At 35.4% G+C, this 115343-nt stretch carries 84 protein-coding genes and 3 pseudogenes (1 of these 87 running past the window's edge); 38 read left to right on the top strand and 49 right to left on the bottom strand.

What is annotated here, in order from left to right; translation table 11 throughout:
- Positions 1-194, bottom strand: a 194-nt coding sequence (locus tag ACFOOI_RS21505; RefSeq protein WP_379840240.1) for a hypothetical protein, incomplete at its 3' end; no start/stop codon positions are given.
- Positions 195-616: 422 nt separating this feature from the next.
- Here ACFOOI_RS21505 and ACFOOI_RS21510 point away from each other — a divergent pair.
- The 14 genes and pseudogenes from ACFOOI_RS21510 (at position 617) to ACFOOI_RS21575 (ending at position 20018) form a co-directional block, all read left to right on the top strand.
- Positions 617-1123, top strand: coding sequence for a LytTR family transcriptional regulator DNA-binding domain-containing protein (locus tag ACFOOI_RS21510; protein WP_379840242.1), 507 nt, complete (start codon positions 617-619; stop codon positions 1121-1123).
- A 485-nt stretch (positions 1124-1608) separates the two neighbouring features.
- A complete protein-coding gene (locus ACFOOI_RS21515; RefSeq protein WP_379840243.1) occupies positions 1609-2376 on the top strand; it encodes a mechanosensitive ion channel domain-containing protein in 768 nt (255 codons plus the stop codon).
- Positions 2377-3097: 721 nt separating this feature from the next.
- On the top strand, positions 3098-4024 hold the full coding sequence (locus ACFOOI_RS21520; protein WP_379840244.1) for a sensor histidine kinase: 927 nt from the start codon (positions 3098-3100) through the stop codon (positions 4022-4024).
- A gap of 395 nt (positions 4025-4419) precedes the next feature.
- Positions 4420-5292: a serine kinase gene (locus ACFOOI_RS21525; protein WP_379840245.1), complete on the top strand. Its 873-nt coding sequence runs from the start codon at positions 4420-4422 to the stop codon at positions 5290-5292.
- A 181-nt stretch (positions 5293-5473) separates the two neighbouring features.
- The gene (locus ACFOOI_RS21530; protein WP_379840246.1) at positions 5474-5854 is read left to right on the top strand and encodes a hypothetical protein; all 381 of its coding nucleotides are present in this window, start codon (positions 5474-5476) and stop codon (positions 5852-5854) included.
- 277 nt (positions 5855-6131) lie between these two features.
- Positions 6132-6749: a hypothetical protein gene (locus tag ACFOOI_RS21535; RefSeq protein WP_379840247.1), complete on the top strand. Its 618-nt coding sequence runs from the start codon at positions 6132-6134 to the stop codon at positions 6747-6749.
- Positions 6750-6854: 105 nt separating this feature from the next.
- Positions 6855-7781 (top strand): hypothetical protein, encoded by a 927-nt coding sequence (locus ACFOOI_RS21540; RefSeq protein ID WP_379840248.1) that lies wholly within the window; start codon positions 6855-6857, stop codon positions 7779-7781.
- A gap of 29 nt (positions 7782-7810) precedes the next feature.
- Positions 7811-9841, top strand: a complete 2031-nt coding sequence (locus ACFOOI_RS21545) for a fibrobacter succinogenes major paralogous domain-containing protein (RefSeq protein ID WP_379840249.1) — start codon at positions 7811-7813, stop codon at positions 9839-9841.
- Positions 9842-9948: 107 nt separating this feature from the next.
- Positions 9949-11361, top strand: a complete 1413-nt coding sequence (locus ACFOOI_RS21550) for a TlpA family protein disulfide reductase (RefSeq protein ID WP_379840250.1) — start codon at positions 9949-9951, stop codon at positions 11359-11361.
- A gap of 622 nt (positions 11362-11983) precedes the next feature.
- The gene (locus ACFOOI_RS21555) at positions 11984-14665 is read left to right on the top strand and encodes a hypothetical protein (protein ID WP_379840251.1); all 2682 of its coding nucleotides are present in this window, start codon (positions 11984-11986) and stop codon (positions 14663-14665) included.
- Positions 14577-15344 (top strand): hypothetical protein, encoded by a 768-nt coding sequence (locus ACFOOI_RS21560; protein ID WP_379840252.1) that lies wholly within the window; start codon positions 14577-14579, stop codon positions 15342-15344. The genes ACFOOI_RS21555 and ACFOOI_RS21560 overlap by 89 nt, the downstream gene beginning before the upstream one ends.
- Complete coding sequence (locus tag ACFOOI_RS21565) at positions 15334-16854, top strand: T9SS type B sorting domain-containing protein (protein WP_379840253.1); 1521 nt, start codon at positions 15334-15336, stop codon at positions 16852-16854. The genes ACFOOI_RS21560 and ACFOOI_RS21565 overlap by 11 nt, the downstream gene beginning before the upstream one ends.
- Entirely contained in the window at positions 16851-18920 is a 2070-nt protein-coding gene (locus tag ACFOOI_RS21570; protein WP_379840254.1) for a T9SS type B sorting domain-containing protein, read from the top strand. The genes ACFOOI_RS21565 and ACFOOI_RS21570 overlap by 4 nt, the downstream gene beginning before the upstream one ends.
- 192 nt (positions 18921-19112) lie before the next feature.
- A pseudogene (locus ACFOOI_RS21575) lies at positions 19113-20018 on the top strand (IS1595 family transposase).
- A 65-nt stretch (positions 20019-20083) separates the two neighbouring features.
- Here the strand turns inward: ACFOOI_RS21575 and ACFOOI_RS21580 are convergent.
- From ACFOOI_RS21580 to ACFOOI_RS21635, 12 genes are all read right to left on the bottom strand, one after another.
- A complete protein-coding gene (locus tag ACFOOI_RS21580) occupies positions 20084-20365 on the bottom strand; it encodes a hypothetical protein (RefSeq protein WP_379840255.1) in 282 nt (93 codons plus the stop codon).
- 424 nt (positions 20366-20789) lie between these two features.
- Positions 20790-24002 carry a type I restriction endonuclease subunit R gene (locus ACFOOI_RS21585; protein WP_379840256.1) on the bottom strand — a complete coding sequence of 1071 codons (3213 nt, stop codon included), beginning with the start codon at positions 24000-24002 and terminating at the stop codon, positions 20790-20792.
- Entirely contained in the window at positions 23983-24990 is a 1008-nt protein-coding gene (locus ACFOOI_RS21590) for a nucleotidyl transferase AbiEii/AbiGii toxin family protein (RefSeq protein ID WP_379840257.1), read from the bottom strand. Before ACFOOI_RS21590 ends, ACFOOI_RS21585 begins: the two co-directional genes overlap by 20 nt.
- The gene (locus ACFOOI_RS21595) at positions 24987-25712 is read right to left on the bottom strand and encodes a DUF6088 family protein (protein ID WP_379840258.1); all 726 of its coding nucleotides are present in this window, start codon (positions 25710-25712) and stop codon (positions 24987-24989) included. The genes ACFOOI_RS21590 and ACFOOI_RS21595 overlap by 4 nt, the downstream gene beginning before the upstream one ends.
- Before the next feature lie 450 nt (positions 25713-26162).
- Positions 26163-26807 (bottom strand): DUF4276 family protein, encoded by a 645-nt coding sequence (locus tag ACFOOI_RS21600; protein WP_379840259.1) that lies wholly within the window; start codon positions 26805-26807, stop codon positions 26163-26165.
- The gene (locus ACFOOI_RS21605; protein WP_379840260.1) at positions 26807-27895 is read right to left on the bottom strand and encodes an AAA family ATPase; all 1089 of its coding nucleotides are present in this window, start codon (positions 27893-27895) and stop codon (positions 26807-26809) included. The genes ACFOOI_RS21600 and ACFOOI_RS21605 overlap by 1 nt, the downstream gene beginning before the upstream one ends.
- 97 nt (positions 27896-27992) lie before the next feature.
- On the bottom strand, positions 27993-28283 hold the full coding sequence (locus ACFOOI_RS21610) for a hypothetical protein (protein WP_379840261.1): 291 nt from the start codon (positions 28281-28283) through the stop codon (positions 27993-27995).
- Positions 28284-28504: 221 nt separating this feature from the next.
- Positions 28505-29479, bottom strand: coding sequence for a hypothetical protein (locus tag ACFOOI_RS21615; protein WP_379840262.1), 975 nt, complete (start codon positions 29477-29479; stop codon positions 28505-28507).
- A gap of 18 nt (positions 29480-29497) precedes the next feature.
- On the bottom strand, positions 29498-30733 hold the full coding sequence (locus ACFOOI_RS21620; protein ID WP_379840264.1) for a restriction endonuclease subunit S: 1236 nt from the start codon (positions 30731-30733) through the stop codon (positions 29498-29500).
- Positions 30734-30836: 103 nt separating this feature from the next.
- Positions 30837-31253, bottom strand: coding sequence for a GxxExxY protein (locus ACFOOI_RS21625; protein WP_379840265.1), 417 nt, complete (start codon positions 31251-31253; stop codon positions 30837-30839).
- 22 nt (positions 31254-31275) lie between these two features.
- Positions 31276-32835: a type I restriction-modification system subunit M gene (locus ACFOOI_RS21630; protein WP_379840266.1), complete on the bottom strand. Its 1560-nt coding sequence runs from the start codon at positions 32833-32835 to the stop codon at positions 31276-31278.
- A gap of 125 nt (positions 32836-32960) precedes the next feature.
- Entirely contained in the window at positions 32961-33470 is a 510-nt protein-coding gene (locus ACFOOI_RS21635; RefSeq protein WP_379840267.1) for a hypothetical protein, read from the bottom strand.
- A gap of 1785 nt (positions 33471-35255) precedes the next feature.
- Here ACFOOI_RS21635 and ACFOOI_RS21640 point away from each other — a divergent pair.
- From ACFOOI_RS21640 to ACFOOI_RS21660, 5 genes are all read left to right on the top strand, one after another.
- On the top strand, positions 35256-40106 hold the full coding sequence (locus ACFOOI_RS21640) for a T9SS type B sorting domain-containing protein (RefSeq protein WP_379840268.1): 4851 nt from the start codon (positions 35256-35258) through the stop codon (positions 40104-40106).
- Between the two features lie 5 nt (positions 40107-40111).
- Entirely contained in the window at positions 40112-42169 is a 2058-nt protein-coding gene (locus tag ACFOOI_RS21645; protein WP_379840269.1) for a T9SS type B sorting domain-containing protein, read from the top strand.
- Between the two features lie 143 nt (positions 42170-42312).
- Positions 42313-42435, top strand: a complete 123-nt coding sequence (locus ACFOOI_RS21650; protein ID WP_379840270.1) for a lasso RiPP family leader peptide-containing protein — start codon at positions 42313-42315, stop codon at positions 42433-42435.
- A gap of 33 nt (positions 42436-42468) precedes the next feature.
- A complete protein-coding gene (locus ACFOOI_RS21655) occupies positions 42469-43626 on the top strand; it encodes a hypothetical protein (RefSeq protein ID WP_379840271.1) in 1158 nt (385 codons plus the stop codon).
- Between the two features lie 2 nt (positions 43627-43628).
- The gene (locus tag ACFOOI_RS21660) at positions 43629-44642 is read left to right on the top strand and encodes a T9SS type A sorting domain-containing protein (RefSeq protein WP_379840272.1); all 1014 of its coding nucleotides are present in this window, start codon (positions 43629-43631) and stop codon (positions 44640-44642) included.
- 80 nt (positions 44643-44722) lie between these two features.
- Here the strand turns inward: ACFOOI_RS21660 and ACFOOI_RS21665 are convergent, their stop codons facing one another.
- The gene (locus tag ACFOOI_RS21665) at positions 44723-45064 is read right to left on the bottom strand and encodes a PqqD family protein (RefSeq protein ID WP_379840274.1); all 342 of its coding nucleotides are present in this window, start codon (positions 45062-45064) and stop codon (positions 44723-44725) included.
- Here ACFOOI_RS21665 and porU2 point away from each other — a divergent pair.
- Complete coding sequence (porU2, locus tag ACFOOI_RS21670) at positions 45063-48230, top strand: putative type IX secretion system sortase PorU2 (RefSeq protein ID WP_379840275.1); 3168 nt, start codon at positions 45063-45065, stop codon at positions 48228-48230. The two genes, ACFOOI_RS21665 and porU2, sit on opposite strands and share 2 nt — an antisense overlap.
- Positions 48231-48263: 33 nt before the next feature.
- Here the strand turns inward: porU2 and ACFOOI_RS21675 are convergent, their stop codons facing one another.
- The 3 genes from ACFOOI_RS21675 to ACFOOI_RS21685 all read right to left on the bottom strand — a co-directional run bounded on the left by ACFOOI_RS21675 (position 48264) and on the right by ACFOOI_RS21685 (position 51229).
- Entirely contained in the window at positions 48264-48593 is a 330-nt protein-coding gene (locus ACFOOI_RS21675; protein WP_379840276.1) for a LytTR family DNA-binding domain-containing protein, read from the bottom strand.
- A 237-nt stretch (positions 48594-48830) separates the two neighbouring features.
- On the bottom strand, positions 48831-49520 hold the full coding sequence (locus tag ACFOOI_RS21680) for a hypothetical protein (protein WP_379840277.1): 690 nt from the start codon (positions 49518-49520) through the stop codon (positions 48831-48833).
- Entirely contained in the window at positions 49517-51229 is a 1713-nt protein-coding gene (locus ACFOOI_RS21685) for an asparagine synthase-related protein (RefSeq protein ID WP_379840278.1), read from the bottom strand. Before ACFOOI_RS21685 ends, ACFOOI_RS21680 begins: the two co-directional genes overlap by 4 nt.
- A gap of 243 nt (positions 51230-51472) precedes the next feature.
- On the opposite strand from ACFOOI_RS21685, the gene ACFOOI_RS21690 reads away from it, so the two are divergent.
- Positions 51473-51934, top strand: coding sequence for a hypothetical protein (locus ACFOOI_RS21690; RefSeq protein WP_379840279.1), 462 nt, complete (start codon positions 51473-51475; stop codon positions 51932-51934).
- A gap of 2 nt (positions 51935-51936) precedes the next feature.
- Positions 51937-52419, top strand: a complete 483-nt coding sequence (locus ACFOOI_RS21695) for a hypothetical protein (protein ID WP_379840280.1) — start codon at positions 51937-51939, stop codon at positions 52417-52419.
- Positions 52420-52592: 173 nt separating this feature from the next.
- On the opposite strand, the gene ACFOOI_RS21700 is transcribed toward ACFOOI_RS21695, so the two are convergent.
- Positions 52593-54041 (bottom strand): hypothetical protein, encoded by a 1449-nt coding sequence (locus ACFOOI_RS21700; RefSeq protein ID WP_379840281.1) that lies wholly within the window; start codon positions 54039-54041, stop codon positions 52593-52595.
- A 1158-nt stretch (positions 54042-55199) separates the two neighbouring features.
- Here ACFOOI_RS21700 and ACFOOI_RS21705 point away from each other — a divergent pair.
- From ACFOOI_RS21705 to ACFOOI_RS21730, 6 genes are all read left to right on the top strand, one after another.
- The gene (locus ACFOOI_RS21705; RefSeq protein ID WP_379840282.1) at positions 55200-55541 is read left to right on the top strand and encodes a hypothetical protein; all 342 of its coding nucleotides are present in this window, start codon (positions 55200-55202) and stop codon (positions 55539-55541) included.
- A gap of 1026 nt (positions 55542-56567) precedes the next feature.
- Positions 56568-58166: a type I restriction-modification system subunit M gene (locus ACFOOI_RS21710; RefSeq protein ID WP_379840283.1), complete on the top strand. Its 1599-nt coding sequence runs from the start codon at positions 56568-56570 to the stop codon at positions 58164-58166.
- Positions 58167-58216: 50 nt separating this feature from the next.
- Positions 58217-58417, top strand: coding sequence for a hypothetical protein (locus tag ACFOOI_RS21715; protein ID WP_379840284.1), 201 nt, complete (start codon positions 58217-58219; stop codon positions 58415-58417).
- Positions 58414-59673 (top strand): restriction endonuclease subunit S, encoded by a 1260-nt coding sequence (locus ACFOOI_RS21720; RefSeq protein WP_379840285.1) that lies wholly within the window; start codon positions 58414-58416, stop codon positions 59671-59673. The genes ACFOOI_RS21715 and ACFOOI_RS21720 overlap by 4 nt, the downstream gene beginning before the upstream one ends.
- Positions 59670-60239 (top strand): hypothetical protein, encoded by a 570-nt coding sequence (locus tag ACFOOI_RS21725; protein ID WP_379840286.1) that lies wholly within the window; start codon positions 59670-59672, stop codon positions 60237-60239. The genes ACFOOI_RS21720 and ACFOOI_RS21725 overlap by 4 nt, the downstream gene beginning before the upstream one ends.
- On the top strand, positions 60220-63093 hold the full coding sequence (locus ACFOOI_RS21730) for a type I restriction endonuclease subunit R (RefSeq protein WP_379840287.1): 2874 nt from the start codon (positions 60220-60222) through the stop codon (positions 63091-63093). Before ACFOOI_RS21725 ends, ACFOOI_RS21730 begins: the two co-directional genes overlap by 20 nt.
- On the opposite strand, the gene ACFOOI_RS21735 is transcribed toward ACFOOI_RS21730, so the two are convergent.
- From ACFOOI_RS21735 to ACFOOI_RS21760, 6 genes are all read right to left on the bottom strand, one after another.
- Positions 63090-63497: a hypothetical protein gene (locus ACFOOI_RS21735; protein ID WP_379840288.1), complete on the bottom strand. Its 408-nt coding sequence runs from the start codon at positions 63495-63497 to the stop codon at positions 63090-63092. The two genes, ACFOOI_RS21730 and ACFOOI_RS21735, sit on opposite strands and share 4 nt — an antisense overlap.
- 731 nt (positions 63498-64228) lie before the next feature.
- Entirely contained in the window at positions 64229-64762 is a 534-nt protein-coding gene (locus ACFOOI_RS21740) for a hypothetical protein (protein ID WP_379840289.1), read from the bottom strand.
- A gap of 979 nt (positions 64763-65741) precedes the next feature.
- Positions 65742-66002 carry a transposase gene (locus ACFOOI_RS21745; protein WP_379840335.1) on the bottom strand — a complete coding sequence of 87 codons (261 nt, stop codon included), beginning with the start codon at positions 66000-66002 and terminating at the stop codon, positions 65742-65744.
- Position 66003: 1 nt separating this feature from the next.
- Positions 66004-66627, bottom strand: a complete 624-nt coding sequence (locus ACFOOI_RS21750) for a transposase (RefSeq protein ID WP_379840290.1) — start codon at positions 66625-66627, stop codon at positions 66004-66006.
- Positions 66584-66853: a DUF4372 domain-containing protein gene (locus ACFOOI_RS21755; protein ID WP_379840291.1), complete on the bottom strand. Its 270-nt coding sequence runs from the start codon at positions 66851-66853 to the stop codon at positions 66584-66586. Before ACFOOI_RS21755 ends, ACFOOI_RS21750 begins: the two co-directional genes overlap by 44 nt.
- A 149-nt stretch (positions 66854-67002) precedes the next feature.
- A complete protein-coding gene (locus ACFOOI_RS21760; RefSeq protein WP_379840293.1) occupies positions 67003-67272 on the bottom strand; it encodes a hypothetical protein in 270 nt (89 codons plus the stop codon).
- A 1913-nt stretch (positions 67273-69185) separates the two neighbouring features.
- Between ACFOOI_RS21760 and ACFOOI_RS21765 the strand changes: the two genes are divergently transcribed.
- Together ACFOOI_RS21765 and ACFOOI_RS21770 are read left to right on the top strand one after the other, a co-directional pair.
- Positions 69186-69464, top strand: coding sequence for a transposase (locus ACFOOI_RS21765; protein WP_379840294.1), 279 nt, complete (start codon positions 69186-69188; stop codon positions 69462-69464).
- 340 nt (positions 69465-69804) lie between these two features.
- Positions 69805-70323, top strand: a pseudogene (locus ACFOOI_RS21770) (IS3 family transposase); the annotation flags it as partial.
- Positions 70324-70346: 23 nt separating this feature from the next.
- Here the strand turns inward: ACFOOI_RS21770 and ACFOOI_RS21775 are convergent.
- Positions 70347-70640 (bottom strand): hypothetical protein, encoded by a 294-nt coding sequence (locus ACFOOI_RS21775; RefSeq protein ID WP_379840296.1) that lies wholly within the window; start codon positions 70638-70640, stop codon positions 70347-70349.
- Positions 70641-70959: 319 nt separating this feature from the next.
- On the opposite strand from ACFOOI_RS21775, the gene ACFOOI_RS21780 reads away from it, so the two are divergent.
- Both ACFOOI_RS21780 and ACFOOI_RS21785 read left to right on the top strand, forming a co-directional pair.
- On the top strand, positions 70960-71802 hold the full coding sequence (locus ACFOOI_RS21780; protein ID WP_379840297.1) for a MauE/DoxX family redox-associated membrane protein: 843 nt from the start codon (positions 70960-70962) through the stop codon (positions 71800-71802).
- 15 nt (positions 71803-71817) lie between these two features.
- The gene (locus ACFOOI_RS21785; protein ID WP_379840298.1) at positions 71818-73152 is read left to right on the top strand and encodes an LptF/LptG family permease; all 1335 of its coding nucleotides are present in this window, start codon (positions 71818-71820) and stop codon (positions 73150-73152) included.
- Here ACFOOI_RS21785 and ACFOOI_RS21790 read toward each other — a convergent pair.
- From ACFOOI_RS21790 to ACFOOI_RS21810, 5 genes are all read right to left on the bottom strand, one after another.
- Complete coding sequence (locus ACFOOI_RS21790) at positions 73142-75424, bottom strand: TonB-dependent receptor (protein ID WP_379840299.1); 2283 nt, start codon at positions 75422-75424, stop codon at positions 73142-73144. The two genes, ACFOOI_RS21785 and ACFOOI_RS21790, sit on opposite strands and share 11 nt — an antisense overlap.
- Before the next feature lie 158 nt (positions 75425-75582).
- Positions 75583-75849, bottom strand: a complete 267-nt coding sequence (locus ACFOOI_RS21795) for a hypothetical protein (protein ID WP_379840301.1) — start codon at positions 75847-75849, stop codon at positions 75583-75585.
- A 7-nt stretch (positions 75850-75856) separates the two neighbouring features.
- Positions 75857-76624: a prolipoprotein diacylglyceryl transferase gene (locus tag ACFOOI_RS21800; RefSeq protein WP_379840302.1), complete on the bottom strand. Its 768-nt coding sequence runs from the start codon at positions 76622-76624 to the stop codon at positions 75857-75859.
- Positions 76625-76910: 286 nt separating this feature from the next.
- On the bottom strand, positions 76911-77333 hold the full coding sequence (locus tag ACFOOI_RS21805) for a hypothetical protein (protein ID WP_379840303.1): 423 nt from the start codon (positions 77331-77333) through the stop codon (positions 76911-76913).
- Between the two features lie 593 nt (positions 77334-77926).
- Positions 77927-78307, bottom strand: a complete 381-nt coding sequence (locus ACFOOI_RS21810) for a hypothetical protein (RefSeq protein ID WP_379840304.1) — start codon at positions 78305-78307, stop codon at positions 77927-77929.
- 105 nt (positions 78308-78412) lie between these two features.
- On the opposite strand from ACFOOI_RS21810, the gene ACFOOI_RS21815 reads away from it, so the two are divergent.
- A complete protein-coding gene (locus ACFOOI_RS21815; protein ID WP_379840305.1) occupies positions 78413-78592 on the top strand; it encodes a transposase in 180 nt (59 codons plus the stop codon).
- Between the two features lie 435 nt (positions 78593-79027).
- Positions 79028-79573 (top strand): annotated as a pseudogene (locus ACFOOI_RS21820) (IS3 family transposase); the annotation flags it as partial.
- A gap of 211 nt (positions 79574-79784) precedes the next feature.
- On the opposite strand, the gene ACFOOI_RS21825 reads toward ACFOOI_RS21820, so the two are convergent.
- The 11 genes from ACFOOI_RS21825 to ACFOOI_RS21875 form a co-directional block, all read right to left on the bottom strand.
- On the bottom strand, positions 79785-80384 hold the full coding sequence (locus ACFOOI_RS21825) for an AAA family ATPase (RefSeq protein ID WP_379840306.1): 600 nt from the start codon (positions 80382-80384) through the stop codon (positions 79785-79787).
- Positions 80385-81362: 978 nt separating this feature from the next.
- A complete protein-coding gene (locus ACFOOI_RS21830; RefSeq protein ID WP_379840307.1) occupies positions 81363-81641 on the bottom strand; it encodes a hypothetical protein in 279 nt (92 codons plus the stop codon).
- On the bottom strand, positions 81641-82180 hold the full coding sequence (locus ACFOOI_RS21835) for a hypothetical protein (RefSeq protein WP_379840308.1): 540 nt from the start codon (positions 82178-82180) through the stop codon (positions 81641-81643). The genes ACFOOI_RS21830 and ACFOOI_RS21835 overlap by 1 nt, the downstream gene beginning before the upstream one ends.
- Positions 82177-82983 (bottom strand): RHS repeat domain-containing protein, encoded by an 807-nt coding sequence (locus ACFOOI_RS21840; protein ID WP_379840309.1) that lies wholly within the window; start codon positions 82981-82983, stop codon positions 82177-82179. Before ACFOOI_RS21840 ends, ACFOOI_RS21835 begins: the two co-directional genes overlap by 4 nt.
- A gap of 290 nt (positions 82984-83273) precedes the next feature.
- Complete coding sequence (locus tag ACFOOI_RS21845) at positions 83274-87956, bottom strand: Ig-like domain-containing protein (protein WP_379840310.1); 4683 nt, start codon at positions 87954-87956, stop codon at positions 83274-83276.
- A gap of 346 nt (positions 87957-88302) precedes the next feature.
- Positions 88303-88485, bottom strand: a complete 183-nt coding sequence (locus ACFOOI_RS21850; protein ID WP_379840311.1) for a hypothetical protein — start codon at positions 88483-88485, stop codon at positions 88303-88305.
- 1400 nt (positions 88486-89885) lie between these two features.
- Positions 89886-90353, bottom strand: a complete 468-nt coding sequence (locus ACFOOI_RS21855) for a hypothetical protein (protein ID WP_379840312.1) — start codon at positions 90351-90353, stop codon at positions 89886-89888.
- Between the two features lie 161 nt (positions 90354-90514).
- Positions 90515-90982, bottom strand: a complete 468-nt coding sequence (locus ACFOOI_RS21860) for an ankyrin repeat domain-containing protein (protein WP_379840313.1) — start codon at positions 90980-90982, stop codon at positions 90515-90517.
- A gap of 14 nt (positions 90983-90996) precedes the next feature.
- Complete coding sequence (locus tag ACFOOI_RS21865) at positions 90997-91626, bottom strand: GH-E family nuclease (protein ID WP_379840314.1); 630 nt, start codon at positions 91624-91626, stop codon at positions 90997-90999.
- A 258-nt stretch (positions 91627-91884) separates the two neighbouring features.
- A complete protein-coding gene (locus tag ACFOOI_RS21870; RefSeq protein ID WP_379840315.1) occupies positions 91885-92211 on the bottom strand; it encodes a hypothetical protein in 327 nt (108 codons plus the stop codon).
- 4 nt (positions 92212-92215) lie between these two features.
- The gene (locus tag ACFOOI_RS21875; RefSeq protein WP_379840316.1) at positions 92216-95398 is read right to left on the bottom strand and encodes an RHS repeat domain-containing protein; all 3183 of its coding nucleotides are present in this window, start codon (positions 95396-95398) and stop codon (positions 92216-92218) included.
- On the opposite strand from ACFOOI_RS21875, the gene ACFOOI_RS21880 reads away from it, so the two are divergent.
- Positions 95372-95572: a transcriptional regulator gene (locus ACFOOI_RS21880; protein WP_379840317.1), complete on the top strand. Its 201-nt coding sequence runs from the start codon at positions 95372-95374 to the stop codon at positions 95570-95572. The two genes, ACFOOI_RS21875 and ACFOOI_RS21880, sit on opposite strands and share 27 nt — an antisense overlap.
- 195 nt (positions 95573-95767) lie before the next feature.
- On the opposite strand, the gene ACFOOI_RS21885 is transcribed toward ACFOOI_RS21880, so the two are convergent.
- The 8 genes from ACFOOI_RS21885 to ACFOOI_RS21920 all read right to left on the bottom strand — a co-directional run bounded on the left by ACFOOI_RS21885 (position 95768) and on the right by ACFOOI_RS21920 (position 107899).
- Complete coding sequence (locus ACFOOI_RS21885; RefSeq protein ID WP_379840318.1) at positions 95768-96424, bottom strand: hypothetical protein; 657 nt, start codon at positions 96422-96424, stop codon at positions 95768-95770.
- Positions 96424-97779 (bottom strand): RHS repeat-associated core domain-containing protein, encoded by a 1356-nt coding sequence (locus ACFOOI_RS21890; protein WP_379840319.1) that lies wholly within the window; start codon positions 97777-97779, stop codon positions 96424-96426. Before ACFOOI_RS21890 ends, ACFOOI_RS21885 begins: the two co-directional genes overlap by 1 nt.
- A gap of 210 nt (positions 97780-97989) precedes the next feature.
- A complete protein-coding gene (locus tag ACFOOI_RS21895) occupies positions 97990-98355 on the bottom strand; it encodes a hypothetical protein (RefSeq protein WP_379840320.1) in 366 nt (121 codons plus the stop codon).
- On the bottom strand, positions 98352-99296 hold the full coding sequence (locus ACFOOI_RS21900) for a hypothetical protein (RefSeq protein WP_379840321.1): 945 nt from the start codon (positions 99294-99296) through the stop codon (positions 98352-98354). Before ACFOOI_RS21900 ends, ACFOOI_RS21895 begins: the two co-directional genes overlap by 4 nt.
- Positions 99297-99383: 87 nt before the next feature.
- Complete coding sequence (locus ACFOOI_RS21905) at positions 99384-99713, bottom strand: DUF1493 family protein (protein WP_379840322.1); 330 nt, start codon at positions 99711-99713, stop codon at positions 99384-99386.
- Positions 99714-99717: 4 nt separating this feature from the next.
- Positions 99718-100965, bottom strand: coding sequence for an RHS repeat domain-containing protein (locus tag ACFOOI_RS21910; protein WP_379840323.1), 1248 nt, complete (start codon positions 100963-100965; stop codon positions 99718-99720).
- A gap of 173 nt (positions 100966-101138) precedes the next feature.
- Positions 101139-101528, bottom strand: a complete 390-nt coding sequence (locus ACFOOI_RS21915; protein WP_379840324.1) for a hypothetical protein — start codon at positions 101526-101528, stop codon at positions 101139-101141.
- Positions 101528-107899, bottom strand: a complete 6372-nt coding sequence (locus ACFOOI_RS21920) for a DUF6443 domain-containing protein (RefSeq protein WP_379840325.1) — start codon at positions 107897-107899, stop codon at positions 101528-101530. The genes ACFOOI_RS21915 and ACFOOI_RS21920 overlap by 1 nt, the downstream gene beginning before the upstream one ends.
- A 983-nt stretch (positions 107900-108882) precedes the next feature.
- On the opposite strand from ACFOOI_RS21920, the gene ACFOOI_RS21925 reads away from it, so the two are divergent.
- The 3 genes from ACFOOI_RS21925 to ACFOOI_RS21935 all read left to right on the top strand — a co-directional run.
- Positions 108883-109137 (top strand): hypothetical protein, encoded by a 255-nt coding sequence (locus ACFOOI_RS21925; protein ID WP_379840326.1) that lies wholly within the window; start codon positions 108883-108885, stop codon positions 109135-109137.
- 1001 nt (positions 109138-110138) lie between these two features.
- Complete coding sequence (locus ACFOOI_RS21930; RefSeq protein WP_379840327.1) at positions 110139-113930, top strand: Ig-like domain-containing protein; 3792 nt, start codon at positions 110139-110141, stop codon at positions 113928-113930.
- Between the two features lie 208 nt (positions 113931-114138).
- Positions 114139-115343 carry the start of a TonB-dependent receptor gene (locus ACFOOI_RS21935; protein WP_379840328.1) on the top strand. The gene runs 1513 nt beyond the window's last position, so the window shows 1205 of its 2718 coding nt (coding positions 1-1205); the start codon lies at positions 114139-114141; its stop codon lies beyond the right edge, outside the window.

The raw sequence follows: 115343 nt of genomic DNA on the forward strand, positions 1-115343 counted from the left end.
AAAGGAATGCATAATGCTTTGTTTTGATTATCTATGAATTTATCCTTATTGTCAGATAAGTTTAATTTAGTGTCTGTTATTAAGGTAGAAACAAACAAAGAAGATTTAAAAAATAATTTTAATCCCTTAAGTCCATCTTCTAGGGTAACATTATTTAAATTCAAGTCAGACACCCGAAAAATTTCGAAATTCATGTATTTTTGTTAAATAAAAACCCTAAATATAGACTTTCTTTATGCTACTTCTATTTTTTTGTACACAAAAGCACTTAATTGGTGATGAAAAGAAAATAAACTAACGTGTTTGCAAAAAAAATACTAGTAATTAATACTTATGTACTTTAATGTGATTTTTTAGACAGGCGGCCTTATTCTTGATTTTGTTTTAAGTAAAATTTATTTTATTTAAAATGGATATTAAAAAAATTAAACTTTTAATAATTTATAATTCGGAAAATGAAGCAGAAAAAATTGATAGATATTTGCTAACCTTTGGGTTTAAATTTATATATGCCACCCCCCATTTACCATTAGGGCTACAATTTGCTCGGAAAAATAAAATAGATTTAATTATAGTTAATAGTACAATAAATAATCACAACATTATTAATCGTGTAATGGGAAAAAAATCTTTGGTGGATATGCCGATAGTTTTTTTTACCTATAACCTCGAGGAATATACGGCGTTTGATAAATCAGATAGTTTATTTTACAATAAGCAGGTTGCATTTTTGTTTAGGCCATGCAGCAATAGAAACTTATTTACGACTATTAAATTATTCTATAAAACCAAAAACGAGCTCCTTGATCATGTTTATATAAAAAATTACGTACAAAAAACAGAAAAAGTGTTTTATTCAGATATTCTATTTGTAGAGGCAGGAATTACCTCATGCAAGGTTTATACCCGCTTTGGAGTTTATCATGCTTCGGGCTCTTTACCTAGTTTTTCAAAAAAACTAAATAAACAATTTATTAAAGTCCACGATAAATATATGATAAATCAAGCTCAAATCACGAGTTTTAATGGGACTCACATTCTAATAGAAAACTTTAAAATTCCAATTCAAAGAGTAAATAGTCAAAACCTAAAAAAAATATTTGCAAATTCATCTAAAATGTAACATAATTCTAAAAGTAATTAATGCTTAAAGTGAACCCAAAACATGCTTTTTTACTATATTGTTTAAATTTAAAGTCTGGTGTTCAAGATTCTTGTTCCAATTAAAGAGATACTTATTTCCCGCCAAATATCACGCTACACTTTTTGAATTGGGAAATGCCTCGTTTCAATAATTTTTCTGACATATACGGTCAATTTTGTGTTTAAGACAAAGTCCAAATTCCCTAAGTTGAGACTTTACAGTATCACCTGGCCTATTCCAAAGTATTTGCGGCTCTTTAATTATAAAGAACACAGAATTAAATGAGTGAAAAATTATTATCAAAACTATAATAATGTTCCATTTGTAAATATTGCAGGTAGGCAAGTGGTGATTGCTCGCTTTTTGAAATTATACACCAAATTGCGTTAGCTATCCCCCAATAGAATAGTTCAATTATCAACTCTCAGTTATAATTAACATTTTTAAAAAAAAATTAAAACATTATGCTTCCTAGCCCATTTGCAGTTTTGGCTTTTTTATGGGTGTTTTTAGTTTCGGCCACACTTTCTTATTTTGTTTTCACCCTTATTCGTTTCATACTAAGAAAAACTTCGGGACATAAAGATCATTTTTTCTTCAAAACCTCACATTTTTTTAAATATCTATTGTCAGCCGGAGCTTTCATGTATGTACTTTATTTTATAGCTAACATTTTCGATTTTGAAAAAATTAATAAAATACACGAAGCGTATTTTTTGGTTTATTTTATAACGGGTAGTTTGTACTTTACCAGTTTAGGAGACCTACTGAGTGGGGCAGTAATCCTGATTTTTAGACCTTATAAACGCGGCGATTTTGTACTTATCGGAAATCAAGCGTACCCAGCTATTATTGAGCAGGTACAATTTAAATCTACACGTTTAGTCGAAGATCAAAATGTATCTGTTTCAGTTAGAAACTCAAAGGTTTTGTCAAATGTTATAATTAACATATCTAAAAGTCGATCCAATATCTTTGTTCATACTCAATTCGTTATAGAAAGTCAAGGAAATATGCAGGCTCTTATAGAACTAATTAGGTCAGAGGTAGAGATTATGCCGAAGATTCGTGAGAGGCCCAAAATTAAGATCGACGGTCATACATATCTCACAGACTTTAGTTTAATAGATACATGGGTTTGGTGTAACTCCGAAGATTTTCAGGAGGTACAGCAATTTATGGAATACAATTTGAAACAAATTTTTAAACTTAAAAACATTAAGGTTCTCTAATTTTTTTATTCGGCTCTCAGATGTTTGTATCAGGAATATGATGAATTGGTCAATAAGGGTGGAGAATTTTTCTCTGCTCTTTTTATTTTACTATGACCCACAGCCACTTTTAGTAATGCGTTTAAGTAACCTCTATGATTCATGCATTAAAATATTTTCAGCTGCTCTGATGTAGTCAGCAAGAGTACGAAAGATTAAATGAATTATGGCTATAAAATACTAAGATTGAAACTATTAAAAACTCGTTTGTTAATTTATATTTTGAGAAAGTAAACTATTCTGAATTTAGATTACAAACTGTAGAAGAGAATCTGCAGTACAACCAAATTTAAAAACAAACATAAAAATACCTTAGGTAACCTGTGTCTATTCAAATAGTAAAAAGTCATAAATAAAATTTAAATCTTACAATTTCAAACTTATTTCATCGCTTTGATATGTTGCGGTCTTGCAAGCAAATAAAATGTATGAAGCAAAAAAATGATTTTTTGTCACCAATTTTTACTCTTTCATCACCATTAAATAAGTACATACCTTACTAAAACACTTATATTTAAGTGTATAATTGCTAATAAGATCTTAGTTTGTTTATTAGATTATCAATATATGTATTTTAGTAAAATCCGTTTTTTCTAACAGAAAAAATTTAAAGATATGCATGAAATCATATTCCCTAAATCTAACGTTGTAAGATATTTTTTTAAAATTTAATATTTAAAAAATGCTGTTTAATATTTTTTTAATAATTAAAACCACCTTTCCCATTGACTTACAATCCTTCTCAAGCACCATTGCCTTTGCATTCCTAATTTTTATTTTACTTTATTTTATCGCTCTAAATAATATTAGGAGAATAAATGCTGAACAAATAAAATTCAAGAACAGAGTAAAAATTATTTTACACGATCTGCGGTCCCCCATTTCAAGCTACTTAGGACTAGCAGACATGATTTCATATCTTATAAAAAATAAACAGTATGATAAAATTGATTTAATTTCCAAAGAGATAGATGAGTATGCAGGTGAGCTGGAAAAATTGTATATCGACTTAAACAAGTATGTAAATATTGAACATGACAAAGAAACAATTTTAGAGTTTTTCCCACTGGCCCCACTATTAGATAAGGGTCTACTCATTTATTCGCGTATAGCAAAACTGGCCGAAATTTCCATAATCAATGAAGTGAATTTTCAAACTATGGTATATACAAACGATTACCTCTTTTTAACCATGTTTAGAAATGTGTTAGATAATGCCGTAAAGAATAGTAAGCGTGGATCTTCTATAATAGTTTCTGCGGTAGACAATGGCACCAATGTTTGTATTGCTGTCACCAATTTTTCAGCCAATCTCAAGCAAGCTAAAATTAAAGAAATAAATGATTTTTTTAAAACTACTACTACCACTAGTTTGCCAAATTCGAGAATAGGAATGCATATAATAAAAAACTATAGTAAATTACTTCAGATTGAACTTAATATGTCTAATGATTCTGAAAAAATAACGTTTAAATTATATGTTCCTAAAGAACCGCATAACATAACTAAAAAAACAGAAGATGATGATATTGTGGATAAGGCACTAAAAAAAATAGGGCACCTTGGTAACCTAGTAGGTCATAAGCCAAGTAACTTATCTCCATACTAGAACTTGGGAAGCGATTATTGGCCTAAAAATAGAAATATTTCTTAAATCAAAAACCTTCAAACCGAAGCTACCATTTTACTTTATACCTACTTAATAAGCCTCAAAGTTAAAATGTTTGTCAAAAATGAATTTTTATTGAACTCAAAAATCAGTAGAGAATTTAAACCGCCCACATGATTAGCAGTCAATAAGATATTAGGCCTTGGGGTGCTTATAAACAAAAATTAATGGTTAATAAACCCGTACATGTATGCAATATTTTTTTTTAACCGTGCATTTTTTTTTCATTTTAAGAAAAAATCGTGAAGATGATAAAAAATCAAATGTTTTTCTATAGACTTAACCTAAAAATAGCAAAGGGCTAGTTTTAATATTCTTGCCTTCAAAATGAAACTATGAGAGCATTTAATCTTAATATTTTCGCTGATGTTGATTTATCTTTGCCTGTCGCTTCAGGCCATTACGATATTCAAATACGCCAAAGAAAAATCACCCTGCCAAACCTAGAAGAGACAAAAATCTATCGGGCTGGGAGCCAGGCTCTGTTTGGATCAAACCAAACAAACTATTTTTTAGTATGGCCCCATATGGTAGCCTTCCAAATCACCGATAGCCGCATTTACTACCAGACACTAGGAAACATCCCTGCCGGACTTCTCCGCATATTTATTTTGAGTGAAGCACTGGGCATACTGCTCCACCTAAGAGGATTTTTTATGCTGCACGCAAGTGCCATTCAACACAAAGGCCAAGCTACGGTGTTTTTAGGTACGCCAGGGGCAGGCAAATCTACCACCATAGCGGCCTTTGCCAAAGGGGGCTTCCATGTGCTTTCTGACGACCTCGTAGCTATAGCTCCCACGCATCCACCCACCGTCTTGCCGTCTTTTGCCGAAATCAAAATTTGGAAAAACACAGCACTAGGCCTTGGCATCAGTCCTTCAGATTTAAGCCCGGCTTGGGAGGGAAAAGAAAAATATATAATGGCCGTACATGACGCTCTTTATGAAAAACCAGCCTACCCTTTAAAAAAAATTAAAATATTAACCTCACCCACTGATGGATACACCGCAACATCCCCATTGTTAGGGCCAGTGGAGCTACTGAAGCATTTCCCCTTGCCTCACCAATTACTTTCTCACAAAAGCCTCCAAAACCACTTTGAAACCTCTTCCCTGATATTGTCCGAAGCCGAGATAAGCACCCTCACAAGACCCGAGAGCTTTCAAAGCTTATTACATTATGTACAAGATTTTGGTACACTTTAGGTAGCTTTTCTAACTCAACCTCGGTATTGTCCAAAATATATATTGAGTGGCAAAATATAGAAGTTTGGCCTGTCTATAAATTGCTTTTAACACCTTTTATTTAAGAGTAGTCACCTCTTTGAGAAGAAAAACCTTCAATTTGCAAAATAGTTGATAGTATTAATGTATGAATGTAAACCCTGTGACCAAGACAAAAAAAACTCTTCTTGCAGTACAAGACGACATACTACGGATGACGGTTGAAATTTGGCTTTATCGTTCGGATTATTTAATCACCAATGCCTTGAAGAAAGAAGTTGAGGATCTGGATACAATTTTACGGCACAATCATTTTGACGTGGTTATTATTCAAATAGACGCTCACAGACACACCCTCAGTAAATTTTTGCTTATGCTACTCAAGCACCATGTTAAAATACTGTTTATTACCGAAAATAAAGGCCGAATGAAAAAAATTACCGCCAATAGCAATATTGTGCAAATGCTCAGACATCCTTTTGAATATCACGATTTGCTCACTACCCTTCATAAATTATGCAATCCTACACAAGTGGTATACTAAATAACTCTTTTGTGCTAGCCCAAAATAGCACCGCTCAAAGTCACTTTTGCTATTCAGGGACTCTTTGAGCAGTTCTGAAGCCGCCCCCTAATTGTTAGGTACAGTTTTAACTATTCATTGCTTTTAAACACCTGAATTTCAAGTGCCCGTTTTAAAAAAACAAACATAAACATATAGCCTTTATTAAGCTACTTATAACCTTTTAAGCCTGATGGTGAGTAAAATGTTTGTTCTGTGGGTTTAAATTTATCATTTAATGTATTTAATAATTTGCAATTTGAGTAAATATTTTTACCATTTTCTAAATTACGTATTATTCATACTGTCATCGTTTGGTGGTTATTCTGTTATGTCAGCAGACTCTGACATAGCTCAGGGCTTGTATGTTTCTAATGGGGCTTTGGGTATCCATACAAACGCCGAGTTGGTGGTTTTTTCAGATTTACATCTTGACCATGCCAATATAGCCGGCAAGGGTAAACTCACCATAAGTAGCAATACCCCCACAAAGATATTCTCAAAATACAGTACTGTACAAAATCTTAAAATAGCCAATAGTGGTGGTGTTAAGCTCATCGGTCATCTTACTGTTTTAAGTACATTGGAGCTTCAGCAGGGCAGCTTTGATGTCTCTGGTGCGTACTTTGTTTTGAGCGATACGGCCTCGTTAATCAAAACATCTGATGCCAAGTTCATATCCTCACCAGTGGCCATCACACCTTACAGGTCAGCTTTGGTGAGTTATACACCACATGGCACACTCTTTTTAAACATCAAGCACTTCTGCCTTGATTATTATTCGTGGCCATCCACCCGAGAAATAGCATTTAAAATCAACAGATATACCTCCGTCACCACCTCTCCAAAGCACCAACCGCCAATTTATATCCTCTAAATACCGATTAGATACGTTCGCTCAATGTTTATTAATGGTATGCAAGTATATCATATCTAATAGAGAGACGAAACACTACATAAAAAACAAAAAGTAAAACAATTAATGAAAAAAACCGTATTTTTAGTTAGTTTCCTTTTCGCTTGTGCAGGAGCATCTGCCCAAGTAAAAATAGGAAATAACCCCACCACCATCAATGCCAACTCCGTATTGGAGATTGAGAGTACCAACAAAGGCTTGCTACTACCTAGGCTAGCACTTAGTGGAACTGCTCAAGCAGCACCTTTGAGTGCTCACGTAGCAGGTATGGTTGCCTACAACACCGCCACCGTATCCGACGTTACGCCGGGGTACTATTACAACGACGGCACCAAATGGCTAAAGATAGGTGGCAACACTTCCTCTCTATTGAGTGGAGCCACTAATCCTGTAGCCGCTACGGGTTCAAACGGTGATTTCTACCTTAATACTGCCACCAATACGCTCTTTGGCCCCAAAGCCTCGGGTGCATGGCCAGCTACAGGTGCATCTTTAGTAGGCCCGGCGGGTCCTGCAGGTACCAATGCCACAGTAACAGGTACTGCCCCCATTGTAGTGGCCTCTGGTGTGGTAAGCCTTGCAGATGTTGGAGTTACCACAGCTAAGCTGGCCGATGGAGCAGTGACAGCCGCCAAACTTAATCAGATGGCAGCCACTACAGGTCAAGTATTAAAATGGAACGGTACAGCTTGGGCACCGGCCTCTAATGTTGGAGCCATAACTTTGGTAAGCTCGGCTACCTTTACAGCCACAGCTACACACGAGACCATTCTGTGCGATGTGCCTACGGGTGGTATGACCCTCACTTTGCCATCTGCGGCCACTAATACTGGCAAGATACTAACTATTAGAAAAGTAGATGAGGATAACGACGTGCTTACTTTCTCGGCTCCACTGAGCTGGTCTGCCACAAGCACCGTCACTACCCTCAACTACCTCAGAACCCTCACCATACAAAGTGATGGCACCAAATGGTGGATAATAACAGAATAATTATTATATAAAAACAAATTTTTACAATAATGAAAAAAATAATTCAATTCTTTATGCTTGCATTAATAACCTTGGGTTACAATGCCACAGCTCAAGTAAAATTAGGAGATAATCCTACTTCTATTGACAACAGTGCAGCCTTAGAAATAGAAAGTACAACCAAAGGCCTTTTAACCCCAAGAATGACCGAGGCACAACGTACTGCCATTGCTTCACCTGCTAATGGTTTAGTTGTATATCAAACAGATGCAACAGCAGGATTTTATTTCTATGATGGTACTACATGGTCAAGATTGATTACAAAATCAGATGGTATACCCCGTTTAACAACAACAGAAAGAGATGCAATAGCTCCAACAGCGGGTACGCTTATTTTCAATACAACTGCTAATCGACTTGAAATCTATGGTGGTGTAGATGCAGCAGCGTGGGCTGGAATAGGAGAGTTTACCAATTTAGTTAATACCAATACTACTCCTAGTGGAGCAGCAGGTATTATTTTTAACAGGTATAATGGACCTCATAGTGCACTATCGCCAAACACTATTCCTCTTACTGATGGATATAGAACAGGAGTACTTTCTTTTGACGGAAATGATGCTGCTGGAAATCAAGTAACAGGATCAAGGATAGAAACTGTAGTTGATGGAACAGTTGGTATTGGCTCTTTACCTGTTGCGATTCGATTTGATATTCGTAATCAAGGTACTTCATCTCGAACAACCATGTTGTCTATGAGATCATCAACAGCAAATGTTGGTATAAATACCAATTCTCCAATTGGTTCGGCGATTTTAGATGTAACTTCTACTACTAAAGGATTTTTGCCACCTCGTATGACTTCTGCTCAGATGGGTCAAATTCCTAATGCGGCAGAGGGGTTGGTGGTGTATTGTACCAATTGCACACCCAAAGGTTTGCGTGTTTTTAATGGAACCAGTTGGGAGGATATGAACGGTAATGCAACAGCACCGGCTGCCTTTACATTTACTGGAAATTATTACCACCAGCCTAATTTTTATGCTGGGAAAGTAATGGATACTGAAAACATTCTATTTTTAGAAGTGAATGTAACTACTGCCGGACAAATTACTATTTCGAGCGGTACTGCAAATGGATATTCTTTTTCAGGTATACCTATAACAACCAATACTGGCATTCAATATATTAAAGTTATAGCTTCAGGCTTACAAAGTGCATTTAATACATCAGGTGATAACTTTACCATTACGGGGGTGGGTACCACTACACAAACACAAGCAGTAACAATTAACCATGTTCAATTGGGTAGTGCTTTTACCAGTTTTTCAAATGGTTCGGAGAATTTTAGTGACAATGCTTCTTGTGCTCCACAAATTATCAGTACTACATCAGCGGGTAACTGTCCTGCCACGGTTACCGTGGGTAGCAATACTTACAACACAGTGTTTATAAACGGTCAATGTTGGTTTAGAGAAAACCTGAAGCAATCACCCACCACACCTTGTGCCGATGCTATCAACACAGGATGTAATGTGTGGACTAATACCAGTGCTGGTACTGACTATACTAGATGGGGGTATTACAACACTACTATTGTCAATGGTTCTGCAGGCTGGGGTACCACCGAACCTGCTGCTGGTGAAGGCTTATTGTACCAATGGAATGCTGCTATGAATGGAAGTACCCTTGAAAGATCTAAAGGTGTTTGCCCTGCAGGATGGCACATACCATCTGATTGTGAATTCAGGTATTTAGAGCATGGTTTAGGAATGAGTATAGCCCAGCAGAACACTGGTAATACGTGGAGAACTTCAGGAACAGTTGGCTCTAAATTATCTACCTTAACCAGCAGTGGTACAAACTCTTCTGGATTTACTGCACTGATACCTGGTTTCCGTAATGAAAGTGCAGGAGCATTTCAAGTTAGAAATACATCAACTTGGTTTTGGACTTCTAGTCAAGGTAGCACCAATACCACCGCTAGGGCACGATCACTTGCAAGTACCCAAACCGGTATATATTTTGGTCAGGCACCTCAAGGTAGAGGGTACTCAGTTCGTTGTTTGAAGGATTATTAATTATAATTGAATATCTTTTGAAATTCGAATTTAAAAAGGGGGGTAGAGTTAAGCTACCACCCTTTTTTTAAAAAAATAAAGCAATGCATCCATTAAAAAATCTTACAATGAATATTAATTCAAGACATAGCTTCAAAATTGCAAAATTAAGAGCGATAAGTTTTTTTATTTATTTACTAATTTCATCAGTAAGTGCTTACGCTCAAGACAGCATTCGCATCAGCGGTCAATTGCACAACAATACCCAATTTGCCAAAGTGGTGGTTCAGAAATTTGGCATTGGCGTTTTTGATATAGTTGCTGTTCCCATTGACAAAGAAACAGGTAAATTTTTCATTACAGCTCCTGCAGATGTAGAACCTGGTATTTATCGCTTTAAATATAGCCAAACGGGTTATGGTGATTTTATAGATGTAATAATTAACGGTAAAGACATGGATATAGCATTTAGTATAGATGTCAGTAAAGAACCTGATAAGAGATTTCCGCATTTCACAGCTTCAAAGGAGAATGCTGCTTGGCATCAATTTGATCAATCTCAAAAAGCTGCCTTGGGTGCCATCCGTGTTCAAGAAGATTTTTTGTTTAATTACCCCAATAAAACAGGTAAAACTTATCAAACCATTGTAGCGGAGTATGAAAAAGCCAAAAAAGTATACCAAAAACAACACGAGTTGTTTGTGAACAAAACCCCATATTATTGGGCAAAAGCTAAAGCACAATACAGCAAAGTATATTTCACCAATTTAACCGATCACCCAAGAATACAACAATTTGCATTACATGAAAATTTTTGGGAAGACAAACCTACTACTAATGTCCAGCTGTTGAATAGCCCTATATATATCGATGCTATTTTAGATTATTTACAATATTACATGAATCCAAACATGGAATTTGGAGAGGAAGAGCAGAATAGCGGTTTTAAAAAATGTGTAGATACCATCATGCTACTTTATGGAAAAGAAGAAACCACAAAAGAGTTTGCCCTTAAATACCTGCAAATAGGATTTAAAGAAATAGGAAAAGAAACGGTTTTACAGTATTTAGATGAAAAATATGCTGCTAATGCCCAATGTACAGAAGATGATGATGAACTCAAGAAACGTTTGGCAGGATATGAGGCACTGAAAATAGGAAACCAAGCACCTAATATTACTTTTACTGACAGGGAAGGAAAAGAAAAAACGCTTCTTGATTTCAAACAAGATAGAATAATAGTAGTTTTTTGGGCAAGTTGGTGCCCGCATTGTATGCTAGAAGTACCAAAACTTAACGAATGGGCAAAAAACAATCCCAACACAAAGGTTATAGCCATTAGTTTAGATGAAGATAAAACCGCCTATGAAACCGCCATTGCCAACTTTACCAATCTATCGCACTACTGCGATTTCAAAAAATGGAATAGTAAAGCAGTAGCAGATTATTACGTGTATGGTACACCTACATTTGTTGTCTTAAACAAAGACAAAAAAATAGTAGGTAAGTTTTCTGGATTTGCATCTATTGAAAAACTCTGAAAATAAGATTTTTTATTGCGGACTAACGTTTGCACTAGCATGTCAACATCCCAAAATTTGGTATTCAATTCTATTATTAAAAAAAATCTGCCTTAATACTAAGCTCTATTGTGTGTGACGGTATCCCTCTTTCCAAAAGACAACTAGTCTTAAAACTGCTCTATTTGTAACTAACGAAAGTATGTTTTATAATTACGGATTTCCAAAATATTAAATATATCAAAACCACTACAATGATTTTGTGCAATATGTAAAGGTAAAATGAATAACTTAAATTTCTTTATGAATTGACTTTGTACAAGGTTACTACTGAATTACAATTTTCGCTATGGGTCAATTAGACCTCAAAAGTTAATTTGAGCAAAACAGTTCCATACCTTTTTAAGCACCCTAGGTCTAGTAAGTAATCTTTCTGTACACCTACATATTGAAGCTCCGCCATCAACCCGAGCGAAAGCTTAGAGTATATTGAATTTTATCAACCTTTTTATGCAACTCGTAACCTATTTTCATGCTATTTAACAATACTTGGCCATTTTTTAGCTCTATTAATATAGTATTTTGATTGTAAAAAATTTGAAGTATGCCTATAATTAAATTGTCAGTCATAAATTTTTAGAAAATGCTTGTGTTTTTGAAACGCTACATTTCGTTTATTTTGATTTTTAACTTGATATGCAAGCAAGCAATTGCATTCAGTCCAGCAGTAAATGGGATAAAAATTGATTTGGCCTTGCAGAGTAGCTATAATAGATTTTCTGATGGGAGAACATCATTTACCATAAAATTAAAGAACCAGGGAGGTACTTTGGCCAACAACATAATAGTCAAGGACATACTGCCAATTAATTTTCAAATCGAAAATATTACAGTTTCAAAGGGGCTACATTCATTAACTGCGAATTCCATTTTATGGGAAATCGGTACCATGACAAGCAGTGAATCGGAGCATACCATTATTATAACTGGCAAACTATCTGCAGCTAAGGATTTCTCTCACAATCAAGCCGAAATTATTCAGGTGTCAGAAGAAGATCTCGATAGCACACCCAACAACCAAAGTCCCTGTGAAGACGATATGACATTTGTTACGGTGGGGGGAAATGTGAACAATTGTTATACCAATGATTCAGCACTTCAGTTATCGGCGGTTCAGGGTTTTAATACTTATACTTGGTATAAAAACGGCCAAGTAATTAATGGTTCGAGCACAAAACAACTATTGGTTCAAAGCGAAGGTAATTATGGTTTCAAGGCAACTTTCACACAAACAGGGCAAGCTTGTACGTATGCCTCATCCGACTCAATAAAAATAAGTACAATACAACCTACCGAATTTCAAACCCAAGTCACCCAGCCCAGCTGTTCTTTGTCCAATGGCTCCATTAAAATAACCATTACCACAGGGCTTGAACCCATAGAGTTTAGCAAAGATAGCCTGACCTTCGGCCATGAGAATCTTTTTCAGAACCTTTTATCTGGGACTTACAACATATTTATTAAAGATGCAAAATCTTGCATCACAAAAAAAACAATCAATTTGGAGACCATTTCAAATGACATCACCATCTCCAGTAATTTCGTTTGCGACTCTTCAAATACCGCCCAACTTTTCTTAAATGCTTCGGGCGGAAATCCACCTTACCAATACAACGACGGATCGGGATTCAAAATAGCCAACCAATTCCGCAAGCCCAACGGCACATTTAGTTTCGAGATAAAAGACACCAAAGGCTGTACCAAAGGGTATAGCACTACCATCAGCTGCAATAACCTCTGTGCAGATACTACTTTTAAAGTTTGTACAGGTGCCATCATCTCGCAATTAATATCAGTACCCAATGGCTTTAAAGACATCCAATGGTACAAAAACGATACCCTGCTAATTGGCCAACAAGCCCAAACATATACTATAAAAAGCCCTGGTACATACACCTTCAAGGCTCGCAAAATAAACCAGGACAGTACACAACAAAAAACCAAAGGCTGTAACTTCATAATGTTAGTTATTCCACCTGCCACTTTTCAAGTTCAAGTAACCAACGAAAGTTGCAAAAATTTAACCAAAGGAAAATTGGAAGTCACTAACCTTGTGGGAGAAGCACCCTTTACTTTTGGTATAAACAACAACCCATTTCAATCCAATGCAATATTCAAAGACCTAAACGCTGGATCTTATAATGTTAACGTAAAAGATAAAACAGGCTATCAAACTACGCTAAAAAACCAAAAAATAGAACTTGACTCCGTTCTTCTACCACCCGAAATTACTACAGACAAACAACTGATTTGTTCCTTTGAAAAAGCAAACCTATTAGCCTCTATTTGTCAGGACTCGGCCAGCATAGTTTGGTCAAATAATGTAATTAACCTGAACCTTATAAATGTTGGAGAGGGCACCTATACTGCAAGATGTAAAAACACTTGCGGTATAAGCCCACCCTCCAACCAAATCACAATCTCAAAGATTAGTGATACGCCCATTCCATTTATAGGTGTTTCAAAATCAGTGGATTGCAACGGAGAATCCGTAAAGCTCACAACTAACTTTTGCACGGGCAATCTAATTTGGAATACGGGCGAAAAAACGGCTATCATTACAGTTAATAAATCAGGAACCTACACTGCCCTGTGTGAGGCCCCTTGTGGCAACACGCAGGCTAGCATCACCATTACAATTAACGTCACACCAACACTCGTGGCACCCATTATTAAACCCGATTCATTCTTTGTAAAAGACGGTCAAAAAGTTACATTGATGGCCAGTGCATGTAACATAGGAAACGTGGTATGGTCAACCCAAGAGAAAACCCCCTCAATCAAGGTGGGTCCTGGCAAATACTTTGCTTTTTGTGAAACTGCTTGTGGAAAAAGCAGCTCCTCAGATACCCTTGAAATTAAGAACGAAAAACCGCCATTTTCACCCATAATATCATCCACAAAATTACAAATTTGTGAAGGTGAACTTGTCACATTACTTGCAAACGGCTGTATAGACGACACCGTAGTCTGGTCAAACGGTGCCTTAGGAAAGTCTATCATTACAAAACCGGCAAAAACAACTACCTATTTTGCAAAATGCAAAAAAGCTGACAAACTTGATGTCTCCAACACAGTGACAATAACGGTGAGTAATCCTACTAAACCTGTTCTTTCCGCTGCAAAAAACAACTATTTGTGCTGGAGAACCTGTCAAAATAACAGCCAAAAACTGCTTGCAGGAGGCAATATGGTCAAATACTCAAAAAGGGCCAGAAATTACGGTAGCCCCTACATCGGCGACAAAATATTTTGCTTTTTGTAAAGACAACAACTGCGTAAGTGCATCATCGGATACACTTCTAATTGGAGTGTTCAGTAAAAATGCACCAAAAATCAGTGCCCTTAAAAGCCAAGTTTGCCTGGGAGATACCATCCAGCTACGAGCAAATGGCTGCACAGGCAAAGTGGAATGGTCAAATGGCTCAACTGGTGAAACTTTAAAAGAGAAAACCAAAATAAGCGGTGTTCAGAACTACACAGCAAAGTGTGTTTCAGATACTTTACAATGTGAAAGTCAAGTGTCAGATAGCCTAAAAATCACAGTGCTTGAAAAAATTTCCAAACCTACAGTTCTCCAATCCTTAAGAAATACTTGTCCAGTACAATTCGTAAATCTTAATAACGCAACATCCATCGATTCCCAATCCACCAGTTCAGTCTTCCTTTTCAAAAATGATTCTTTACAGACTGCTGAAACGATATCAGACCCAACCAAAATAGCGGTAAGTGGCATTTATTATATTTTTAAAAAATCTACGGACGGCTGCTTGTCCGCCCCATCTGCCATAGCTGTAGGAATATCAGACTGCTCCTCAACAACCAAAACAGATACAGTAGATATACAGGTAAGGAAATCGGCAAATGTTTCGGTTGCAGATATCAACAGCAAAGTTTTTTATAGAATAGTAATAAAAAAACACCAGAAAGACCATGGCCACTAACGTCCAAGTTGTTGACTTCTTACCACAAAATATAGAACTCATAGCCTTGAGTAGCAACGCCAAGTTTAAAAATGGTCTAATTTTCATAAGCATTCCCTTCTTAAAAATAGAGGACTCCGTTGTAGTATTATACGAGGTGAAAACCACAGGTACTGGCCTAATTAGAAATACTGCTGCACTTATAACGCTTGACCAAACAGATGCCAACTCAGCAAACAATGAAAGCACAGTGGTTATTAATCCTTACGACAACAATAGTCCACTTGGGCTAAGTAAAGAATTAATTTACCTCTATAGGGTAGGAGAGAGGCTTTTCGATCTATCTTTTAACTTTAAAATAACCAATACTAGCCCCAAAGGCCTAAGAAACCTCCAACTATCCGACGATTTATCAAAAACTTTCGGGTCATCAGTAAGTATTAATGATATTTTGTTATCGTCTGAAAACGATTCTAAAATCGTATTAAATCCAAACTATTCGGGTTTCCCTCCAAATACAAACCTATTAATTGAATCTTTAAGTTACATAAACCCCAACGATACCCTAAACATTAAACTGGGATTCAAAATATTCTTAGAAGATTCCTTGAAAAATATTTTTTATAACTCAGCACGTATTGAAATCTCAAATGACCCCAATACATTCGATATTTCTACAGATGGCCAAAATCCAGACCCCGATAATAACGGAAAAACTTCTGACAACAATACCCCCACCTTAATTAACCTTAAACAACCTAAGCTCAACCCTATTGCTGTTACTCTTAGTGTGATTGATACTACACTACTCGCATATAATACTTTTAAGGTGCGATACATGGTTCTCCTAAAAAACCAAACAAATTCCACCCTCACAAATCTAATTATAAGCGATTCCTTGAGCAAATTCTTGCCCAATGGCATGCCGTTTTACATTTCAGAAAAACCATTGGTGTCTACCACAAGCTCAATCAAAACAAACCCTAATTTCAATGGTTCCTCAGACACTTACCTTACACTACCCACCTCAACAATCAAACCCAGTGCACAGGATACGCTTATTTTTGGCTTAACATTTAACTTCAATTCCTTCCTAGGGCCATATCATAACCAAGTTCGTGCATCAGTCAAAGATTCATCAGACAACACCTATTTTGATGTATCCAACAACGGCCCATTAACATTGTCTTGGCTTCAAGACACCACAACCTTTTATATAAACCCTTCAACATTCCCGGTAGAAACATTAATAAGTGTTCCAGGAGGATTTTCTCCAAACGATGATGGCATCAATGATGAGCTAAACATAGAACTATTAAAGAATGTGGCCATAGATAAATTCGTGGTTTACAACAGGTACGGAGCTAAAATTCATGAAGTCAACAATATTTCTCAAAATACCGAAACGATTTCTTGGAACGGTAAAAATAGGGATACGAACAGCTTAGTTCCAGAGGGTACCTATTATTATGCCATTTATATTAACAATTCAAATAAGCCAATCCTAGGCTTCATTACAATCAAAAAATGAAATTAAACCTTCCTGTAAATATGTATCGTTTAGCTATAGACCTGTTTTCTATTTTCTGCTTCACGAATTTTTCACTATCAGCACAAGGGCTTTGTGATAGAACTGACTTATTGAAAGGAAATTTCGACACTAATACCGATCAGATATGCCAATCGTCTTCCTTGGTAGTAACAGACAAATCCGGTGCCTCAGAACTGAAATATATTTTTGACTACCAAGGCCAAAGTCTCGAAGACGCTTTAGGTATTGCCCAAAATCAAACCAGTCATATTTTTCCGGCTTTAACCAATCCTAAAAGCTATACTGTTCTTCAACTTGGCAAACGAAACGGCAACACCACCGTGGCGTGTAAAAACATCATTGTCAGGCCAAACAACACGCCACTGCACAGTTACTCAGTATGCCAATCAACGGTGGATTTTAGTATACCCCTTAACCCCATAAACGACTTCGATTCTTACGTCCTCGAATTTGGCTCAGGGCAACCACCAATATTTTTTTCAAAAGCTCAACTGCCATTCTCAGTCCAAAAAACCTTCAATTTGCCACAGAGCTATAAAGTTACCGGAAGATATACCGATCCCAGCAAAAACTGCTCTCTCAATTATGGTTTTCAAACTATTCCGCTTCGAAATCCCAACATAGAATTACCTTTTACGCCGCAAATTTCAAAAGTAGAGCTAATAACGCTAAAAAACGTAAAAATTGATTACAACGGACCCTTTGTGCCTGACCCTCAATTTAACCTGTATAGGTACGAAAAAGAGCAATACCAATCAGCTACACCAATAAAAACAGGTATTTTACCGGGTATTTATACATTCGATATTCCTGACTCTACAAAATCTTATTGCTTTTTTGTCAGACGAAATACCACCTGCGGCGGCCAAATTGTAGAATCAGCAGAAGTATGCACCATACCCATAATTTCCACAAAATTTGACCCACAAAACGCAAAGAATGACATCTCATGGATAGCGTATCAAAAAACATTAAAGAGCAGAACAGTACCCCCCTTAGGTACAGCAGCTCAAGCCACCATGTCGCTCAAGCAAAAGCTTATTATCAACAAACTCGATACTCCTAATCAAATTGGAGAAGTTGAATTAACAACAAACACATTCATGCATGGCCCTCTTGATTGCTTCACAAAATACACCTATCAAGTTTGGCAAGAAATCAATGGTACCACCAATTTTACCAAATTTAGAGGATTAAGTATTTCCAATAAGGTAAGTTTTGATCCACAATTAATAGTACCACCAGCTCCTACCAACCTCTGGGTAAATACAGAGGTCTTTAATCAGATTTATTACAAAGAAAATCTGAGCGAATGGCCAATAGAGCAAAACAAATGGTATTTGCTGAAACTTCAAGAAAATACATATAAAGTACTAGACAGTTCCTTTGTTAAAAACTCCTTTTTTACAGACAACACTACACCGATAAAACAAGAAACCTATAAAATCGCCTACAAAGACAAATGTGATAGACTTTCACAATATTCAGAACCTGTCAACTCAATTTTTCTAAGCATCAACGATCTAGCCGAAATAAATTGGACTCAGGATACACCATTTGGAAATAGCAATACCTCAGGCTACCAACTGATATACCAAGCCGAAGGCACAGAAAATACAATCGATACATTTCCAAAAGAAAAATCAGCAAGCAATCTCGATTTAGACAAATTCTCGTCTGACGGTAAACTAAAAATTGTAGCTGAATCAAATAATTCCAGTTATCCTTCAGTTGCTTCAAATAGCGTAGATCTAAATCTCCCATTCAAGCTATTTATACCCACAATTTTTACCCCCAACAACGACGGCATAAACGACTTGATGGAAATAAAAACCTTAAAAAGTAAAATAAGATCTTTCGAGATGAAAATTTTCGATCGTCTAGGGAACGAAATCTCAAACACAGATGAAATAGAATCTAGGTGGGACGGGAAAGCCAACGGGAAAAATGTACCCACTGGAAATTACCAATACCAAATTACTCTCACTTTAACCAATAACACCACCAGTATACACAAAGGAAATATTTATGTAGTCAATAATTAAACCTAAGTTTTACGAAAATAAATACTCTTTATACACCAAAAACTGCATTTTATCCACCAACACATTAGATACACTTGAAAAACATTTTTAAACCTATGTTTTTTGCTTTGGGTCCGATATAAAATAAATTTGAATATCCGTAATTTGCCATAACGGATAATTTTAGTTAAATTTGTTTATAAAATCAAAGATATGAATTTATTCAATTTCACGGCAAATTTTGGTAGCAAAGAGGATTGTAGATTACATTTTAAAGGTGAATGAGATAAAATTGGAGTTGTATGTAAATGCGGTTGCAAAGAGCATTACCGGATAAAAAGCAGATGGAGCTATGAATGCAAACAATGTAGAAGCAGGACTTCTCTAAGAAGCGGAACAACCATGGAAAATTCTAACTTACCATTTTTAATTTGGTATAAAACGATGTTTTTGTTGACAGCCACCAAAAAAGGTTTTTCGAGCAAAGAGATACAAAAGCAATTAAACTTGAAGCGATACGAACCAGTTTGGGCAATGGTTCATAAAATTAGAAAGGCCATGGGGAATCGTGATGCGATTTACACCTTAGAGGGTATGATTGAAATGGATGAAGGTTATTTCACTATAGAATCAACTGAAATAGAGCAAGATAAGGGTGTGAGAGGGCGTGGTGCAGCTGGAAAACAGCATGTTGTAATAATGGCGGAATCGACACCATTAGAAGATATTGAGACTGGGGCAACTTCAAGCCAATGTCGATATTTCAAAGCCAAAGTATTAAGTTCTCACAAAGCTGAACAGATAAACCAAACCATTAAAGAATCAATTGACGAGAAAAGTATAGTATTTACGGATCAAAGTACTTCATATATAGATATTGCAGATTTTGTAGAAATGCACGTCACATATAAATCCAATAAGCAGACAACTGAAGAAAATTTGAAGTGGGTCCACATTATGATAAGTAACGCAAAAAGGAACTTGCTAGGAAATTATCACAAAATAAAAGGCAAATATTTACAGCTCTATTTGAACGAATTTGTTTACAAATTGAACAGAAGATATTTCGGAGACAAGCTGTTCGATAGACTAATTATTGCAAGTATTCAAGCAGTATGATTAATTACGGATATTCAGTAATCTATTTTTTAATGCGGTAGTATCAATAGTTTCGGTAGGCAAACCTAAGCCAACATATAAATATCCAAATACCTTAGGGGGGTTGGTCTACTTTTAAGATTTGTTAAGATTTGATATGAATTAGAATTATCGTAATGACCAGCTAATTCTACTGGAGGCCAAACTATAATATCATAATTGTAGAATTCATCTGATGCAGATAGAATTGTGGTAGATCCATTTATTTTTGAAGGAGTACCATAATAGATTAGTAGCTTTTGGGGCAAAATTTGACCAATTGTAACATAACTAAACAGTAAAAATGAAACAGTTTTTAGTAATTTCATGCTTAAGCTATAGTTTATATACCAAATTAATATTTTAATAAGCAAAAAAAGAACTTCCAATGGGATATTTATTAAGCGGGGAATTTCCTTTTTTTTAAATGGTACATCTATGTCAAAAAACATTTAACCCAAATTAACCCCAATTAATTTAAGTAAACCAAGGTTATTTTGAGTTTCCTGATAGTGTATCAACATGAATTAATTCACAAAAACTGAGTTTTAATATGAGTAAAATCCTAGGTTTTGACATGAACATGGAGCCATATTGTTAATGGGAAAAGCAAATATTGTTTCCTAGTAAACGTATCCTAAATACATACCTTCATGGCTTCTAATTTCGGAATTTGTCTATAGGCATTTCAAAAAAAAGACTGAAATTTTCTAAAAACAAAAAAAAACTTCTTTAAATAAGATACCTTCCCCCTCACTCATTCTTCTTAAAGTTCTCAGCCTGCTCAAAAATCTCAACGTAAACTTCATCACGCTCTACTGGAGGATAGCCAAACTCGTCTAGAAGGAGAATAAGGCCGACTTTTAAGGCTGATTTGATGTCTTCTCGCTTGTTCCAGTCTGGAAATTTGGCTTGTCCTTCTACCAAGTCTTTTACTGCTTTGGCTAGTTCTATAAGCTTATCTTTGGGATAACTAAAGTCATATTTTTTGCAAAGCTCATTCAAGATGTCATAAAAAGCTTTTTCTTCAAAGCTGATACCCATAATTTCCCCAGCTGAAAACTCTTTATGCACCTCCCATATTAAATTTGTAAGCTGTTCGGCCATCTCGTCATACACTTCGCTTTTAAATATGTCGTTTTCATCACGCTGATTGTATTTGTCAACTAGGATTTGCATCTTTTTCGAGAAGTCTACACCTTTTACCTTGTTCACCTTTTTAAACTCACCTATTACTTTTGCAAGCAATTCCTGTAGAAGCTTGATTTTGGTATTGGGTAGTTTAATCTTATCTATTTTAGCCAAATATTCCTCATCAAATATATCTTGTTCGGAAATATTCTCATCTCCCATTTTAAATATCTCCTGCACGCCATCGCTTTGTAAGGCATCCTGTATCATTTCTCTGACTTTTGCATTCATCTGAGCAGTATCGGGAGCATTGCCCTTGGTAAGCTTAAACACAATAGACCGCACAGCTAAGTAAAAATGCGTATAATCACGCTCTTTAGTGCTTAACTTCTCGCTTCCTGAGCAAATATCATAGGCCGCTTTTAAACGCTTCACCAAGCCCATAAATCGGGTTTCTAATTCTTTGGTGGTTTGGATAAACTCCGCAGCTAAATTTAAGGTATTTAACTGTTGAAAGGCCGTACCTTTAAAATATTTGGAGCTATCAAATTTATGAAAAAGCTTCGCCAATAAATCTAAGTGGTTTCGTACTATTACCAGCGACTCCGCTATGTCTTCGAAGTTCTCTTTGTCGCCTTTGTTGTACTTAGCCAAAGCCAGGTTCATTTGCTTCTTTATGCCAATATAGTCTACTACCAAGCCTTTTTCTTTCTCTGCAAACTTTCGGTTTACACGTGAAATCGTTTGAATCAAATTATGTTGCTGAATTGGCTTGTCTATGTAAATGCTATCTAAAAACGGAACGTCAAAGCCCGTTAGCCACATATCCACCACAATGGCAATTTTAAAATTAGATTTGTCTGATTTAAACTGCCTATCTAATTCTTTCCTGTAGTCTTTTGTGCCCAATAACTTATAAAGCGTTTCGTCATCATCTTTATCACGGGTCATTATCATTTTTAACCTTTCTATAGGTTTTATCTCACGTTTTTCCTTCTCCGTAAGCTCCACTCCGTCTTCCGAAACCTTTACCTCATTCCATTCAGGTCTTATTTTTATGATGTTTTTAAAAAGCTCATATGCTATTTCTCGGGTACTACACACAAAAATAGCCTTGCCTTTTATGGTTGCTCCTTCTGACACCCTTTTTTCGTAGTGCTTCACAAAGTCGGTGGCAAGAGCCTCTAAGCGTTCAGGATCACCGATGATAGCGTTCATTTGAGCCATCGTTTTTTTGCTAGCTTCTATTTGATGCTCATTAGTCCCTTCTTTTTCACACGAAGCATAGTACTCCTCAATCTCTTTAAGCTTAGAGTTGTTTAATAATACCTTAGCTGCTCGTCCTTCATATACTATCCGAACCGTAATTTCATCTTTTACGGATTCTGTCATGGTGTAAGCATCTACTATATTGCCAAAAACATCAAGTGTAGCGTCTATCGGTGTACCTGTAAAGCCAACAAAAGTGGCATTGGGCAAAGAATCATGTAGGTATTTGGCAAAACCATAGGTTTTAGTAACGCCTTTCTCTCCAACTTTAACTTTCTGGTCTAAATTTACCTGACTTCTATGTGCTTCATCTGATATACAGATTACATTGGTTCGCTCGGTCAATAGCGAAGTGTCTTCGGTAAACTTGTGAATGGTAGTTAAAAACACACCACCACTTTGACGCCCCTGCAACAGCTCTCTTAACTCGGCTCTGCTTTCTACACTAATCACTAAGCTATCGCCTAAAAACTTCTTCGCATTGGTAAACTGCCCCGACAGTTGGTCGTCTAAGTCAGTACGGTCAGTTATTAAAATTATGGTTGGGCTTTCAAAGTATTCACTTTTCATCAATAGCCGTGTCAGATACAGCATCGTGTAGCTTTTGCCACAGCCTGTGGCTCCAAAATACGTCCCTCCTTTTCCGTCTCCTTTGGGCTTCTGAGCCAGTTTTATACTGTCATAGAGGCTTCGGGCAGCATAGTATTGCGGATATCTACATACGATCTTTTCGTTTTTCTTTGAGCTATCTGGAATATAAATAAAATTTCGGATGATATCTCTTAGCCTATAATGGTTAAACATACCCTGAACCATAGTAAACATACTATCAATTCCATCAACTTCTTTTGCCAATCCTGCCACCCTTCGCCATGCATAGAAAAAATCGTATGAGGCAAAAAACGAACCGGCCTTGTTATTGACACCATCGCTGATTACACAAAAAGCATTGTATTTAAACAATTCAGGAATGTCTCTGCGGTAGCGAACAGTCAGCTGCTTAAAGCCATCGTTAACTGTGGCCTCCTCTCGTATTGCACTTTTAAACTCAAACACAACCAAAGGCAATCCGTTGATATAGACAATACCATCAGGAATTCGTTTTTCTGAACCTACTATTTCAAGCTGAGTTACAAAGCGATAAATATTACTTGACTTAACCTCATATGTATTTTCATCATCGGCAAGCACATGAATTAAACCCTCGGAGTCACCTACTTTTTGTTTTTCTAACCCTTTATAGTCTAACAGTTGGATGTAAATGTCTTTCTGACTTCTATCTTCCCTTTTTAGTATAAAGCCATCCGTAATCATGCTCAGTATGGCCTTATTGCTCTCATAAAGGTCGCTTGCTGGATAAGCCTTTAGCTTTAATACGATTTGCTTTATTTCAATATCCGTAATACCCTCCTCAGCATATTTCTTGCTTAGAAATGCCTTCAGGTCTTTTTCTATCAGTACTTCTCCTTGTGGCAAACCTAGGTCTATGCCTAAAGTATGCTCGTAGGACTCGTTGCCCAATAGTTCTATAAAAGTTTGTTCAAGTTTAGCCTCTGTGAATTTCATTTACAGTTGGTGTTAGCTCTATTTTCCAGTTCATGGCCGACAGTCGGTTCTTTATTACTACTAAAGTAGCAAATATTTCTGATTCTATTGGCAATATTCCATACACCAAATTTCTAAATTGCCCAGAATAAACAGGAGCTAAGGCTTTCCAGACCTCTTCTACATTTCTAAACACCAATGCCTCTACTGGATGATGCTGTAGCCATGCATTATTATTTTTAAAACTCGCCACATCATCTTGTGCCACTCTCATAAGCATTTCCTCAAAAGTGGGAGCGTTAAAAAACTCCGCAAATTCTGTTTGACTTAGCAGCTGGTGCAAATCATACATATGCCTTATTTTACTCTTGAGGTCATCCATAGGTTCGGCCGAATACGAAAAACGTACCAAGCTCATGATTTTCTCACAAAGTGTACGAGTAACCACTAGCACCCTTACCTCAAAAGGCATCAAACCGTTAGATTCGGCCATGGCCTTTTGTCCATTGTTTATCATCATTTCGCCCACATACGAGCTCAAAAGTTTAGTGGTATAGGGCTCAAAATAACCCAACCACGTAGCTTCTACTATTACTACATCTCGCACTTGTCCATAAGCTCCCGTAAACTCTTTTGCATAACTGTGGGCTGTTTTGCGGTTCATTCCCATTTTTTGAGTGACATTGGCGATGTTTGTCTCTGGCATAACCGTAGTAACCACACTGCTGATTTTCTTGATTTTATTGGTGAGTTGATTGTTGGTTTCTCCTTCATGCCTGAGTACTACCAAGTCTATATCTTCTGAAAACCGCTCTATCATATTAAAACACTTCGACAAGGCTGTTCCACCTTTAAATACCGTGTCTTTACCTATCTCATCGTTAAAAATGGTAAACAAAGCGAAAGTCACCCAATAGTCTTTCTCTACATAAATGGCCGGAATCTGCAATTGGTCAGCTGTAAACTGAATTGACTGTCGGAATAAGGTTTTGTTTTCGTGAAGTATCATACGATGTTCCATTTTTCGGCGGTAGCCAGTGCCTTTTCTGCTCCGCTTAGTTTATATTTTGTGATTGGATTCAAAGATTTCATCAATGACGTGAGTATCTGGGTTTCTTGTAGCTCCTCAAGCACAGCACCCAACAATGCCCTAGTGGCAGGAGGATATTTTAAGGCCAACCTCACCAATGTCTCTTTGTCTTTAGTGCTTAACTCTTGCAATATGGCAAGAAAACGCTTACACGAAGCCTCTACACTAGTATCGGGTATTTTTTTGATATACCGAATTGCATCCAGTATTTGGAGCAAGGGAATGTTCTCTTTAGTGATCGTATTTTTTTGTTTGATAAACGAAATACTGTACCTCTCCCTTTTAAAGGCTGGTCTTAGGTCGTTTTTGCCTATCTGAATGGTGTAACTCACTTGGGTAGTAAGGCCAAACTGATTATACATACTGTACCCTGTCAGATAACCCACTAACTTACCGTCGTCTTCTAGTAGGTCTTTGACCACCTGAGCCTGATTGGGCTGCAAGTTGCCAAATGGCGTATTTTCGGGCTTATAATACTTCCCTTTAGACAACTTCTCTATTTTGCCCGAAGCCACTAACCTATTAAGTGCCTTTATAACCGCCTCCTTTTTATTCACCTCAGTCACAAAGTCCGCATAGGTGAACACATACCCCTTCGGAAATCTATCTATCGTAACCGCTATATAATCAGATACTTTCATATTAATATTTGAGCCACAAATATAACAAAATGTCCAGTTTATTATAAAAAAAACTGGACATTTTTATTTATATCTATTTAGAAAAACACTGAAGATTAGCATTTTGTAACACGCAGAAATAGATATTCCGGATTGAAGTGGGCCACATGTTTCTTTTCCTCTAATAGCTTTTGTGTTTTACCAGAAAGCCAAGTACCTAAAAACACAATGTATATTTTACAAATGTAAGATATAACATTTAACACTTCACCTTCATAAAACCCTTACATAAAACACTTTACGCCTCCCGACTTATGTTCTACATTTTACATTCAGGTGCTTTAACTTTTAACAAAACAGACACATAAAAGCACTGCCCTCTAATTTAAAGTTTATAAAAACTTAGTAGAATTAGGAACACCTAATCACAGCCACTTTATAAGTTTCACTAAGTGAATTTCATTATTTAAATTATTCTGACAGTTTATTTATTATCCTTTCCATCCAAAAAGCAAATCGTGGACATTTTTCAATCATTTTCTTTATATCCATTATTTGAAATATTAAATCACCATGGAATGTTTTATCATATTTGAAGATACTTTCAAGTCTTTTTGAAGGAGCTGTTTGTGGTAAATTATTAATATCTTCAGGGTTTGGATAATCAGTCATAATTTGCTCTATCTCTGCTAAACTATCAGGTGAGTCAATAACTAATTCAAATCCAATCATTTCAGAAAACATTAAAGCTTCTAATTCATGTTTCTGGATATATGGTATAAAATCAGGATGGTTATCTAATTCCAGATGAATGGCAGCCTCAATTTCGGATATTTTACTAGAATCACTACTGTAAGAAGGAAAATCAGTGGGTAATTTAAAGAAATCAATAATCGAAGTTACTATTACATTGCCTTGTGCTAATGTTCTGCTAATTTCATTTTTGTATTTCCCATAACTTCCAACTCCTCCTTTCTTATGCTGCTTTCTGTTTGTAGTGATAGTTTGAGCATGTATAGATATATTGAACCCAAGGCCTACTAAATATGGTAAAATTAACTTCTCGACCAGAATTATTTCAGTATCTCCTTCTACTATAAACGCTAGCCTTTTCATCAGACAGAATAAGGTTGAGCTCCAAATTTATTTTGCCCCCAAAGGTCGCCAAGCGTATACTCTTGAAGCCATTCTGTAAAATCTTCATCATGAAGCCTTTCGAATGTTGAGCCTTCGGTAGTTCTGTTGGTTACAATTATATCTTCAGGTGAAAAATTATCAAGCAAATTGACAGATTGTGTAGAAAGTATCACCTGTGATTTTTCGGAGGCGGCACGAACCATGGCGGCCAGTTTATTGATAGCTACTGGATGCAGACCCAACTCTGGCTCATCAATGATAATGGTAGCAGGTGGCTCGGGCTGCATAAGTAATGTGGCCAAACAAATAAACCTTAAAGTGCCATCCGACAGATGATAGGCATTAAAATATCCCTCTGGCTGGCCTTTTTCTCTCCATTCCAACTGTATGTTGTTGGTATTGAGGCGGTCGGGTTCCAAAATAAAACGCTCAAAAAACGGGGCAATAGTTTGCACCATTTTTTCGATGCGTTGGAAATGTTTTGGATGCTTTATTTTTAACAAATACAGGTAAGCCGCCAAATTGGAGGCATCTGGCTTAAGTCGGAAATTGTCATTGATATTAGAAATACCTTTCATAGGCGACGTATCGCTGGTATCATGGAAATGATACACCTCGAACTCTCTCAGTCGCTGATTTACATAATGAGCTTGACTAAAGGCGACATCAGCAAATACTGTTTCCATTGTATTGCTGTCAAATTCTTTATAGTGCCAGGTCGATTTACTTAAAAATGCGGTTTTAAGTGTATTTATGAAAAGGGTATTCTGAATTACTCCAAGTTCTATATAAAATCTGTTCTTATTGGAATCAGAATTCGTAAATTCAATTTCTAATTTAATTAACTGCGTTTTTTTCTTTCCAAAATGCAGAAGACCATCTGCTCCGCCTTTAGAAAGAACAAAGTTTTGAAAATTTTGCCGATGAATATTCTTCACCAACGAAAACACCGACACAAAGTTAGATTTACCCACACCATTGGCACCTAATAGGATATTGATGGGTCCTAGAGCCAGATCCATACTTTTGATGCTTTTATAGCCTTCTATGTTTATTCGGGTAATCATGTTTTGCTGATATTCATGCTAATTTAATACAAAATAGTGCCAAGATTAAAATTTGAATCGAAAAAGGGTCATTTAGTTGTTATATACGTCTATTGTTTTATTCCTCATCCTTATCGTATTCATTCCAATAAAACTCGGCTCCTTCCGCATCTACGGTTTTGTAATACTCAAGCAGTTTAATAAAGAGCTCATCGCCAATCCCATACATAGTTAGCGAGAGAAGCGTATCAAGATAACGCTCAATAACCTGAGTATCTTTATTTTTATTATCTATCATCTGTGTGATCTCCGCATCAATCTTAGGGATATGTGCAGCCAGAGATTCATTAAACGAATGAATAATTTTACTTATATCGGCAAACATTTTATTGCTTTGAAGTCTGTCCATTTATCTATAAATAATCTTAATTAAGAACAAGGTAATCAATATTTTAAAAATGTTTATACTACCTGTTGCTATCAATATTCTTCTTTCACCTTATGAGCATGTTAACATCCAAAATTAACGTTTTCCGAATCCGAGTTAAATAAAAAGTAACTGAATATCAGCCTATTATTAAATTTCCTGAAGTCGATAGCAAATAAGTCCGAATGAAGTTTCAGTTTAAATTATTCCTCATTAAATAATTTCAACTGTTTCTCACTTCTTTCCTTTGCTTTCCTATGTTTTTTACCCTCAGGAGTTTCAATAGGTTTTTCGTTTTCAAAATAGCTATTAACCCGTAGAACATCGTAACTAACTATTTTTTCTACTCCTTCTGAGTCTATTTTTCGTCTAATTTCAAGCAAACAATTGATGGAAGTCCCGTTAACAAATTTTATTTCACCAGATTGAATCATTATCTTATATTCAACAGATTTCATATTAAATGGGATAGATTCACCATTATATATTCCCATCCATTTATATTTTCCTTTTTTCAAGACAGGAGAAATAATTTCTATTATAGCGTTGTCAACTTTAATCGATGGTAAGTCATCTGTAGCAAGGATATATTTTTGGAATTCGTTTCTATTTACCTCCCCCTGTATAATTTCAAAATTACTGTTGGTATGATTAAATGATACCTTAATCACTTTTGGGTATTTTTCAAGAGCTTCATAATAGTTAGATCTCTTTTTTTTTAATAAATTATTAGAGCTTAATGTATCGAGATTTTTTAAGCTTTTTGATTTTAATTCCCTAATTTCTAAATCAAGTTTTTCTTCTTCCTTACTTCTAATACTTTCTTCTTGGGCGATCTTTTCTTTATCTTCAAATATCTTTTCAATGAATTTCTCAGAAAGCTTGCCTAAGGGATTAATGAAAATTTGTGTAGCTATTGATGTAATTACGGCAGTTGTGATTATTGCCTTGGAATTCTCAGTTTTTGACAAAACCTTGAACCACCTTTGCAAACCTCCTTCTGTTAAAGGTGACGTTTCTATAATAACTTCGCATCCAAAATGATTACTAATTTCTTTAATTATACCAAGGAATTCATATTCACATTTGTTTTGCACAAATGCATTCATTTCATGGGAGCTATCACCGAACCAATAATGTAGTTGTATAGTATTCGATGGGTTGAGTAGTAGTAGCATATTTTTCTATTTATTATTTCATTCCACAGTCGCCAACCTCGAAAGCAAGAACTCTTTCAGCTCCGTTAACTTTTGGTTTTCTTTTGTTTTTAAGTGTATTGTTTCAATGACTTTTTTGGATATTTCTTCAAACTTTAAAATAGTTTTATCTGATGGTACTAAAATTGGCATATCTCTTAAAAAACCTAGTGTAACATAATTTTGTGTGCTTCCATTTGGATTTGAAGCAAGATATAATTTCATATAATCGCTCTTTAAATAGAAGAGAATGTATTCGGCTATTTCTTTCCTTTCGGATGTTTTAAATAGCCCTACATTTTTGATTGCAAAATTAACTTCATCATAAAGAACATAATTAACTAGACCAACAGTACCAATCATACTAAACAAAATATCGTATTTATACACCTTACTTCGTTTATTGGTTTGGATGAAATCTTCCTCACTTATATTATATGTTTCCGTTAGTTTTATATCATATAGGTTTAGATGTGTTGAAGTCACTAATGGATAACCATTTTCAGTTGGACTTGGTGAATTGTGAGTGCCATCTTTAATATTTATTATGCTTGATAATCTCTCGTTTTCCCATCCCAACGGAATCTCCTTCCCCAACTCCTCACACCAAACCATTTCTCCACCACTACTTTTATACGGCATCTCGACTCCGCTCGATGTGACATTAGGAAATTCAAAATCCACAAACCACTCCCTATAAATCGCCTGTGCGGTTTCTTCCAGTTTTTGTATCAGTTGCTGATTAAGGGCTATGCGGTTTTGGATTACGTTGTATTCTTTTACTATTTCTTTTTGTTTGTCAGGGGGAGGAATTGGCAATTGTAAATTTTCAAAATCTTCCCATTCCAAACTTCCTCTTACACCTCCAACAGCGTGAAAACAAGCCTCACGGTCAAACTCAGAACGGGTAAACCACATCATTAAATATTCAGGCAAAAGTTCTTTCTCGTTCTTTACTTCAAAAATGGGATAGGCTTGTGAAATAATAGCTTCATCAACTTCTTGCAACAAAGCGACCGGCATTTTTTTATCACGCCTTACTTGCATTGTGCTGCATGCGAATTGATTTTTGCGAATGATTTTATAGTTCTCCATATCCGTTCCAATGATATTCGCAACAGAAGGAATAAACTGTTTTGAAATGCTTAAGCCCAAAAGTTGTGTCACTCGCAAACCCTTGTTTCGTTCATCAACAAGCCTTATATGTTCACCTAAGGTCTTATAATTTGATTTCATAACCCAATTCTTTAAATGTTGTATGAACACGATTACTTGATTTCCCGAATAACAAGATTTCATTTTTTTCGCATTTACCTAATTTTATTATCTTGAACATCTTTTAATCTTTAAAATCGTGTTTAGGACTGACAAGATTTTTATTGTAAACCCTTTTAAAATCAAGACTCTTACCTCCAAAATTGATTAACAAGCCATCTGCAATGTTGTATGCCTCGCAGTAGTTTATGGCTTGTGCTTTGTGTACATCTTCCAGCTTTTCCAGAGCTTTTATTTCGACCATTACTTTCCCTTCAATAAAAAAATCAACTCTTCTCGTTCCAATATTATAACCCTTGTAATGTAGCGGCATTTCTTGCTCCCTTATATGTTCAACACCCTGCATATTTAACTCAATAGACAAGGCTCGTTGATACACTACTTCCTGAAAGCCATTCCCTAAATGTTTATGGACTTCCATTGCACAGCCTATTATTTTGTGTGTAAGTTCGTTGATGTTTTCTACTTTTATCTTGTCCATCATTCAATCAGATAAATCGTGTTCAGATAGTGATTTTGTACCCCAATTCTTCGAAAACCTTCAATAAATCATTTTTACTTTGAGCTTCGGCTTTGAGTAGCTCAACAAATTCCTCTTGCAAGCCTTTCATTTTTTCGTCAAAAGCTATATTCTCATCACGGTTTATAAACTCAATGTATTTACTCGGCACTAGTGAAAAATCCTTCTTTTCTACTTCTTCAAAAGAGGCTGAATAACAGTATTCAGGTATATCTTCATAGTTAATGTTTTCCTGTTGCCAATTATGATAAGTATTAGCTATATCTTTAATCTGATTTTCACTAAACTGAATAAACTTCTTTTCAAATGGCACCCCAATTTGCCTTAAATCCATGAAAAGAATTTCTTTTTCACGGCTTCTATAATTTCGCTGTTCATCTCCAATTTTTCGGATATATGCTTTTTTGTTTTTATTCAAAATCCATATCGTTACGCTTATATTGGTGGTATAAAACATATCTTGAGGCAATACAACTATAGCCTCTACCAAATTATTTTCTATAAGCTTTCTACGTATTTTGTATTCTTCACCACCGCCACTCAAGGCACCATTTGCCAAAATAAAACCCGCCACACCATTATCAGACAGCTTGGCTACCATATTCAAAATCCAACCATAGTTGGCGTTACTTTTAGGAGGCACGTCATATCCCATCCATCGGGGGTCGTCTACCAGCTCATTTTCGGCTCGCCAGTCTTTTTGGTTAAAAGGAGGGTTGGCCATTATATAGTCAGCCTTTAGGTCTTTGTGTTGGTCGTCAGCAAAGGTGTCGGCTGCTTTTTCGCCCAAGTCGCCTGTAATACCACGAATGGCAAGGTTCATTTTTGCCAGTTTGTAGGTGGTGTTGGTGTATTCTTGGCCATAAATAGAAATCTCTTTTTTGTTGCCATGGTGTGCCTCTATAAACTTAATAGACTGCACAAACATACCCCCCGAACCACAAGCTGGGTCATAAATGATACCTTTATACGGCTCGATCATCTCGGCTATGAGGTTTACAATACTCTTAGGTGTGTAAAACTCCCCTTTGCCTTTACCCTCGGCAAGTGCAAACTTCGAAAGAAAATACTCATAGACCTTTCCCACAATATCCTGGGCTTTGTCGTGTAAGGTATCTATGTCATTTATGGTGTCAAGTAGAGAAGCCAGCTTAGAGACATCCAAACCTAGTCGAGAGAAATAGTTGTCGGGCAAAGCCCCCTTTAGAGCCTTATTGTTTTTTTCGATATTGTGCAGGGCCGTGTCTATCTTGAGCGAAATATCGTCTTGCTTGGCGTTTTTGATGATATAGCTCCAACGTGATTCCTCGTCGAGATAAAAAACATTGGCCATATTATAGAAATCGGGCATTTCGATATACTTTTCTTGCCCTTTGGCTATTAATGCTTTGCGATGCTCCTCAAACTTATCACTCGCAAATTTTAAGAATATCAACCCCAATACTACGTGCTTATATTCGGCAGGCTCTACACTTCCACGAAGCTTGTTGGCGGAGTCCCAAAGTGTTTCTTCTATGGATTTTTGTTTTTGTTGTTTGGCCATTGGTATAGTTTTTATCAATTTTTGTAATCAATTGCTATTTTTCTTCAAATTTAACAAAACCTCTATGTATCGAGAACTTTAAATATAATTAATCGAACTAATTGTGAAAGTTCACAGCAAAGACTCTAAAGACCCTCCAGTCTCTTTTTGAGTTTTAAAAGATTATCAGTTTGAAGCATCTGCTCTTCTGAATAACCTTTAAATTCATCAAACTTAATAAATTCCTTAAAACTGCCTTTTACGTCTTCATAGCCCCAAATAGTAAGTCGCCTCAATACTTCTGTAAAAGAAACTAAATCGACATCAGAATTTGCAGTACTTTCAGGATACACCTTTAATGGATTTAATATTTGACAAAAGAGATACATGGCACCACCATTTCTTTCAAATAATAATTTCAATGGAAGGTCGCTTAAAGTGAGATTTAACCCATCAATTGTTATATTTCTTGAGATTTTCGCAAATCCCTCTCCTTTTGAAACAAGCATGAATTTTTTATAAACAGTTGTCGATTCTCCTGCTATTCCAGAAGAAGCATCATACCACGCCAAATGGAAGTCTAAATAGGGTCCTATATGGCTAGTAACATCACAAGAAAATTCGACTTTATCGTATGCAAAATAAATTGAGGGCATGAATCAGTTTTTTTTTAAATTTAGAAAAATTTTCTTTCAGTAAGCCTGTCTGTTAGAAAATAAATCATGAGCCTTATATAATTTTAAACAATTGCTATCATCCGAATAAAATTGAAATTTAGCTAAAATAGGCCTTCAATGGTTTGTTGAGCTGTTTTTTTCAAATTCAGAAAACGCCCCTTTGTTTTTGGGGAACAGGTTCAGTTGTACTATTCTAATTTTCGGATTTTTCGTTGGCCTTTCTTGGCAAATAATTGCCCCTAATCCAACATAGCCGTTCATATTATTTGCTGCCGCTAGAACCGTCGTTGAAAAGCATTCTTTTTGTTTTGTCTAAATATGAATTACTGACATTAATAAGTTGGCTATAAGCACTATCCATCCTTGTGTTTTTATCTTGTTTGAGCTATCCGAGAAAAAATAGGTAGTTTGAAAATTTGGCTTTAATCTTTTGAAAAAAACTCAATTGACCCTCAATATTTATACAACTGTTATATCATTAGGGGTTTATGATCAAAAAGGTTACTGATAAATGAACGAACTTTCCCTTTTTTGGGGTCTTTATCGTTTATCAATCTAACGGCTACAGCGGTGGTTTTTCTTTTTAAGTGAATTATAGAATCACTTATAATGCCCGCATCTTCGAAGTCTATATACTTCTCTTTGTGCTAACGGTCTCATATTTAGCATTTTTATTTTAGCCTTGTATGTCAGCTAGCTCCTCCATAGTTTGTTTCTTACCATTTTTTTATAGCTGACATAACCTTTATCAAAAACATAAATTGTGTTGAGTTGAAAGTTTGGCTATCTGAGAAAACTAATAGCGTTACATGCCACTTCTGAAATATGTATAGTATTAGGTGCTACACCACCCAATAGAAGTTTGGCGTGTATTTTTTAATCCCCCTTTTTTTCGCTCCATTGATACTGTTTCTATCGGCTTCTTTAAATGTTTCACTAAAAGACTGAAAGTACTTGAACCGACTAGTTATATTTAACTAACTCCATCAATATCAGATATTAAGCAGAAGTTTTCATTGTTCAAATACGATACTTAATGCATATACAATTCAATGGCAATACGCTCAAAAACCATATAGCGTCGCAATTGATATTTTCATCGCTTAATGTGCTTCTTACAGAGCTATTTTCAATACCAATACTGTTAGCTTTTAACTTATAAATTGAAGTTTTTTAGATAAGGCATAATAAGAAATTGAACCCATCAAAGGCACCGTAAAACATACAAAACTATGGCTTCTGCGTTGTTAATGTTTTAGAGTATGCCTCTGCCCGCCCTGGTTTCATTTACAACTGCGGTAAAAATATGCGGCGGTATTAATTTTGCAATCTACAAACCAATAGGAACACCAATATAAAATATATTTTTGATTTCGATTTTTTTTCTTTGGTAAACAAAAGTCAAAAAAAATGGCGGATGGCTTACTTTCTGCTTGTTGTATTTTTCCATAAATCAGCAAAAATCTTACATATTCTGTCAGATGACAATAATTTTTTAATTCATAGCTTCAAGAATTAAATGCAACTATTAAACTTGTTTAGAAAATGAATACTTTAGAACCTCAATTTTAACACAACAAATATCATCTCCCGACCAGAATAAACTTTCACCAACCATTTTACGCTACTTATAACCAATACCCCCGAACGCAACTATACTTGGATACATTTTAGCTGTATTAATTTCGTACTTTAGATTATAAAAAATGTATGGTACCCAATATTTAGTTTGAAAATTATAAATTTTAAAAAATGATGCTGTTTTTGAAACGCTACATTTCGTTTATTTTGACATTTTACTTGTTAAATACCCACGCCTTAGCCATGAATCCATCTAATGTTATAAAGATAGATTTAGCATTGGAGGGTAGCTATACCCGCCTTTTAGCAGGGCAAACTAGCTTTACTGTAAAACTAAAAAATCAAGGGGGAATCTTAGCCAATAACATAAAAATTAAAGATATCTTACCCCCAAATTTTCAAATCCAAAACGTAAATGTATCGAAAGGATTATATTCAGTAGTAAAAAATACCATTATTTGGGAAATTAGTACCATAGAGGCTACTCAACCTGAACATAGCATTACAATCACCGGTACATTGTCTGCCGCCTCCAACTTCGCTTACAATCAAGCTGAAATCACCCAAGTATCAGAAGAAGATATAGACAGTACACCAAACAACCAAAACCCTTGTGAAGACGACATAAGTTTTACGACTATAGGGGAGCGTATAGACAGATGCCCAACTTTCGGTTCTCCCATTCATGTTACTGCCATTCAAGGTTTTACTACATACACATGGTACAAAAATGGTCAGAGCATAACAGGGGCTAACACAAAAGAATTTACCATAAATAGCGATGGAAATTATACATTCAAAGCCACTTTTTCAAGTTCCGATAAATCCTGTACGTATTTGTCATTAGATTCTGTACAAGTAACTACCATTCCGCCCACCGAATTTCAAACTCAAGTCATTCCGCCTAGCTGTGGATTGGCCAATGGTTCCATAACCTTTACTATCACCAAAGGGATTGAACCCATCCTATTAAGCAAAGACAGCTTAACATTCACCACAGAAAATTCGTTTCAAAATCTTGCCGCAGGAGAACAAACCATATTTCTAAAAGATGCTAAATCTTGTATCACTAAAAAAACTATAGACCTAAAATCTGCTACTACCAATATTTTAGTCACAAGTACTATTCTTTGCGATACATCTGAAACAGCTTTACTCACATTAAGTGTTTCGGGTGGCCAAGCACCTTACCAGTTTAACGACGGCTCGGGGTTTGCATCTCAAAATGTATTCCAAAAAACCACTGGCACACATAATTTTGAAATTAAAGATGCTCTTGGATGCAGGAGCACTTACAGCACCCTTGTAAATTGCCAAAAAATTTGTAAAGACACAACATTTAGCTTTTGTGCAGATGCATCAATAAAGCAAGAGGTAGAAATACCAACAGGATATAAGGATCTTGAGTGGTATAAAAACGACACTTTGATAATAGGGGCGGTAAATCAAAAACTTACAATCGAGGAAGTAGGAAAATACACTTTTAAATCAAGAAAACAAAATGAAAACAGCACGGCAATAAAAACAAGTGGCTGTATATATAACGTAGTGAAAACAGCCCCTATAGATTTTGAAATAGCTATACGTAATGTGCAATGCCCAGGGACCGAAAAGGGCAGTATAAAAATAAATAACCCTACTGGGCTTGCTCCGTTTTTGTTTCGTATAAATAATGACGCATACAAATCTAATTCGGATTTTAATGCCCTAGAGTCTGGAGCTTATACGCTTACTGTACGAGATTCTGGAGGTTGTGAAAAAAAACGCCTTAACCAAATAGTAGACATAGATAAACCCACAGCACCAAAAATTGTTACTGACAAGCACCAAATATGCTATACAGATAAAGCTACACTTACCGCTACAGGATGTGAGGGAGGTGAAATTCTTTGGTCTAATAATGAATCGAATCAAAGAGTCATAAAAGTTGGCCAAGGAGGATATGCGGCAAAATGTATCTATACATGCGGAGAAAGTTTATTTTCTGACTCTATTCATATTGAATTAACTAACGAAAAAACACCAATCATTTCGGTTGCAAGGTCTATTTCTTGCAATGGAGAAAAGGTAAAACTGACCGCTTCGGGTTGTAACTCGAGCATAATATGGAATACAAATGAAAACACAAGCACCATAGAAGTTAATACATCTGGTACCTACACCGTTACTTGCCTAAACACTTGCGAAAACACTCAAGAGAGCATTACAATCCAAATCAATGTTTTACCTGAACCCGTTGCCCCAATTATTAAAACAAATACCCTAATACTATCCGCGAATGAAAAAGCCACTTTGTCTGCAAGTGCTTGTAATGTAGGCGGCATTAAATGGAATACCGGAGATACACTAAGTATTATAAAAGTAGGGGCAGGGAGCTACTACGCCTGGTGTGCAAATCAATGCAAAGAAAGCAAAAAATCAAATCAAATAGAAATACAGGCAGAAAAAGTAGAGACCCCTCCAACAGTAAGTAGTTCAAAAAACAATGTCTGCGGTGATGATACCCTAATATTAGTTGCCACTGGGTGCAACGGAAATGTGGTGGTTTGGTCTAACGGAGAAAAAGGAGAAAAAATCACAGTTAAACCCTTATTTTCTACCACTTACTCGGCGGTTTGCTTAAATAGCGATAGCACATTCAGTCTGACATCAAATCAACTTGTTATTGAAGTAAAAAGGCCACAAACACCAATCTTGTCATGCGTTAAAAATCGAATTTGCGAAGGCGACCTTGTACAAATTATTGCAGAAAATTGCATAGGAGAGGTGGTTTGGTCTACGGGCCAAAAAGGAGCTACCATCGCTTTACAACCTAAAGTAAACACAGCATATACCGCTGTTTGTCTTCAAGGAACATGTAAAAGCCAAACCTCAGATACCTTATGTATAGAAGTGGGCTCGCCTAACCCGCCATTTATATATTGCAATAAAAACACGTTATGCATAGGAGATACCCTCACATTAGTAGCTAAAGATTGCCCTCAGAAGGTAGTTTGGTCAAATGGAAAAGAAGGAAGCTCAATAAGTATAAAAGCTAATAAAGCCGGAGAGTTTTCCTATACCGCAACTTGTAACGCTGAAGCCGGAAATTGTACGAGTGATATATCAAACACCATAAAAATTACAGTTGGAGAGGCACCTATTGCTCCAAATATAAGCCCAACTTTAAAAAACATTTGCCCATTTAAAACAGTCGACTTAAATAGGGCCATAGTTGGGGCTCCTACAGTTAGCACTAGCCGTTTCGAGTTTCATACATCAAGTATGCCCAGCAGCCCCCTGGTAGGCTCCCTAAGCACCGTTACTTCAGGAAGCTATTACTTGTTTGAAAAGACCAAAGAAGGATGCTTTAGTGCTGCATCCAAAGTAAACGTGAGTTTAGATTCTTGCAAAACTGCAGTGGATATCAAGCTAACAAAAACTGCGGATACCAATCGTGTTGCTCTGGGTGAATACGTAACCTACCATATTTTAGTTGAAAACCTAGGAGAGACTACCGCCACCAATGTCATTATTAGGGACACCCTACCGGCCGGCTTAGAGATATACCTCATCAGTCCCGATGCAACTTACGCCAACAAAACCGTATATGCTCTAATTCCCGTTTTAAAATACAAAGAATCCAAAATCATAACTTTTCAAGCAAAGGTTATGGCCCCAGGCAAAATAACCAATACAGCGAGCCTATGGATGGTAGACCAGCCTGATAGCAAAATACAAAACAACTCAAGCTCCTTTACCATAAATGACGAAATACCGCTTTCAATAATAGGCCTTAGTAAAGAATTAATTTCAGTAAAAGAGATAGAAAACAATATTTTTGATTTGCTCTTTAAATTTAAAATTGCGAATACCGGAAATCAAAAAATCTCAAACCTACAGCTGGTAGACCAGCTCGATGTTACGTTTGATACTGCTGTTAATATCCTGGGTAGCACCACAGCAGCCTTCACAAATTCTCCATTAACCCTTAATCCAAATTTTACTGGCAAAGCACCTCATATAAATTTACTAATTGACTCCCTAAGCAGCCTAAATAGAGGTGATACCGCAAGTATTCTTCTAAAAGTACGCATAGACCTGAGCAATACAGAAAATAGCTTATTTTTCAATACTGCCAAAGTATTTAGTACTTCAGATGACAACGTTTATGATTATTCTACGGAAGGAAATAACCCTGACCCTGATAACAATGGTAACCCTAAAGACAACACCGCACCAACCAAAATAGAAATAAATAGAAGTCAAGCATTTAGTGGTATCGCTACTGCTTTGTCTATTGTTGATACTGCTCGTATTGACGATTACACATTTAGAGTAGACTATATGGTTTTAGTAAAAAATAGAACCCCCGATATTCTTCAAAAAATAAACATTATAGATAGCCTCCAAGCTTTTTTCCCCGCTGGAGTGGAATTTTCAGTAGTATACCCACCCTTGGTTTCTAAATCTAGCTCTTTAGTACCCAATGTAAGCTTTGATGGGAAACATAATGTAGACATAACTACAGCTGCCTCATTTATAAAACCAGAAAAAATAGATACCGTTTTTTTTGCAGTAATTATCAAACATAAAAATATAAAGGGGCCCTACAATAACCAAGTAATAGCTACCGCTCAAAATGTTGAAAACATAATGTTTTCTGACCGATCAAATGATGGTGCTCAGATTATAGTATTCAAAAATGACACCACTTCGTTTTTTATTCCGATTGAACAAATCTATCTAGGAGATTTACTCATAGTTCCAGAGGGCTTTTCTCCCAACAATGACGGCAAAAATGATACTTTCAAAATTCAGCTACTAGCAGATGCCCAACTCGAATATATCAACTTGTTTAACCGATGGGGAGCAAAAGTTTTTAGCTCAGAAGGAAATAATATTGACATGCAAATACAAGGATGGGGTGGGGAAGCTAATACCGGTATAGGAATCACCCCCAATTCTGGTGTTCCCGATGGAACATACTATTATGAAATTAAACTAAAAGGCATTAATGCCCTTAAACTGGGTTTTATCACGATTGCTAGATAAATGTAATGAAAAATAAGTATCTTTCTTTTGGGACTATAATGACTGCATTAAGCTTATTTTTAAATGTATCCATTTCTGCTCAAAATATTTGTTCTAACAGTTCCTTCGAACAAGGAGGTTTTAACCCAAACTTAAACGAAATATGTGGAACACAAGCGTTAATTGTAACCAATACCAGCACGGCTACAAACATTAAATACGTTTATGATTATCAAGGCGAAACTTTAGAAAGTGCATTAGACAGTGCATCGACACAAGTAAATCACACCTACCCTTTGCTTTACCAACCTAAAATGTACACAATCGCACAAATTGGACAAAAAAACGGCAAGGTAAGTGTAGCATGCAAAAACGTAATTGTAAGACCTAACAATACCCCACTGCATAGTTATTTCATCTGCCAATCTACCGTAGAATTCAATATTCCACTAAGCCCTATAAACGATTTTGATAGATATGTCATAGAGTTCGGTTCAGGAGTTCCCCCCATATTTGTTTCCAAATCCCAGCTACCTTTCTCTGTTCAAAAAACATTTAATTTACCTCAAACTTATAAAATTACAGGCCTATATACCGACCCCAGCAAAAACTGCTTACTAAATTACGGATTCCAAACTATCCCGCTTAATAATCCCAATACTGAACTACCTTTTACCCCTCAAATCTCTAAAGTAGAGTTATTAACACTAAAAAACGTCAAAATAGACTATACCGGCCCTTTTGTCGCTGACCCTCAGTTTAGTTTATTTAGATATGAAAAAGACCAATACCCTGCCGCAAATGAAATTAAAGCAGGCATTCAGACAGGTTCATACACATTTGATATCCCGGATTCTACAAAATCTTATTGCTTTTTTGTAAAAAGAAATTCTACATGCGGCGGTCAAATCATAGAATCGCCAGAAATATGTACGACCCCGATAGTATCCTTAAATTTTAACCCTCAAAACTCGAAAACCGAAATCTCTTGGATTGCGTATCAAAAAACACTAAAAGGAAGGACCCTCCCCCCACCAAATTTAAATCCCCAAAATAATATCTCATTTAAGCAAACATTCATCATTGACAAGCCCATTATACCCAATCAGAAAGGAGAAATAAGCTGGGCTACAAACACCTATACACACGGCCCACTTGATTGCACTACCCAATACACCTATCAAGTTTACCAAGATATCACTGGCTCTACCAACTTTACAAAATTTAAAGGCAAAAGCATATCTAATAAAGTAAATTTTGACCCACAAAAATTAATACCACCACCACCCACCACATTTTGGGTAAATACTGATAATTATAATCAAATCCATTATAAAGAAGACTTAAACACATGGCCTATTGAACAAAAAAATTGGTATTTATTTAAACTTCAAGACACGGAATTCAAAATATTAGATAGCTCTTCGACAAAAAATACCTTTTTAACCGATTTTACCACACCACAAAAACAAGAAACCTATAAAATCGCATTTAGAGACAAATGTGGAAGACTTTCACAACTATCAGAGAAAATAAACACTATATTTCTTAGCATTAATGACCTTGCAGAACTCCGATGGTCTCTTGAGTCACCATTTGGAAATAGCACAATATCAGGATATGACCTAATATTTATTAGCAATGGCACCGAAACTAAAATACAAAGCTTCCCAAAAGAAATAACCAATGGCACACTTGACCTAAACACTTTCTCATCAGATGGAAAACTAAAACTCGTAGCCACCCCTTCCAATAACAATTACCCAATAGCGGCATCTAACACTATAGATTTAAAAATTCCCCTTAAAATATTTATACCCACTGCTTTTACACCTAACAACGACGGCATCAATGACCTATTAGAAATAAAAACCTTAAAAAGTAAAATAAAAACTTTTGAAATGAAAATTTATAATCGGTTCGGACAAGAAATTTTAAAAATAGATAATGTCGAATATAAATGGGATGGAAAAATAAACTCAACTGCAACACCATCCGGCAATTACCCTTACACTATTACCATCACCACATCAGACAACTCAATCAAAAGATTTGGAGGAAGCATATATTTATTAAAACATTAAAACTACTGATTTTCGTACCAATATATGTACTAATATTCGCACTTTATCTACTTAAACAAGCCTTGCGTTGGACAATGAAATAGTGGAATAACTTTATTTGCATATATTGGAAGATTAGCTAATATTAACAAAATAAAGAAACAATGGATAAAAAACCCGAAAAAAAAAAATACATCGCACCTAAATTGATAATATTAGGAGATGTTAAAAAATTAACTTTAAAAACAGGTTCTACAACCGACTTTGGTGATCAAGGCTTCGTTTAAAAGTATAAAAATTACTACATTAAATAAAACACTATGTATACAAGATTTTTACAAAATTTATACACTACACTAACTAGCTTTTCTTTGCTCTTAGCAATAACAAATACATCGTTAGCACAAGGAAATGTCTATGTAGCTTCAGGATCCGAATTTACTAATTTTGGAACCATTGATTTGTCTACCCCACCAAACAGCTGGTCTACCTTTAGGGGGGCTACACCCGGATATTTTTCTGCAGTAGGCACAGCCATTTATCAGAATCCAACTGATGCCGGTAATGTAAATGGCTACGTAAAACACTATGCGAATGCAGTAAACCAAAGTTTTAATTTCCCGGTAGGCACTGGTGCAGATTATAGAGGCTTAAGCATAAGCGGTACCAGGCTTGCTACTTCTCAGATAGCAGTAGCATGGATATTAGGTAATCCGAGTTCAACAGATGATCCAACTGCTCCAAATACAGGCTTCCATGCTGTTACATCAGTAGATGCAGGTATACAGGCGGTTAGTCCTGTTGGGCAATGGGACTGGCAAGACCTAACTAACGATGCCACAGGGCTCACTGTAACAGTAAGTATACCCGACATGAGTGCTTTTGGACCTGCCGCAGACCTAAGACTCGTAGGCTGGGATGGCACCAAATGGATAAATCTATCATCAACAGGAGCTTCTGGAAATACCGAAAACAGCACTCTATCAGGAACTATTGTTAGTGGTATCACTGCTCTAGCCATAGGAAAGGTGTCATCTGGACCTGTAGATTATACACCTACAGTAGATATCGATGGTCTTTCATTCAATGCATCGGGTTTTGGTAGAGATTTTGTCGTAAATATTTATGAAATTTTAGGTGGTACCAATTCTACTCCAATTACATTTAGAATATCAAAAGTAGGAGCCTTTACAATTACTTATCCTACTTCTAGCGGTACTTCACAAGTTTATGGTGGTACATTGAATAACAACTCGAATTGGACGATTACTGAAAATTCTTCATTTATTACTTGTACCTTAAAAAGTGGTGTTACTGTTCCTGCTAATGGACAAAGTACTGTAGGATTTAATGCTCAAAGAAAAAGCAGTGTTGCTGCTGGAACTACCCAAAATATTTCAATTACCATTTTAGATAATTCAGGAGGCGACTCACAATTATCAAATAATGTTTCTGTTACATCAATAACTGCCAATTAAGTATGAAAAATTTATTTTTATTTTTATTTATTTCTGTCATAACATTGCTCAGGGTTAATAATGTTTACGCTCAGGAAATGTCAATAAATCTTACCAATTTAATTCCTACGGTTAAACTGAATGAAACTAGAGGCGAGATAACAGTAAGCATTTGTAATGTTTCTGGTGGGTCGACTAACCTTCCAATAGGTAAGGCACGCCCATTAATTTCTTTTCCTCCCAATACGAGTTCTGTTGTACTAAAAAGTGTTACTCCGGCTGGAGGTATGATTGAATTCAGTAATAATGGTACTGATATTAGACTTACGAATGCAGCAGCTTTGGCTCCAGCAGAATGTTTTGAAGTTGTTTTAGGTTATACAGGGTCTTCATTGGGTGAAGGTGGTGTTGTAACAGGTACTTTGGCTTGGAATGGGCCACCGCCAGTAGGTGAAACTAACACTGGTAATAATAATTCTGTAACAACCATAAATGTTAGAGAGGCTGCAGCTCCAGTAACCCTCACTTCGTTTACTGTAGATGAATTCACGAACGGTAATTTGCTAGATTGGAAAATCAAAGACGAATCAGGTTTTAGCCATTTCAGTGTCCGAAAAAGTACCAATCTAAGTGAGTTTTGGGAAATCGGGACAGTTAAAGGAGGTAACAAAAACGGCAAGTTCGATTTTTTAGATAAAAACTTTAATGAAGGCATTAATTACTATCAATTGAAAATGATAGATTTAGATGGTACTTACAAATTATCAAAAATTATTTCTATCGAAAACAGAGGAGAATTTGGCTCAAGCACGGTATTTCCCAATCCTTCACCAAATAGAGTGTTTAAACTAAAAAATTCAGAAGAGTTTGATGAAATAAATCTAATGACCAACGAAGGCACTAGGTTGCCGGTAGAAGTTAGAAAAATAGACGGCACATATGAAATAAAGGTTTCTGAATCATATTCAGCAGGATCATATTTTTTACAATTTGTCAATAGTTCGAGAGTAATCAGAAGAAAAGTTGTATTGCTTTAAATCTCCGTAACCCAAACTATAAATAATAATAAGAGGATTCGTAAAATACGAGTCCTCTTTTGTGCTTAAAATATAAGGGACTATATTACTTGAACCAAAAGTTCCGCCTTAGTTAGGTCTTGAATTACAATTTCAATATCTTTTCTACAGGTATCATCGTCAACATCAAAATTATCCTGTACCTGTTCTACTATCTCCTCAAATTGTAAAGGAGATATTTTTAATAAATCCCAGATAAAAGTACCGACCTCGTTCATAGTATAATATATTCCTTTATTGAGTTGAAGAATAATGTTTTCCTCCTGTAAAGTAGAAGAAATTTGCTGTTCGCTTAATGCATATTTTGTTTCCATTATTTTATATGTTTTTATAGTAAAGTTACCTTTTTTATTTTTTTTATCGCCCTTTTTTATTTTTTTCATGAAAAATTTATATTTCTTTCTTTATATTGTTTTTTGTTCAAATCTTCTTTTTGGACAGTCAAATAAGCTAACATGGCTTACAAAAAACCAAAAATATCTAAAAATAGAGATTAACAAAACCGGAGCATACGTACTTAAAGTAGAAGAAATAGCGAAAGTACTCCCTGAAATTTATGCAGCTAAAAATAATCAGTTACAAATTTATCATCAAGGAAAAAACATTGCTTTTGATATTTCTACCAAAACGGATGCTTTTCAAGACGGCGACCAAATTTTTTTCTATGGAATAAAAAACGACGGTAGAAATGAAGATGAGTTCTATAGACCTGCCTCAGTCCAACCTAATAGTTTGTATAGCCTATTCTCAGATAAATCGGTGTATTACTTAACTATTGCCCCAAATGAAAATACTCATAAAAGTATTCCGTCAGAAAATTCCAGTTTTGATGGAAAGTTTAGTGCCACTCAGTATTATCAGAAATATCAAAATACAGAAGTGTTTTCCAGTGATTTTACATTTAATTCTGTAACTGGGCCTATTCCGTATATCCAACATTCATACTATGAAAAAGGAGAAGGTTTTACGGGCTCACTAAAAAAGGAAAATATAACCTATGAACTTCCGCTTAATTTAAGCAGTATAATTTCTCCAGAAGTAGAAGTAGAAATTCAATTAAATGGGCGAGATAACAATTACAACAAAAAAATAAATATTGCTTTTGAGAAATTAGACACAACCATAACTATCCAAGAGTTTTCACCTATAACTTTAAAATTTAAACAATTCTTAAATAATTTAAGTACTGCAACCCTTTACCTAAAAGGCTATGGCGGATCTTATTCTATAAATTACATTAAGACTTCATATTTGAAAAAGAATATTTTGAATGGGAAAGACGGGTTTATCTATATTAAAGGTCTAAATATTGGAAAATTACAAGTCGAAAACCCAAACAATATCACCTACAGACTTTGGAATATCACAGACCCTTTTAACATTAGCGAAGCTACCCAAGCTGATTCTCAAACTTTTAATATTTTATCTAAAACAATTTCTGACAAATACTATTATTTTTCTGAATATGAATCCCCTTTAAAAATCACTTTATTTGAACCGCAAATAGATAATTTTAATAATTCTGCCAATTTTTTAATTATTAGCTCAAAACAGTTAGCCACTTCTGCAAAAGCATATGCAGATTTTCGTTCGTCAACAGAGGGTGGGGGATATACAGTAGAAACAACCTATGTAGAGGATTTATATGACCTATTTAACTATGGAGTAAAAAATCCACTTGCCATAAAAAACTACTTAAAGTATAAACTAGAAGATAGTAAGCCAACATATTTACTTTTATTGGGTAAGGCTTTTAGTGCTTACACGGGTAGAAACTCTCTTGTTGATTTGGTACCCTCATTTGGTTATCCGGCTTCAGATGTTTTATTAAGCTCCGGTATTACCACCGATATTGACGTTCCAGCATTGGCAACCGGTAGAATTCCAGCTACAAATAATGAAGAAGTTTTACTTTATTTAGAAAAACTGAAACAGAAACTAGAGCTGCCAAAAGAAATACAGCAAAAAAACATAATCCACCTAAGTGGAGGCGAGAGTTTTGCACAAATTGACACTTGGGCCGGTTATATGACAGACTTAGCTGACATTGCCAATCAAAGTAATTTTGGTGTTCATATTTTATCGAAGAAAAAACAAATTTTAGACCCAAAAGAACCCGCAAATATCGCTCAAAATTTAAATGATGGTACTTCTTTGGTTAGTTTTTTTGGACATTCAGGTTATCAAATCGTTGATCTCAACATTGACTTTGTTTCAAACCCATTGTTAGGATATGACAATAAGAGATATCCCGTTTTGTATTTTAATGGTTGTGCTTTTAATAATTACTTTAGAGAGATTCCTACTTTATCCCAAAACTGGCTATTCACAGCGGGCAAGGGAGCTATTGCTACCATCGGACAATCGTATTATGGATATCCAAGTTCTTTATTAAAGCATGCAGAAGTCTTTTACGATGTTATTTTTAATTCTGACGTAGAACCATCGATAGGAGAGGCTATGAAATTGACTGCAGAGCGAGTAATAAAACTACCAAATAAATCTGATTTAGATATTTTAAACAATGACCAAACGCTTATTTTTGGGGATCCAGCCATAAAAATATTCGGATATATAAAACCAGATTTAAAAATAAACAATGCACGTTTTCTAGAGAATGACTCCACAAAACTTTTAGTTAATATCTCTAATTTAGGAAGATATAAGGTTGGAGCTGACTTAACATTGAGAGTTATTAAGAAGAATAGCTTTTTACAAGATACTTTAATAGTTTCAATTCCTTTTACTAAATATCAAGATAGCCTCACGGTTCCAATAAATGTATCCACTTTTTTGTCTGAAATTGACATTAAAGTAGACCCTAACAATACTATCCAAGAAGAAAACGAAAATAATAATGAGCTAATTATTCGTTTTGGAGAGCCCGTAGTTATTGGAGACGACATAAAACCTTCTTTATTAGTACTTTTCGAAAACCAAAATCCGTACGATAAAATGCCAATCCCTTTAAACCCGACACTTGCTATTAACCTAATTGATGACAAAAGCCTTCCCAATACTAATAATCCTACACAATATTTTACAATCTACATTAAGTCTTGTGATTCATGCGACTATACACTAGTCCCAATAGAAAACTATTTGTTTACGCTTACAAGTATATCAGACAAAAACCTTCAATTACTTCTAAGCTTTAAGAATCTTACGCCTGGATCTTATGAAATGGTTATCATCGGTAAGGATAAGGCTGGAAATAGTACTAGAGAAAAACCTTACTTATTAAATTTTGAGGTTATGGTCATTACAAGCACGGTTGAAAACATCCCTCAAACCCTAAAAGTATATCCCAATCCATCTTCAAATTGCGTAAATTTTAAAGGTAACTTTGATGAACATTCAAACCTGCAGTTTTTTATCTTTTCTATAGATGGCAAAATCGTTGGCAGCTGGGAAAAAGAAGCAAACGCAACTAATGCATTCTATACTTGGTGTGATGGAAAACCAGGTAGTTATTTCTACAAAATATTAGAAACTAGTGATCATGATAGAAAAAAAATATATTCAGGAAAAATTCAGATTATCAAATAGCAATAATAATAACTGAAAAATAGGTCTGAGAAATCATATTCCAAATATTTCTGGAAACTTAGCAATTAATTCTTTTCTGCGTTTTCTTGGAATTAATACTCTGGTTTCGTCTTGAAGTATTACATATAAATCACTGCCGTTTTTTAAGGTTCGATTGATATACGTAATATTTATAAGTTTTGATCTACTGACTCTAATGAAGTTATTTGGAAGAACACTATTTTCAAAGACCTTAAGATGATAGGAATACAATTTTTTATGCCCATTTTTAAAGGTTAAAAAAGTATAATTAGACTGGGCATCTAGATATAAAAGTGAGTTGCTGTCTATAGACTTAATAAACTTTGGTGTTATATTTATCAAATTTAATGTTTTTTAATCTTGCAATTTATATAACCAAATTTACAGTATAAATAAAAAACAAAAATAGTCGATAAAATGCATATTTAAGTCCGTAATTAAGCAACGTGTTTTTAAAACCTTAAGAGCCTATTTATTTAATACCGCTTTTATATGCATGTTTATGTTTGATCTGTTAGATTTAAATTTCTTTTTATTTATCTACCAATCAATCTATCGATTATAATATAACTTGACTCGTTATCGGGTTATTTTCTGAAGAGTTTTCGTAATTGTTTTGTTTGACTCTTCTATATTTTTCCCTAGACAATTTGCATTATCTTGACAATAAAAAATAGTCCTTTTCAAAGATGATATAAGTCCATATTTGGGACTATAATATTCTTTTTCCTGAAAATTATGTATGCCAGTTGAATCTTTTTCTACTTGAACCACATAGCCGTCCGCCCAATTTTCATTACCTACGGTATATGCTGTTTTAAAATCCAGATATTTTGCTGTATTATTTTCTAAAGACTCTATTCTTTGATTTATTTTCCAAGTGGTACTAAAACCTACAGGGAATCCAACTTTTTGAACATGAGAATTGTCTTTTTTCAAAAATACACCTTTGAGGTTTTTATATTCAAATTCGGTTTCTAAAAACACCCAAAGTCCATTTTCCACACCGCTTTTATATATGGTTTTTACAAAATACAACTCTTGATTAAATCGTACAGTATCTGTTACTACTTCTTTAATAAAGTATTGATCCTGGATTTCTTTACCCGCTGTTTGTGTCAGCTCAATAATTTTATATTCTTTTATTTGCCCAATTTTTATCTCAGGATATAGATTTGCTATAGGATTCTCTTCCATAAGGTTTTTATTACATCCAGTTATCAATAATCCTATTGCTATAAATTGACCTACTTTTATTATTAAATTCATGCTTCTTTTAATTTGTTTATAAAATCCAACCATACTTTAATGTTTAATATTCTGTGAATAACATGTGCTGCATTTTTTTTATGAAAATAAGTTTTGTTTTTGTTCATTAATAATTTAGCCACGATATAAAATCTTTTTTTATCTACAAACTCCCAAATTAAATGATTTTCCTCTATTTCACCGAGTTGTATCATATATGATTCTATTTCGTTTACGAAGTATTCATCAAAACTTGCTTTTCCTATACGTTTTCTTACCAGTTCGGGTAATACTGCTTTTAGCTCAATTCGTAAATGATTGCGTCCGCGGCCATCCCCAAACTTTTCTTGCAGGGTATATGCACAACTAGCTGCATAGACCTTAGTATCTAAGAATGGAAATAAGAAATTAACATCATACAATTTTGCTAGATTAAAAAATGTTTCATTTATATTTGAAAAAGTAGCCTTTTGTATATCTGCACGGTTCTTATTCTTTTCACTTAAAATTATATCGGGATTTCTTTTTGATTCTGAGGTTTGTATAACAGGTGTTTTTACATTTTTAAACCATCTCTTTAATATCAAATTGACACCCGAAGTAAAAATGTAAAAAAGGTTTCCGCCTGCATAAATATACTGAAAAATTATATCCTTTTTTAGTACAGAGTTAACAGGATAAACAAATGCCTGTAAGGTTAAATTAAATTTTTTTTTAACGCTATAGCTAGTCCAATTTTCAAAATTATTTTTTAATAAATCCATTTTGCTTAGTAGACTCACGAAGCTAAATATTTTATTGTATGCTCTGTTTTTTTTAAGATTTTGAATATACTCAAAACCATGACCTAATACTTGATCTCCTCCATGTCCTGAAACTAAATAATTTATTTTCTTTTCTTTTAAAGATTTTAATGTGTCTTCAAACAGTGTAATGGTATTAAATAAAAATGGGGGTGAAATCGCTATTTTACAATACTCTTCTGTTAGGTTTTTAATATTTGCATTAGTAGAATATGAGCTTATTTTTTGTTTATATTTCTTAGTGAAAGATTTCTGAAATAAGCGTTCGGAAGTTGATTTAAAGGGAGTTTTAGTTACGCAATAATGGGTATCTACATTTTTATGCTTTATACTTGCTTGTATGGCAGCTAAGCTTGTTGAATCCAGTCCACCGCTTACTTGAAAAGCAACTTTTTCTTTATCATGTGTTAAATTAATTACACTTTTACACATTTCTTTAAGTAGATTTCCTTTTTGCGTTGCACTTTTATATTGTATAAACTCAATATGTAACTTATTATAGGTTATGGTGACCACTGAGCCTGAAGGTACTTGATAGATGTCTTCAAAAAATGTAATATGGCTTTTACTAAGAAGGTCCAAATCATCATTATTTAAATACAAGCTTATTCTTTCCTTATTTATTGTAAACGATTGTTGTTCTAAAAGTGAAGAAAGGTTCTCTGATATAGCACATGAATGATTTTTTTTCCAAGAGATAAAAAGAGGGACAGAGCCAAAAATATCCCTTTTAGCCATAATTAACTTTTCTCTGTTATACACCTTGGCAGCCGAAAAACTAGAATAACCATGTTCTAAGCTTTGATCAAATAATTTGAAACTTTTGATGTCTAAATCATTAATTACGGTTGCGATATTGTCTTGGGAGTTATTGGCTACCCATGTTTTCTCTTCCTCTTCAAAATTATCAAAATAAACTTTAATCATTTTTATTAAACTTCAATATATTCAATTCATTTTTATTTTTGATCCTGCCATAGCTATTTCAAAAATACATCATTTCAAACTAATATTTCCTTTTAATTCCCAAGTAATTTCTTACCTATTTTTCTTTAGAAATATCACTATATTTTTTACAGTTATGTACCTTTTAAGCTGCTCAATCACATCAAAAAACTAGTGTTTTTTTAAATTTATATGCCATAAATACTACAACACCAAATTATAAATATGGAATTACATATAGAAGAAAATATTACACTTTTAATAGACAATGAAGACTATCCAAAAGTAGAAAATTTAAAAATCCGATTTTTAGAGGGCTACGGAAAATCTGCTTTTTGTATGTACTACTCTAGGGCTAAGAAAAGATACAATTACTTACATAACCTAATTTTAGGACCTAGAAAATCCAATGAGTCCATACATTATATGGATGGAAATCACCTCAATTGTCAAAAAAGCAATATATCGTATATTTCAAAAAGTGACTTTTCTCACTTTAATAGAAAAGTAAAAAAAAGCGACAAAGGATATAAGGGTGTGTCTTTAATAATAAGTTCCAAAATTACCCATAAAGGCAAAGTGTATAATTTAGGACAATTTAAAACGATAAAAGAAGCTGCAATTGCCTATAACAAAAAAGCAATTGAATTATATGGGCCAGATCTGGCAATTCTAAATGAAATTTAACTATGAAAACTATTTTGCTAAGAGATGGATTTGAAGCCTATGTAGATGATGAAGATTATCATGCTATTTGTACTATTGATTGGTTGTTAATGAAACATAAGAGAAATGGAGTAACTTTTTATTATGCATATAGGAACTTCCTAGATTCAAAAAATAAATCTGTCAGATACTATTTACATCATCTAATTTTGAGGAAACCGAAAAGTGATGAAGCTTTTTGGTTTAAAGATGGTAACCGTCTTAACTGTCAAAAAGAAAATTTAGAAATTATAAGCCGAAGTAAAAAAAACCATAATAACTTCCGAAAAAATATAGGTCATAATGCACCTTATAGGGGCGTGCAGATATATTACGTGGCTAAGATAAGGGTGAATTATAAACTTATTACAATAGGTTGCTTTGAAAACGAACGCGATGCTGCGAAAGCTTACAATAAAAAAGCATTGGAATTGTTTGGTAAAAATGCCTCCCTTAACAAATTATAAGAAACAAGTAGAACGATTTTTGAGATATTTTGTAGTCTCAAACTTAAATATATTCTTTTTATTTAACATAAGATAAATTATATAACAAAACTATATTCAAGTGAAATATGTAATTATGCAAAAGCATAATTATGCCTTTGTGTAAATATGCAAACATATTATTCTCTTTGTGATTAGGATTTTATTATGATCTCTCCGGCTTCATTATAATCAATTCCAATGTTATAATTCTTCTTCGCAAAATGCTTAAAATGTTTTTTTTCATCGATTCCGTTTGGATATGCCACTAGCTCGGCTATTTTTTGAATACCAAAACTATTTGGTTTCGTTATGTTATTTTCTTTAAAGTAAATACTTTTAAATTCCACATTATCCCAAAGTTTTTCCAGCAATTCTTGTTTTTTTTCAGACTCTAAATTTTTATAGGTTTCTACATGAAATTTTTTGCGGGCTTCTTCAAAAAGTCGTTTAAGCTCTTCTATCGTCCTTTGGTTTTTTAACTCCTGCTCTTTTTGCTTTTGCTGCTCCATCTTCTTTGTAGCGGCTTCTTGTTTTGCTTTTTCAAAGCCTGGATATTTTAACAAATTTTTTGCCGTAAAAAATGCCATTGACTTAGGTTTTGCTTTGCTATCTACCATACCCAGTATGCCGTCTCGTGTAGCCTGTATACCTATTTCTTCAACCAAGTTTTTTAGATGTGCTTTAGCGGCTATTTCACTTGGTTTTTGTTCTATTTCTATTTTAAGAAACAACGCATATATCCCTGCAATTTTTTCCTCTTCTTCATAAAGTGTCGTTTGATTTTTATTCATAACTGGGCCTTCAGTTTGATTTGTTTCTGAAGAAACCAAAAGTTTAATATCCTCTTTTTTTCTTATTTTAAAAATAACACCCCTTACCTTTGGTCGTTTCCCATCCAAGTTTTCGCCCAAAGTTTCATAGTATGCATTAATATCCGTTTTTTCATTTATTTCATCAATGGCAGGTTTAAGCACCTTTATTTCTAAATTACTCCAATATTTATAACCCGGAGTATTATACCCAAATTGAAATTTAAACCGCTCTAAATCCGTCTGATATTGCCCATGATTTACCCAAGATTTTAAAAAAGGATAAAGCTTAATAGCTTGAGCATTTTGCAGACGAAAAACATTCGACTTTAAAAAACTAAAATTTCCATCTATTTTAATTTCTAAAATTCGTTTCGCTATATCACTATCTATAAACATCTCCACTTTGCCCGTTTTGGGATTGTGAATAGATTTCGTAACTATTGCCGTTGTTATAATGTCATCTCCCTCCTTCCATCTTAAAAGATTTGATTGCATAATCTCTACACTCTCTATAAAATGCTTATAGTTTTTTTTATTTGCACCTATACTCTGTAAAAAATCTTTGATTGAAATATCAAAAACAATCGATTGATTTCGCTTTATATTAAGCAAATGCTCCGGTGTAAGTCTAGAAGCAATCTCATAAAATATTTTGGGTGTGTACACATCATTTATGGTCATCTCTTTTCCTTTCCCTATTAAGCGTATGAATTTGGGGCTCGCTAACGGATTGTTCAAAATAATATAATCTTCATTATTCTGAATCTCAACTATCTGTTTTTTGCTCATTTGATGAGTTTTACTATATTATTTTCCAGTTATAACCACTAAAGTAGCAGATTTTAATCAACTTTATAAATAAAGTTGATTAAAATATTTGTGCTAATTTAAAACTATACCGTAATCTGGTTGACAAAATAAAATCTATGCTTTTAGTAAATCGTTTCATATACCGTATTTGAGTTGAGTAATTTTTAAAATATAACCACTTTTTTAATAGTTATGTACAAAAATGAAGTAAACATACCCTTTATTAGGAACCCAGAAGACTTAAATGTGACCAATATAATATAAAATAGTCCTTCGAATGTACCTAAATAGACCGTAATCTAGTTGAGTAATCATAATTAAACCGTAATCCGGTTGAGTAATCACCGTAATCTAGTTGAGTAATCACCGTAATCTGGTTGAGTAATCACCGTAATCTGGTTGAGTAATCACCGTAATCTGGTTGGGTAATCACCGTAATCTGGTTGAGTAATCACCGTAATCTGGTTGAGTAATCACCGTAATCTGGTTGAGTAATCACCGTAATCTGGTTGAGTATATATGTCACAAGTAATTAATTATTAAGCACTTATGAAGGGTCTAAAAAACTATACAAAACTTATAAAAAAGTAAATACAAAACCTATTACAAAACTTATAAAAAAGTAAATTACAAAACTTATAAAAAAAACACACTAAAAAAGAAATTTTTGTGTGTGTAAAGTTTTAAATTTCCCTACGGGGTTCTTTCCTTAAAACTTTTCCTTAACCCCCTACCCCCTTATGGTTTTTCTTTGATGGTTTTCATTTTGCCAATTTCGGCAAATAAATCGATTAATCTGGTTGGCTAATTTTTTGCATTTTTTATAAAGGAAACATTGGCCAAAACAAGACGCAGATAAGACACTGAAATTTAGAAAACAAGAGCAATAAGCTAACCCTTTTCAGTTCGCAAGCTAGGTGTTTTTCATTTACATCCTTTGCCCCTTGGGCGAACAATTTTATGCCGCAATATTCACTTACCTATTTGGTTTATCTAAACGTCGATTCTAGCCCTAAAATGGAATGCACTTTTCAGCACCCCAAATCACAGTTTAGAAAATGCACGAATAAGTCCAAATTTTCTTTGGATTGTTAATTTGTAGTTCCGTGCTTTGTATTTCACAGAACTTTTTACAGGATGAAAAATTCAAATAAAACCGAGAGTATTATTTTTAGAGCCACCGCAGAGCTCAAACAACAATTAGTAGAAAAGGCAGATTCTAAAAGCGAGTCACTTTCTAATTACATTGTTTCATTATTGGAACAGCATGTCTTCAGGAGTAATCTTCCTGAGCCTGCTCCTACCCCACCCACTTTAAATCCCGTTTATTTGTCAGAGCCAGTAAATACAGACACTGTTTCGTTAAATAAGCCGATTAATTTAAAGCATTTGATTATTGGTTTAGGAGCATTTCTCATCATTTTGGCCATTTATTTAAGAGCCATTATGCCTGCTTCCTTAAATTTGTACCGCAAATAGGCTTACCTATGGTAAATGGAAGGTTCGGATTGTTCTAGTGTTTTTCAACATCTATACAGGCATTCCGAATCTTCTTTATTTTCTTCAAAATTGCTTTGATTTTCTATTAACGGCGTCCGACTAAAGTATGCCTTATAAACAATTCGACCCTGAATTATTATTCACGATACTTTTTTGTTTTGAGTATAAATGACCCCTAATTTACTTTGTGTCAGCTGCCGCTTAGGCCTTCATTTTTCCGGAAGGCCGGACCCTTCAAAAAAACGGATCGGAGTGGCGTACCACCAAAAAAAACAGCACGGCGGCGGCCTTCCGTCCAGCAAACTCACGCATTCAAAATTCTTTTAAACAGTAGTTTATATTTGGAACGTTTTCGAAAAAGAATTTCGATTGTCGGGGTGCCGAACCAGTTCAAACAGTTCTGGCTGTTATAATGAACAAATTTTTTTCATTTTTATTACTATACCAGTAATTTTCTATCAAAAAACTCCTTTTTTTCTAAGTGAAAAACCATGTATGCAGTTTTGTTATACAAAATGTAATACATCGGGTATTACCAACCGGTTTGCAGGACCAAAAAAAGCGGTTTGCAGGTTTGTAATTGGTTTGCGATCGGTTTGCATGTTGGTTTGCGTACCGGTTTGCGGGGGTGTTTGCAGGGTGGTTTGCGGTGGTTTGTGGCCTCAAACCAGCGTTTGAGGCCGGTTTGCGGTTTGCGTGCCTTAACATATACCCCCAAACGCAAACCGAAACTCACAAAATGTATTACAAAACGCTTGGTTTTACTCAAAACTCCATAAATCGGAGCCCAAATTCAGGTTGATTTTAGATTAAAACTTGCACATACACCATGCCCCAACTTGCGTGCTGTCCTTGTGCCTACTTTTTGTGGTACCTCCCTCCTATCTTTTGGCCTTTTTGTCTATTATTGCCATGCTCACATAACCGTATTGATTCAAATTTTGATATATTTGGCATCTAAGCACAAAAAACAGGAATAGCCCTTCAATTTTATAATTAGAATTCATGTCGCAGGATCAAAAAAAACAACTCGAACAGCAACTTTGGAACATAGCCAATACGCTCAGAGGCAAAATGGACGCAGACGAGTTTAGAGATTACATATTAGGCTTTATTTTTTATAAATATCTCTCCGAAAAAATGGAGCTATCGGCCAACAAAATCTTAGATGAGTCGGGCGAAAGTATCCGATATACCCAAATCAAAGAAAATACCGAAGAAGGATTGCAGTACCTAAACGCCATCAAAGAAGAAACCATAGAGTCTTTGGGCTTTTTCTTGAAACCAACGGAGCTTTTCTCTCAAATAGCGGCTCGTGGCGGGCAAATTTCAGACGAAAACGAGGACGAAGAAGCAACCGAAGACAGTTTTATACTGGGCGACTTGGCCGCTGTGTTACAAAACATAGAGCAAAGCACCGCCGGAACAGATTCAGAAGACGATTTCAATAAACTTTTTGAAGATTTAGACCTGACCTCTACCAAACTGGGCCGTACCGAAAAAGACAAAAACAAGTTGATCTCAAAAGTGCTCGGGCATTTAAACAAAATAGACTTTGAACTAGAAAAAATAGACTCAGACATATTGGGCGATGCTTACGAATATCTCATTGGGCAGTTTGCGTCTGGTGCTGGCAAAAAAGCCGGAGAGTTTTACACCCCTCAGGAGGTTTCTAAGGTGTTATCAAAGATAGTAACTACCGGCAAAACCAAACTACGCTCGGTATATGACCCCACATGTGGCTCGGGCTCGCTGCTTTTGCGAGTGGCCAAAGAGGTAAAAGACGTCGCATATTTTTATGGGCAGGAGCTAAACCGCACCACCTATAACCTGGCCCGCATGAACATGATCATGCATGACGTGCATTATTCAAAATTTGACATCAAACAAGAAGATACCCTGGAGCGACCGCAGCATATAGACGAGCGTTTTGAGGCCATCGTGGCTAATCCGCCTTTTTCTACTCAGTGGTCGGCCAATACGTTGTTTTTAACTGACGACCGTTTTAGTCAATACGGCAAATTGGCTCCGGGCTCCAAGGCAGACTTTGCGTTTATTCAGCACATGATCTATCAGCTGCATGATAACGGCACCATGGCCGTAGTGATGCCTCACGGAGTGCTGTTTCGGGGAGGAGCCGAGGGGCACATTCGTCAGTTTTTGATAGAAGACTGCAACTACCTCGATGCCGTCATTGGCCTTCCTGCCAGTATTTTTTACGGTACCAGTATTCCAACCTGTATTTTAGTGTTTAAAAAATGCCGCGAAAACCCAGATGATATCTTGTTTATAGATGCCAGTCAGCATTTTGAAAAAATAAAAACGCAAAACGTATTAAACGCCGAGCATATTGACAAAATAGTGGACACCTACCGCCACCGAATGGCGGAAGAAAAATACAGCTATGTGGCTCCGCTAAGCGAGGTAAAGGAAAACGACTATAACCTCAATATACCGCGATATGTAGACACCTTTGAGGCCGAAGAAGCCATAGATTTAGCAGAAATAGCTCAAAAACTTAAAGCGGTAGACGCCTCAATGGCCGAAATAGATCAAACTATTGCCGGTTTTTGTGAAGAATTGGGCATAGATACGCCTTTTTGAGTAATGAGTCAGAAATGTGAAAAACCTAGGATTGAACGAACGTTTTTGAAATGAGTAACAGCGAAATTATAATATACGATTCAGCCGATGAGGTAACCAACATAGAACCCCGGCTAGGAAACAAGGCCGTTTGGCTTACACAGGCACAAAGGCCCGAACTTTTTGGTAAGGGGCGTACTACCATAACGGACAATTTTAATGCGAGCATTGACAGCGTAACTAAAAACCTAAATCCAAAGAAAAGACCATGACCAAACAAACGCGTGTACCGAAATTACGTTTTCCGGAGTTTTCGGAGAACTGGGAAGTTAAAAAGTTGGGAGATATAATTGTAAACCTTGAATCAGGTGTAAGTGTCAATTCGACTGATGAGTTAATTAGTAACTATGGAGAGTTTGGTATTTTAAAAACAAGTTGTGTTTCTGAAGGCATATTTCAACCAGAGCAACATAAAAAGATTTTAAAGAATGATCTTAGAAGAGCAAAAGTTAATCCTCAGAGAGATACGATTTTAATTAGCAGGATGAATACTCCACAACTAGTTGGTCAAATTGGATATGTATTTAAAGATTACCCATTTCTTTTTGTTCCAGATAGATTATGGATGGCACGATTAAAAAGTGACTTTAATGTTAAGCTTGTGAGTTTTATTTTGTCTTCTAAAAAACAAATGAGCAAAGTTTCTAATATTGCAACAGGTACAAGTGGTAGTATGAAAAATATTTCTCAACCTAATTATCTTGCGTTAGAAATTTCTCTCCCTCCCCTACCCGAGCAAAACAAAATTGCCAATTTCCTAACGGCCATAGATGAAAAAATACAAAGACTGAAAGAGAAAAAATGTCTTTTGGAAGAATACAAAAAAGGCCTGATGCAACAGATTTTCTCTCAAAAATTACGTTTCAAACAGGACGACGGCTCTGATTTTCCGGATTGGGAGAAGAAGACTTTAGGGGAGGTTTTATTAGAACATAAAACTAGAAATATTAGAAATGAAATTATTGAAGTATTTTCTGTTTCTAAGGCTATGGGTGTTATTAATCAGATTGAGCATTTAGGGCGATCATATGCATCTGATAATATTACTAATTACAAAGTTGTTTTTCCCTATGACTTAATTTATACTAAAAGCCCTACAAGTGATTTTCCCTTTGGGATAATAAAACAAAATAAGCTAAATCGAATTGGAATAGTATCGGTATTATACGGAGTTTTTTCTCCAAAAAGTAAATATATTGGATTAATGCTTGATTATTATTTCTCAATTTGGCAGCATACGTACAACTATTTAAATCCTCTCGTACAAAAAGGGGCTAAAAATACTATGAATATTGGAAATAAAGACTTTTTGTCTGGATCAGAGATTTATTTTCCTTCGACTTTAAATGAACTAAAAAAAATAACTAGTTTCTTAACATCAATAGATGAAAAAATAGGAAAGGTAAGTCGACAAATAGGCGAAGCTGAAACGTATAAAAAAGGCTTGCTTCAGCAAATGTTTGTATGATAAATTTAAAAGACACATTCCTTGAGTCGCAATATTGGATGATGAGCATTCAGGCAGCGTTTCAACGATCAGGTATTTACACAAATGTTTCAGATAAAACCAAAGAAGTTTTTCGTAGTCAATTACATATATCTGTAAAACAGATTGCGGAACAATACAAAACGGAAATCTCAGAAGAACAGCATATACTTAATATTCTGAAACTTCAAAATGCTTCTAAAAATTTAGATTTGTTGAAAAATGGAATACTCAATTTTGGAATATGTCAAAAATTACTGAATTTGTATTTGAAATATCTTTGGTGTGCTGGTTGGATACCCACTCCACCACATTTTCCGATAGATAGACTCATTCAAGAAAGACTAGATTTTAAACAAAACGAAGTTGTTTCATGGACAAAGGATATTCTTACGAGTAAAGATTACATGAAAATTATCGATAATTCTAAGGTTATTTTGGCTAAAACGGACATTAAAAACTTAGCTGAATTAGAATTAGAAATTTATACACACAACAACTTAAAAGAACTCATGAAACTGAAACGCCATGTCACAACCCGAAGTTGAGTTAGAAAATAAACTTATAGATGCCCTCACTAAGCAGGGGTATCAGTATGTCAGTATTTGCCAAGAGGCTGACCTAACGGCCAATCTGAAAACCCAGCTAGAAAAACACAACAAAGTAAGCCTAAGCCAAAAGGAGTTTGGGCAGGTGCTGATACACCTCAACAAGGGCAATGTGTGGGATCGAGCCAAAATACTCCGCGACAAAATGCAGCTCACCAAAGAAGACGGCAGCAGCATATACTTGGAGTTTATTAACCAAGAGTTTTGGTGCCAAAACCAATACCAGGTTTCAAACCAAATAAACATGGAGGGCACCTACAAAAACCGGTATGACGTAACCATCCTCATAAATGGCATTCCGCTGGTGCAAATAGAACTAAAGCGAAGAGGCTTGGAGCTCAAAGAGGCCTTTAACCAAACCCGCAGGTATCAGCAGCACTCTTACGGTGCCAGCTTGGGTTTGTTTCAATACATTCAGATTTTCGTAATATCAAATGGTGTAAACACCAAATACTACAGCAATAACGCCAAGTTACGTTTTAAGCAGACTTTTTACTGGACAGACAAACAAAACAAGCTCATCACCGACTTGTTTGCTTTTACGGAGGCGTTTTTGGAGCCTTGTCATTTGTCGAAAATGATAACCCGCTACATCGTGCTGGCAGAAGCCGAGCGTATACTGATGGTGTTGCGTCCGTACCAATATTACGCTGTAGAGGCCATCATAGAACGCGTCAAAAATTCTCCAACAGTGGGCCATGCCAAAAATGGCTACATCTGGCACACTACGGGTTCGGGCAAAACGCTGACCTCGTTTAAGGCCAGTCAGATATTGACCACCATACCGAGTATAGACAAAGTGGTTTTTGTGGTAGACCGCAAAGACCTGGACTATCAAACCCAGAAAGAATTTAATAGTTTTTCGGATGGAAGTGTAGACGGCACTGACAACACCCAAAACCTGGTGAGGCAGTTTACGGATGACACCAAGCTGATAGTAACCACAATTCAGAAGCTCAATACGGCCATTTCGATGAGCAGGCATTTGCAAAAAATGGAAAAGATGAAAGACAAAAAGATCGTCTTCATTTTTGACGAATGTCACCGTACGCAGTTTGGCGAAACTCATGGCCGTATCAAAGGTTTTTTTAACAACCACCAGATGTTCGGCTTCACGGGAACGCCTATTTTTGAGCAAAACTCAGTTTCGCTCAATGGCCGCAAGCGAACCACCAAAGAGCTTTTTGACGAGTGTTTGCATCGCTACGTAATCACCGATGCCATCAAAGACGATAACGTGCTTAAGTTTTCGGTAGAATATGTGGGCAAATACCGTCAAAAGGAGAGCCACAATGAGCTAGATATAGAAGTTGGGGGTATTGACACCCATGAACTGCTGGACTCCCCTATTCGGCTCCAAAAGATATCCGAATACATTTTGGGCCATCACGACCAAAAAACACATAACCGTGCCTTTACGGCCATGTTTTGTGTGAGTTCGGTTAAGACTTTGATTCAGTATTACGATATTTTTGCGGCATTGAAGGCCGAAGGCCGCCATAATCTAAAAATAGCGACAGTGTTTAGTTATGCTGCCAACGAAGACATCGCAGAGCCAGACGGCCAAATAGACCTAGATGAGCTAGACAATGTGGACTTTGACAGAGTGGCAGACCCAAAGGCGGTTTACAAAAAAGCCGATACGTTTAGCAGAGACAAATTGGAGCTGTATATCCAAGACTACAATAAGATGTTTGGCAGCAAACACAGCACCAAAGACAGCCAATCGTTTTATAACTATTACAACGAGATATCTAAACGCGTAAAAAACCGAGAAATAGATATTTTGCTGGTTGTCAATATGTTTTTGACGGGCTTTGATAGCAAAACGCTCAATACGCTTTATGTAGACAAGAACCTGAAATTTCATGGGCTCATTCAGGCGTTTTCGCGAACCAACCGAATTTTGGATGATAAGAAGTCACACGGCAACATCGTGTGTTTCCGTAACCTCAAAGAAGCCACAGACGCGGCCATCGCCTTGTTTTCTAATCCGAACGCAAAAGAAGATATCATATTAAAACCGTATCCGGATTATATAGCCCGATTTAACGAAAAATATGCCGAACTGTTAGAAATAGCCCCTACCGTAAACAGTGTAAACGAGTTAAGGTCTGAAGACGACAAATTGGCTTTTGTGCAAACCTTCAGAGAATTGATTCGCCTCAAAAACGTGATTAACACCTTTGCTGACTTTGAAGCCGAAGACCTGGATATGCCTGACCAAGACTTTGACGACTACATCAGCAAGTATTTGGATATCAGAGACAGCACCAAAAACAATATAGAAAACCAAAAGGTATCGATCCTTAACGATGTGGATTTTGAGTTGGAGCTAATTCACCGCGACGAGGTAAATGTGGCTTATATTCTCATGCTATTGGGTAAACTGCAAAGTGGTACGGTAGAAGAACTAGAAAAGAAAAAGAGAGAGATAAAAGAATTGCTTGAGGGCCAAGTGAAACTGCGTAGCAAGCGATTGCTGATAGAGAAATTCATTTTAGAAAACCTCCCAACCATAGAAGATCCAAACGAAGTAGAATCTCGTTTTGAAGAGTTTTGGACATTCGAACGCTCAAAAGCCCTGGAGGTATTGGCAGAAGAAGAACACTTGGATTTGCCTTTGCTCAATGAGGCCATCGTAACTTTTATGTTTGCCAAACGCATGCCCATCCTTGATGAAATCAGAGATATGCTGCTTGTTAAACCAAAACTGCCGGAGAGGTCAAAGGTATTTGCTCGTATCAAAGATAAAATCAATGACTTTATCGAGACGTTTATTGAGGGGGTTTAATTTGAGGTTGTTTTATTTAATATTTTCATAGTGTTTGAAAAACTTGACTTTCCAAATTTATTCACAGATGTTATTTTATAATATACTATTTCGTTTGAGCTAATTATGTCCTTATGATAATATTTCTTTTTTTTATTTTTGTAGTATTTTGTTATAGTTTTAAATCTGACGTTATCTGTACATTTTTGAACCAAAAAATAATCTGAATCAGAGTTAGATTTCCAACTTAAGATATATGCATCTTTTGTTGTGTTATATTTTACTTTAAGTTTTATTTCTTCCTTAGAGTTTAGAATTATTTGGTTATTTTGATTAGTATTTTTTGGAGGTATTTGCTTTGGAGTTGTTACTGGTAAAAATATTCCTATTTTGAGATTAAAAATTATTATAAAAAAATTGGTCACTTCTTTGTTTCTATTGTTTTAATTTTCGAAATATAATGGGGTAATTGGTACCCCATTTATCTTTTTATTTATTAGCTATTCAAAACCCTTTTGGTATTTCAATTGTGGCAAGTTTATTTATCCTGATCTTTACATCATCTCTCGTTCTAATTATTTGTACATATTATTCTTTTTTTAGTAGATTATTTACTACTTTTAGTATTTTCCATTTATATATGCGGATATTTTTATCTGATTTTGTACAAGATTTATTAATAACAGCGTTCGACTAAAGTATACGGTAGAAACAAATCAGTCCCGTATTTTCACTCAAGCTACTTTTTTTGTTTGGTGTAATAACAACCCTTTATTCTTTTTTTTCGGCTGCTTTTTTGGCCTTCATTTTTAGGTAGGCCGTACCCTTTTAAAAAAAATAATCGGAGTGGCAAAGTACCAAAAAAAACAGCACTGCAACCTCCGGCTGTCCATCAAATTCACTTACTCAAAATTCTTTTAATTAGTAGTTTCTATTAAGATTAATTTAGAAAAAGTATTTCGATTGTCAGTGTGTTGAACCAGCTCAAACCATGCTTGTTTATATTATGACCCATATTTGTTGATTTTTATTCGGATACTAGTAATTAATTAAGAATATTTTTTATTACTAGAGTTTTCAAATGTGTTTATCTTTTACTAAGTTGTTTAATGAATTTATGTTTTATATGAGCTTTCATTTTATGTTTGGTTTAGATCTATTTCTTTAAGTCAATTTCTGAATGAGTTGGGCTTTGTTTTTTATCGGCTTCATGTATTAAGATAGTTGTTCCAATAATTGCCATTAAAGTTGCAATTGTCATAAGGAATGCCCATTGTTTATTATTAGGGTATACAGCCAAACCTTCTGGCACGATAGGTCTGGTTTTCTTACCAGTATCCATTATTGCCTCATTTAGTTTTTTTAGTGCCAGAGTATTTTCTAATCTATTTGCAGATTTTTGAGGTTGTAGTTTTCGTTTGCTTGCTTCTAAATTTTCATACCAATAGCCAATATCTTCATTCTTTGTTTTCCACATAATTGAGGTGAAGCCTTTTGTAAGTTTTTTAGATTTTAAATATGTGAGTGTTTTTGTTAATTCTTCGCTTGCTATTTCTTTTGTTGAAGCATTTACCGCTTTTGTCAAATTATTTGTTACCTTTTGGTTTAAAATACTTTCCTTTTGATATCTACTTCTATAGATTAGTATGCATATCAGTATTAGTACTATGCCCAATAGGTTTTTCATCATTTATTTTTATCTTAGATATTTTGGATGATTAGGTTAGTCTTTGTTAAAGGTTTTCATGGATTATTAAATGAGGATGTAAAACATCCTCTTTAACATTCAAATTAATCATAAAAGTTTTCACTTATATGATATTACCCACAGCTTTCTTAATTTTCTAATCTTAAGGTTTTTAAATATCTTACTTATTTTCATTAATTGAGTTGATTAACAATAAAATTTAATTAATGTGTATTTAGTTTTATTTTCATATTTTTCAAAGTATTAATTCAATGGTAAACTTTTACCTATATGTTTGCTTGTGATATACAACTGATTGCTGTCATAATCATCTAGCATTTATTGTTTATCTTTTGATTGATTTTTTTTTATAGTTTTTAATTCTTTACTTTTGATATACATAATTTTTTTAGAGTGGCAATTCAACTTTTAAAACTGTTATTGTTTTTCGCCCTATCTAAATAGTATCTTTTTAAATTTTATTTTTATAATATAAAATTAAACGAGGATGCAAAACATCCTCTTTAATCTTTCTGCCTTCATAAAAGTTTAGCTGTTTTATGAGGATAGCCATGAAAACTTTCTTGTTACTGTTTTTAGAAAAGAAAATAGGATGTAAACATCCTATTTTTCCTTGAATTTATCAACTAATTAAAATTTACCTCTTACTAGTATCATTCTAATTACTTCTGCAAGTTTATATTTTTTGAGTATCAATTATATCAATCATTGTGTTTTGTTACACAACTCTTAATTTTTAGGTCATTTTTTGAATTTCCTAGTTCATTATTTTCCAAAAATCTTGATTTATTTAAAATTATTTATTGATTTTTATATCGATGTTGTCCTAAATTGTATCAAAATTAGGCAAAAAGGTTTTTTTTCTTTTAGGCGATGATTTTAAGTCTGATAGAAAAACAGATCCCCCTGTTTATTATTGCGTTTCTATTTATAGAGTTTTTAAATGGCTTATGTAGCCAAATCATAAGGTCAATTTTGACAAATTATTGAGCCCAATGAAGGCGACTAGGTTTGACAAATGCCAGGCATATTTTGAAATTGCTTTCAGATATTTTAAAATTAAAATAGAGATTAATGTTGTCCACAAATGGATTAATATGTCGTTCTTATTAGTAACAATAAAGGTTTTGACATGTAGTAATTGCTTAATGTATCTAAAGAAAAATTCAATTTGCCATCTGTTTTTATTCAGTTCGGCTATTGTTTGAGTTGACCACTTGATGTTATTGGACTTGCCGTCCCCGTTTGTTTTCTATTATTTGCTTATTTTGGTCATCCCATGCTCCCACTCTGCGGAGTTGGTTTGAGTGTTTTTCCTTGGAAATCTTATTGGACAGTGAAATGATTTCATATTTCATAATATGTTGTGCGTGTTTATCAGGTAGCTCATTTTCTTTTATTGTAGCAAAGGAAAGATTGTCTTTGTGGCGTATCACGAAGAAAACGTCTTTGCTGTTCCAAATACGAAGCATTGGAAAATCATTATAGTATCTATCGGCTACAATAACGCTTCCACTTTGTAATGGGACATTGTAGGCTCCTTTATTCTCTCTGCTGCTTCCTTCTATAATATTCACATATATATGTAATTTAGCATCATAATCCAAAAATGTATGCATTTTTACAGCTTTTTTGTGGGTACGAAATTTAGCCCAATCAAATAGAGACAAACAAAGGCTTATTGTTGTTGAATCTAGAAGATATACAGGCACCCTAATGCGGAGATTTATTCGCCTAGTTTTCATGTGCTGTCCTAAATAATCAAGTAGTTGATAATAATAATCTTTGAATAAATCAGCTTTTTTATGCTGGTTTTGATAGCTTAATGAGGACTTTGATGAGGCCATGAGTTAGACCTAAGTGATTTAGATTCCCTGTAGCTGAACGCAAGTCATTAGAAATATCTCGTAATGAAGTACTTTTCGCAAAATGCCAAAAAAGCATAGAAATCAGGTGTGTCCAACTATCCATTCCCTTTTGTTTATAATCAGACTTGTGATGAATTACCAAACTTTGAAAAACCTGTCGAGGAAGTTTAGATATAATTTGAGAAAACAAACTTAAATTTGTCATAATGAGAGATGGTTTTTTTGTCAACCTCAAAATTAACTTTTGAGGATAATTCCACCTCTCATTATTTTTTTATACAGGACGCTATTGTTTTTATATTATATGCTATGGGTTTTCTCAATTTATTTTTTTTCGCTATACGGGTATTCTTTCTATTTTTTTAAATTTAATTGGCTTTGGTATACGTATTCTTCTAGTGCTTCTACGAATATTGTTTTGATTTTCTTTCTGTTTTCATGGCCTATGTCTTTTATGACGTTCATCAAAGGTGTTGGTATATGAACTGTAAATCTTGTTTCTTCTACTTTGTGCACTGTTGGCTTTACCTCTACAGCTGTCTGTATAGGTGTGTTAGGTATGTTGCTTGTTATTTTGTTTCCTAAGTTTTCAAGGGATGATTTAAATTTATTTTCTTTTGCCATATTTATGTAATTATGTTTTTATGTAAGTCTCGTGTTCTGGGAATATATTTCTCTTTTTATATGTAATACTGTATTTACATAATCATGTAATTATTTAAAAGTAAAAATCTTTTCACTTTATCAAATTGTTTTTTGTTATTGATATAATGCTGTATTTGCATAATCATGTAATTATGTAAAAATAAATATTTTTTTTCTTTACTAAATATTTTTTTTTGATACTGAAGTAATGCTTTATTTACAGATTCATATAATTATCTAGATTTAAATATTTTTTTTACTTTGACAAGAAGTTTATTTAATTCCGTATTTACATAATACTGTAATTGTGTAATAGTAAAAATCTGCTTTTCTATCAAATATTTTTTTGATGTTGATGTAATGCTGTATTTACAGCATCATGTAATTATGTAAAAATAAATGTTTTTTTCTGTCTATCAAACATTTTTCTGATATTTATGTAATTATGTATTTTCAGAATGATATATTGTTCCTTTTAATTGATTCCTTCTTTTTCATTTAAGGTTTTTTGTTATTTTGGTTTCTTATGATTTTTAGTGTTTTATCCAATATTTTGGTTTTTTTTATGAAATAAAATTAATTTACTAAATTTTACCTATCTCCTACTATTTTGTGTTTATCTGTTTTTTTTATGAGGGTTTATCTTAGTGGCCGTTTATGTGTTTTATATCATATCTTAGTATTTCATGTTTTTATGTAATTATGGAAATACATAATTCCCTCATATTTTCTATCTTTTAATATTAATTGTTTCGCAAATTTTATTTAAGATTATTTTCTAAATTTTTTCTAAGTTATAATAAAAATAAGAGCGAAATAACATATAATATCTAGGATTTTTATTTAAATTTTGTTTTTGTCTGATTTATATTTTTTGATTTTTGAAAATATCTGTTTTCTCTTCTAATCGAATTTTTAGACCCATCAGGGTAGTTTGATCATATTTGGTTCATATACTATATGTTATTATTGGGTGTTTCATTGTTTCTTGTAATGTTTTTTTTAAAAGTGTATTTTTTATGGTTCTGTGTAATTACATAAATATGTAATATTTATGAATAAATATCATTTAAGTATTTTATCAATTGTCTATATTTTTTTTAAATTATCTGTCTAAATGGAATATGGGAATCTTGAAAAATCGTTATTCGTTTGTTTCGATATCTATTAATAATTTATCTGTTTCATATGTAAGTTTTTTATGTCTATATGTAATTCTGTATATATGTAATTGTGTATATATGTTATTATGTTATTATGTTATGATGTTATTATGTTATTATGTTATTATGTTATTATGTATATATGTTATTATGTATATTGTTAAATTTTATATGTATGAATAAGTTGGTATCCGAATAATTTTATCGCTGGTTTTGATTTTGCAAATAGCGGTTACTGAATTTATACAATTCTTTGCCTTTTGTTATTTATATTAGATAATATAAAAAAATAAGTTTTAAGAACCATTAATCTTTAATTTTAAATAAAGATGTGCTGCTGTCCTAACTATTGATTCTTGTTGAGGCATCTTAAAATGTGAAACACAATTTAATGGATTTATGTAATGATGTATTTATGTAATAAGTTTTCGTTTCAGTCAAAAACAACTCTTATGAATCTTTTTATTGTGTTGGTATAGAATGGTCTAATCTTTTTTAGGAATATGTATTTATGTCTTTATGTAAATGCATAACTTTGCGGTTTTTTTATAAAATAGGTTTTTCTTTCTGCAAAAGCGACTTTCTAATTGCCATTTGATAATGTTTTAATATTTTTTAACTTGAATATCAGAAGCTAAAGAACCAAACTTTTAATTCTAAAGTAATCATTTTATAGTTACCCCCAATTTTAATACCAGCAGTTAAGTTGAAAAAAACTTAAATTGCAGTATGGAAAACATCAAGCGTAAATTTACATCTGACTTCAAATTAAAGGTCATTTTAGAAGCTTTGAAAGAGCAACAAACTTTAGCCGAATTAAGCCAAAAGTACGAGCTTCATCCCAATCAAATTTCAGTATGGAAGACCGAATTTCTGGCAAAAGCAAAGCAAACTTTAGAATTAAAAAAGCCTAAACCGTCTGACTCTTCACCGGAGTTAGAACAGATGTTTGCCAAAATTGGTAAGCTTCAAATGGAATTAGATTATCTTAAAAAAAAGCTGTCATGATACCCAGGCAAGATCGGTATTCTATGGTCAGTGGTGCTGAAGGTCTAAGTTTTCGCCGCCAATGTGAATTGCTCTGCATTCCCCGAACAAAGCTATATTATAAGCCTAAACCAGAATCTCAAGTGAATCTTCACATAATGAGGCTCATGGATGAACAGTATCTAAAAACTCCTTTTTATGGCTTCCCTCGAATGTTTGATTACGTTCAAAATGCCTGCTCGATGTGGGTTTTGAATCCTAAAAGAGTTTATCGTTTGTATAAAACAATGGGCTTAAAATATTTATTACCAGGACCTAAAACCCCTACCCGAAAACTACTTATAAATTTCCGTATCTTTTAAATGATATTGTTGTTAATCGGGTAAATCAGGTTTGGGCTTCAGATATTACTTACATCCCGATGAGCCGAGGTTATATGTACCTTTACGCTATAATTGATTTACATAGCAGGTTTATTGTAAACTGGGGAATTTCCAACAGTATGACCTCCGACTGGGTTTCTGTTCTTACCTGCGAAGCAATCCTCAATTGTGGAAGGCCAGAAATCTTCAACACCAATCAGGGACGTCAATTTACTTCTGAAAAATTCATAAGTACACTCAAAGAGTTTGAAATTAAAATAAGCATGGATGGAAAAGGAAGGGCAATCGACAATATTTTTATAGAAAGGTTCTGGCGAACGATAAAGTATGAACTTATATACTTAAACCCTTTTAATAGTGGCTATCAATTGTACCAAGAATTGGAAGAATACCTAAGATATTATAACTTTGAAAGAGGACACAGCTCAATTGGGAAATTGACTCCGGCAAAACTGTTTAATGTAAAAGATAGTATCAATTTTTTAACTAAATATTGAACGATAAATTTGACTTTACTGGTTTAAAAATGGGGGTAGGTTGAATTATACTCGATATCATTGGGATCAAATTCACCGGATTCAATCATTTCTTTACTGGCCGATGCAATGAAATATAGCTTATTGCCAAAATCATTTTCAAACACTTGTAGATAATCTAGCCCTCCGTGCTCTTCCACTGCTTGCAGTGTCTGCTCAACGATTTCAATAATTTCTTCTTTCGGAATATCCGCCTGTACCTCGTAGGTGACAAATAACTGACCTTCAAACCAATAGTTACCCTCACATTCTTGCGGTTTTCTTTTCCACGTAGCCATTGTTTAATTTTTGTTTTACGCTGGCCACTATAAATACTTATGGATTGGATTCAAGAATATATCCCATTGTCAAAATTTTTTAATTGCTAGAATTCAATCTGATTCTGCTAACCAACCTAATCTCTTTCAGCTTCTTTTCCAAATACTTAATATCGTCAGGAGATTCTCCTTTGCCAAAAAATCTAATAATAAAAACTCGTTCTTAAACTTATGTCTATATTTAAAATAGCTTCTAACCACCCAATAGTTTGAGATTAAGTATTATATTGCATATCCTGTTTCTTACATAATACAAGAAAATAGTCTATACCTGTTACTCATGAGCAGATTAATTAGTAAAAAACCACTAAAAACAAACAATTTTGTAAAAGCTCTAGCCTTTATTTTAGGTTTTTTCTTTATCTGCTCAGGATTGTCTAAAGTTTTGGATCTGAATTATTTTATAAATACTCTAAATCGATATCATTCCTCCTTTGAAATACTTTACCCTCTAATTATTTCAATTGAAATCCTAATTGGTTCATTATTAATATTTCAGTATAATCTTAAAACGGTGGGTCTTTATGCCCTAGTGTTACTTACCATGTTTACTATTGTATTTGTTACAGGCTATTATTTTCTAGGAATAGATAATTGTGGTTGTTTTGGAAAAACGTTTGAGTTGAGTCCAACACAATCTGTATCTAGAAATATTGTATTAATTTTAATTTCAGTTTTAATTTTTGAATTGGCTAAACAAAAAGAAAAGTCGAAAGGCTACATCCTGTGGCTATCTGTTAGTTTATGTTTAATCTCTGGTACAACTTCACTAATCATCTTACATAAGATAGATTTCAAGTATAAAACGGGATACTCTGTATCTAAAACCTTTTTAGAATATAAAACAAAAAAAGAACCATATATAGTAGCGTTCTTAAGCCCACACTGTGCCCAATGTAAAAATCAACTCAAGCACAGCAAAAGTATAAATAGTGAATTGATTGTATTATATCCAAACTACTTTTCAAAAAAGGAAATTGATAAGTTTTTGAAAGACAACAATTTAACGTTCCGATTAAATGCAATAAGCCAAGATTCTTTGTCTCTAGTAGCATCCTCTTTCCCTACTTTCATTTATATTAAAAACGGGAGGATTACCAGAATATCCAATAAGTTGAATTAATCTTTCGGAATTTCAATGTTCTTTACAAAAATTGACAAGCAAATTCTTTTTTATTATATTAAGCCATTTGTTGCAACAACAGTAGTGATGATTTTTTTATTCACTATCCGATTTTTGGTGATGCACCTATCTGATGTTATGGGGAAAAACATTGGAATCGCAACATATTTTGATATTTTCACTAACTTCCCTTTAGTTTCAATTCCTTTTGTTTTACCATTGGCCACGTTAATCGCATCCATTTTATGTTTTGGTAAGCTAACAGAGCATAACGAGTTAACCGCAATTTCTGCTTCAGGAGTAAAGAGGTCAAGAGCGGTATATTATGTCTTTTTTTTTACTTTAATAATAACCACTATCATTATAAAGTTTAACACGGATCTCGCTCCTATTGCCAATTATAAATCTTTTCATACTGTATTGGATATACGTTCAAAAATTGGTATCAATATCAAACCAAAAGTTTTTTTTAATAAGATTGAAGGCATATCTATTAAATCTGATAAGGTTTGGAGTCAAAAAGGAACTTCTTATCTTCAAAATATTCTATTGTACCAAAAAGAGCAAAACAAAAATCAAAACACTATTACTATTGCTCGATCTGGTAAAATTACCACTTCTAATAATGAAGAATATCTTATGATTGATCTCAATAATGGTATTTCTTATGTTGATTCCGACGATAAATCGTTAAAATTTACTAAAACAAATTTTTCTTTATCCAAAATTATTTTGCCGTTAAAAAACGACATTAAGTTCAAGAACGAGGAAAAAATAATAATAAGTCACGCGTACACAAAAAACATTGCTGAACTATACACTGGGATACATAATGCAAATAAAGAGGTTAAATTTTATAGTTACCTACTCAAAAACCTTCCCCTAGATAGATATCAAAACATCGAGAGAAAATATTATCTACATAGTAAAGCGAATAATTCTGATAGTTTAAATATTACGTGTTTGGACGAGTTAGTAAAAGCATTAAACAACAAAGACAGGAAAAGTGTATTAAAAAGTTTAATTGAGAGAGACAAAAGAGAACATTTAAACACAATTATCTCTTTTCAGTTGGAGATTTATCAAAGGTATATGTTCGCAATAAGTAACTTAATATTTTGTTTATTTGGTTGTTCAATAGGTGTCTTTATAAAAAAGGGTAACATTGGTTACCCAATATTAATTGGAATTGCTATTTATCTTTTGTTTTATCTGTTCTGTGAATTTTTTGAAAAACTCTCTAAAAACTACATCATTTCTCCCGAACTAGGAGTTTTTTTGCCCTTTTTCGGAATGCTATGTTTATGGGGAATATTTGAGCTGAGCATAAAAATTAAGTCTAAAAATTAAGTCTAAAACCAAGAACTGGTAAAAGTCCCAATTGGTTTATTGTTTCGAAATTTTTAATTACAGGATTATAAACCCTAAGTAACGGATTTTTACGATTGGTAACATTATTAATATCCATTGAAAATTGAGCTGTGACTTTACTAAAATTAATGATATAAGCAAATTTAATGTCTGTTCTTTGATAGTCTCTTAACTTTTCTGAATATCCATTTTTGGAGTCTTGAACGACCGAATTATTCACAACAGTTGAGGGTTGAACTCTTATCCCTCCTGCCAAACAATTCTTAAGATTGATACTAAAAATATTCTTTTTTATTTGCCATTCTTTTCCTCCTAACAAATTCACTACATATCTGTTATCAAACCGTGTAGACTTATAATAATCATTTGAATTCAATGCATATTTGCTTCTAAAAATTGATGTGGTATATAAAAAATATATGCCCTTTCTTAAGCTTTTCTCTAAAGATAATTCCCAACCATAGTTTTTCCCGATTCCGATACTGTTGAGAGGAAGTAAATTTACTGAGTTCGTTTGATTTATTAAAGTGTAATTTTCAATCCCCTTTACTAAGGCAGTATCTACTACCCCAATCATCATATTTTTTTGATAATATACCTCACTATTCAATTTCCAATTATTTGCTAGAATATATGTATATCCTAAGACAAAATGTAATGCCCGTGGCGACTTAAGTTCCTTATTACTGACTTCATTACCATTAAGCAAAAGGTTATTTTTAAATAAATATATACTTAATGGTTCGAGGCGACTGTGATAACCAATTGCTAAATCAAATGATTGTTTTGATCCATTTTTATATTTAACTCTCACCCTTGGCTCTAATGTACTACTGTTATTTAAAAAGAAGTTGGTATTGTGTAACCCAACGTTTAAATCAAATAAACTATTCCTATATCTTAATGAAACATAGTTTTGATAAAAAATAGTATTCCCTCTACCCTTCAACGAAACATCCGATGCTATTAAGTTAATTTCTTTTATTGAGGTATCAAAGAAACCATTTAGATTATATGATAGATTTGATAATATGCCTCCAAGTTGTAATGTTGTGTTACTCTTTATTTTTTGGGTGAAATTTGTATTTAGCCTCAAATAATTATACTTCAATTCTGAAATCCTATTTTCATCAATTCTTTCGCCAATACTTTTCTGATTATTAATATTTTCATTTCCTGAAAATGATAGTGTAGTTTCTAAAAACCTTTCTTTATTTATATAACGAGCCCAATTAAATCCAGAAGCATAAAAATTTGCTCTGTTATCAATTTCTAAGAAAGATTCTAATGTGAAATTTGTAGTATTGTTACCATAAATCCCCCATAATGAATAGTTATTATTCTTAGACGGAAAATTTAACTTAAAAACCATGTCTTGATATTTGGGCGTTGCCGCCTGAAAAACCGATGATAAACCAAGAGTATTGATAAGCTTAGTATTTGAAAAACGGTAATTATATAAAAAAGAACTTTTTTTTCTCTTCGATATTGGTCCTTCGGTACTAAAATCTAACCCCAGAATATTCACATTGATAGAATTCTCAAAAGCTTGATTATTCCCTTCTCTTAATCGTACATCAAAAACACCAGATGTGGCATTCCCATAATTTGCAGGAAAAGCCCCTGTATAAAAAGTTGAATTTTTCAAGGTATTCACATTAAGAACGCTTATCAAGCCACCAGATGCCCCATCAGATGCAAAATGGTTTGGATTTGGAACTTCCACACCATCTATTAACCACAAAAGACCCTTTGGGCTATTTCCCCTAATTACTAATTCATTAGTTTGATCGTTGACTGTTGAAACTCCAGCAAAAGATAATGCCATTCTTGCAGGATCCCCCCAGGTTGCTGCATACCTACTTGTTTGTTCTACAGATATTTTTTTAGAACTAATGTCTTGTAATGTCTCCTTTTCTGACTTAATCACCAATTCCTCTAATTCTTTGTAATTAGACTGCATAGTAACTTGTATTTCCTGCTGTTTGCCACTTAAAAGTAGAATACTTTTTTGCATATATGTTTCATAGCCTACATAAGAAACCCTCAAGTCATATCTTCCGATAGCAAGATTATTAAATTTAAAGTACCCTGAACTGTCCGCTTGCGAGGCTGCTGTTACGTTAACTCCAGAAATCTGGACATTTGCAAATGGCAGCGATTGTTTGGTTTCCAAATCGATTACCCTGCCTTTGATTGTTTGTGAATGAACATATCCGGTTGTGAGCAAGATTAATATAAGTATTCTCATAACATTAAACAGTTGTATTTTATATATTTCAATGTAAGAACAAATATATTTATGCAGGATTGCTTTTGTTCAAAATTAATTAGCGAAATATATCATTTAATATTTTTACTAAATGATATATTTCGCTAACATACATTTCAGTGAAAAAAGAAGTAAAACTACTTGTTTTCTACATCTGGATATGGACAGCTTCCATCAGCCGAAGGGTCTACATAGCCATATGTAATGTCTGGCTGTTTTCCAGGCTCACTAATCCAATTTACAATTTTTTTAATACAATATTTTTTCCCATCTGGAGCATCATCTCCACAAGCAGTGATAATTAAAGCCCCAAAGGACAATACTGTAACCGTTGAGTAGAGTAAGATTTTCTTTTTCATGTAATAATAGTTTTGAGTGAATAAATACATTAGTAATCTAGCCAAAAATATATTATTTTTTTAAAACAACAAAAAAAGTTAATGAAAATAATGCAAAAGTGAAGTTTAAATTCTGCTCAATAATTATATTTTCTCCGAAAAAAAACATATTGAAATATCTTAAAGTAAACAATGAAAAGACGATAAATACTGTAAGATAGCCATTTCGAACCCGATTATTCAAACGTAAAAAGAATATAAAAAGAATTAGGCAAATCATCGACTCATAGAGTTGTATGGGATGTCGAATTTCATTGGCATAAGCACTATTTCTAAATATAACGCCCCAGTCGCCATTAGTTTTCTTTCCTATCTTTTCAGAATTAAAGAAATTTCCTAATCTAATAAAAAAACCTGCCAATAGTGTTAATAGAAAAGCTTTATCCAAAAAATATAGATATCTAAATTTCTTAAATCGAGAAAACCAAAAAACTCCCGCTACTATTCCCAGTGCAGATCCGTGGCTAGAAAGACCTCCTTGCCATATTTTGACTACATCTTCAAGATTATGTTTAAATTCTTCCAAATGATAAAAAAAGACAAAACCTAATCGCCCACCTATTATTGAAGATATTGCCATGATAATGATAAAAATCAAATTGTCTTCTGTTTCAAAATTTGTTCTGTGTAATTTTTTTAGAATATAAATGCTTAGTAAAAATGATACTGTGTATAAAAAACCATAGTAGCTTAGTTTAATTCCATTGTTGATAATATACCTATCGACATCCCATATAATTACCCCGTCAGGTACTAATATTTTAAACACATTCAAAATCATACTTTAATCATTATTTCTTTATTAATGTAAATTTAATTCTTTTTAGGATTTGCTAACTTTGTAAACACCTCAATTGACTTACCTAATTTTCTTAACATCAAGTTTAATCCATGTATATCAAAATACTAAATGAGCATGAAATTAGATTAGTCTACGAGAAGATAAACCGAGCAGATCCAGTTCACGCTGGGCTGCTCAATTCCTTGTTTGTTAATATTGCAAGGAGGGTATATTTTATGAGTGATGAGCAAGACGTGATTGATTTGCTAAAAAAATTAACACTTATTTAAGTATATAAGTGTTGTTGAATCTTTTCTGGTTTATTTAAATCTTGTAAGAGTATAGTTCGTTTTGATAAGCCCGTAAAGATTGATTTAATACTACTAATTTCTTTTTGGATCTTCTGAATATCTGCCTTGCTTTCCCGAAGTCCTTCCCTCTTTGATCTCGATAGTTTATCGCCTGTTTTTTCTATTACATCAAGTGCTTCCAAGGCATGATTAAGATTATAATTCTTAATTGATACCTCAATTGGCTCTTTTAATAGAACACTCCTGATAAAATAAGAAAGTGATTTTTGCCCAATCTGATTTAAAACCTTCTGTAAGTTTTCCTTTTCAGATTTTGAAACTCTTACCCTTATTATTTCGGATTTGGGTTTATTATTTTCAAGCGGTTTCCTTCCTCCGTAATTCCTTATATTTCCCATGGTACTAGTTATATTTCTATTTTGTACCACAAAAATAGAAACTCTGTTCTGTAATTTTTCAATGTCAGTATCTTTCTTTGAGGACTTAAAAAAAGATAAAATGTCTTTTTGAAAAAACAGAGATATTTATAATAAAGAACAAAAATTATGAACTTGAAACGAGCATTAGAATGGTCAAAAAATATAGAAAAGCTAATTAAGGTATGGTCTACAATTATTGACCATATGCTTCAAACATTTTCGAAAAATTACAAATTTTTTTTACTCATAATATTGGCATTGATGATATTTTATAAAGACTCTTCTGCTCTATTGCTTGGAGTACTAGAATTAGTGCTATCCTTATTCCAAAGCAAAAAAACTATTAAATAGACCCATTTTATAATTATACTTATTTACTTAAATACTTATTTAAGTAATTACTCGAATAACCTAGTCCTGTTTGCCGTCATAGTTCTGTTTATATTATATTTAGCTTCTTCCAACACTAATTTTGCCTTTTCAACATCTCCAAGCTGTAATCAAAGTGCATTCATTTTTTCATCATAAGGTTGTCTAAAATTCTTATATTCATCAAAGAAATTTTCTTCTACTCAACCGAGTAAATAACCACTAAAACTACTACCTTTTCTGTAATTGTGTATAATTTCTTCCGCACTTCCTGGCTGAATGTTGTCTAGATTTGTAACATAATTATTTGCAGCCAATTCAATTAAAAATGTTGGATTTTCAGCCTCCTTTTCGGCTTTGAGCTTACTTAACACTGTTTGTACAAGTGTAGGTGTTGAGATAAATATATTTTCGATGAATCTAGTCTTTGCTTCATTAAATTCCTTCTGAATTTTCTTTTTTTCTTCTTCTTTACTCTGCTCTTCTCTTTTTTGTTGAATTTGAATCTCTTTCTTTACGTCCTTGTCTTTCTTTTTTTGTTTCTCTTCTTCTATCGGGTCGAATAAATCAGGTTGAGGTAACATGGTTTGAATAAATCCAATAGGGTTCTTGATTGTTTTCCCTGATGCCCTATAGTTATCCCCAATTTTAATACCAGCAGTTAAGTTGAAAAAAACTTAAATTGCAGTATGAAAAACATCAAGCGTAAATTTACATCTGACTTCAAATTAAAGGTCATTTTAGAAGCTTTGAAAGAGCAACAAACTTTGGCCGAATTAAGCCAAAAGTACGAGCTTCATCCCAATCAAATTTCAGTATGGAAGACCGAATTTCTAGCCAAAGCAAACTTTAGAATTAAAAAAGCCTAAGCCGTCTTACTCTGCACCAGGGTTAGAACAGATGTTTGCCAAAATTGGTAAGCTTCAAATGGAATTAGATTATCTTAAAAAAAAAGCTGTCATGATACCTAGGAAAGATCGGTATTCTATGGTCAGTGGTGCTGAAGTTCTAAGTTTTCGCCGCCAATGTGAATTACTCTGCATTCCCCGAACAAAGATATATTATAAGCCTAAACCAGAATCTCAAGTGAATCTTCACATAATGAGGCTCATGGATGAACAGTATATAAAAACTCCTTTTTATGGCTTCCCTCGAATGTTTGATTACGTTCAAAATGCCTGCTCGATGTGGGTTTTGAATCCTAAAAGAGTTTAACGTTTGTATAAAACAATGGGCTTAAAATATTTATTACCAGGACCTAAAACCCCTACCCGAAAACTACTTATAAATTTCCGTATCTTTTAAATGATATTGTTGTTAATCGGGTAAATCAGGTTTGGGCTTCAGATATTACTTACATCCCGATGAGCCGAGGTTATATGTACCTTTACGCTATAATTGATTTACATAGCAGGTTTATTGTAAACTGGGGAATTTCCAACAGTATGACCTCCGACTGGGTTTCTGTTCTTACCCGCGAAGCAATCCTAAATTGGGGAAGGCCAGAAATCTTCAACACCGATCATGGAAGTCAATTTACCTCTGAAAAATTCATAAGTACACTCAAAGAGTTTGAAATTAAAATAAGCATGGATGGAAAAGGAAGAGCAATCGACAATATTTTTATAGAAAGGTTCTGGCGAACGATAAAGTATGAACTTATATACTTAAACCCTTTTAATAGTGGCTATCAATTGTACCAAGAATTGGAAGAATACCTAAGATATTATAAGTTTGAAAGAGGACACAGCTCAATTGGGAAATTGACTCCGGCAAAACTGTTTAATGTAAAAGATAGTATCAATTTTTTAACTAAATATTCAACGATAAATTCGACTTTACTGGTTTAAAAATGGGGGTAGGTTAAATTTGTAGCCTTTAAAATATTTTATCAATCTATTAGTATTAACAAAAATACATTATTATTTAGATACACCTTTATGGTGTTTGATATTAAATCTTTTAAAAATCATATGATTGTTTTAGAAAATTGGTTAATAAAAATGTGTTTTGCCTAAGCGTAAAGCTGTAAATACATAAATATGTAATTATATATAAGTATTACATATTTGATAATATCTCAGATGTTAAGTTTAGGATTTCTTCCTTTGCTTTATCGTCTTCGGTTTCGAAAATACCACCTGTAAGAGGTGAACGAGTGTAACTAACTCGTTGAGATACCATGCTTACTAAAACAGGAATGTCATAGTTATTAAGTTGTTCTTTGATGTCTTGTGTTAAGGTTGTGCTATGTTGAATCATATTAAGGACTATACCAGCTTTAAGATTAGGTTTTTTTTTCATGGATTCATTTAGCAAATGAATTGTAGCTCTAATTGCCATGATGTCTAGAACTCCGGCCTTGGTAGGAACCAGTACATAATCTGATAATTCGAAAAAGTCAGGTAATAAACTAGAGAGGTAGGGGGGGGTATCAATTATTGCTACATCATATTTGTCTTGAATCTTGCCTAGTTCATCAAGTGGAACTAAATCAATACCATCTAGGCCAAAATACTCTCCTAATCCTGATATACTACCTTGTGGATCACTATCCAAAACGGCTACCCTCAAAGAATGCTTCAAGCAATAGCCAATGTTTAATGCTAGAGTGGTTTTTCCTACTCCGCCTTTTTGATGTGCAACCGTTATAATTTTCAAATCTCTGGAATTTTGTGCTTTAAAGCGTTATTATGTTAAAAATATTCTATGGCTCTTACCAAATTGTTACTAGTAAAGTAACCTGAGTAAGTTTCTTATTTTAGGGCTGAATGGTAGGTAAACCAACCTTAAAAATCGTCCCAATTGTAAAATGACGTACTTATCTTTTTGAGAATTCTACTCAAAAATGGATTAATATAGTTTGTTTAATTAAAGGCCCACAGGAAACTCAGCTTCTATCTTATTATGATTGATTGTAATCATTAATAAAACTTAATGAATTTGTTTCGTTGACGTTTTAACTTTTGTTAGAATCAAATAATATACAAACCTACATAAAAACATAAATACATAAAAACATTTTTACATAAAAGCACAAAAATAATAATAAATAAAAGGTTTAGATTAAAATAAATAAGATTACAGTATAAATAAATGCTAATTTGAAAAATAAACATAATTACACAATTACTTAAATATGCTTTTGTGTAATTATGTAATAAGAAAAAAATTATTTAATTTATAGATGAACTCAACAAATTATATAAGAGAAGGGGAGGGGTAAACTCCAGAATAACGCCCTTTTTTCTTAAGTACTCTTATACAATTGTTGCTTCAAAGCGAAGAGTCGCCCCTGTGCGATTCGATGTCATTTCTGAAAATGAAATGTTTAGGCATAGAATAAGTCGTAATGCTCCAGTTGTGGACAGTATTAATCACTATTTTGATTTTAAAATATCTGAAAGCAATTTCAAAATATGCCTGGCATTTGTCAAACCTAGTCGCGTTCATTAGGCTCAATATTTTCGTCAAAATTGACCTTATGATTTGGCTACATAAGCCATTTCAAGCCCCTATCAATAGAAACGCAATAATAAAACAGTGGGGTCTGTTTTTCAATCAGACTTAAAATCATCTCACAAAAGACAATAAAGACATTTTTGCCTAATTTTGATTCTATTTAGGATAGCATTGAGTTTAACTGTTTTTATAAGGTAATAAAATAATATTTGAACCTTCAATATATTTAATATCTACAATATCTCCGATGTAATGATTCTCACAAAAGTTCCCCTTATATTCCACTTTCATGTGCCATTTCACCTTTGTACCTAGACATGAACCTGGCTTTTCAATAATTTTCATTTTGACAAGTTCACCTTTCTCATACACTTCTATTTCTTTATAAACAGAATCCAAGAAAAAAAGTGGTGCTATGAATATAATGATACCTAAAATAATATTTGTCTTTTTCATTAGTTTGGTCGAATTAAAATGATTGGTCTTTGGACATTAGTTGCATCTGATTTTGCAATACCTAACGTTGGGGTATTACTGCTATTACCACTAGGTGTTCGTACAACATTAGAAGTATTTTGGATTGTATTGCCCACAACCCCCGAAGCAGTTTGCCCTACAATTTTATTAACTTTTTCAGCCCTGTTTAAGCTACTTTGTGTAGTCTCAGCTTTTGCTGCCCTATCGGTACTTAAAGGGTCGTTTGCACTTACTCTTGCTGTTCGGTCGGCTTCTTTTCTTAACACTTTTGTATCAACTATATTTTCAGCTTTTTTCGTTAAAAAACCAGCCGCTTTGTTTGACACAACATCGGAGGCAGTTTGTGAGAGTGTTACTGACTCAATCCCGCCAGTATTTATTTGTTTGGCTAGCGATTCGGTGGCATCAATGGTTATTGCAAACTGTGTTCCTTTTCCTCCAATTGCTGACAATCCCGAAGTTGCGGCACCTGCTATCCCTGAAATAAGAATACTATTTCGGTCAATTTTATATGTCAAAGCTTCGTAAAGCTCTTGCCATTAGCCATATTTCCAGCTACTTGAAAAGCATAATCAACACCTGCCCCAATTACAAGCCCACATAATGGGCAATCGCCATTAGGGTCAGGGTATCTGAGGGGATTATTCCAAACATAAACATAGGGCGAAATACTTAGGAATTTCTCCGCCAACGGATCCACCATCCAAAAACGGCCGATTGTTGGGTCTGAGGGTCTAAACTTGAAGAAATCAATGTTTAGGTTAAAATCCTCAATGCGTTGCTGTTTTTGGTATTTAAAAAGGTTCTTGTTTACGCCAGCTGATTGATTGAATGTGTATCCAAAAGGATCAAAGTCAGACTGTTGTTTTACTTTTAATTGACCATTTTCGGGAGCAAAACTTAGTCGAAGATTGCCCCAAATATCGCGGTAGTCATATTCATAATTCCAAGAGTTGTTTGTAAAAACTATTCTGCCTTCGGGATTATTTAAAGAATAATTATTGCCGTTTTTATAAATCAAATCCCCGACATAGTCCCAATATTCTCCTGCTGAATTTTCTTTTTTCAAAAGCGATCCAGCCCCATCGTAATTAAACTTGAGCCAACGACCATCGCTCCAAGTTACCTGTTTAACCTTGTTGAGATAGGTATTGTATGCTATCAGGCTTATGCCCTTGTTTGCATCAGATTTCAAAGAACCATTTGGGTAGTAGGTGTAATTTGAACTATTTCCGCCCGCTCGAAAATCACCCACGTTTGGATTGCCCGCAACCGCATCACTAAGGCCAGTTAGCATATTTCCCGAATAAAAATAGTTCAAATTATCAATAAGCCCAAAACTACTGCCATTTATACCGTAGCGTTGCAGGGTATTGATGTTTCCGTTTTTGTCATATAAGTGCCATATTATCTGTACTTTTTATTTTCACCAACACGCCTGAAACAGGAGCATAACATTTGGGACATTTTAATTGATTTAAAGAGTTTAATTGTATCTTGTTAAGTCGTAATATATCCTGAAAAATCATTCTTTAGACTGATAAATTGGCTATTTATGATTGAAATGGGGTCACCAACACAACTGGAACATTACCTTACCACGCTGTTAAATCAATTACAAGCACGATTTTCAGCCAAGAAAACAGTGCCAGATGCCGCAAAAAAACCAGGTGTAAGCTCAATGGCTTGTGCTGAACGGTAAGTTACTTTGGCTGCCCCTGTAATTTTATTGGCTGCTGATATTTTTGAGTTTGCGGTTTTTATTTGCGTTCCCGAGCTATAGTCATCTATAGGGCTAATGAGGTTACTTATAGAGCCACATAAATTTACGACTATGGGTTCAATATCTATACAGCCCGCCAAACTGGTGGCTTTGATGTAGTAAGTGCCTGAGCTAGTAATTGCATTAGGCGTTGCTAAAACATCGGTGCATATTGGGTTGGTGAAATACGTCAGTATCGTGCCTACTGGCAATGTATTGCCTGCTGTAATGTTTGGGTCTGTGATGTCGAAATAGCCATTGCCAGAAGTATTTAGATTGTTAATGACCAATTCAGGATTGGGGTTGATAGTTATTAGTACCTGAGCATTAACGGTACATGATCCAAGACCTACCACAAGGCTGTATGTACCCGCCATGGCAACGGTGGCAAGCTCAGAAACGGTAGGATTTTTGGCAACAGAATTAAATCCATTTGGACCCATCCAACTGTGATTGGCTCCGTTTGTGATATTTACGTTGAGTTGCAAGGGGGATCCTGCACAAACTGCCACTGGCGAAGTGGCATTGACCTCGGGGGCTGTATTTACCACATTTACAATGGTCGTAGAGGCTGTGCAACCGTTTAGGTTTACCGAAAGAGTGTAGATACCACTGGCACGTGTGGTAGCCTTGCTCAAATTCCATGTACTATTGGAATTGGTGAAATTGTTTGGACCCGACCACGAATATATTGACCCAGCTGTAGGTGTAACACTTACCTCTAAATCTTGTCCCGCACATATGGGAGCATTGCTGGTGCTTGCTAAATTCGGTAGTGGGTTTATAGTGGCTATAACAGCGGTTCTTGGGGTAGAAAAACCACAGGAATTTAGAGCACTTACATAAAAAGTGGTGTTGGCTTCTAATGGTGCTGTGCTATAACTGCTTCCTGTTGCCAAAGGACTTACACTACTTGGGCTGGCATACCAATGGACTACAGCGTTGTTGTTTCCCGTGGCTTGAAGGCTTACACTACCCTTACCGCACCTTTGGGCAGGGGTAATGCTGGTTATGCTAGGTAGTGGATCATTTACTGTGGCAACTATCAGGGTTCTTTCAGCTGAAATACATTCGTTGTGTATTGCCTCAGCATAAAAGCTTTTTGTGGCGTTTAAAGGTGGCGTCTCAAAGGTGTTTCCTGATGCTAAGGGTACCTGATTTGTAGGGGTTTCATACCATTTGATGGTACCAAGGTTTGAGATTGCAGCCAATTTTATAGAACTCCCTACGCAGCCTTCACCAGCTTTGGTGGTCGTTATGGTGGGTAGATCATTAATAGTGAGTTTTATTTTTTCGCTAAAAGTTTCACAGGTATTTTCAGAATATACTTTTACTTGATAGTAAAAAATACCAGCTATGTTTGTAGGAGGTGTAAATGTGGCATTGGTAGCACCCACAATTTCGATTGGGACTTGATTTTCCAAGGAAGTATATAGGTACCACTGGTAAGATAAGTTGCTTTCATTGGTACTTATAGATATTGGCTGAGCAGGAGCATTTTTGCAGTAAGAACTTGCTATTGGTTGTTGAATTATACGGATTTTATCACACGCTTTTCCAATGCCGATGGCACTAATATTGGCTACCATCGTACCCGAGAGCCAGCCATCAATAGCACCATTGTTTGCCGATAAATTTACCCACTGGCTACCTTTCCAACCAACTAGTCGCAACCGAGGGGCTTCTGCAAAACTCGAAATATTCTCAGGTAGGACTACCGATACCACCGTACCTGTGGCATTGCCACGGTTCACTATCCAATCCCACTGACCAATGGTGGATACAACTTTTAAATCATTGGTGTCATATTTATTGGTTTGGTGTATTAGGCCGTCTTTGGTAGAATTGATGGTATTTGGATCTCCCTCAATCCAGGCTGTAGAAATGGTGCGGGTATTGTCGCTACCATTTTCAATTTTTAAAGGTCTGTAATTTCCTTTGTGCCCTACCGGAAATGTAAATGGAGCAATTCCTGATTTGCTTACATAGCCATCCACATATCTTTGGGTATTCATTTGTCCAGAGTAATTAGCTTGTTCTAAAAACTTTATAGCTCCTAAGTCATGTTTGCTTCTTAGGGTTGCGGTAATGCCATTTTCAAAATTTAAGAGGGTTCGAATCTCTATACCTTGCTGGTTATGGATATACATTTTGTTTACCACATTACTAAAATTGGCCTGATAAAACTTTGGAGCTGTTGATCCTGAAATTAAATTATCGCCAATACCTTTAAAATAATGCATAGCTTCTGAGGATGCTAACCATAATCCATTATTGGTAAAACAAGTGGCATGATTACCAAAAGTATAGCTAAAACCATTGGAGAAGTTCACTACTGCACCAGGTTTTACTTCAACTGCGTTTCCGTGTTCGTGCCAGTCGAAGAGGCCTTTCATGTTAACTGATTGGTGAAAATAGGTTGTAGGGGCATTGCAAGCTACATAGCCACCGTCTTCAAAACAATCCGCATCAGCGGCTATGGTCAATTTTATGGGTGTTCGATATTGGCTTATACAGTTATTGACTGACTTGGAAGCGGCATAATAGGTGACACTTCCTATTGCGGAGAGTGAAGGGTTACTTACCACATTTCCCCCCGATGCTGCATCATACCATTCAATGGTGGTATTTTCTGCTGATGTGGCAATGGCCACGAGTGTTGTGGCCGATTTTGCACAAGTTGCCCTGTTACCACCAGTAATGGGAGCCTCAGGTAGGGTGTATATAGTTGCAGTTACAGGAGTTCTGGTAGCCGATGCACATCCATTGTTTATGGCCTCAGCATAATAAGTGGTGCTTTTATTTAGAATACGTGTGGTAAAGTCATTTCCAATGGCCAGAGTCGTACCCCCATTTGGGGCTTCATACCATCTTACTTGGCCATTATCTGTAGTAGCCTTTAGTAAGACATTACCACCACAACTTGAAGACGGTGTGGTACTAACAATACTGGGTAATGGCTTTATAGTAGCAGTTACTGCTACCTTTGGGTGAGAATAATCACCAGAACATAGAGAACTTACATAGTAGGTTGTAGTATTGGTCAAAGATGGCGTGGTGAAGCTGTTGCCACTTCCTAGCGGGGTTTCGCTGGAGGGAGTTGCAAACCAATGAATTATACCATTGTAATTGGCGGTGGCTTGTAAGATAATGCTGCCTGATCCGCATCTTTCGGCAGAAGTGGTGGAAGTAATAATTGGTTCAGGTGGACTTAAAGCCACAGGATATTGGTAAAAACAGACCAGCTCTAAGCCTGCGGAGTTTGTCACATATCGGTTGTCGGGGTCTATAGGTGATTTACTACCGAGATAAGATATTGTAGCGGTGCCGGGATGCTGCGAGAGAGTAAATATAATGTTGTTACCCGACACATCGATATTTGTAATATTGGCTCCGGTGCTTGAGCTAAGTTGGAAGTTAGCAAAGCCATTGCCTGCATATAAGTTACCTGTATTGGTAGATACAACCAATTGTGTAGAAGATTGTAAGTAGGCACATGTAATTTCAGGAATATCTATTACCCCTGTTGGATTTTGCCCATAAATGTCTCTTTTAAGGAGTGGAAGGATTCTACTGGCAAACTTTTCATAGCCATTCGCAAAGGGAAAATGGCAATTATCACTAAACTGTTGAATTGCGTCTGTTTGCATTATACTTATACTGGAGTTCTCTATAGCTATTTGGCGTTGGGCTTCCTTTATTAGATGGGGATTTGTGTTACATCCATTTTTAGTTTGAAAAATGTAAGTATGTTGAATGTTAGGGAAATCTTCTTTCCAATTGTTATTTAATTGAGTAAAATTATTTTTGTAAGCAGCTGTTGCTAAACCATTACGTCCGTCAGATTCACCTTGAGCCCAGAGTATAGCTTTAACAAATGGTCGCAGTCCTGTAGTATTAAGTCTAAAGAAAAGTCTACCATAATTACTATTGAGTGAGGTTTGGTAATCTAATGGTCTGGCAAAGTGTGAAATGGGCTTCCCAGCATGGCCACCATTAAATATAGCAATGGGCACTTGTAAATCATCCATTAGAAGCTTGGCAAGTTTTAACCCCCACTGGCCTACAGAGGCAGCGGAATTCCATGTATCTCCATTTCCCTCAAACCACGAAGAAGTGGACAGTACAGCAGATCCAGAGATCTGATTTCCGCTAAAGGTACGAATAAACGGGCTGGCGTTGGCATTAGCACTACCGCTAAATGAACGTGCCTCGCCATTAGATTGGCCACTGACGACAAAAACGTCTCCTGCTACCACGTTAGTAATACTTCTTTCAAGTGTAAAACTTGAGCCAATTTGGCTTTCAACGGTTATGCTATAATTGACCAACTCGGCATCTATGGTACCGGTATGTGTAAAATTGGCAATATTACCAACATAGGTAAGTGGTAAGATAGTTTGAGAATAGGGGCTACCCGCACGTTTTACGGTAATTCTTATGGCCGATATATTATTTACATTATTTTTTACTGTACCAGCTATTGTGAAAGAGCCTTTGTCAGTAGTCACGTCACGGCCTAGGATCTGCATATTCAAAGGGGCACTAACGATATTTACTTGAGCATGAATTTTTGAAGAGTAAAGTGACCATATAAAAAGTAAAATCAATTTAAATTTTAAATATAGGTAATTGTTTTTTTTCATTATAGTAAGTCTAATCGTAATAGCATAATTGTGATAAATAAGCTGGGAGTATCAACTGCCAACCTTGGTTAAAAATATTATGGACTAATTAGCTTATTTAGTACATATAATAACTACATGTCTATTACCACAGTCTGTAGCTAAATTTCGTGCACTAACACCAGCTACAAAGTCAGGGTTTGAGGTATTCCAGCTGTTGTACTAGTACCTTTGGAGGTACCAATGTTACCACTTATATTAGAAACTTTGGATTGCTATCTGCAACAAAACTTGATACGCCACCGCCACCACAGTCTTCAGTATCTATTGTATTCCCATGGCATGCAGAACCACTGCCGCTATCGCAAATTTCTCTTCGAAAGCTCCTACCTCCATTTCCGTCGTTAAGAGTATACCAGCGGTTCGGTTGAAGCATGATCTCAATATTACATTTGCTATGCATCCATTTCTAAAATTGGTGTTAGAGCAAATGGTAGATTTGCCTTCTAACTTATAAAGATTGTAAATGTTCCAGAAATTATAACAGTTGCAAAAAAAGTAACACTTTTGTCTTTACCGTATTGCTGGATTTACAACTACAGTGTACGCCAAACTCATAAATGTAGATAAACCTGTTAAAAATTCTATGTTAATATTTGTTTTACATTCCTTGAGTATGAACCTTTTTTCTAAAAATTTGCCATATTGTTTTTATTTTCTGATAGATGGGTTGATTTTTTTGTGCTAATGAACCTGATGCGATACCTACAAAGATTGTCATCATTGTCACTCCAGAGTTTTTCAGTTGAGAATAGATTTGGAATTTCCAATCAATGAAAATAGTAATGGTATAGCTATTGACAGCAAACCATTAATACCAAACTATCCATATATGAAATGATAGACGCAAGGCTAATCTGATTAGGCTTGACCTGTGAAAACTAATAACAAGATAAATACAACAGGTATTATCTCGCAACGGAGAACATACGAATAGTTTATATGTTGGTAAGCTAATGAATTAGCCATTAAAAATGAGATTATAATAAGAACCTCCTAAATAGCTACCAAAATTCTTATTTGGGTGGGTCATCTGATTTTGCCATGAGTTTAATTGATTATGGGTTTAAATAGGTATTAAATATTGATTTTCATATTCTTCAAAAGTATAAAAAGCGAATTCAATTCTACTATTATTTAATTGTTGATCAACGTTTTAGGTTAATTTAATGTGTCACAAAGGGAATGTTTTAGTAATTTGAAATAAGAGACTGTAGCAATAATATAATATTTAGCTTAATTTGGTTTTATATTAGTTTGAGTAATTCGGCCATTTAAAGTTGAATTATTTTTAGACTAGTGAGAGTTGCAATGGCTTAAATTTGGTGATACTTTACTTTTTTAAGTACAAATCTTGTAAACCCTCCAAGATTTTCTTTAAAATGATTTTGTAGAAAATAAATGAACAAATATTGGGATTAAAAAGGTATCATTTTGAATACGAGTGAACGCTAAGTATACAAAATCTCTAGCTACAAGTGTTATTTTCCTATTCACTATACCTCATTCATTATGGGGGTATCTATTTGAAATTTCACTGACATGTCTGTTTTTAACAGGCCAATGTCTTGTTATGTCACATAATCTCCCGCCACAATAGTTGGGTCTGTCGAAATGATACCTATATTCTCCTCGGTTTGAATATAACTACTCTCATATTTGCTAAGTACTTGTTATATATGACCACATAAGGGACTTTTATTTCATGAAAATGTTATTGTTGGATTACCTGGTTCTTTTCTACCTTCTTTTGCTCTGCTTGGAGCCTTAATTTGTTTAGGTCTGTTTACTATTTTTTTTCTTGTCTTTGAAAAATCGCCTAATATTCCGCTCAGAGTTTGGTAACTCATATTCATAGGCCCAGCTGCCGGCATTATTTACGATTCGGCCTTCAGGTGTGGGTATTTGGTAGGCTACATTGTTTTTATAAATTATGCCGTTTGCATAATCCCAAATGTCGCCTGTTGAGTTTTTGCGTTGAATAAGTTCACTAGCTCCGTTATAAGTAAATGTTATCCATCGGCCATCGGCCCAATTTACCTTTTTTACTTTATTGAGATAGGTATCGTATTCTATCAAGGATATTCCTTTATTCTTGTCGGTTTTCAGGCCACCATTTGGCCAATATTCATAGTCATCGTTTGTGGTATTGAGATTTCTAAAATCGCCCATGTCTTGATTTCCAATAATGGCATCATTTACAAAATTAAGTTTGTTTCCTGAATTGCCATAATTATAGCTCAAATTATCAATAAGCCCAAAACTACCGCCATTTATACCGTAGCGTTGCAGGGTGTTGAATACTTTTAAAAATTAATGCTCACTGAAAAATTACAATTTCTACCCCAAAAGGGTGTATTGATTACTTGAATGGAGATAACAAGGCATTTGGTTTATTACCTTATTTAATCAAAAATATGTGGAAATTCATAGTTATCAATTGATTCAGCCAGTTCTTTAGGACTAATATCATAATTGTTTTTTTTATTACAATCTGCTCCGTTTGCTTTTAATAATAAAATTATATCTATTAACCCGTGTGAGTAAAATACAGCATTTGATAGAGGAGTATTTCCATTTTCATCTTTAGCATCAACAATTGCTCCAAATTGAATTAATATTTTTGCAATTTCAAATTGACTATGAATTGCTGAAAAATGAAGAGGTGTTCTTCCTTCTTTATCTCGATGGTTTACGTTTGCTTTTGCTAAACACAATTCTAATACAATTTCTTGATATCCTTTTACAATAGCATCATATAATATAGTTCTCCCATACTTATCCGTTCCATCAATATTGCAACCATTTTCTATTAAATCTTTTGTCAATGACAAATTGCCGAGTAAAACCGCTTTTTCTAAATCTTTATTCATTTTCATATGATTTTTCATTTAATTTTTTCTTCATATTTATGTGAAGCATTAGTCTTTTTGTCTTCTATTTGATATATATTCGGATCGTTTTGGTCTTTTATGACCTCTTTCCTTGTTTTTTCTTGATTTGCAGGGTCTTTCTTGTACTTACTCCACTCTTGCCCAGTTTTGTGTCCATACACTTCTTGTCCTTTTTCAATCGGCTTTTGAGTATTGGGGTCAATAAATCTTCCATCTTTTGTTTTCCTTCCAGCCTCTTTGATGGCTTCTTTAGTTCCTTTTTGCAATTTTACTCGGTTTTTCATTGCATCAACTGCATTATCGATCAGTGCACCACCAATCTTCTTTACGGCTGCTCCACTTACCGCAGGCAGCAGTAACCCGCCCGCTGCAAATACTTTATCAGAATCAGTAGCTGGTTGTCCATCAATATGTACAGCATTGCCCCCTCTGGTAACATTAGTAACCACAACGGTCACATCATCAACATCTGTCCAACTCAAGACTTGGTCAACTTTTTTACCAAGCCATTCTCCAAACTCTTTTAACTCCGCACCCTCCAGCTCCACACCCTTACCAAACTTATTCTCCTGAAAGGCATAAACAGAATTGTAGGCGTAGTCGGAAGACAGCGGATCTACCATCCAAAAACGGCCGATTGTTGGGTCCGATGGCCTAAACTTGAAGAAATCTATGTTTAGCTTAAAATCCTCAATGCGTTGCTGTTTTTGGTATTGAAAGTGGTTCTTGTATAATTTATTTCAATGTACTTTGTTCGGATAAAAACTCCTCGATTATCAATTTTCATCATTTAAAGCTTGTCGTAATGCTGAATCGACTTTCAAATGCGTTATTTTTGAAAAATAACCCCTCAACGACAAATTAAGATGCCGCAAATCTTTCTATTTTCCTCTTATTTCTTTTAGCTTTTTCTCTAAATATTTTACATCCTCGGGAGATTTGCCACGATCAAAAATATTATCTATCCATCTACCATAAGCAACTTTAAAAAATTCAAGGCCTTCATTTGTTAGATCCGAACGCATCAGTTTTGTATCATCAGATGCATCCTCGTTGATATCAATAAGTTTTCTTGTAACTAGAGAATTATCTTGTAGAAAGACAAAAAAACTCTTATATGATTTGTAAACTAATTGATTATCAAACTCATAATTCCTTTCTCTCTTGGTATGCCAAGATGCATTTATTACAGTGAAATCTTTTTCCATATGCTTATTCTCTTCTACTTGTTCGTGTTGAAATTTCTTTAATATTTACTAATTCTCTTGTAATCCTATCTCTAACAAATGTTCCTCCATTGTCCCTAATTCTTTCCTCTTTGTCAAATTGCTTTATTTTGTTAGCAGTTTTACTTGTTGTTTCTACCACATCTTTGGCTTTGCCATTTTCTATAACAACATGATCAATCCTCCGTCCTTCGCCAGTAATTGGGTCTTTTGCAATTTTCCCATCCGGGGTTCTAAGGTATTGCTGGTTTTGAACAGATGAACCAGGGTTATTTTTAACTAAATCAGCATGTTCAGCTACTTCTCTTGCGGCACCTGCTGCTTGATTGGCTTTTATGTTTGTGACAGCATTAATAATTTTCTTTACAGCTGCTCCACTAGCTGCAGGCAGTAATAAACCACCCGCTGCAAATACTTTATCAGAACCAGTCGCTGGTTGTCCGTCAATATGAACTGCATTGCCACCTCTGGTAAGATTAGTAACCACGACGGTCACATCATCAACATCTGTCCAACTCAAGACTTGGTCAACTTTTTTACCAAGCCACTCTCCAAACTCTTTTAACTCCGCTCCTTCCAACTCTACACCCATCCCAAACTTATTCTCTTGCAAGGCATATACAGAATTGTAGGCGTAGTCGGAAGAAAGCGGGTCCACCATCCAAAAACGGCCGATTGTAGGGTCTGAGGGTCTAAACTTGAAGAAATCAATGTTTAGGTTAAAATCCTCAATGCGTTGCTGTTTTTGGTATTGAAAAAGGTTCTTGTTTACGCTGGCTGATTGATTAAATATGTAGCCAAAAGGATCAAAGTCAGACTGTTGTTTTACTTTTAATTGACCATTTTCGGAAGCAAAACTTAGTCGAAGATTGCCCCAAATATCGCGGTAGTCATATTCATAATTCCAAGAATTGCTTGTAAAAACTATCCTGCCTTCGGCATTATTTAAAGAATAATTATTGCCGTTTTTATAAATCAAATCCCCGACATAGTCCCAATATTCACCAGCTGAGTTTTCTTTTTTCAAAAGCGATCCAGCCCCATCGTAATTAAACTTGAGCCAACGACCATCGCTCCAAGTTACTTGTTTAACCTTGTTGAGATAGGTATTGTACTCTATCAGGCTTATGCCCTTGTTTGCATCAGATTTCAAAGAACCATTTGGGTAGTAGGTGTAATTTGAACTATTTCCGCTCGCCCGAAAATCTCCTACGTTTGGATTACCACTTACGGCATCACTTACGCCAGTTAGCCTATTTCCCGAATAAAAATAGCTCAAATTATCAATAAGTCCAAAAGCACTTCCATTTATACCATAGCGTTGCAGGGTGTTTATGTTTCCGTTTTTGTCATAGCTCATGCCTGCAATACCGAAGTTTTCGTTGCTTACGTTGCTTGCATAAGTAGCATTGAGTAGTCTTGAGCTTTTATCGTAGCTATAGGTGTAGCTTCGGGTGGGTTTGGCACAGCTGTATGGATTATCGGGGCTTTGCCAAGTTATTTTACCGATATTGCCATCATAGTAGCCGGCTGTTTCGTAGTCTAGTTTATAGCTCAAGAGGTCGCCCTCGGCGGTGTTTAGGCTTGGGTTGACGCCCTTTAGCCAGCCACGGATATGATAGGCGTAGTCTATGGTTTGTAGGGCGGTGCTTAGGTTTGTGGTGTTGTTGCCTACAAATTTTAGATTCAGCTTTGTGCCGGCACCGCTAATGTTTAGCCCGCCATAGGTGATGACATACATAATGTCTTGGCTCTGCTGGTTGAAAAGGTTAACGGTATGGCCTACGTTTATTTTCACGGCGTCGCCCACCGTTGGTACGCTTGAGCCTTGCCATGTGCTTGGCTGTGTCCAGCTGCCAGAGGTCATGCTTTCTTTGCTATTGCCACAGGTATAGTCCACAGCCCCGGGCTCTATTATTTTCCTGTTTAATCGCCCTAGGTCGTCATAACTATAGTTGGCGAGTACCTTGAATGCTTGGCCGTTGATACTGTGGCGAAGCTGTGTGGGGCGTAGCATAGGGTCATAGTCGGTCTGGGTTTGGTTGCTAATATCTGCTTGGCCCGCCTTGCGGTGTGTTAGGTTGTTTTGTAATACTTGGCCCGCAAAACCGTATTTGGTGTTTACGAGGTCTATTCCTCCCAAATGATTCTGGGTTTTGGCCTGAATACTCCTGTTTTTGGTGTCAAAATACTGTGCCGATATAAAGAACTGGTTGTGGTCGGCTTGGTTGTAGGCTACTGTGCCGGTCTGCAGGCCTTTGGCCGAGGTGTGCTTGGCATGGAAGGCACTGCCCCCCTCAAAGGCCAGGTTATTGTTTAAGGCCGATACAAAATCGTATTGATCATAAAAAGTAAAGAGCTGCACGTCGTTTATACTTGGGTTGACCATGGCCGGAAAACTAGTGCCACTGTAGCCACTACCACTATTCCATACTTCGTCGGGTGCGGTATATACATTAAAGGCAGATTGCAAAACAGATTGAGCGTTAGCATTGAGGGTTTCGCCCCTGAATACTTCTCTATCAAAGGCATCATATTTCTGGAAATTCCATTTGTTGAGGGTGGCCTGAAAGGCGTCTTGCTGCATCACCAAACGGTCTTTTTTGTCGTATATCATTTTGGTAAATCCTGCCGCAGGTACGTGCTTTTCGGTGTTTCGGCCTCTTGTATCATAATTGTAGAAGAAGACCCATTTCTGAAAATCGGCGGAATTGTACGTAAAACCAAGGTTTAGGTCATAGCCCATGGGTTGAATAATGGCCTTGGGCCTGCCTAAGCCATCGTAGAGGTAGTGGGTATGTGCATATACGCCCGTTTGCAGCTGCTGGCGTTTTTCTATCATTCGGCCACGTTTGTCGGTGTATGCTATGGTTTCGTTGCCCTGCTCGTCTAGCACTCTTTTTTTGAAGAGCGAATGGGCAGGATAGGAGCCGTTTAAAACGATGTTATTGGATGCGTTGACGGTATAGTATCGTACCTCTGTACCGCCAGATTCATAGAATATTTGTGTCTTTTTGTTTGCTGCACGCCATGCTTGCCCAGCCCCAAAGCTGGCCATTGGGCGATTGAGCGGGGAAGCTTCAAAAATAGTGCTGTCTGTGGGAGCGGTATCAGCATAAAAACTTTGGGCAAGGCTTTTGGCATGACTACCGACCAAATTATTAACCATGAGGGCAGCTTACCACAAGAAGTGGTTATTGAAGATAAAACTGCTTCTGAGCAATTAAGGCTCATTGCCGAACTTGAAGAAGAAGACAAGCAAACGATTTTTAAACTCGTGGACAAAATGCTGACTAATAAGCGGTTTAAAGATTTTTTTGCCAAAAATGCAGCTGCTCTGTGAAACCAAAAAGCCCTCAAAAATTCCAATTCAGGAAACTTTAAGGGCTAATCAAAACTATTTTTAAAAATAATTCAATTATTTTCTTGTGAACTTTAAGGCACTTTTGAGTACTAAAAGACACTTATTTGTGATGCCATCGACAATCTTTAAAGCCGCTCAACTTGGAGATATTGTGGCGGTGTTAGGATATTGATATTATTTAAAAGGATTAAATTCCCAAACTTCGTTAGTTCCGTATTTATATTTATCTTCAAAAATAACGGTCTGGCTATCTTTCCACTTGAATTTCGAGTAGTAGATAAATTCTCCTTCAAATGCTTTCTTCTCTATAAACTTTTCACGTTTGAGTTCCTTTCCAGATTTGTCAAAAAGTATCCAATAGACTTCAAAAATATCTATGTCCCAATTGCACCAAAAACCTATTTTGTGCTTTTTATCAGGTGATGATTTAGGCTTGCCAACTTCGAATTGGTACGCTAAATTTTTCTCTAAACATTTATTGTAAGCGTCCAAAAGTGGGTCTATTTCCCAACCCTCTTTCTCTGCTATTTGCATCATGCCTTTATGAACAGCTTCTAACTGCATCCGCTTCCTATCTTCTTTACCTAAAGTTGAATAGGTGTCAAAAGCAAAATGATTTCTAATTGTAATCATATCTACATAACTCTCATAATATTCTAATAAATCGCCCCAATCATCACTTACTACTACATTGCATTTCTTTACTTTTCCAGTATTGTATTCTTTTATAAAAGACCAATATAACTCAGACAGACTCCAAGTTTCTGAGTTAAATTCTTTTGTAAAAATCCGATTATACTGTGCACTAAGTTTTATTTCCCTTAATTCCATTAATTTGGTCTGATTTGTCTCCTTGGCTTTTCACCAAATTGTTCTTTATGCTTATTTACCATTGCTTTTTCCCAATCAAGGGCATTTTGTCTATTGCCTAAATTCCCGTCAATTACACGACCGCCAATATCAGGGTCATTCCCATATTTTGTCTTTAACTTTTGATTTATTCTGGTCGATCCATCCTTGGCTACTTGGCTTGCATTTCGTTTCTGTCCACTTATTCCATATTCTAAAATATCGCCAGTTTTCTTATTGAAAATTTCGTAACCATGCTGTACTTTCTGGCTTAATTTAGAGTTCCCATGTATCGCATCAGTAATCACCCCAAGCCCTTTAGCAATCTTGGGGGTTTTGGCTAAGTCGCCTGCGTATGGTACGGCAGCCCCTAAGAGACTTGCACCAGCTCCCCAATAATCGCCACTTTCGGCAGATAACTTTGCACCAATCAAATCCAAGGTTGGCGTAGGGTCAAAAACTCCTCCAATATCTACGGCAGCTTGCAAAACGTCATTGCCCGAAAGTGTGTAGTTTCCGCCAAAATCAACTCCTAAACCGCTGGCGTTAATTTTTAAATCTACCAAGTCAGTTTTTACAGTAACACTCGAATTATTAGCTCCTAATAAAATAATGTCTACAGGTGCATTCCCGTCGGGATCTATAAACCGTATCGGATTGTTATTAACATAAACATAGGGCGAAATACTTAGGAATTTATCCGCCAATGGATCTACCATCCAAAAACGGCCGATTGTTGGGTCTGATGGCCTAAACTTGAAGAAATCTATGTTTAGGTTAAAATCCTCAATGCGTTGCTGTTTTTGGTATTGAAAAAGGTTCTTGTTTACGCTGGCTGATTGATTAAATGTATATCCAAAAGGATCAAAGTCAGACTGTTGTTTTACTTTTAATTGACCATTTTCGGAAGCAAAACTTAGTCGCAGATTGCCCCAAATATCGCGGTAGTCATATTCATAATTCCAAGAATTGTTTGTAAAAACTATCCTACCTTCGGCATAATTTAAAGAATAATTATTGCCGTTTTTATAAATCAAATCCCCGACATAATCCCAATATTCACCTGCTGAGTTTTCCTTTTTCAACAGCGAACCAGCTCCATCGTAATTAAACTTGAGCCAACGGCCATCGCTCCAAGTTACTTGTTTAACTTTGTTGAGATAGGTATTGTACTCTATCAGGCTTATGCCCTTGTTTGCATCAGATTTCAAAGAACCATTTGGGTAGTAGGTGTAATTTGAACTATTTCCGCTCGCCCGAAAATCTCCTACGTTTGGATTACCACTTACGGCATCACTTACGCCAGTTAGCCTATTTCCCGAATAAAAATAGCTCAAATTATCAATAAGTCCAAAAGCACTTCCATTTATACCATAGCGTTGCAGTTATCTTTGAGTTTTGTTTAAATTGGTAAAGCCTATTCCTGACATCTTAATCGTTTCATACTTTGTTTACAATACGTTATATTTTATTTCTATTTACCAAATGATGCATTAATTTGGGAGAAGTGGGATTTCGAAGTTGATCCACGCTATCAAATAATTCATTTACTTAATCACAGGTATTGAGTCTTTAAAAATTATCAATAATATAAAAAAGCTAAAAAAGCCAATAGTTGTAATTAATGTTAGTTTTCTTGGCATGGGATCATATTTTAAATAGTTGCCTTCACGAAGGCCAAGAATATACTTATTAAACAAATAGTGTAAGGTTCCTAATGTAAATCTACTCAGCCATTTATTTGGCAAAAAGCTATCAATTGAAAGAGTTTTTACATCGAATATTATTAAAAAAAAGAATAGTAAAATAAATTCTATTAACATTATAATTAATATTACATATAACTCTGTATCGTCAACTTTTCGAAGTAATTGATGTAGTCCACTTAGATAACCAAAAATTATTTTTTTCATTTTTGTTTAAAGTTTTCAGCGTTTGCCTTGTCATAATCGTGCCAGATATCATCTTCATAATACCCATAAAGACCTCCTAAAATTATTGCTGGAACAGCGATTGGTGCAGATAAAGTTGCAGCACCAATACCCAATGCGGTTAATCCAATTGTCGTTAAGGCATGAGTATTTGTTATTTCACCTGCATTTGCTTGAAGTGCAGAAGATGTAACTGTATATAAAGCAGTAATACTTCCAGCAAATTTCAACCCCTTAGCCAATTTCAAGGCCTGATTCCTCGGCAAAGCATATTGTCTTAAAATGTTAATAGGTCTGTTTTTTATCAAAGGTTGACGTGCAATAGCTTTTGCATCAATTTCAGCCTGAGAAAGTACATTTTTAGCACCACCATAACGGTGGGTTCCATCCCATTTAGCAATGTTTTCAATTCTTTTGCCTAGAAAATACTCTGCGGTTCCAGCTGAGCCCATCCCAAATTCATAGAAAAAGTTATAAGAGTTATTATTTCTTTGTGCATGGGCTGTAGGACCTGAACCATCACCATTTACAACCATTCCATCGATATACGTAAATTGGGATTTGCTTTCTCTGTAAACATCATAATTTTCTCCATTAGGGCATGTTTCACATTTTGCAACTTGATTTGTTCCATTCGCCAATGAAGGATACAGCCCAAATCGGTCATTGAACAGTATGGGATTATTTATGGCATATGCGTAAGAATTTATTCCAGGTAAGAACTCCGCTAATGGATCGACCCTCTTAAACTCCTGCCCACATTTCGATTTCTTACTCTGTACTAATCGGAATATTTGAATACTACCGTGGGCTACCTCTTGGGCGAGACCGATAAGGCGGATTTGTTCAAAGACCCCGTCATGCTCCAACGACTGAGCGAACTGGACAAGATGGAGAACACCGAAAAAAACCATATCCTGCACGTGCTGGATGGCTTCATTAAATCAGTCAAACTTAAAAATATCGCCGCTCTGTAAATGAAAAAGCCCTCATTCCGAGAGATTTGGGCTTTAGATTACTTCGGGTTTAAACCATTTACCTCGCTCGGCAACTTTTATTAAATGTTCTATCGTTATCGGTAGCTTTTTGACCTTTGAAGGATAAAATATGCGATTAAAAGTATCTCTTAATATATGCAGAGGGTGAACCTTTTCAAAGAAATAGTCATAATAATCGTATTCTTTTCCATCAATCTTAAATGTTTCTCCGAAGTCATTAAAGAATTCGTCAATCTCTTCTGATCCAAAACCTAATGATTGAATCGTTGTATTTAGATTAATCTTATTTTTCTTGATACCTTGCTTTTCAAGCAAACCTTGTATTTTCTCTAAATTTTCCATGCCATTATCTTTTTTTAAGATATTGTAATTGACCAACACCAATACCATAACCGACTGGAGTTACTAAGTTTCTACTTAAGACTATCCCTAAATCCCTACTTTTTGCAGATAACCCAACAAGTGGCGTACGAACACTGAATGGGAGTTGCCCCATGCTTCTTTTGAGTCCGTAGGAAACCATATTAGTATACTTACTTGCACTTCCAAAACCTTTCGGTAAACCTAAACTTGTTTTGGTTACAGGCATTACTTTTCTTGTGAGTACAGCTTCGGCGACTTTTTCGCTACCATAGCCAAGGTCGTAGGCTACTTCTCCTGCTGTCATGTTAGGGATATTATTGGCATAGGCATCTACCGCCATTGCGGTTTCGGCTCTCATCATCATGCCTTCGGGGTCGGTAACGCTACCCATTTTTGCCATATTGACAAATCCTTCGCCCAAGTCTTTCCAGCCTTGTGTAGTGGTCAAGCTTGATAAAAATTGCCCTGTTTGTTCCAGACCTGCGTATGCCCCCATACCAAAGGCTGTATTAAAGGGCATGGCAGATGCCACTTGCCTATCGCTTACTTGGGCAGTTTGGTTGGTCTGCCATTCTTTTCCTGTCCAAGTCCAAGAGCCATCTTTATTTTCTACTTGAGCCCCTGCGGCATAAAGTTTGGCGGCTTCTTCGCCTTGTGGACATGAGGGACACCTGCCATCGGGATCGGTGAACATGACCGGGTTGTTCCAGAACGCATTGTACGGGGTAAAAGCAACTTGGTTCGGGTGGTCAGCTAACGGATCGACCGTTGTGAACTGTCCACGTGCAGGATCATACATTCTTGCTCCAAAATCTATCCAGCCTATTTCTTTGATTTCCTCTTTGCCTTGATATTTAAAATTTGATTTTGTAAGACTATTAGCTGAAAGTGCCGAAATTTCAAAACCCCATGGATCAGTCGTATTCAGTTGGTTTATTTTAAGTTTACCATTTTCCTTTGTATAGCCAACTCTTAAATTGCCCAAATGATCCCTATACTCATATTCATAGGCCCAAGTGCCGGCATTATTTACGATTCGTCCCTCAGGTGTAGGTATTTGATAGGCTACATTGTTTTTATAAATTATGCCGTTTGCATAATCCCAAGTGTCGCCAGCTGAGCTTTTGCGTTGAATAAGTTCACTAGCTCCATTGTAAGTAAATGTTATCCATCGGCCATCGGCCCAATTTACCTTTTTTACTTTATTGAGATATGTATCGTATTCTATCAAGGATATTTCTTTATTTTTGTCGGTTTTCAGGCCACCATTTGGCCAATATTCATAGTCATCGTTCGTGTAATTGAGATTTTTAAAATCGCCGACGTCGGTTTATCTGACTTGATTAGAGTTGACGTTGATATATTGCTTTGAGATAGATATTCGACTCAAACTTCCTACAATTTTTAATTAAATTCCTCCTGAAATCTTTTAATCATATCATGAAATTGTTCAACTATTTCAGGTGTATCTTCCGATAAATCATCATGAAAATATTCATTTTCATAATATTCATTTGGTAAAAAAGTTATTTCTCCATTTTCTCGAATTTTCATTTTCCAATATTTTGAGACCCTATTATCTACAACCTCAAATAAATCAAGCGGATAATTATGCAAATGATTGTTTTTGTTTAAGCAGTCAATTACTATCGCTCCATTCTTCTCGATATATAGTCCAAAAACTAAATATTCTTCACCTATATCAAGAGAAAAACCTTGCTTTGCTAAAAATGGGTTATTAAACTTTATAATTAGGGCTTCTGTAATCTCTTTTGTTTTAAATTTAACTTTCATTATTGTTTTATTTTATCTAATTTTTGTTGATACCTTTGACCAGAAGGTGCTGGTGGTTCTTCATTATTAATTTTTGTCTTCGTATTATATTTTTCGCCTGTTTTAATATTCTCTTCCCAGTGAGTTTCTATTTTTGTACCATCATTAGCTTTATAACTACTATTAGAACGCATTTTAGCATAATCTTTGGCATCGCCTCCATATTGTTTTGCCATGTCTTCGGCTTTTTTTAGCGGTGTTTTTGAACCAGCCCCTGCGATTGATTCACTTTTACCAGCCATTTGTGATTCAGAAGCCAAACTTCTATTCAATTTATCAAGACTAGCCGCACTTTTTGCTTCTTGGCCACCTGTTCTAAGTAGTAAAGCACCTTCTTTTGCTAAAGTTGCCTCTGCCTTAATTCCAACAGCAAGTAAACCGCCAACTGCCAATTCTTCAATTGGTGCTGCCATTAACATCACAGTACCAAGGGCTTTAGTGTAAGCAGTTAAAAGCTCCTTACCCACTTTCTGTGCATCAGTCGAACTATTAACACCAGCACTTCTGTAAAGTTCACCTTGCAAATTTGGATAAAAAGGTTGTAACTCCGCACCCTCCAACTCTACACCCATGCCAAACTTGTTTTCCTGTAAAGCATAAGTGGAATTATGTGGATATTGCGAGCTTAATGGGTCCACCATCCAAAAACGGCCGATTGTTGGGTCTGAGGGTCTAAACTTGAAAAAATCTATGTTTAGGTCGAAATCTTCAATGCGTTGTTGTTTTTGGTATTGAAAGTGGTTTTTGTTTACGCCGGCTGATTGATTAAATATATATCCAAAAGGATCAAAGTCAGACTGTTGTTTTACTTTTAATTGACCATTTTCGGAAGCAAAACTTAGTCGCAGATTGCCCCAAATATCGCGGTAGTCATATTCATAATTCCAAGAATTGTTTGTAAAAACTATCCTACCTTCGGCATAATTTAAAGAATAATTATTGCCGTTTTTATAAATCAAATCCCCGACATAATCCCAATATTCACCTGCTGAGTTTTCCTTTTTCAACAGCGAACCAGCTCCATCGTAATTAAACTTGAGCCAACGGCCATCGCTCCAAGTTACTTGTTTAACTTTGTTGAGATAGGTATTGTACTCTATCAGGCTTATGCCCTTGTTTGCATCAGATTTCAAAGAACCATTTGGGTAGTAGGTGTAATTTGAACTATTTCCGCTCGCCCGAAAATCTCCTACGTTTGGATTACCACTTACGGCATCACTTACGCCAGTTAGCCTATTTCCCGAATAAAAATAGCTCAAATTATCAATAAGTCCAAAAGCACTTCCATTTATACCATAGCGTTGCAGGGTGTTTATGTTTCCGTTTTTGTCATAGCTCATGCCTGCAATACCGAAGTTTTCGTTGCTTACGTTGCTTGCATAAGTAGCATTGAGTAGTCTTGAGCTTTTATCGTAGCTATAGGTGTAGCTTCGGGTGGGTTTGGCACAGCTGTATGGATTATCGGGGCTTTGCCAAGTTATTTTGCCAATATTGCCATCATAGTAGCCGGCTGTTTCGTAGTCTAGTTTATAGCTAAAGAGGTCGCCCTCGGCGGTGTTTAGGCTTGGGTTGATGCCTTTTAGCCAGCCACGGATATGATAGGCGTAGTCTATGGTTTGTAGGGCGGTGGTAAGGTTTGTGGTGTTGTTGCCCACAAATTTTAGATTCAGCCTTGTGCCGGCTCCGCTAATGTTTAGCCCGCCATAGGTGATGACATACATAATGTCTTGGCTTTGCTGGTTGAAAAGGTTAACGGTATGGCCTACGTTTATTTTGACGGCGTCGCCCACCGTTGGTATACTTGAGCCTTGCCATGTGCTTGGCTGTGTCCAGCTGCCAGAGGTCATGCTTTCTTTGCTATTGCCACAGGTATAGTCCACAGCCCCGGGCTCTATTATTTTCCTGTTTAATCGCCCTAGGTCGTCATAACTATAGTTGGCGAGTACCTTGAATGCTTGGCCGTTGATACTGTGGCGTAGCATAGGGTCATAGTCGGTCTGGGTTTGGTTGCTAATATCGGCTTGGCCCGCCTTGCGGTGTGTTACGTTGTTTTGTAATACTTGGCCCGCAAAACCGTATTTGGTGTTTACGAGGTCTATTCCTCCCAAATGATTCTGGGTTTTGGCCTGAATACTCCTGTTTTTGGTGTCAAAATAGTTAGCCGATATAAAGAACTGGCGGGTTCCTGAGCTCGCCGAAGAAGGGTCGGCTTGGTTGTAGGCTACTGTGCCGGTCTGCAGGCCTTTGGCCGAGGTGTGCTTGGCATGGAAGGCACTGCCCCCCTCAAAGGCCAGGTTATTGTTTAAGGCCGATACAAAATCGTATTGATCATAAAAAGTAAAAAGCTGCACGTCGTTTATACTTGGGTTGACCATGGCCGGAAAACTAGTGCCACTGTAGCCACTGCCACTATTCCATACTTCGTCGGGTGCGGTATATACATTAAAGGCCGACTGCAAAACAGATTGAGCGTTAGCATTGAGGGTTTCGCCCCTGAATACTTCTCTATCAAAGGCATCATATTTCTGGAAATTCCATTTGTTGAGGGTGGCCTGAAAGGCGTCTTGCTGCATCACCAAACGGTCTTTTTTGTCGTATATCATTTTGGTAAATCCTGCCGCAGGTACGTGCTTTTCGGTGTTTCGGCCTCTTGTATCATAATTGTAGAAGAAGACCCATTTCTGAAAATCGGCGGAATTGTACGTAAAGCCGAGGTTGAGGTCATAGCCCATGGGTTGAATAATGGCCTTGGGCCTGCCTAAGCCATCGTAGAGGTAGTGGGTATGTGCATATACGCCCGTTTGCAGCTGCTGGCGTTTTTCTATCATTCGGCCACGTTTGTCGGTGTATGCTATGGTTTCGTTGCCCTGCTCGTCTAGTACTCTTTTTTTGAAAAGCGAATGGGCAGGATAGGTACCGCTTAAGACGATGTTATTGGATGCGTTGACGGCATAGTATCGTACCTCTGTACCGCCAGATTCATAGAATATTTGTGTCTTTTTGTTTGCTGCACGCCATGCTTGCCCTGCCCCAAAGCTGGCCATTGGGCGATTGAGCGGGGAAGCTTCAAAAATAGTGCTGTCTGTGGGAGCGGTATCAGCATAAAAACTTTGGGCAAGGCTTTTGGCATTGCTTATGGGAGCGTAAACCGTAGAAGTAGCCGCCACTGGCAATAGTGTACTTAGCTGGCGGTTATATTTATCGTAGTTAATTTCGCTCTTGATAAGGCTCTTTAGGTCGGGCGTTTGGCCTATACCTATGGCTTGGGTGGGCCTGCCGAGCCCGTCAAAATGTTGGTAATCGACTATCGAATTTAGGTAGGATTTGGCCGATACATCATTGGTGGTGGCGATTCGTGGCTTGGCTGAAGCTATATAATTTTCGGCAGGGCTAATTTTGTATTCATTGGTTTGCAAAATGTTGCCCTCGTGGTCGGTGGCTTTGCTGAACCGCTGGTGGGAATCATAAAAATAGCTTGTTTTTAGGCCATTGGGTGCAAAATGCTGACTAAGGCCAATATGTGGCCGATGCAGGTACCAGTCAATGAGCGTATTGGGTATGGCGTTTTGGAAATTTTGCAAAATGGTTTCTTGGGCAGCACTTAATGTACTGACCGAAAACGCTGCTGGCGAAAGTCCAGTACTGCTCAGAGCGGTATTTACATGCGACAAAGTGGCGTTTTTTACCAAACCAAGCACCAAAGAGTTATTATAGCCATAGATAAGTGTTGTGGGTTGGCCATCTAGTTCATAAGAAAGTATATTGCCATAGGCATCGTAATTTTTAAATTCTACTCGTTTTTCGAGGGTTCCGCCTGTAGCAGCCACCCAAGTTTCTGATGGTAATATATTGTTGGTAAGTCCTCTGGCGTTGGTTCCTGTGAATGAATTGTAGTTATTTTTTTGGTGAAAAATATCGCTATATCCACTACCAATATTTTCTCTAGTTTTATTTTCTAAGGGGTTGGCAATCATGTTTCGGCTTCGCATTTCTAAAGCGATGGCATCAGCATTATAAGAGCTATTAGTAGAGAAAATGTTGATATCTTGATAATAATGACCTACTTGGGAGTTTTCGGTGGTGGTAGTGTCTGGCAAAAGGTTTTCGTTGTAATGAAGGCTCACCATATTATTTACGCCATCCCTTACTTCGTTAATCTGTATTGGTTTTATTGCTCCAGTTAGGTTTGATCCGTTAAAAAACACCAATCTTGGATTGTTGCAGGAGGTCGAATTTTGAGTAGCGGAAATCTGACCGCCATTGGTTAAAAAGCCAAATGGCATACCCGAATTACAGGAGTTACAAATTGCATTTGCTTCATTGATTTTATAAACCAGCTGAAAATTTTGAATACTTTCATTCTTATAAATTTGGTAGTCAGTGATTTTGGCATATTTCAAAACATTATCTGTGTCAAAAAATTTTAGACTTAACTCTTGACCGCGTTTCCATGGTTCAATATTCCTTTGTAATGTAAATGGACTAGATACAATGATATCAGGCTCAAAACTAAAGGTATGCTCTGTTCTGCCGATTTTGACGGGGTCAATATTTTCTTCTTCAAAAACCGTCACCAAGGTATAATAGACCGGACTACTATCAAAAGGGTTAGCTTGAATATTGGCATCAGGACTAATGATATCTGTTTTTAGTATATCTGTGCCCGATAAATACTGAACAGTACCCACTAAACCTGTAGCTGGAAATCCCCAGTTTCCTGTAGTTAATTTTCCAAAACCTGAGCCATCTGCTGAGCTAAACTCATATCGCTTTAAAAAACTTAATGAAGCATTGGCGAGATAGTGTTTGATGGTTTTTATTCGAAGACCACCGGCGGTATATATGCTGCTATTTCTGATAATTTTATTGGCCTCGAAATCAAACAGTGTAAACCCACCAGAGGGGTAAACTATTTTGTTTAAAACAGCTTGTTTGATATAAGTTTCATTACTGTTTCTATTGGCATTGCTACCGGTCCAAGTCACTCCATTAAAAGGGCTGTCTAAGGTATGAGCATTGTTTTGGTGGTTATAATAACCAAAATAATCTATTTTGGCCATATCGCTGAGGTCTGAGTTAGAGCCTTCTTTGTAAAACCAAGAGTAGTTTGAGGTGGTATATTCAAATTTATAAGTCTGAATATCAGTCAACGTAGCATCAGAAAAACGAAGACTATCCAGTCTCAAGCGTCCGTTATTGCCGAGTCTGTCTGTAAAATAGCTGTAATGAAAACTGTAAAGCTTCATGAGCCGCTTTTCCCCATTTTCATAGTTATATATCTTAATACTCTCTAGGGAATGTCCATCCGCAAAGTCTGCTCGATTAGCAGTGGATTGCACAAACTCCACTTCACCATTGTTAAAAGTAATTTTATGTATATTCTTTTGGGTATTTTGGCGGGTTTGAGTGCTGGGAGTAGGCGTTGTTCCGTAAGAAGTGGGAAAACCTGCGGCATTGTAATTTATAGTAGCTGAATAAGAAAGACTGCTTTGTTGGATTGTTCCACCATCTTGGTATGAAAGTTCAATTTTATCGTTGGCATTTGGAGATAAAATTTGGGTCAATGGCCAAGAAACTATACCAGCGTTTTCTAGACCAAAAGAAGTGGGAATCGTTTGAAATTCGTTTACCTCTGTACCATCGGCATATTTTCCAAAGCGATAGAGTTGACCATTTTCATTTATGACCTCAAAAGAATTAATGGTGGTATTGGTGCCAATACCATAGTTTATTATATGAGGCTGCCAGGGCATTAAAAAGGGAGGTACTCCATTATGTCTCAACATAAACTTACCCGAAACACTTGGTGCGGAGTAAGTAAATAAGTCAGGTTGGGTATCAGCCAATCCATTTTCAACGGTATTCAAAAAGCTGTAATCTGAAGCTGAATTACAAAGGTCTCGGTTAATAATAGGGTTGTTCAGGTAGTTGGTTGCTATAGGTTTGTCGTCAGCAATTGATTCAATACTTCGGTTTATTGCACCACCAGCGTCTAAACTAAATCCCCAGCCCACCCACGAGGCTAGCTCATTAATCCTATGACCCGAAGCATGGTATCTAAGAACTACTGGCAAAGATAAATCCCCATCTTGTACGGTATAAATAGGTATGCTAATATCTGGTACTCCAGTTGCTAAGTTTACGGAATAATCTCCAAACTTTTGAAAAGCAGCCGTGTTGGGTGGTAAAGGGGAGTAGTTCGGTATGTATTTTTTGTAAGGATCGGCCTGGGCACTAAAAATACGGGTGGAGTCAGTCTTTGTGCTATCAGTTTGAGTGAAGCCCTCTAAGCCAAGTAAGATAAGCAGTATCGAAGGTAAAATTTTTTTCATATATGTCAAAAATATTTCGTATACCATTTATTAGACCACTCATTTTCGATTTTTTGAGTCTTTTTTGGTGGCATTCTAACCATTGTTGTTGATCCTATTTTACATCAATTAGTATCTATTTGGTATTTGTTATCTATAAAGTCAAACAGGCGGGTTGTTTTTTGTTACAAATACATGAATCAGGTGTATAAATCTCCGTTTTTGCTGCTGATGTGGTTTAATATAGTTTTATTAATTCTCAAATTCACACGTAATCTAGGGCTATTGGCAAGAAGTTTATGTCAGCATAAATTTTTTGTTGGTTTAATTTTTCCGATGAAAACAAGGGCAAGAATTGGCCGTCATGTTTTTTGTCGAGCAAAAAAACAAGCTTAATAATGTTTAAATTATTATTTAAGCGGGGGGGGGGCAAAAAATTGTGACTAACGATTTAGGGTTTAAAATAGTCAATATTTTCTATTCGCACAAAAATTTCGTTACCTATAGAAAAATGGGTTGGAATTTTGGGAAATAATCTAAAAAATAACCGAATCAAGAGCATACTTTTGAAACAAATAAATATTATAAACGGGTTAGCTTGTCGAAAACAATAAGGCTGTTTTATTTAATACTTGAAGACATATATCTGAAAATTTTGAATGCTGTAAGTGACACAAAAAAAATAATATAGTATGTGTTTCTTTTAGTTTCTGTTTCGGTCGTTTCATATTCATAAATAGCATAAGCCACCGTAAATACCACCAGAACGAAATAGTCACTGAACTTCAATTTTGCATGTATAATATTAAAGAAAATCATAAGATTTTTATTTGATAACGTTTGCTTTTTTTACCAATTCCACAAATGAGAACCACGCTATTAAAACACATTAAATTTAGTAAAAAAACTAGATAAAATATTCAAAATAAGATATATTTGAGCTAATATAAGTTTTTTTATACCTTATGTTAGATCAAGAAGAATTCAAAAAGAATCTACGGCAGATGAACCTGTCAGAGAAACAAATTCGAGATTTGATAGTAAACTTATCCGGAGAAAAGCAGGTAGGGGGTTCTTTTTTGTGTAAACATTTTAATACACAATCTGACTATTTAGGAGTTACTTGTTTAAGTTGCAAAAAAGTTGTGGCTGGTCGTGGATTTGGTGGAACAGCTGAAAAGTGTATGCATGTTTATGAAAAAACCGCTAGAGCTTTTGAGGAGTGTACGTACTGTGGAGAGAAAAGAAACAAGTATTAAAAATTACGGACTTCATTATTCTTGCGGGATACGTAGTGGTTATATCCATGACCCAAACCCCGAGTTGTAAATAGATTCCCTCGAAATAGGGGAGCAAGAAAATATTACTACACAAAATTTCAAGAACCGTTTCGGACAGACCTGAAAAAAACGTAACGTACACCCACATAAAGGAGATATTTTAACCGTTTGGAGATTTTATAGGTTGAGGAAAAAATGTACCTAATTGGATGGTCAACCTTAAAACGCTGGAGGTGTTGTCAATTAGCGGTTTAAAAAAAAATATTGACACCAAGGCGGCTGTAGTAAAATTGGTTTTTTATCTTTTTGTAGTTTTATCTTCTTTGATAAAAGTTGGATTCAATACCAGTCAAAGGCTAGATAAAATTCCGTTATTGAAAGAGGTCGGGTAGGAGGTAGACCGAAGAAACTTTCAAAAAAAGCAGGAAATAGCAAAAAGATTTTTACTTATTCATAAAATATACAATTCATGCTATTTGCGAACAGCTTGGAATAAGGTAGCCAATATTATTTAAATATTTAAAAAGCAGTTTTTATAAAGAAACGGATTTTGATTAATCAAAAAACACGCACATCCAGAAATAATGAATGTCGCTTCAGGTAGCTTCTTTAAGTCAAATTATTTGAGGAATTTCCTTAATTAGGTCATTTGAATAGTGAGATTGTTGTTTAGAAACCCAAGCTTTTGTACTAGATTTGGAGCTTTACAGATATTGCCCTCGCTTACAGCCGAACCTCGTTTTTTAGTAGATTTTAAAGTAATTCTAAAATTACTTTAAAAGTATTGTCTAATTATTGAATCTAGGCTATTTTAATTTATTACCTGCAGATAAATACTCATATAGGTCTTAAGTAGAATTACAGATAATTACCTAAAAACGTTATTTGTAACCCTTTCAGTGATTTATATGCTATTAATTTTCAGATAATTGGATATTTTTTGAATCTAATAAAAAATTTCCAAATTTAAATTAAGCATTGTGAAAACTATCCCATTAAAATCATTCAAGTACACATCTTTTAAATTGATTTCGCTCATTCTTTTTACACTTATATTAATTTTTTCACAAAAAAAGGTTTTTGCTCAAATTACACCCTTAAATAATATTGGGAAAGAAGTTTATATTGATTTGGGAAACTTCCAAAGAAATGGCGGAGTATATATAGCATCAAACGGCTTGATAAGTAATTTTAAAACTCAGTTTCCTAATTATGATGGGAACTTAATAAATGTTACATTCAATGAAGAGCTTATTTCTCCTCAAAAGATAAAAGATATTAGTATACTTTCTGGGAAATCTGAGGACGGAAAAACTCAAATGAAAATTACATTAACAGAAAATACGCTGGATGGTATTATGCAAACACCAGAGGGCTATTTTTTTATAGAGCCCATTGCGAACTCTGTGAACCAATTTCGGATATATGCAATGTCTGAGACCAACATTGATAACCTAAAGTGTAATGTTGGAGATGATTTTCATCAAAAAAAAGACGAAAACCAAGCCACAATAAAAAGTATTTCTCCATTTCCGGTTGGAGGTTCTTTAAGAAAGTATAGAATGGCCGCAGCGGCAACGGGAGAGTTTGTTAGTTTTTATGGTTCGCAAGCTAATGCTCTTTCAAAAATTGTTTCTTTGTTAAATGCAGCCAATCTTATTTTTGAATTAGAAGCTTCCATACGATTTGAGCTCATAAATGAAAGTATAAATTATGGTATTTTGTTTACCAACCCATCAACGGACCCTTTCTCTCCAGACCCAAATTTTGCAAGTGCCGCCGCTTCACAAAATGGCTTTAACAATATGAATGCAAACGGTATACTTCCTTATTCTTATTACGATGTCGGGCATACATTTAATATATTCACATCTTCGTTTATTTCTTCGCAGGGCCAAGCTGGCCCAAGTCCCTGTGTAGACAATTTTAAATCTAATGGTTGGACAGAGTGGAGTAATCTGGCAACCTTTCCAACTTATCTCAGTATGGTGGTTAGGGTATTTACCCACGAAGTTGGTCACCAATTTACAGCATGGCATACATTTAATGCTGTAGGTGGGCCTTCCGAAAGTAATCCTAATTTTTGTCTAGGTGGTTGGTCAAACACCGATGCAGTGGAACCTGGCAGTGGAACCACACTTATGAGTTATGCTAATAACTGTGTTTATCCTACTAATTATACCATTTCTGGTGGTAATCAATTATCATATTTTAATACAAAGAGCCTTGAAAAAATATATAACTATGTTAATAATCAGGCCACATGCTATACTACATCATCTACTGGGAACACCCCACCAGTAGCCTATGCTGGAGTAGATGTAAGTATTCCAAAAGGTACACCGTTTAAATTAAATGGTACTGCAACTGATGCCAATGGCGATATAATGACTTATACATGGGAACAATTTGATGTAGCTACCGTAGGTGATAAAGGAGCCTTAGGGTCGTCAGTAAGTGGGCTAGGCGGATATCCCGCCGTAAATAGTCAAACCGCACCTTTGTTTAAGAGTGTACAATCCGCTAGTAGCACCGAGCGATTTTTCCCCAGTCTGGGATATATATTAAATGATGCTAATAACCCGGCAGATAATGTAGGCGAGGATTTGCCCCTGGTAGTAAGAGATATGCATTTTAGATTTACTGTCAGAGACAATAGGGCTAATGGTGGTGGAGTTGATTCCGATGAGGTTAAAGTTAGTGTAGTAACCTCGGGCCCTTTTGAGATTACGTCTCAAAATTCTCCAACACTTTGGTTCTATAATGGAAGTAATACAGCCAATATAACCTGGAATGTAAATGGGACAGACTCGCCTCCCCTTAATACTAGTCACGTAAAAATAAGTTTTTCAACCGACGGCGGACAAACCTTCCCAATTGTATTAATAGGAAGTACTCAAAACGATGGACAATACACCGTTACTATTCCTAACAATATCACTACGAGAGGAAGGATAAAAATTGAAGCTATAGATAATGTTTATTTTGATATTAACAATATCGATATAACCATAGCAACCGCTTGTAGCCCTGAAGAATCTAGTATATACCCGACTTCTAGTGTCACAGAACAAGCCGGTTCAACTAATCTAAATTTGAATATGTCTGCATTTGGTGTACCAATAAATTCATTTACTGGAACGATAGCATCTACTGACCCTGTAACTAATATTACCTTTAATAATGGTTCGGGTTCATGTCAAAGAGCTGGCAATAGTACCTATTATGATATATTCACATTTATTCCAAATACTTCTGGTACATACACTTTTAGCTTTTCAGGCTCAGCCGCTGGTAAAATAATGACCGTTTATTCCGATTCTTATAATGCTTTATCGCCATGCACCAATTGGATTGGAACTAGTGCAGTTTATTCAGCACCGTATGTTTCTACAAATAATACTACAACCGTAATACTTGCTGCTTATAATGTTTACAAATTAGTAATAACAGGTTTTAGTGGTGTCCCTGCCACACCATCTTATTCTATAAACATTACCTCTAGTCCAGCGGGTACTATAGTTTACTCTCCTCTAGTTTTAAATCCATATGATTACACATACCTTGTAAAAAACAATGTATCAGGCAATATATCAGGTTTTACTAACACTGCAGATTTATCAAATTCCAGTACATATTCTCATGGTGATTATACGGTTTATGGTTTGTCGTTTCAAGGAGGTTTAAGCCTAGCACCTTATATAGGCACTAGTTTTTCTAGTTTTCAAACCTTATTAGCAAATGGAACAGTTTGTGGAAAAATTAGTGCAAATTCAAAATTAGTTACGCTTGTACCTTGTACGGCCCCAGCGGCTCCTAATACCACATCAGTCAACCGGTGCGGCACGGGTTCAGCCGTACTTACGGCGTCTGGATGTACGGGTTTTTATAATTGGTATGCTGCCAATACAGGTGGAGTTAGTTTAGCCTCAACGGCTTCATTTACAACGCCAAGTGTATCTTCAACTACCTCATATTATGTAAACTGTACCGTAAATGCTTGTGCTAGTTCAAGAAGTTCAGCTACAGCTACCATAAATAATATTCCAAGTGCTCCAACCACTACTTCCAATGCCAGATGTGGCACGGGTTCGGTCGTTCTTGCAGCCGCAGGATGTACGGGTACTTATAATTGGTATGCCACCAGTACTGGCGGAGTAAGTTTGGCCTCAACGGCTTCATTTATAACGCCAAGCTTAACTTCTTCAACTACTGCCTATTTTGTAGATTGTACCGTAAGTGCTTGTGTTAGTTCAAGAAGCTCAGCTACTGCTACAATAAACATAATTCCTAGCACGCCCCTAGTAACGGTCAATTCTGAAATAATTAATAGTGGGCAGGCCACCACACTAAATGCTTCAGGATGTAATGGTGTTGTAAAATGGTATAACCAAGAAATAGGAGGTATAGAATTAGGCATAGGGACAAGCTTTATTAGCCCTATCTTATATAATCCACCGAGTGATAGCTACAGTTATTTCGCAGAGTGTATTGAAAACGAATGCCCGAGCTTAAGTCGAGGAGCCGGCACGGTTAGTGTAAATATTAATCCTTGTCAGTCATTGGCTTATGACTTAGTGTCCACATTAAATGATATCAGTAGTGGAACCATTAAGTTTGAGGCAGGAAGAGAGATCAAAGCTAAAAATAAAATAACTGGCTCAGGCAAAGTAAAATATGATTCTGGAAAATACATATTGTTAGAGCAAGGATTTACTGCAGATTTAGGCACTGTTTTTGAAGCAAGTATAGATGGTTGTGGTAATAACTAAAAAAATTAGCGAGTAAGGTTTTTTTAAGTTCTAAATATATTTATTTTATTACTCGAATTAAAATACAGGTTTTTTATTCGAATTTTACAACTAAAAACTTCCAAGAAATACCCCGAAATATACAACATATGTACCACATGTGTGACAACGAAGGTTTCATAGTAATTAAAACAATAGTTTAGGCTCCTATTAACCAAACTAAAAACCTATGAAATATTTTTATTCGCTATGTGCAGCGATGCTTATTTTCTGCACAAATTCATTCGGTCAAATTACCGGAAAAGTCCTTGATGGGGGAGATCAATCGCCAGTTATTGGGGCTACCATCAAAAACAAGTCTAACGTGGGTACGTCGTCAGATGCCACGGGTTCATTTACCATCAATGTGCCAGCTGGTACAGATCTAGAGTTCAGTTTTATCGGCTATGAAACTAAGACAGTAAAAGCAGCAAACGGTATGGTTGTTACTTTGAGTCCATCTTCTACGAGCCTTTCTGAAGTTGTAATTTCGGTTGGTAGTAGAAACTCTAAGCGTACGTTGACTGACACGCCGCTTCCTGTAGATATCGTAGCTACTAAAGAGCTGACAAGCACAGGTCAAACCACTTTTGACAAGGCTTTGCAGTATCGTGTGCCTTCATTTAACACGGTTCAAACTCCAGTAAATGATGCAACATCGCTTCTTGATCCTTACGAAATCAGAAACATGGGACCAAGTAGAACGCTAATTTTGATAAACGGAAAGCGTAAAAACATGAGTTCATTGCTTTATACCCAAACATCGCCGGGTAGAGGTGAAACTGGTGCTGATATCTCTGCAATACCTGTGGATATGATCAAAAGAGTAGAGATACTAAGAGACGGAGCTTCTGCTCAATACGGTTCTGATGCCATTGCCGGTGTTATGAATATTATCTTAAAAGACGACGCTAACAACGGTGGCGTTACTTTGAGGTCAGGAATTACTTCGAAAGGAGATGGTGAAATGTATGGTGTGGCTATCAATAATGGTAATTCATTGGGTAAAGACGGATTTGTGAACTATACATTAGATATGTCGCAGTCAAAACTTGCCAACAGACCTGGTACCGTTGATGCTGCTGGTGAAGCTGCCGATTTTGGAGCTAACATAAACGATGTTAAGGCGTTTTTGGCTAAATACCCAGATGCACGTAACATTAACGGTTCTCCTAATACTACTGCAATGAAATTTGCGGGTAATGCAGGTAAAAAGATTTCTGCTACAGGTGAGATATACGCTAACTTCGGATATGTGTATAAAAAAGTTAACTCATTTGCTAACTTCCGTACGCCTTACTGGAGAACTCTCTCGTCATTCCCATATCTAAAGGATTTCTTTGGTGACGGTACTGCCGCTTCATACCAAGGATATGTGCCTACTTTTGATGGAGA

This window comes from Lacihabitans lacunae, assembly GCF_042649125.1.
Classification (GTDB): domain Bacteria; phylum Bacteroidota; class Bacteroidia; order Cytophagales; family Spirosomataceae; genus Leadbetterella; species Leadbetterella lacunae.

Bases quoted from the DNA above. Each gene is read 5' to 3' on its own strand.
- ACFOOI_RS21570 (WP_379840254.1), top strand. From the start codon at position 16,851: ATGAAATTAAACCTTCCTGTAAATATGTATCGTTTAGCTATAGACCTG.
- ACFOOI_RS21645 (WP_379840269.1), top strand. From the start codon at position 40,112: ATGAAAAATAAGTATCTTTCTTTTGGGACTATAATGACTGCATTAAGC.
- ACFOOI_RS21810 (WP_379840304.1), bottom strand. From the start codon at position 78,307: ATGTTACCTCAACCTGATTTATTCGACCCGATAGAAGAAGAGAAACAA.
- ACFOOI_RS21630 (WP_379840266.1), bottom strand. From the start codon at position 32,835: ATGGCCAAACAACAAAAACAAAAATCCATAGAAGAAACACTTTGGGAC.
- ACFOOI_RS21620 (WP_379840264.1), bottom strand. From the start codon at position 30,733: ATGAAATCAAATTATAAGACCTTAGGTGAACATATAAGGCTTGTTGAT.
- ACFOOI_RS21895 (WP_379840320.1), bottom strand. From the start codon at position 98,355: ATGAAAAAAATAATTTTTGGTTATCTAAGTGGACTACATCAATTACTT.
- ACFOOI_RS21850 (WP_379840311.1), bottom strand. From the start codon at position 88,485: ATGCTTCAACCGAACCGCTGGTATACTCTTAACGACGGAAATGGAGGT.
- ACFOOI_RS21690 (WP_379840279.1), top strand. From the start codon at position 51,473: ATGGAATTACATATAGAAGAAAATATTACACTTTTAATAGACAATGAA.
- ACFOOI_RS21515 (WP_379840243.1), top strand. From the start codon at position 1,609: ATGCTTCCTAGCCCATTTGCAGTTTTGGCTTTTTTATGGGTGTTTTTA.
- ACFOOI_RS21610 (WP_379840261.1), bottom strand. From the start codon at position 28,283: ATGGACAGACTTCAAAGCAATAAAATGTTTGCCGATATAAGTAAAATT.
- ACFOOI_RS21600 (WP_379840259.1), bottom strand. From the start codon at position 26,807: ATGAAAAGGCTAGCGTTTATAGTAGAAGGAGATACTGAAATAATTCTG.
- ACFOOI_RS21695 (WP_379840280.1), top strand. From the start codon at position 51,937: ATGAAAACTATTTTGCTAAGAGATGGATTTGAAGCCTATGTAGATGAT.
- ACFOOI_RS21785 (WP_379840298.1), top strand. From the start codon at position 71,818: ATGTTCTTTACAAAAATTGACAAGCAAATTCTTTTTTATTATATTAAG.
- ACFOOI_RS21725 (WP_379840286.1), top strand. From the start codon at position 59,670: ATGATAAATTTAAAAGACACATTCCTTGAGTCGCAATATTGGATGATG.
- ACFOOI_RS21790 (WP_379840299.1), bottom strand. From the start codon at position 75,424: ATGAGAATACTTATATTAATCTTGCTCACAACCGGATATGTTCATTCA.
- ACFOOI_RS21765 (WP_379840294.1), top strand. From the start codon at position 69,186: ATGGAAAACATCAAGCGTAAATTTACATCTGACTTCAAATTAAAGGTC.
- ACFOOI_RS21715 (WP_379840284.1), top strand. From the start codon at position 58,217: ATGAGTAACAGCGAAATTATAATATACGATTCAGCCGATGAGGTAACC.
- ACFOOI_RS21595 (WP_379840258.1), bottom strand. From the start codon at position 25,712: ATGAAAGTATCTGATTATATAGCGGTTACGATAGATAGATTTCCGAAG.
- ACFOOI_RS21545 (WP_379840249.1), top strand. From the start codon at position 7,811: ATGAAAAAAATAATTCAATTCTTTATGCTTGCATTAATAACCTTGGGT.
- ACFOOI_RS21925 (WP_379840326.1), top strand. From the start codon at position 108,883: ATGAACCTGTCAGAGAAACAAATTCGAGATTTGATAGTAAACTTATCC.
- ACFOOI_RS21605 (WP_379840260.1), bottom strand. From the start codon at position 27,895: ATGATTACCCGAATAAACATAGAAGGCTATAAAAGCATCAAAAGTATG.
- ACFOOI_RS21555 (WP_379840251.1), top strand. From the start codon at position 11,984: ATGCTTGTGTTTTTGAAACGCTACATTTCGTTTATTTTGATTTTTAAC.
- ACFOOI_RS21775 (WP_379840296.1), bottom strand. From the start codon at position 70,640: ATGGCTACGTGGAAAAGAAAACCGCAAGAATGTGAGGGTAACTATTGG.
- ACFOOI_RS21705 (WP_379840282.1), top strand. From the start codon at position 55,200: ATGAAAAATTCAAATAAAACCGAGAGTATTATTTTTAGAGCCACCGCA.
- ACFOOI_RS21710 (WP_379840283.1), top strand. From the start codon at position 56,568: ATGTCGCAGGATCAAAAAAAACAACTCGAACAGCAACTTTGGAACATA.
- ACFOOI_RS21860 (WP_379840313.1), bottom strand. From the start codon at position 90,982: ATGAATAAAGATTTAGAAAAAGCGGTTTTACTCGGCAATTTGTCATTG.
- ACFOOI_RS21565 (WP_379840253.1), top strand. From the start codon at position 15,334: ATGGCCACTAACGTCCAAGTTGTTGACTTCTTACCACAAAATATAGAA.
- ACFOOI_RS21880 (WP_379840317.1), top strand. From the start codon at position 95,372: ATGACTACCGACCAAATTATTAACCATGAGGGCAGCTTACCACAAGAA.
- ACFOOI_RS21760 (WP_379840293.1), bottom strand. From the start codon at position 67,272: ATGGCAAAAGAAAATAAATTTAAATCATCCCTTGAAAACTTAGGAAAC.
- ACFOOI_RS21885 (WP_379840318.1), bottom strand. From the start codon at position 96,424: ATGGAATTAAGGGAAATAAAACTTAGTGCACAGTATAATCGGATTTTT.
- ACFOOI_RS21720 (WP_379840285.1), top strand. From the start codon at position 58,414: ATGACCAAACAAACGCGTGTACCGAAATTACGTTTTCCGGAGTTTTCG.
- ACFOOI_RS21815 (WP_379840305.1), top strand. From the start codon at position 78,413: ATGAAAAACATCAAGCGTAAATTTACATCTGACTTCAAATTAAAGGTC.
- ACFOOI_RS21845 (WP_379840310.1), bottom strand. From the start codon at position 87,956: ATGCAGATCCTAGGCCGTGACGTGACTACTGACAAAGGCTCTTTCACA.
- ACFOOI_RS21875 (WP_379840316.1), bottom strand. From the start codon at position 95,398: ATGGTTAATAATTTGGTCGGTAGTCATGCCAAAAGCCTTGCCCAAAGT.
- ACFOOI_RS21700 (WP_379840281.1), bottom strand. From the start codon at position 54,041: ATGAGCAAAAAACAGATAGTTGAGATTCAGAATAATGAAGATTATATT.
- ACFOOI_RS21635 (WP_379840267.1), bottom strand. From the start codon at position 33,470: ATGCCCTCAATTTATTTTGCATACGATAAAGTCGAATTTTCTTGTGAT.
- ACFOOI_RS21680 (WP_379840277.1), bottom strand. From the start codon at position 49,520: ATGAATTTAATAATAAAAGTAGGTCAATTTATAGCAATAGGATTATTG.
- ACFOOI_RS21550 (WP_379840250.1), top strand. From the start codon at position 9,949: ATGAATATTAATTCAAGACATAGCTTCAAAATTGCAAAATTAAGAGCG.
- ACFOOI_RS21830 (WP_379840307.1), bottom strand. From the start codon at position 81,641: ATGAAAAAGACAAATATTATTTTAGGTATCATTATATTCATAGCACCA.
- ACFOOI_RS21650 (WP_379840270.1), top strand. From the start codon at position 42,313: ATGGATAAAAAACCCGAAAAAAAAAAATACATCGCACCTAAATTGATA.
- ACFOOI_RS21870 (WP_379840315.1), bottom strand. From the start codon at position 92,211: ATGGAAAAAGATTTCACTGTAATAAATGCATCTTGGCATACCAAGAGA.
- ACFOOI_RS21655 (WP_379840271.1), top strand. From the start codon at position 42,469: ATGTATACAAGATTTTTACAAAATTTATACACTACACTAACTAGCTTT.
- ACFOOI_RS21615 (WP_379840262.1), bottom strand. From the start codon at position 29,479: ATGCTACTACTACTCAACCCATCGAATACTATACAACTACATTATTGG.
- ACFOOI_RS21625 (WP_379840265.1), bottom strand. From the start codon at position 31,253: ATGGACAAGATAAAAGTAGAAAACATCAACGAACTTACACACAAAATA.
- ACFOOI_RS21740 (WP_379840289.1), bottom strand. From the start codon at position 64,762: ATGATGAAAAACCTATTGGGCATAGTACTAATACTGATATGCATACTA.
- ACFOOI_RS21800 (WP_379840302.1), bottom strand. From the start codon at position 76,624: ATGATTTTGAATGTGTTTAAAATATTAGTACCTGACGGGGTAATTATA.
- ACFOOI_RS21660 (WP_379840272.1), top strand. From the start codon at position 43,629: ATGAAAAATTTATTTTTATTTTTATTTATTTCTGTCATAACATTGCTC.
- ACFOOI_RS21580 (WP_379840255.1), bottom strand. From the start codon at position 20,365: ATGAAATTACTAAAAACTGTTTCATTTTTACTGTTTAGTTATGTTACA.
- ACFOOI_RS21750 (WP_379840290.1), bottom strand. From the start codon at position 66,627: ATGGCCTCATCAAAGTCCTCATTAAGCTATCAAAACCAGCATAAAAAA.
- ACFOOI_RS21585 (WP_379840256.1), bottom strand. From the start codon at position 24,002: ATGAAATTCACAGAGGCTAAACTTGAACAAACTTTTATAGAACTATTG.
- ACFOOI_RS21520 (WP_379840244.1), top strand. From the start codon at position 3,098: ATGCTGTTTAATATTTTTTTAATAATTAAAACCACCTTTCCCATTGAC.
- ACFOOI_RS21865 (WP_379840314.1), bottom strand. From the start codon at position 91,626: ATGGTAGATCCGCTGTCTTCCGACTACGCCTACAATTCTGTTTATGCC.
- ACFOOI_RS21755 (WP_379840291.1), bottom strand. From the start codon at position 66,853: ATGACAAATTTAAGTTTGTTTTCTCAAATTATATCTAAACTTCCTCGA.
- ACFOOI_RS21540 (WP_379840248.1), top strand. From the start codon at position 6,855: ATGAAAAAAACCGTATTTTTAGTTAGTTTCCTTTTCGCTTGTGCAGGA.
- ACFOOI_RS21905 (WP_379840322.1), bottom strand. From the start codon at position 99,713: ATGGAAAATTTAGAGAAAATACAAGGTTTGCTTGAAAAGCAAGGTATC.
- ACFOOI_RS21805 (WP_379840303.1), bottom strand. From the start codon at position 77,333: ATGGGAAATATAAGGAATTACGGAGGAAGGAAACCGCTTGAAAATAAT.
- ACFOOI_RS21665 (WP_379840274.1), bottom strand. From the start codon at position 45,064: ATGAAAAAAATAAAAAAGGGCGATAAAAAAAATAAAAAAGGTAACTTT.
- porU2 (WP_379840275.1), top strand. From the start codon at position 45,063: ATGAAAAATTTATATTTCTTTCTTTATATTGTTTTTTGTTCAAATCTT.
- ACFOOI_RS21525 (WP_379840245.1), top strand. From the start codon at position 4,420: ATGAGAGCATTTAATCTTAATATTTTCGCTGATGTTGATTTATCTTTG.
- ACFOOI_RS21915 (WP_379840324.1), bottom strand. From the start codon at position 101,528: ATGAAAGTTAAATTTAAAACAAAAGAGATTACAGAAGCCCTAATTATA.
- ACFOOI_RS21685 (WP_379840278.1), bottom strand. From the start codon at position 51,229: ATGATTAAAGTTTATTTTGATAATTTTGAAGAGGAAGAGAAAACATGG.
- ACFOOI_RS21780 (WP_379840297.1), top strand. From the start codon at position 70,960: ATGAGCAGATTAATTAGTAAAAAACCACTAAAAACAAACAATTTTGTA.
- ACFOOI_RS21730 (WP_379840287.1), top strand. From the start codon at position 60,220: ATGTCACAACCCGAAGTTGAGTTAGAAAATAAACTTATAGATGCCCTC.
- ACFOOI_RS21510 (WP_379840242.1), top strand. From the start codon at position 617: ATGGGAAAAAAATCTTTGGTGGATATGCCGATAGTTTTTTTTACCTAT.
- ACFOOI_RS21590 (WP_379840257.1), bottom strand. From the start codon at position 24,990: ATGATACTTCACGAAAACAAAACCTTATTCCGACAGTCAATTCAGTTT.
- ACFOOI_RS21920 (WP_379840325.1), bottom strand. From the start codon at position 107,899: ATGAAAAAAATTTTACCTTCGATACTGCTTATCTTACTTGGCTTAGAG.